Annotated in this window: 99 protein-coding genes and 8 pseudogenes (2 of these 107 only partly in view); 44 read left to right on the plus strand and 63 right to left on the minus strand. The window is 63.2% G+C overall.

The annotated features are described in order from the left end of the window. The 7 genes from BC1002_RS22165 to BC1002_RS22195 all read left to right on the plus strand — a co-directional run. Positions 1–625: the final stretch of a cache domain-containing protein gene (locus tag BC1002_RS22165; RefSeq protein ID WP_013092227.1), read on the plus strand. Its footprint begins 791 nt before the window's first position; the window shows 625 of its 1,416 coding nt (coding positions 792–1,416); the start codon falls outside the window, past its left edge; it ends in the stop codon at positions 623–625. Continuing rightward, positions 622–1,275: a response regulator gene (locus BC1002_RS22170; RefSeq protein WP_013092228.1), complete on the plus strand. Its 654-nt coding sequence runs from the start codon at positions 622–624 to the stop codon at positions 1,273–1,275. The genes BC1002_RS22165 and BC1002_RS22170 overlap by 4 nt, the downstream gene beginning before the upstream one ends. Positions 1,276–1,325: 50 nt before the next feature. Next, positions 1,326–1,868, plus strand: coding sequence for a hypothetical protein (locus BC1002_RS22175; RefSeq protein ID WP_013092229.1), 543 nt, complete (start codon positions 1,326–1,328; stop codon positions 1,866–1,868). 183 nt (positions 1,869–2,051) lie between these two features. After that, positions 2,052–3,992, plus strand: coding sequence for an arylsulfatase (locus BC1002_RS22180; RefSeq protein ID WP_013092230.1), 1,941 nt, complete (start codon positions 2,052–2,054; stop codon positions 3,990–3,992). A 7-nt stretch (positions 3,993–3,999) separates the two neighbouring features. Further along, entirely contained in the window at positions 4,000–5,091 is a 1,092-nt protein-coding gene (locus tag BC1002_RS22185; RefSeq protein ID WP_013092231.1) for a formylglycine-generating enzyme family protein, read from the plus strand. Then, positions 5,088–5,882, plus strand: coding sequence for a MetQ/NlpA family lipoprotein (locus tag BC1002_RS22190; RefSeq protein WP_013092232.1), 795 nt, complete (start codon positions 5,088–5,090; stop codon positions 5,880–5,882). The genes BC1002_RS22185 and BC1002_RS22190 overlap by 4 nt, the downstream gene beginning before the upstream one ends. Further along, on the plus strand, positions 5,876–6,829 hold the full coding sequence (locus BC1002_RS22195) for a hypothetical protein (RefSeq protein ID WP_013092233.1): 954 nt from the start codon (positions 5,876–5,878) through the stop codon (positions 6,827–6,829). Before BC1002_RS22190 ends, BC1002_RS22195 begins: the two co-directional genes overlap by 7 nt. Before the next feature lie 33 nt (positions 6,830–6,862). Here the strand turns inward: BC1002_RS22195 and cls are convergent, their stop codons facing one another. The 4 genes from cls to BC1002_RS22215 form a co-directional block, all read right to left on the minus strand. Beyond that, positions 6,863–8,137 (minus strand): cardiolipin synthase, encoded by a 1,275-nt coding sequence (gene cls / locus BC1002_RS22200; RefSeq protein ID WP_013092234.1) that lies wholly within the window; start codon positions 8,135–8,137, stop codon positions 6,863–6,865. Positions 8,138–8,288: 151 nt separating this feature from the next. Further along, positions 8,289–8,795, minus strand: a complete 507-nt coding sequence (locus BC1002_RS22205; RefSeq protein WP_013092235.1) for a hypothetical protein — start codon at positions 8,793–8,795, stop codon at positions 8,289–8,291. 22 nt (positions 8,796–8,817) lie between these two features. After that, the gene (locus BC1002_RS22210) at positions 8,818–9,669 is read right to left on the minus strand and encodes an H-NS family nucleoid-associated regulatory protein (protein ID WP_013092236.1); all 852 of its coding nucleotides are present in this window, start codon (positions 9,667–9,669) and stop codon (positions 8,818–8,820) included. A 209-nt stretch (positions 9,670–9,878) separates the two neighbouring features. Beyond that, positions 9,879–10,217, minus strand: a complete 339-nt coding sequence (locus BC1002_RS22215; RefSeq protein ID WP_013092237.1) for a hypothetical protein — start codon at positions 10,215–10,217, stop codon at positions 9,879–9,881. Between the two features lie 407 nt (positions 10,218–10,624). On the opposite strand from BC1002_RS22215, the gene BC1002_RS22220 reads away from it, so the two are divergent. Then, positions 10,625–10,876, plus strand: coding sequence for a hypothetical protein (locus BC1002_RS22220; RefSeq protein ID WP_238537949.1), 252 nt, complete (start codon positions 10,625–10,627; stop codon positions 10,874–10,876). Between the two features lie 21 nt (positions 10,877–10,897). On the opposite strand, the gene BC1002_RS22225 is transcribed toward BC1002_RS22220, so the two are convergent. From BC1002_RS22225 to BC1002_RS22235, 3 genes are all read right to left on the minus strand, one after another. After that, entirely contained in the window at positions 10,898–11,971 is a 1,074-nt protein-coding gene (locus BC1002_RS22225) for a DUF6765 family protein (protein ID WP_013092239.1), read from the minus strand. Positions 11,972–12,245: 274 nt separating this feature from the next. Then, positions 12,246–12,707 (minus strand): DUF488 domain-containing protein, encoded by a 462-nt coding sequence (locus BC1002_RS22230; RefSeq protein WP_013092240.1) that lies wholly within the window; start codon positions 12,705–12,707, stop codon positions 12,246–12,248. A 103-nt stretch (positions 12,708–12,810) separates the two neighbouring features. After that, positions 12,811–13,161, minus strand: a complete 351-nt coding sequence (locus BC1002_RS22235; RefSeq protein WP_373685682.1) for an FKBP-type peptidyl-prolyl cis-trans isomerase — start codon at positions 13,159–13,161, stop codon at positions 12,811–12,813. Between the two features lie 251 nt (positions 13,162–13,412). On the opposite strand from BC1002_RS22235, the pseudogene BC1002_RS22240 reads away from it, so the two are divergent. The 7 genes and pseudogenes from BC1002_RS22240 to BC1002_RS22270 all read left to right on the plus strand — a co-directional run bounded on the left by BC1002_RS22240 (position 13,413) and on the right by BC1002_RS22270 (position 22,945). Then, a pseudogene (locus tag BC1002_RS22240) lies at positions 13,413–16,053 on the plus strand (ligase-associated DNA damage response DEXH box helicase). Beyond that, positions 16,050–16,712 (plus strand): ligase-associated DNA damage response endonuclease PdeM, encoded by a 663-nt coding sequence (pdeM, locus tag BC1002_RS22245; protein ID WP_013092244.1) that lies wholly within the window; start codon positions 16,050–16,052, stop codon positions 16,710–16,712. The pseudogene BC1002_RS22240 and the gene pdeM overlap by 4 nt, the downstream one beginning before the upstream one ends. 234 nt (positions 16,713–16,946) lie before the next feature. Then, positions 16,947–19,136 carry a hypothetical protein gene (locus tag BC1002_RS39405; protein ID WP_157874733.1) on the plus strand — a complete coding sequence of 730 codons (2,190 nt, stop codon included), beginning with the start codon at positions 16,947–16,949 and terminating at the stop codon, positions 19,134–19,136. 887 nt (positions 19,137–20,023) lie between these two features. Beyond that, positions 20,024–21,412 (plus strand): FAD-binding oxidoreductase, encoded by a 1,389-nt coding sequence (locus BC1002_RS22255; RefSeq protein WP_013092246.1) that lies wholly within the window; start codon positions 20,024–20,026, stop codon positions 21,410–21,412. 280 nt (positions 21,413–21,692) lie between these two features. Further along, entirely contained in the window at positions 21,693–22,283 is a 591-nt protein-coding gene (locus BC1002_RS22260; protein ID WP_013092247.1) for a BPSL1445 family SYLF domain-containing lipoprotein, read from the plus strand. 265 nt (positions 22,284–22,548) lie between these two features. After that, a pseudogene (locus tag BC1002_RS39785) lies at positions 22,549–22,698 on the plus strand (SulP family inorganic anion transporter); the annotation flags it as partial. Between the two features lie 4 nt (positions 22,699–22,702). Beyond that, entirely contained in the window at positions 22,703–22,945 is a 243-nt protein-coding gene (locus tag BC1002_RS22270; protein ID WP_041735076.1) for an STAS domain-containing protein, read from the plus strand. 70 nt (positions 22,946–23,015) lie between these two features. On the opposite strand, the gene BC1002_RS22275 is transcribed toward BC1002_RS22270, so the two are convergent. Together BC1002_RS22275 and BC1002_RS22280 are read right to left on the minus strand one after the other, a co-directional pair. After that, complete coding sequence (locus BC1002_RS22275) at positions 23,016–24,575, minus strand: methyl-accepting chemotaxis protein (RefSeq protein WP_013092248.1); 1,560 nt, start codon at positions 24,573–24,575, stop codon at positions 23,016–23,018. Between the two features lie 126 nt (positions 24,576–24,701). Then, positions 24,702–25,241 carry a YbaK/EbsC family protein gene (locus BC1002_RS22280; RefSeq protein WP_041735369.1) on the minus strand — a complete coding sequence of 180 codons (540 nt, stop codon included), beginning with the start codon at positions 25,239–25,241 and terminating at the stop codon, positions 24,702–24,704. Positions 25,242–25,434: 193 nt separating this feature from the next. On the opposite strand from BC1002_RS22280, the gene BC1002_RS22285 reads away from it, so the two are divergent. Together BC1002_RS22285 and BC1002_RS22290 are read left to right on the plus strand one after the other, a co-directional pair. Next, a complete protein-coding gene (locus tag BC1002_RS22285; protein WP_013092250.1) occupies positions 25,435–26,706 on the plus strand; it encodes a YihY/virulence factor BrkB family protein in 1,272 nt (423 codons plus the stop codon). Positions 26,707–27,093: 387 nt separating this feature from the next. Continuing rightward, positions 27,094–28,281: a porin gene (locus BC1002_RS22290; RefSeq protein ID WP_013092251.1), complete on the plus strand. Its 1,188-nt coding sequence runs from the start codon at positions 27,094–27,096 to the stop codon at positions 28,279–28,281. A 110-nt stretch (positions 28,282–28,391) separates the two neighbouring features. Here BC1002_RS22290 and BC1002_RS22295 read toward each other — a convergent pair whose 3' ends face one another. The 6 genes from BC1002_RS22295 to pdxR form a co-directional block, all read right to left on the minus strand. Continuing rightward, entirely contained in the window at positions 28,392–29,264 is an 873-nt protein-coding gene (locus BC1002_RS22295; protein WP_013092252.1) for a proteasome-type protease, read from the minus strand. A 106-nt stretch (positions 29,265–29,370) separates the two neighbouring features. After that, positions 29,371–30,171 carry a transglutaminase family protein gene (locus tag BC1002_RS22300; protein ID WP_013092253.1) on the minus strand — a complete coding sequence of 267 codons (801 nt, stop codon included), beginning with the start codon at positions 30,169–30,171 and terminating at the stop codon, positions 29,371–29,373. A gap of 12 nt (positions 30,172–30,183) precedes the next feature. Beyond that, positions 30,184–31,134, minus strand: coding sequence for an alpha-E domain-containing protein (locus tag BC1002_RS22305; RefSeq protein ID WP_013092254.1), 951 nt, complete (start codon positions 31,132–31,134; stop codon positions 30,184–30,186). Positions 31,135–31,252: 118 nt separating this feature from the next. Further along, the gene (locus BC1002_RS22310) at positions 31,253–32,662 is read right to left on the minus strand and encodes a circularly permuted type 2 ATP-grasp protein (RefSeq protein WP_013092255.1); all 1,410 of its coding nucleotides are present in this window, start codon (positions 32,660–32,662) and stop codon (positions 31,253–31,255) included. A gap of 413 nt (positions 32,663–33,075) precedes the next feature. Further along, on the minus strand, positions 33,076–33,528 hold the full coding sequence (locus BC1002_RS22315) for an HU family DNA-binding protein (RefSeq protein WP_013092256.1): 453 nt from the start codon (positions 33,526–33,528) through the stop codon (positions 33,076–33,078). A gap of 375 nt (positions 33,529–33,903) precedes the next feature. After that, positions 33,904–35,391: a MocR-like pyridoxine biosynthesis transcription factor PdxR gene (pdxR, locus tag BC1002_RS22320; protein WP_013092257.1), complete on the minus strand. Its 1,488-nt coding sequence runs from the start codon at positions 35,389–35,391 to the stop codon at positions 33,904–33,906. A gap of 117 nt (positions 35,392–35,508) precedes the next feature. Between pdxR and BC1002_RS22325 the strand changes: the two genes are divergently transcribed. Beyond that, positions 35,509–35,946, plus strand: coding sequence for a carboxymuconolactone decarboxylase family protein (locus BC1002_RS22325; protein WP_013092258.1), 438 nt, complete (start codon positions 35,509–35,511; stop codon positions 35,944–35,946). A 27-nt stretch (positions 35,947–35,973) separates the two neighbouring features. Here the strand turns inward: BC1002_RS22325 and BC1002_RS22330 are convergent, their stop codons facing one another. The 9 genes from BC1002_RS22330 to BC1002_RS22370 all read right to left on the minus strand — a co-directional run bounded on the left by BC1002_RS22330 (position 35,974) and on the right by BC1002_RS22370 (position 44,430). After that, complete coding sequence (locus BC1002_RS22330) at positions 35,974–36,273, minus strand: hypothetical protein (RefSeq protein WP_013092259.1); 300 nt, start codon at positions 36,271–36,273, stop codon at positions 35,974–35,976. Between the two features lie 88 nt (positions 36,274–36,361). Then, entirely contained in the window at positions 36,362–37,297 is a 936-nt protein-coding gene (panE, locus tag BC1002_RS22335; RefSeq protein WP_013092260.1) for a 2-dehydropantoate 2-reductase, read from the minus strand. Between the two features lie 211 nt (positions 37,298–37,508). Next, entirely contained in the window at positions 37,509–37,811 is a 303-nt protein-coding gene (locus BC1002_RS22340; protein WP_157874734.1) for a hypothetical protein, read from the minus strand. A 470-nt stretch (positions 37,812–38,281) separates the two neighbouring features. Further along, the gene (locus BC1002_RS22345) at positions 38,282–39,703 is read right to left on the minus strand and encodes an efflux transporter outer membrane subunit (protein WP_013092262.1); all 1,422 of its coding nucleotides are present in this window, start codon (positions 39,701–39,703) and stop codon (positions 38,282–38,284) included. 9 nt (positions 39,704–39,712) lie between these two features. Next, positions 39,713–41,284: a DHA2 family efflux MFS transporter permease subunit gene (locus tag BC1002_RS22350; RefSeq protein WP_013092263.1), complete on the minus strand. Its 1,572-nt coding sequence runs from the start codon at positions 41,282–41,284 to the stop codon at positions 39,713–39,715. A 7-nt stretch (positions 41,285–41,291) separates the two neighbouring features. Beyond that, a complete protein-coding gene (locus tag BC1002_RS22355) occupies positions 41,292–42,392 on the minus strand; it encodes an HlyD family secretion protein (RefSeq protein ID WP_013092264.1) in 1,101 nt (366 codons plus the stop codon). Between the two features lie 81 nt (positions 42,393–42,473). Beyond that, positions 42,474–42,896: a MarR family winged helix-turn-helix transcriptional regulator gene (locus BC1002_RS22360; protein ID WP_013092265.1), complete on the minus strand. Its 423-nt coding sequence runs from the start codon at positions 42,894–42,896 to the stop codon at positions 42,474–42,476. A gap of 82 nt (positions 42,897–42,978) precedes the next feature. Continuing rightward, complete coding sequence (locus BC1002_RS22365; RefSeq protein WP_013092266.1) at positions 42,979–43,401, minus strand: MarR family winged helix-turn-helix transcriptional regulator; 423 nt, start codon at positions 43,399–43,401, stop codon at positions 42,979–42,981. A gap of 63 nt (positions 43,402–43,464) precedes the next feature. Further along, positions 43,465–44,430 (minus strand): GlxA family transcriptional regulator, encoded by a 966-nt coding sequence (locus tag BC1002_RS22370; protein ID WP_013092267.1) that lies wholly within the window; start codon positions 44,428–44,430, stop codon positions 43,465–43,467. A gap of 110 nt (positions 44,431–44,540) precedes the next feature. Between BC1002_RS22370 and BC1002_RS22375 the strand changes: the two genes are divergently transcribed. Beyond that, on the plus strand, positions 44,541–44,831 hold the full coding sequence (locus tag BC1002_RS22375; protein WP_013092268.1) for a hypothetical protein: 291 nt from the start codon (positions 44,541–44,543) through the stop codon (positions 44,829–44,831). A gap of 58 nt (positions 44,832–44,889) precedes the next feature. On the opposite strand, the gene BC1002_RS22380 is transcribed toward BC1002_RS22375, so the two are convergent. Both BC1002_RS22380 and BC1002_RS22385 read right to left on the minus strand, forming a co-directional pair. After that, a complete protein-coding gene (locus BC1002_RS22380) occupies positions 44,890–45,702 on the minus strand; it encodes a DUF4377 domain-containing protein (RefSeq protein ID WP_013092269.1) in 813 nt (270 codons plus the stop codon). Positions 45,703–45,976: 274 nt separating this feature from the next. Further along, the gene (locus BC1002_RS22385) at positions 45,977–46,510 is read right to left on the minus strand and encodes a hypothetical protein (RefSeq protein WP_013092270.1); all 534 of its coding nucleotides are present in this window, start codon (positions 46,508–46,510) and stop codon (positions 45,977–45,979) included. 87 nt (positions 46,511–46,597) lie between these two features. Here BC1002_RS22385 and BC1002_RS22390 point away from each other — a divergent pair, with 87 nt between their 5' ends. Next, on the plus strand, positions 46,598–47,527 hold the full coding sequence (locus tag BC1002_RS22390) for a LysR family transcriptional regulator (protein WP_013092271.1): 930 nt from the start codon (positions 46,598–46,600) through the stop codon (positions 47,525–47,527). Positions 47,528–47,559: 32 nt separating this feature from the next. Here BC1002_RS22390 and BC1002_RS22395 read toward each other — a convergent pair whose 3' ends face one another. After that, entirely contained in the window at positions 47,560–48,252 is a 693-nt protein-coding gene (locus BC1002_RS22395; RefSeq protein WP_013092272.1) for a phosphatase PAP2 family protein, read from the minus strand. A gap of 229 nt (positions 48,253–48,481) precedes the next feature. Here BC1002_RS22395 and BC1002_RS36570 point away from each other — a divergent pair. Further along, positions 48,482–48,673, plus strand: a pseudogene (locus BC1002_RS36570) (helix-turn-helix domain-containing protein); the annotation flags it as partial. A 14-nt stretch (positions 48,674–48,687) separates the two neighbouring features. On the opposite strand, the gene BC1002_RS22400 reads toward BC1002_RS36570, so the two are convergent. Further along, the gene (locus tag BC1002_RS22400; RefSeq protein WP_041735371.1) at positions 48,688–49,551 is read right to left on the minus strand and encodes a DMT family transporter; all 864 of its coding nucleotides are present in this window, start codon (positions 49,549–49,551) and stop codon (positions 48,688–48,690) included. A 203-nt stretch (positions 49,552–49,754) separates the two neighbouring features. Here BC1002_RS22400 and gcvA point away from each other — a divergent pair, with 203 nt between their 5' ends. Then, positions 49,755–50,663: a transcriptional regulator GcvA gene (gcvA, locus tag BC1002_RS22405; RefSeq protein ID WP_013092274.1), complete on the plus strand. Its 909-nt coding sequence runs from the start codon at positions 49,755–49,757 to the stop codon at positions 50,661–50,663. A gap of 12 nt (positions 50,664–50,675) precedes the next feature. Here the strand turns inward: gcvA and BC1002_RS22410 are convergent, their stop codons facing one another. The 5 genes from BC1002_RS22410 to BC1002_RS22430 form a co-directional block, all read right to left on the minus strand. After that, a complete protein-coding gene (locus BC1002_RS22410) occupies positions 50,676–50,906 on the minus strand; it encodes a hypothetical protein (RefSeq protein ID WP_013092275.1) in 231 nt (76 codons plus the stop codon). An 83-nt stretch (positions 50,907–50,989) separates the two neighbouring features. Beyond that, complete coding sequence (locus BC1002_RS22415; RefSeq protein WP_013092276.1) at positions 50,990–51,742, minus strand: AAA family ATPase; 753 nt, start codon at positions 51,740–51,742, stop codon at positions 50,990–50,992. A gap of 25 nt (positions 51,743–51,767) precedes the next feature. Further along, positions 51,768–52,661: a transglutaminase family protein gene (locus BC1002_RS22420; protein ID WP_013092277.1), complete on the minus strand. Its 894-nt coding sequence runs from the start codon at positions 52,659–52,661 to the stop codon at positions 51,768–51,770. Continuing rightward, positions 52,658–55,246 carry a circularly permuted type 2 ATP-grasp protein gene (locus tag BC1002_RS22425; protein WP_013092278.1) on the minus strand — a complete coding sequence of 863 codons (2,589 nt, stop codon included), beginning with the start codon at positions 55,244–55,246 and terminating at the stop codon, positions 52,658–52,660. The genes BC1002_RS22420 and BC1002_RS22425 overlap by 4 nt, the downstream gene beginning before the upstream one ends. Positions 55,247–55,314: 68 nt before the next feature. Next, positions 55,315–58,800, minus strand: a complete 3,486-nt coding sequence (locus tag BC1002_RS22430) for a transglutaminase family protein (protein ID WP_013092279.1) — start codon at positions 58,798–58,800, stop codon at positions 55,315–55,317. A 285-nt stretch (positions 58,801–59,085) separates the two neighbouring features. Between BC1002_RS22430 and BC1002_RS22435 the strand changes: the two genes are divergently transcribed. After that, complete coding sequence (locus BC1002_RS22435; protein ID WP_041735372.1) at positions 59,086–60,186, plus strand: zinc-binding metallopeptidase family protein; 1,101 nt, start codon at positions 59,086–59,088, stop codon at positions 60,184–60,186. A gap of 54 nt (positions 60,187–60,240) precedes the next feature. On the opposite strand, the pseudogene BC1002_RS22440 reads toward BC1002_RS22435, so the two are convergent. From BC1002_RS22440 to phaP, 3 genes and pseudogenes are all read right to left on the minus strand, one after another. Beyond that, positions 60,241–61,529 (minus strand): annotated as a pseudogene (locus BC1002_RS22440) (DUF3443 domain-containing protein). Positions 61,530–61,540: 11 nt separating this feature from the next. Further along, positions 61,541–61,999 (minus strand): DUF2844 domain-containing protein, encoded by a 459-nt coding sequence (locus BC1002_RS22445; RefSeq protein ID WP_013092282.1) that lies wholly within the window; start codon positions 61,997–61,999, stop codon positions 61,541–61,543. A gap of 476 nt (positions 62,000–62,475) precedes the next feature. Then, positions 62,476–62,901, minus strand: coding sequence for a phasin family protein (phaP, locus tag BC1002_RS22450; protein ID WP_013092283.1), 426 nt, complete (start codon positions 62,899–62,901; stop codon positions 62,476–62,478). A gap of 824 nt (positions 62,902–63,725) precedes the next feature. Between phaP and BC1002_RS22455 the strand changes: the two genes are divergently transcribed. Next, on the plus strand, positions 63,726–64,517 hold the full coding sequence (locus BC1002_RS22455; protein ID WP_013092284.1) for a DUF4410 domain-containing protein: 792 nt from the start codon (positions 63,726–63,728) through the stop codon (positions 64,515–64,517). 111 nt (positions 64,518–64,628) lie between these two features. Here BC1002_RS22455 and BC1002_RS22460 read toward each other — a convergent pair whose 3' ends face one another. Next, a complete protein-coding gene (locus BC1002_RS22460; RefSeq protein ID WP_013092285.1) occupies positions 64,629–65,060 on the minus strand; it encodes a response regulator in 432 nt (143 codons plus the stop codon). Between the two features lie 314 nt (positions 65,061–65,374). Here BC1002_RS22460 and BC1002_RS22465 point away from each other — a divergent pair, with 314 nt between their 5' ends. Further along, a complete protein-coding gene (locus tag BC1002_RS22465; RefSeq protein ID WP_013092286.1) occupies positions 65,375–67,585 on the plus strand; it encodes a TonB-dependent receptor in 2,211 nt (736 codons plus the stop codon). Positions 67,586–67,713: 128 nt separating this feature from the next. On the opposite strand, the gene BC1002_RS38490 is transcribed toward BC1002_RS22465, so the two are convergent. The 5 genes from BC1002_RS38490 to BC1002_RS22485 all read right to left on the minus strand — a co-directional run bounded on the left by BC1002_RS38490 (position 67,714) and on the right by BC1002_RS22485 (position 71,108). Beyond that, entirely contained in the window at positions 67,714–67,851 is a 138-nt protein-coding gene (locus tag BC1002_RS38490; protein ID WP_013092287.1) for a hypothetical protein, read from the minus strand. Between the two features lie 36 nt (positions 67,852–67,887). Beyond that, a complete protein-coding gene (locus BC1002_RS22470) occupies positions 67,888–68,385 on the minus strand; it encodes a universal stress protein (RefSeq protein ID WP_013092288.1) in 498 nt (165 codons plus the stop codon). Between the two features lie 114 nt (positions 68,386–68,499). Beyond that, complete coding sequence (locus BC1002_RS22475) at positions 68,500–70,305, minus strand: chloride channel protein (protein WP_013092289.1); 1,806 nt, start codon at positions 70,303–70,305, stop codon at positions 68,500–68,502. Positions 70,306–70,430: 125 nt separating this feature from the next. After that, the gene (locus tag BC1002_RS22480; protein WP_238537950.1) at positions 70,431–70,658 is read right to left on the minus strand and encodes a hypothetical protein; all 228 of its coding nucleotides are present in this window, start codon (positions 70,656–70,658) and stop codon (positions 70,431–70,433) included. Between the two features lie 132 nt (positions 70,659–70,790). Then, positions 70,791–71,108, minus strand: coding sequence for a DUF1840 domain-containing protein (locus BC1002_RS22485; RefSeq protein ID WP_013092291.1), 318 nt, complete (start codon positions 71,106–71,108; stop codon positions 70,791–70,793). A gap of 299 nt (positions 71,109–71,407) precedes the next feature. Here BC1002_RS22485 and BC1002_RS22490 point away from each other — a divergent pair, with 299 nt between their 5' ends. The 3 genes from BC1002_RS22490 to BC1002_RS22500 all read left to right on the plus strand — a co-directional run bounded on the left by BC1002_RS22490 (position 71,408) and on the right by BC1002_RS22500 (position 74,909). Then, entirely contained in the window at positions 71,408–72,574 is a 1,167-nt protein-coding gene (locus BC1002_RS22490) for an HPP family protein (protein WP_013092292.1), read from the plus strand. A 116-nt stretch (positions 72,575–72,690) separates the two neighbouring features. Then, positions 72,691–73,107, plus strand: coding sequence for a MarR family winged helix-turn-helix transcriptional regulator (locus tag BC1002_RS22495; RefSeq protein ID WP_013092293.1), 417 nt, complete (start codon positions 72,691–72,693; stop codon positions 73,105–73,107). 2 nt (positions 73,108–73,109) lie between these two features. Next, entirely contained in the window at positions 73,110–74,909 is a 1,800-nt protein-coding gene (locus BC1002_RS22500) for a chloride channel protein (RefSeq protein ID WP_013092294.1), read from the plus strand. Positions 74,910–75,504: 595 nt separating this feature from the next. Here BC1002_RS22500 and BC1002_RS22510 read toward each other — a convergent pair. Both BC1002_RS22510 and BC1002_RS39790 read right to left on the minus strand, forming a co-directional pair. Then, on the minus strand, positions 75,505–76,407 hold the full coding sequence (locus tag BC1002_RS22510) for a glutamate/aspartate ABC transporter substrate-binding protein (RefSeq protein ID WP_013092296.1): 903 nt from the start codon (positions 76,405–76,407) through the stop codon (positions 75,505–75,507). A 421-nt stretch (positions 76,408–76,828) separates the two neighbouring features. Further along, entirely contained in the window at positions 76,829–77,731 is a 903-nt protein-coding gene (locus tag BC1002_RS39790) for a TniQ family protein (RefSeq protein WP_013092297.1), read from the minus strand. Positions 77,732–77,940: 209 nt separating this feature from the next. Between BC1002_RS39790 and BC1002_RS22525 the strand changes: the two are divergent. Then, positions 77,941–78,702 (plus strand): annotated as a pseudogene (locus BC1002_RS22525) (IS3 family transposase); the annotation flags it as partial. Positions 78,703–78,740: 38 nt separating this feature from the next. Here BC1002_RS22525 and BC1002_RS36580 read toward each other — a convergent pair. Both BC1002_RS36580 and BC1002_RS22535 read right to left on the minus strand, forming a co-directional pair. Continuing rightward, positions 78,741–79,019: pseudogene (locus BC1002_RS36580) on the minus strand (transposase); the annotation flags it as partial. A 272-nt stretch (positions 79,020–79,291) separates the two neighbouring features. Beyond that, positions 79,292–80,245 carry an aromatic alcohol reductase gene (locus BC1002_RS22535; RefSeq protein WP_013092299.1) on the minus strand — a complete coding sequence of 318 codons (954 nt, stop codon included), beginning with the start codon at positions 80,243–80,245 and terminating at the stop codon, positions 79,292–79,294. A 90-nt stretch (positions 80,246–80,335) separates the two neighbouring features. On the opposite strand from BC1002_RS22535, the pseudogene BC1002_RS39580 reads away from it, so the two are divergent. Beyond that, positions 80,336–80,748 (plus strand): annotated as a pseudogene (locus BC1002_RS39580) (winged helix-turn-helix transcriptional regulator). A gap of 284 nt (positions 80,749–81,032) precedes the next feature. Here BC1002_RS39580 and BC1002_RS22545 read toward each other — a convergent pair. Beyond that, a complete protein-coding gene (locus tag BC1002_RS22545; RefSeq protein ID WP_013092300.1) occupies positions 81,033–82,277 on the minus strand; it encodes an NAD(P)/FAD-dependent oxidoreductase in 1,245 nt (414 codons plus the stop codon). Between the two features lie 96 nt (positions 82,278–82,373). Then, the gene (locus tag BC1002_RS22550) at positions 82,374–83,162 is read right to left on the minus strand and encodes an ABC transporter substrate-binding protein (RefSeq protein ID WP_013092301.1); all 789 of its coding nucleotides are present in this window, start codon (positions 83,160–83,162) and stop codon (positions 82,374–82,376) included. 238 nt (positions 83,163–83,400) lie between these two features. Between BC1002_RS22550 and BC1002_RS22555 the strand changes: the two genes are divergently transcribed. After that, positions 83,401–84,372: an ornithine cyclodeaminase family protein gene (locus BC1002_RS22555; protein ID WP_013092302.1), complete on the plus strand. Its 972-nt coding sequence runs from the start codon at positions 83,401–83,403 to the stop codon at positions 84,370–84,372. 234 nt (positions 84,373–84,606) lie between these two features. Continuing rightward, positions 84,607–85,251, plus strand: coding sequence for a helix-turn-helix transcriptional regulator (locus BC1002_RS22560; protein ID WP_013092303.1), 645 nt, complete (start codon positions 84,607–84,609; stop codon positions 85,249–85,251). Between the two features lie 247 nt (positions 85,252–85,498). Here the strand turns inward: BC1002_RS22560 and BC1002_RS22565 are convergent, their stop codons facing one another. The 11 genes from BC1002_RS22565 to BC1002_RS22615 all read right to left on the minus strand — a co-directional run bounded on the left by BC1002_RS22565 (position 85,499) and on the right by BC1002_RS22615 (position 98,271). Further along, positions 85,499–86,008 carry a DUF4142 domain-containing protein gene (locus BC1002_RS22565; RefSeq protein WP_013092304.1) on the minus strand — a complete coding sequence of 170 codons (510 nt, stop codon included), beginning with the start codon at positions 86,006–86,008 and terminating at the stop codon, positions 85,499–85,501. Positions 86,009–86,713: 705 nt separating this feature from the next. Beyond that, positions 86,714–88,039: an NAD(P)/FAD-dependent oxidoreductase gene (locus BC1002_RS22570; RefSeq protein ID WP_013092306.1), complete on the minus strand. Its 1,326-nt coding sequence runs from the start codon at positions 88,037–88,039 to the stop codon at positions 86,714–86,716. 2 nt (positions 88,040–88,041) lie between these two features. Then, the gene (locus tag BC1002_RS22575; RefSeq protein WP_013092307.1) at positions 88,042–88,776 is read right to left on the minus strand and encodes a cupin domain-containing protein; all 735 of its coding nucleotides are present in this window, start codon (positions 88,774–88,776) and stop codon (positions 88,042–88,044) included. Beyond that, a complete protein-coding gene (locus BC1002_RS22580) occupies positions 88,773–89,024 on the minus strand; it encodes a hypothetical protein (protein ID WP_013092308.1) in 252 nt (83 codons plus the stop codon). The genes BC1002_RS22575 and BC1002_RS22580 overlap by 4 nt, the downstream gene beginning before the upstream one ends. Further along, the gene (locus BC1002_RS22585; protein WP_013092309.1) at positions 89,021–90,850 is read right to left on the minus strand and encodes an ABC transporter ATP-binding protein; all 1,830 of its coding nucleotides are present in this window, start codon (positions 90,848–90,850) and stop codon (positions 89,021–89,023) included. Before BC1002_RS22585 ends, BC1002_RS22580 begins: the two co-directional genes overlap by 4 nt. Continuing rightward, a complete protein-coding gene (locus tag BC1002_RS22590; RefSeq protein WP_013092310.1) occupies positions 90,850–91,806 on the minus strand; it encodes an ABC transporter permease in 957 nt (318 codons plus the stop codon). The genes BC1002_RS22585 and BC1002_RS22590 overlap by 1 nt, the downstream gene beginning before the upstream one ends. Further along, complete coding sequence (locus BC1002_RS22595) at positions 91,803–92,759, minus strand: ABC transporter permease (RefSeq protein ID WP_013092311.1); 957 nt, start codon at positions 92,757–92,759, stop codon at positions 91,803–91,805. Before BC1002_RS22595 ends, BC1002_RS22590 begins: the two co-directional genes overlap by 4 nt. A gap of 66 nt (positions 92,760–92,825) precedes the next feature. Next, complete coding sequence (locus BC1002_RS22600; protein ID WP_013092312.1) at positions 92,826–94,424, minus strand: ABC transporter substrate-binding protein; 1,599 nt, start codon at positions 94,422–94,424, stop codon at positions 92,826–92,828. Positions 94,425–94,484: 60 nt separating this feature from the next. Beyond that, a complete protein-coding gene (locus BC1002_RS22605; RefSeq protein WP_013092313.1) occupies positions 94,485–95,759 on the minus strand; it encodes an NAD(P)/FAD-dependent oxidoreductase in 1,275 nt (424 codons plus the stop codon). Positions 95,760–95,811: 52 nt separating this feature from the next. Further along, entirely contained in the window at positions 95,812–96,480 is a 669-nt protein-coding gene (locus tag BC1002_RS22610) for a haloacid dehalogenase type II (RefSeq protein ID WP_013092314.1), read from the minus strand. 276 nt (positions 96,481–96,756) lie between these two features. Next, a complete protein-coding gene (locus tag BC1002_RS22615; protein WP_013092315.1) occupies positions 96,757–98,271 on the minus strand; it encodes an aldehyde dehydrogenase family protein in 1,515 nt (504 codons plus the stop codon). Positions 98,272–98,496: 225 nt separating this feature from the next. Between BC1002_RS22615 and BC1002_RS22620 the strand changes: the two genes are divergently transcribed. From BC1002_RS22620 to BC1002_RS22665, 10 genes are all read left to right on the plus strand, one after another. Beyond that, entirely contained in the window at positions 98,497–99,378 is an 882-nt protein-coding gene (locus BC1002_RS22620) for a GNAT family N-acetyltransferase (protein WP_013092316.1), read from the plus strand. A gap of 4 nt (positions 99,379–99,382) precedes the next feature. Beyond that, the gene (locus tag BC1002_RS22625) at positions 99,383–100,315 is read left to right on the plus strand and encodes a 2-hydroxyacid dehydrogenase (RefSeq protein WP_013092317.1); all 933 of its coding nucleotides are present in this window, start codon (positions 99,383–99,385) and stop codon (positions 100,313–100,315) included. A gap of 150 nt (positions 100,316–100,465) precedes the next feature. Continuing rightward, positions 100,466–101,875: an aspartate aminotransferase family protein gene (locus tag BC1002_RS22630; protein ID WP_013092318.1), complete on the plus strand. Its 1,410-nt coding sequence runs from the start codon at positions 100,466–100,468 to the stop codon at positions 101,873–101,875. 44 nt (positions 101,876–101,919) lie between these two features. Beyond that, a complete protein-coding gene (locus BC1002_RS22635; protein WP_013092319.1) occupies positions 101,920–102,417 on the plus strand; it encodes an Lrp/AsnC family transcriptional regulator in 498 nt (165 codons plus the stop codon). A gap of 319 nt (positions 102,418–102,736) precedes the next feature. After that, the gene (locus tag BC1002_RS22640; protein WP_013092320.1) at positions 102,737–103,819 is read left to right on the plus strand and encodes a tartrate dehydrogenase; all 1,083 of its coding nucleotides are present in this window, start codon (positions 102,737–102,739) and stop codon (positions 103,817–103,819) included. Between the two features lie 42 nt (positions 103,820–103,861). Continuing rightward, on the plus strand, positions 103,862–105,334 hold the full coding sequence (locus BC1002_RS22645; RefSeq protein ID WP_013092321.1) for an NAD-dependent succinate-semialdehyde dehydrogenase: 1,473 nt from the start codon (positions 103,862–103,864) through the stop codon (positions 105,332–105,334). Further along, entirely contained in the window at positions 105,331–106,308 is a 978-nt protein-coding gene (locus tag BC1002_RS22650; RefSeq protein WP_013092322.1) for a M14 family metallopeptidase, read from the plus strand. Before BC1002_RS22645 ends, BC1002_RS22650 begins: the two co-directional genes overlap by 4 nt. Positions 106,309–106,376: 68 nt before the next feature. Further along, a complete protein-coding gene (locus BC1002_RS22655; protein ID WP_013092323.1) occupies positions 106,377–107,366 on the plus strand; it encodes a threonine ammonia-lyase in 990 nt (329 codons plus the stop codon). 24 nt (positions 107,367–107,390) lie between these two features. After that, a complete protein-coding gene (locus BC1002_RS22660) occupies positions 107,391–108,383 on the plus strand; it encodes an ornithine cyclodeaminase family protein (RefSeq protein WP_013092324.1) in 993 nt (330 codons plus the stop codon). Between the two features lie 571 nt (positions 108,384–108,954). After that, a complete protein-coding gene (locus tag BC1002_RS22665; protein ID WP_013092325.1) occupies positions 108,955–109,578 on the plus strand; it encodes a LysE family translocator in 624 nt (207 codons plus the stop codon). A 21-nt stretch (positions 109,579–109,599) separates the two neighbouring features. On the opposite strand, the gene BC1002_RS22670 is transcribed toward BC1002_RS22665, so the two are convergent. Then, positions 109,600–111,015 carry an aminotransferase-like domain-containing protein gene (locus BC1002_RS22670; protein WP_013092326.1) on the minus strand — a complete coding sequence of 472 codons (1,416 nt, stop codon included), beginning with the start codon at positions 111,013–111,015 and terminating at the stop codon, positions 109,600–109,602. Positions 111,016–111,204: 189 nt separating this feature from the next. Here BC1002_RS22670 and aptA point away from each other — a divergent pair, with 189 nt between their 5' ends. Continuing rightward, complete coding sequence (aptA, locus tag BC1002_RS22675; RefSeq protein ID WP_013092327.1) at positions 111,205–112,533, plus strand: omega-aminotransferase AptA; 1,329 nt, start codon at positions 111,205–111,207, stop codon at positions 112,531–112,533. 100 nt (positions 112,534–112,633) lie between these two features. Here aptA and BC1002_RS22680 read toward each other — a convergent pair whose 3' ends face one another. Then, positions 112,634–113,155 carry a DUF6496 domain-containing protein gene (locus BC1002_RS22680; RefSeq protein WP_013092328.1) on the minus strand — a complete coding sequence of 174 codons (522 nt, stop codon included), beginning with the start codon at positions 113,153–113,155 and terminating at the stop codon, positions 112,634–112,636. A 194-nt stretch (positions 113,156–113,349) separates the two neighbouring features. Between BC1002_RS22680 and BC1002_RS22685 the strand changes: the two genes are divergently transcribed. Further along, positions 113,350–113,601, plus strand: coding sequence for a hypothetical protein (locus BC1002_RS22685; RefSeq protein ID WP_013092329.1), 252 nt, complete (start codon positions 113,350–113,352; stop codon positions 113,599–113,601). A 96-nt stretch (positions 113,602–113,697) separates the two neighbouring features. Here the strand turns inward: BC1002_RS22685 and BC1002_RS22690 are convergent, their stop codons facing one another. Both BC1002_RS22690 and BC1002_RS39015 read right to left on the minus strand, forming a co-directional pair. Further along, positions 113,698–114,906: an ABC transporter substrate-binding protein gene (locus tag BC1002_RS22690; RefSeq protein ID WP_013092330.1), complete on the minus strand. Its 1,209-nt coding sequence runs from the start codon at positions 114,904–114,906 to the stop codon at positions 113,698–113,700. 92 nt (positions 114,907–114,998) lie between these two features. Further along, positions 114,999–115,343, minus strand: a pseudogene (locus BC1002_RS39015) (c-type cytochrome); its annotated part runs 34 nt beyond the window's last position; the annotation flags it as partial.

Below are 115,343 nucleotides of genomic sequence, written 5' to 3' on the forward strand. Positions count from 1 at the left end.
CATCAGCCAGATGATGGTGTCCGTGAAGCTGCTGCTCGAATCGGCGCTCGCGCGGCTTGAACGCGGCGACGCGCGCGTGCCCGCCGCCGAGGCCGCGTTGTCCACCGGACTCACGCGGCTCGGCGATACGCTGCGCGAAGTCCGGCGCATTTCTCATGCGCTGCGTCCGTCGATGCTCGACGATCTCGGCGTCGCCGCCGCGCTCGAACAGCTGACGCGCGAACTCGGCGACGAGTCCGGTATCGCGATCGGCTTCACGCAGATCGCGCACACGCATGCGGCCACTCTGCCCGATACGGTCAACACGGTGCTATTTCGCATCGCCCAGGAAGCGCTGACCAACATCGTGCGGCATGCGCAGGCGTCGAGCGCGGCGCTTGCGCTCGAAGTGTCGCGCGATGCGGTCACGCTGACGATCTCCGACAACGGCCGCGGCTTCGACGTGGCCGACGCATTCGTCGGCGGACTCGAAGGCGTCGGCCTGCGCAACATGCGCGAACGGCTCGAAGCGCTCGGCGGCACACTGTCGCTGAACTCGCAGCCGGGACACACCGTCGTTACCGCGCGCGTGCCGCTGCCAACGACGCACGCCACGGTGCCGCCCCTGCAGGAGCTCTCATCATGAACGACACGACCTCTCCTTCGATCGCGCGTCTGCTGCTCGTCGACGATCATCCGCTCGTGCGCGACGGTCTGCGCGCACGTCTCGAAGCGGTGCGCCACTTCGAAGTGGTCGGCGAAGCGGGCGACGCGCAGCAAGCGCTCGCGCTGGCCGAACGACAGGCGCCGCATCTGGCGCTGATGGATGTCGGCATGAAAAGCGGCATGAACGGCATTGCGTTGGCAGGCCTTTTTCACGAGCGCTTTCCGGCGATTCGCGTGCTGATGCTGTCGATGCACGACAACCTCGAATATGTAACCCAGGCGGTGCGCGCGGGTGCCAGCGGTTACGTGCTGAAGGATTCGCCGGCGCTCGAAATCATTCAGGCGATCGGCGCGGTACTCGACGGCAAGACGTTCTTCAGCGCGGAGATCAGTGCCCGGTTGATCCAGGCGTCGGCGACGCAATCGCCGGTCGAACGTTTGACGCCCCGCGAGCGCGACATTCTCGATGCGCTTGCCGAGGGACTGTCGAGCAAGCAGATCGCGCTGCGCAACGATCTGTCGGTGCGAACCGTGGAGACGCATCGGCTGAATCTGAAGCGCAAGCTCGATATCGAAGGACAGGCCGAGTTGATCAAGTTCGCGGTCGAGAATCGGCGCAACAAGCGTTGAGGTTCGCGGGCGCGCGATAATGGGCGGTCCACACCTGGAGCGACTACAGCATGAAACGCGTATTCGAACTGAGTCTCGCCAGCCTGATGCTTTGTGTGGCCGCGGCTCGCGTTTACGGCGAACCCGCGCGCGTCAATCGCGGCCACGATCCATTTCTGCAGATCTCCAAAGCTGTCGGCGATTGCCCGACACCGCTTGGCCCATTCGAAACCGAAAGGGAATGGCTCGACGATAGCCATTACCGGATCGAACGCGGCAATAGCTGCTGGATAGAAGGCCGTTGCCGTTTGCCGAACGCGTATCTGTACGACGCGGAAATCGCCGACAGTGTGCAACGGCGTCTCGCGAATCTGAACGTCGCGACGCACTGGCGCGAACAATCGACGCTATGGCTCACGCTGCAACGCCGCTTTGTCTACGTCGAAGGCTGCGTCGCGCCGGGCTTCGACAAGAAGACCTTCCTCACCGAACTGGCCAAAACAGCGGACGTCGAGCGCGTGATCGACAACACGATTACCGATCCTCACGCCACGCAGTTGCCGTACCGCACGCAGGCAGACCCGGATAAGCCCGTGCTCAATCCGGGCAATTAGCGCGCCAACTGGCGATGTTCGCCCCTGGCATCTACTGTCTGCTATATCGACAAACGTCGATAGCAACGCAGAAATCGTTCGTTTGGCCTTTATAACGTCATTGCTAACATCGGCGGCCCTACCCTACGGTCCGCAATAACAATGACAACACCTCGATTTCGCCGTACCAGCTATCGCCCTTCAATGCGTCTCGGCATGATCGGCGCCGCCGTAGCGAGCCTCGTCACGCTCGCGTCGTGCGGCGAAGACAACCTGCCGAGCGCGTCCGCCGCGTCGAGCGCGGCACCCGCGTCCGCGCCGGTCGTCGCGCAGAAGCGGCCGAACATCCTGTACATCATGGCCGATGACCTCGGCTACTCCGACATTCACGCATTCGGCGGCGAAATCAACACGCCCAATCTCGATGCGCTCGTGCAAAGCGGCCGCATCCTGACGAATCACCACACGGGCACCGTCTGCGCAATCACGCGTTCGATGCTGATCTCGGGCACCGATCACCATCTGGTCGGCGAAGGCACGATGGGCGCGCCGACCGACGAGCGCAAAGGACTGCCGGGATACGAAGGCTACCTGAACGATCGCGCGCTATCGGTTGCGCAGTTGCTGAAGGACGGCGGCTATCACACATACATGGCCGGCAAGTGGCACATCGGCTCGGGCATCGTCGGCAGCTCGACGGGCAGCGGGCAGACGCCGGACCAATGGGGCTTCGAGCACAGCTACGCGCTGCTCGGCGGCGCCGCGTCCAATCACTTCGCGCACGAACTGGCCGGCTCGAAGAACTACACCGAAGACGGCAAGTACGTGCAGCCGGGCCAGCCCGGTCAACCGGGCGGCGCGGGCGGCAGCCCAGCCGTGTTCTACTCGACGGATTTCTACACGCAGCGCCTGATCTCCTATATCGATTCGAACAAGGGCGACGGTAAGCCGTTCTTCGCGTACGCGGCCTATACGTCACCGCACTGGCCGCTGCAAGTGCCCGATCCTTATCTGCACAATTACGTCGGCAAATACGATGCCGGTTATGACGCGATCCGCGATGCGCGTATCGCCCGGCAGAAAGCGCTCGGCATCATCCCGCAGGACTTCGTGCCGTACGGCGGCGCAACGGAGACGCTGGCCGCGAGTCCGGCCACAGCAAACAACGGCACCACGAACGCGAAATACGTGAGCGCCGTGAACAGCGCCGTGCAGGGCTACACCGATTACGGTCCCGGCTTCGTGAACAAGAAGTGGGACAGCCTGTCGCCGGCCGAGAAGAAGGCGCAGGCACGCTATATGGAAATCTACGCTGGTATGGTCGAGAACCTCGATCACAACATCGGCCTGTTGATCCAGCATCTGAAGGATATCGGCGAATACGACAATACGTTCATCGTGTTCCAGTCGGATAACGGCGCGGAAGGCTGGCCGATCGATTCCGGCGCGGACCCGACCGCCACCGACATCGCGAACGCGGCCGATCCGACCTACTCGCAACTCGGCACCGACAACGGCAAGCAGAACGCGCAACGTCTGCAATACGGCTTGCGTTGGGCCGAAGTGAGCGCGGCGCCGTTCCGCTTGACCAAGGGTTATTCGGGCGAAGGCGGCGTGTCGACGCCGTTGATCGTGCATCTGCCGGGACAGACTTCGCAGAAGCCGACGCTGCGTGAATTCACGCACGTGACCGACAACACCGCGACGTTCCTCGCGGTCGCGCAGATTGCGCCGCCGACCACGCCCGCGCCCGCGCTGATCAATACGCTGACCGGCGTGGATCAGAACAAGGGCAAAGTGGTTTACAACAACCGTTATGTGTATCCGATCACCGGAAAATCGCTGCTGCCGCAGCTCGAAGATCGGAGCACGGCGCCCGTGCATAGTGCGTCGTTCGGCGACGAAGCCTACGGCCGCGGTTATCTGCGCAGCGCCGACGGCCGCTGGAAAGCCCTGTGGACCGAACCGCCGCTCGGCCCCGTCGACGGTCACTGGCAGTTGTACGACATGAACGCCGATCGCGGCGAAACGCAGGACGTGTCGGCGCAGAATCCGTCGATCATCGATGGTCTCGTGCAGCAGTGGAACGACTATATGACTAGCGTCGGCGGCGTCGAGCCGTTGCGTCCGCGCGGTTACTACTGAGCACCCGATGGCGTTTTCATTCAAGCTCAAAGGCGGCGTTGCGCTGTATGGCGCATACGCCGCGCTCGCGGCGGTCGCATTCGCCGCCGCGTTTGCCGCGCCTTCCATCGGTGCGGCGAGCGCGGTGGTATTCGGCGGCGGCCCGTCCAGCGCATTCGACAGCCTGAACCGCTCGCGGCCACTCGCCGCGCTCGGCTCCGAACAGCAATGCGAGCGTTACTCGGGCCTGCCCGCGCGCTGGCGCGACGACCCGCAAGCCGGCATGGTGCATCTGCATGGCGGCGACTTCGTGTTCGGCAGCAAGCTCGGTTACGAAGACGAGCGCCCGGCCGGCGACGGCAAGACGCACGTTGCGGGTTTCTGGATCGACCAGACCGACGTCACGAATGCGCAGTTCGCCGCGTTCGTGCGCGCGACCGGCTACGTCAGCGATGCGGAGCGCCAGGGCGGTGCGGTCGTTTTTCACACGCCGACGCCCGAGGAAATGAACGCGCGTGATCTCGCCTGGTGGAGTTGGGTCAAAGGAGCCGCGTGGAATCATCCGGGCGGCCCCGGCAGCAATCTCGACGGCCGCATGAATCAACCGGTGACGATGGTCACGCAGGCCGATGCGCTCGCGTACGCACACTGGCTCGGCCGCGATCTGCCGACCGAAGCCGAATGGGAATACGCGGGCAAAGCCGGCCATGAAGGCGCGGATCTCGACACCGCGCCACGCGACGCGCACGGCAGGCCGAGCGCGAACTACTGGCAAGGCGTGTTTCCGGTGCTCAACACCAGCGAGGATGGTCATGTCGGCCTGTCACCGGTCGGCTGCTATGCGGCGAACGACTTCAGGCTTTACGACATGATCGGCAATGCGTGGGAATGGACCAAGGACGTGTACAGTGGTCCGCACCAGTCGCATACGAACGGCGATACAGCGGCCGTGGCGCCGCTCAGTCGCCGGCACGATACGCCGATGGTCATCAAGGGCGGCTCGTTCCTGTGCGCGCGCGACTATTGCGTCAGGTATCGCGCAGCGTCGCGCGAGCAGCAGGAAGCCGATTTGCCGGCTTCGCATATCGGTTTTCGCACGGTGTCGAGGGATCAATCATGAAGCGACATGCGATTGCCGCGCTAGCGCTCGCGGTGCTGACTGCGTGGCTGCCTGAACCCGCGCATGCTGCCGCGCAGACGATCAGGGTCGGCGTGAGTTCGGGCGCGCAAGCGGAGATCATGAACGAAGTGCGCCGCGTCGCCGCGACCGAGGGTCTGGCGCTCGACGTCGTCGTGTTCGATCAGCCATCGCGGATCGACGCAGCGCTCGTCGCGAAACAGATCGACGTCGCGAGCTTCGAAGACGAACCCGCGCTCGACGCGCAACGCAAATTGCATGGCTATGCACTGACGAGCGTGGCCACGACCGTCACGTTTCCGGTTGCGCTCTATTCACGTAAGCTGACGAGTCTCGTCCAATTGCAGCGCGGCTCGACGATCGCGGTTCCCGACGATCCCGCCGGCACCGCACGCGCGCTGATCCTTCTGCAAAACGAAACGCTGCTGACGTTCCGCGACAGCGCGGGCCTGCACGCGACGCTCGCCGACATCACGAGCAACCGTCTCCGTCTGAAGATTCGTCAGGTGCCGCGCGCGCGTCTGTACGACTCGTTGAACAGCGTCGCGTTCGCTGTGATCGACAGCGACACGGCCGCGCGCTCGGGTCTTCGCCCCGCGCGCGACGGCCTCAGTCTCGAAGACGCGCGCTCGCCGTACGCGAACGTGCTGACCGTGCGCGACAGCGATCGCCAGCACGCATGGGTCGCGCAACTGGTCGCCGCCTATCATTCGAATGACGTCGCGCATTTCATCCTCACCCGTTATCAGGACTCGGTGCGTCGGCCGTGGTGAACACGTTTTCGTTTTCCTGCTCCGCGTGCGGTCGATGCTGCAACAGCCCGCCGTCGATGACGCTGGCTGAGTTGTTTCGCCATCCCGACCGGTTTATCGGCTGCATCGCGATCGGACGCGTGGCGCGCAGGCGGCCGGGCGAACGGCTGCGTGTCGGCCGGCATGAAGCGGTGCTCGACGACGCCGACTGCGCGGCGTTCGAGGCGCTCGCCGATACGCTGCTGTATCGCGCTGGGGACACCTTCAGCATCGTCGCCCAGGGCTTCGACTATCCGTCGCTCGCTCGCTGCCCTGCTCTCGCGGACGACGGACGCTGCGCGATTCATCTGCAAGGCAAGCCGCTGACCTGCGAGGTAGTGCCGCTCGACCCGCTCGTGCCGGACAGCCTGCAATATCTGGTGCTGGCTGAACGCGGCGACAGCGCCATCTACGTCGGCAGCGCGTGTATACAGCAAGGCAAACGCGACGATGCGGCGTTGCTGGTCGACGCAGGCCGCATTGCCGATCCGCACGCTGAAGATGCGCTCGCGCGGCGGCGTCGCGCGCTCGAACAGGAGCGCGCAATCTGGACGCAAGCCGTATTCGACGCACTGCGCGCCGACCTGTTCGGCTCACCCGCCGCGCTCGCCCGCATCCCAGCGGGGGGTTTTCTGACGATCTCGCTCGTGCCGGCACTGCTGAGCGTCGCGGCGGCATCCTCGCGCTGCCGCGAGCTGTGCATCGACTATATCGACACCCAGTTGGCGTTGATCGATTGCAGCATCGCGCAAGCGCTCACACGACGCCGGCTCGACGATCGTCCGGTCACGCAGCAACTGCGCGGCTTTGCCAATGCGTATCGGCACGCGAAAGCGCGCCTCGTCGATGTGACTGCCGTTGAGCAACACCACGGCACACTGGCCGCGCGGCCCGACATTGAAGCGTACCTCAGCAGCGCCGTTCACTGATCCGTCGGCGCCTCGACACGTTGGCGCCGGTATTCACAGCTGCGTGTCCAGTAGCCGTACGAACTTTTCGACGATCTTCTCGGTGATCGAACGCCGCGTCCATGCTTCGAGTGTGATGCGCTTCGACTTCGCGATGTCGTCATTGAACGCGGCGGTCTGCTGCCTGGCGAAATCGCGATCGTAGATGTTCAGGTTCGCTTCGTCGTTCAGCTTGAACGAGCGGTTATCGAAGTTCGTCGAGCCGACCGACACCAGGTACTCGTCGACCACCAGCAGCTTGCAATGGAACATGGTCGGCTGGTACTCGTAGATCTCGACGCCTACTTCCAATAGATCGCCCCAGCACGCCCGCGAGGCTTCGCGCACCGTGTGCGTGTCGATGCGTTTTCCCGGCGTGACGATCTGTACTTTGACGCCGCGTTTCGCGGCTTCGACGATCGCGTTGATGGTGAGCTGGTCGGGCACGAAGTACGCGCTCGCAAGCCGCAAACTGTGCGTGGCGGCAGTGATGGCCATCAGGTACATCAACCGCATGTCGTCGCTGCCGCCCGACGGCGAACTGCTGAACATATGCGCGAAACCCTCGCCCGCTCCTTTCGGCTCGGCGTCGATGTGCGGAAAATACCTGGGACCGTGCAATACGTTGCCAGTCGCCTTGATCCAGTTATCCATGAATACGGCCTGCATATGGGCGACCGCCGGACCGGTCAAGCGGAAATGCGTATCGCGCCAATGCTTTTCGTCCTGCGCATGGCCAGTCCACTCCGGGGCAATGCCGACCCCGCCCGTAAAACCGATCCGGCCGTCGATCACCAAGAGTTTCCGGTGCGTACGATCGTTCATGCGACCGAGTCCGGTCCAATGCGGCTTGTGATACTTGACCACTTCGGCGCCGGCCTCGCGCAGCAGTTCCAAATAGCGCCGATCCATTTTCGACGAACCGACCCAGTCGAGCAGTACATGCACGGCGACGCCTTCACGCGCCTTATCGGCAAGCGCGCGCGCAATCTGCTCGCCGATCTCGCCGGACCAGTAAATGAACGTTTCAAATGTGATGGTTTCGCGCGCCGACCGAATGCCTTCGAGCATCGACGGAAAGATCTGGTCACCGTTGAGCAGCATCTCGAAGCGATTACCCGCCACCACGGGTGGACCGAGCAATAGACCCATCGAGCGGAGGAATTGTGGATCTTCGCTCTTATAGAGCCGCTCGATCTTGTGTTCTATTTTCTTCTCGCCGCTCGACAGATTGGCGATCACGAGAACGATCACCAGCGTGACGAACGCGGTAATAACAATGGTCAGCATGCGTGGCCTCGATGGCAGGCGGCGGATCACGGCACGCGCACCCCTCGTGCGACAGGAACGTGCCGGACTCGTGCCTGGCTTTCACGATCTTCCCGTCATGCACGGCGCGTGCCCGCATCGGGACCGCGCCTTGCTTTCCGGTTCCAACGCCTTATCTGACCAATGCGAATGCCTCGCGACTTGCTATTTCACCCGCGCCGAATACGCCGATGACCGTATAGTCCGACGCCACGCATTCGAACGTCGATGCCCGAAACGTAATGACGAAATGTCGCCTCGCCGGTGCCGCAGCAGCAATGGCGATAGAGTCCGTCGCGACGGCGGCAATCTCCGCGCACAACGACGAATTGACGACTTCATGCACCGCGTAGCCGGCGAGACCTTGCGCCGAGAGCGGATGAATGGCGAGATCGTCATCGCCCGGCGGACCAAGACGATGAAACACGGCGTCGGCGAACAACACCGCGCAAAAAGGATCGTCGTCGGGATCGAATGGCCCGAACCGTTCAAAGTCCGACTCCGCGATCGGATAAGTGAGGATTACACGGCGATCGCTGGCGACGATGAATGGCTCGGCGGCATCGGCGGCCGGATGAGGAACGGAGTCCAGCAGGAAGACCTGATCTTCCTGCCGGGATGCATCGAAGGTGCTAACCATCTACTTCACGACTCCGCGGCTATTACGCGCCTGCCTGCGTTTCGGGCGTTTGCGTAGCCGCTGCGACGGGCGCGGCCGTGCTCTTTGCGGCAGCCTTTCGGGCCGGTGCTTTTCTTGCCATCTTCACCGCGCTTTTGCGGCCGGCGGTTTTCTTCACCGCGGCTTTCCGACTTGCCGGCGTTGCCTTTGTGGCCGCGGTCTTTTTCACGGCCGTCTTGCGCGTTGCTTTTTTCGCCACTGCTTTTTTGGCCGTGGTCTTCTTGCCTACGGCGCTTGCGGTCGCTTTCGCCTGGCCGCTCTTGGCCGCCGTTTTTGCCGCTTTCGGCGCAGCAGCCGCGCTCGCGCCATCGATCAGGAATTTGCTGCGATCCTTAACGGAAGCGAGCCATGCCGGCGCCGGACCGCGACCGCTCCAGGTCGCACCAGTTTTCGGATCCAGGTACTTCGGCGGCTGGGCGCCTTTCGGCTGACCTTTGCCGCGCTTCGACACGGGAGCAGCCGCGGCTTTGCTTGCGCTCGCAGCGTCGATCAGGAACACCGTGCGGTCCTTCACGCCGGCGATCCAGCCGGGCGCGCGGCCGTGACCTGTCCAGGTCGCGCCGGTTCTATGGTCGCGGTACTTCGCCGGCGTTGCCGACTTGGCGGCTTTGCTCGCGCCAGCAGGTCTTCCCCGTCCCGTACCCGCATTGCCATTCAGACCTCGCGCAACACGTCGTGCCTTTGCCTGTGCTTCGATGTCGGCAGTCGTGAGACCGTGCTTGAGCATCAACTCGCGAATCTGGTCGACCGCGGCTTGTGCTTTTCTGGCAATGAGAACGTCAGCTTGCGCCTGGAGCTTCTTAAGCTTTGCTTGGATTTGCTCTAACGAAGGCATTTGATTGCTCCTTATGTGGTAATCGTCGAACTATGCCATGAATGACGGAAGAAAGGCAGTCTATTGACCTATCCTGAGCTTCAGTACATCGATACGAGCGCCGATTGAGCTTTCAAAATAACAAAGCTTTCAGGTTTTCTACCGGGTCATCGAAGCTTTCTTCCTTTTCCTTCCCTCGTGATTCTTCTTTTTCATTTCGGTTCCACCACTCAGATAGGTGTAAAAACGACGACCTGGCGATCGGCAATGTACCTCACACTCCGTATAAAACGGTAGTGTTGACCGTCCGCCGTTATCCGGTTCAGGCCGAGGCGGGTCAGTACCAGCATTTCATCCGCCTGGAAAGCGTCGACGACACCGGATTCCGTTAAATCCTCCAATGCACCGGATGGATTTCCGACATAAACGCTGCGCGCCTGCTTGCCGATCCGCATGACGACCACGCTTTTTCCCTCGTCGAGTGCCAATTCGAGAAACCCCGCGAGCGTACGCAACGACTCCGGCGTGCAAGTCCTGGTCTGATAGATCGCTGCATTCGATGGCGTCATTTGTGTTTCCCCGTCATCCGCATCGGCGAGAAAAAGCGCGCCGTCATGCTTTCTGGCATTAGTCGCTTCTACTATAGCCCGGCATTTGGATATTCAAAGGAGAGTAGCCCACTTTTTAATTGAAAACGGTCTTTTTTTTGGTGGCCCGCTATAGCAAACGGATTCCAGCTCGTGCGAAACGCCTCTGACGATGCGTGCAAAGCCCTGCTCCGGTAACGTGCCGTTACCGATCTTGCAGCACCTGTTGCTCCTGCTCTGTTCAAGACCATTTACACTTCGTGTCCGGGCCCAGCGGCGGATGAATAGCCAAAGGAGAGTCCTTTGTCAGCCGCCCTGCTCGCGGCGGCTATTGAAAAAGACGCCGGGCCACCCTATTTTCGATCCACTCAAACACGATGGTACTTGCGATGAAAGCTGGCTTTATTCGGACCGCCCTGGGGGCACTGGCAGTCTCGTTGGCAATGGCAGGCACCGCGAACGCGGCCGGTTGCCTGAAAGGAGCGGTAGTGGGCGGTGTCGCCGGGCACTATGCGGGACATCATGCGGTGGTCGGCGCCGTCGGCGGCTGTATCGTCGGACGGCATGTGGCCAAAAAGCACGCGGAAGAACAGCAGGCGGCGGCTCAGGCCGCGCCGCATCAGCAAGCCAAAATGCAGTAACTGGAGAATGCGGGCGACCAGTCAGGCAATGCGTAATCCGCGCGCGGGCAAGATCTCCTGGGTGGTTACGAAACGGTGCTGTTTGACCGCGTCGTGAAAGAGCCGGTAGTCGCTCTTCTCAAAGGTGGTCGTCCACTCCGGTCTGTCCCCGGTGTCGTCATCGCACAACAAACCGGTGGCCTGGTACTTCCACGAACCGTGTCCTTTGGCGATATACCCGGGCACGAGTTCTTTCAAACCCGGAATACGGCCGGTACTCACCCATTCGCAAACGGTTTTCAGACGCAGATTGTCGTCGGGTTCGCGGTTCGTATCGAGCAGTCGGGTCAGTGCGTCTTTGACGTCCTCCGGCATGCCGGGCTGGTTTTCGAAATCTTCACGTCCTGCCAGATAAGCTCGCACGACACGGCAACTCATGTCTGCCGCTTGCACGAAATCCGGCAAATTATGTCGTGAGATGAAGTGATTGCAGCCTTCGATGTAATGCCAGCGTGCCCACGGCTGGTCCGGATAGTGCAACGCGGCGCCGTGGCCGACCGGCAACGCGATTGTCAGAACGTCCGTCTCGACGCGTTCGGTCAGATGCGCGACCGCCAGTTCCAGGCTCGCGAGCCAGCCTTTGCGCGTGCAGTCCTGCGCTTCGAGAAGATGCACGCGATTCCACGGGCTCTCGATGCCCGCGAATCCCTGGTGCGCCCAGGTGTCGACATATGTATGAAGCGTCACGCCGAGCCTGTGCAACGCGGTCTCCGAATCGCGCTGCCGGATCGCGCGCCGCACGACTTCGCGCGCGACCTCACTGTCGGGCCGGCAAACCGCCTTTTCCTCGAGACTGTCACCCACCCCGGCCGGCAGAAAATGAAACGGCGCCCACACGAGCCGATTCTGGTCGTTCTCGGTATTGGCGTAATCGAATAACTTGTGCGCGGTCGCGAATCGCTCGAATGTCTCGCCGCCTTTGAACCGCAGTATTCCGCTCGTCGTTGCGTCGTCGACGTATTGGCAGGCATGCGCGACGGTTTGCGCATCGCCGGCCGTCATGCCGCCGACGCGCGCGGCAATGTAGACCACGCCGTAATGGAAGTCGATATTCATGGCAGGCGCTCCTGGCGCGCGTAATCACGTCCGGTTTGCGGCCGGCGATAGGGCGAGACGAATACAGGGAGCCGCGCGTGAGTAGATAGTAGACGAGCGAGTGGGACTCGACTTGAAATAACGTGCGTATCGGTCGTGTTTTTCCACGTTTCGCGCCACCCTACTATTCGGGCTACTGATGGAAAACTCCGGCGGTACCAGCGAGGTCAACCTGCCGGCACGGAAAGCCGCCGGGCGATGAGGCGGAAAACGTAACCCGGCCGACCGCCGGCGGTCAGGTCAAATGTGTAACGGAAAGACGATTGTTCCAGTGCTGGTTCAGATACTCGAGCGCGAACATCCGGTGACAATGATGTGGTAAATGTTCACTGCAAAGCAGGCAACTCGATTCAAATAGCGCGATATCCAGATTGCTTTCCACACGGCGGCGCGCGATGAGGTCGAGATATTCCTCGCGAAAGTTCTCCCAGCTCAACTGCTTGCCCTGGTAGCGTTTGAGCAGTTCCGGCTCGGGAGCCAGCTCCGGTATTTCCACGTACGCCGCATCGCACAACTGCTCGAGAAAGAAAGGCAGATCCTGCTTTTTCGCAAAGCCCGCCAGTTGCGACGTGTTGTTGAGGCGAATGTCGAGCACCGTGCGCACCTGGGCGTCTTTCAACAAACCGAAGAACTTCTGGGCGCTCTTGCCGGTAAATCCAATGCTGGCCACCTGCACGATGCTTCTGTCACGTTTCATGGTGAATCCCCTTGGCGCGCCATTCGGTGCCCATAAAAAAGCCCCGCTGCGATTGGCGCAGCGAGGCTCGGTGGCAGTGCATCTTTAGCGCCGCTCGCGCGCTTCACTTGACGATGTCGACCAGTTCGACTTCGAAGGTCAGATCGGTATTCGGCGGAATCGGGCCGACGCCGCGATCGCCGTATGCGGTCGCCGCCGGGCACGTGAGTCGCGCCTTGCCGCCGACTTTCATCTTCTGCACGCCTTGCGTCCAGCACGGAATCACGCGATTGAGCGGAAACGTGGCCGGCCCGCCATGCTTGGCCGAGCTATCGAACTCAGTGCCGTTGGGCAGAGTGCCGCGGTAGTTGACTTTTACCACGTCGGTCGCGGACGGTTGCGGGCCCGTGCCTTGCGTCAGATGTTCGACGATGACGCCGGACGGCAGCTTCTCCGTGGTCGGCGCGGCAGCCATCGCGGTCGAGGACAGAACGGCTGCGGCCAGCAAAGCAACGAGTGATTTCAAAGCTAATCTCCAGTGGGGTAGTCCGTTTGATTGTAACGGATCGGGTGTCGGCCGAGGCTCCCAAATATTGCCGGATGCCGCGGGTCGTTGCGCGCCTGTGAGGCTCCTCGCTGAACCGCGGCGCGACCCCGCGGTCCACATGAACATGCGGCGCGAGTCGCCGGCACACGAATCCGCCACACCCGTTGAGAACGCTTTCGATGACCGAGCCGCCCAATTCCGACGACCCCGCTGACAACTCCACCGCCGCCCCGGCGCCCTCCGACGAGCGCGTTCGCGCGCCAAGGCCGCGCAGGATTCCGCGCAGCCGCGCCCAACAGGCGCGGCTCGATGCGCGCGAACCCGCCTTCGAGCCGCTGCCGTTCCCCTCTTATTCACCTGACGCAGCGCGCCGCCCATTCGCGGACAAACTCGACGCATGGTTCGCTTCGCGCCATTGGCAGCCGTTCGAGTTTCAGCGCGAGGTATGGCGCAACATCGCCGCTGGCGCGAGCGGTGTGCTGCACGCAAGCACCGGGGCTGGCAAAACCTGGGCGGTGTGGTTCGGCGCGCTCACCGCGTTCGCTAGCGCTGCGTCGACGCCCCGCAAGCATCCCGAACCGTTGACGGTGCTCTGGATCACGCCGATGCGCGCGCTCGCGGCCGACACCGCGCGCGCGTTGCAAAGCTCCGCCGCCGAACTCGCCGTACCCTGGAGCGTCGGTCTGCGCACCGGCGATACGTCGGCCGCCGAACGCGAGCGGCAGAATCGGCGCATGCCGTCCGCGCTCGTCACGACGCCCGAGAGTCTGACGCTGATCCTGACGCGCGCCGATGCGCGCGAAGTACTGTCTCAGGTACGGCTCGTGATCGTCGATGAATGGCACGAACTGCTCGGCAACAAACGTGGCACACAGACGCAACTCGCGCTCGCGCGTCTCACGCATTGGCGGGCCGGCTTGCAGGTGTGGGGGCTGTCGGCGACGCTCGGCAATCTGTCGTTCGCGACCGAAGTCCTGCTCGCGCCGGTCGCGACCCCGCGCGTCAGTGTGCATGGCGCGCTGCCGAAGGCGCTGATCGTCGATACGATCATTCCCGACACGATCGAGCGCTTTCCGTGGGGCGGTCATATGGGCATGCGTCAGGTCGACGCGGTCGCGCGCGCGATCGACGAAGCGCGCACCTCGCTTGTCTTCACGAACACGCGCTCGCAATGCGAGGTGTGGTATCAGGCGCTGCTCGACGCGCGCCCCGAATGGGCCGGCGTGATCGCGCTGCATCACGGCTCGCTCGATCAGCAGGTACGCGAGTGGGTCGAACGCGGGTTGAAGAACGGCTTGCTAAAGGTTGTGGTGTGTACGTCGAGTCTCGATCTCGGCGTCGATTTTCTGCCGGTGGAACGCGTGTTCCAGATCGGCTCGCCAAAGGGCGTTGCGCGTTTGATGCAGCGCGCCGGCCGCTCGGGACACGCGCCCGGTTTGCCGTCACGGGTGACGATCGTGCCGACGCATGCGCTCGAATTGATCGAAGCGGCGGCCGCGCGTGAAGCCGTCGACAAACGGCAGATCGAAAGCCGCGATACGCCGCACAAGCCGTTCGACGTGCTGGTTCAGCATCTCGTCACCGTCGCGATCGGCGGCGGCTTCGATGCGCGCGAGCTGTACGACGAACTTCTGCATACCTATGCATATCGCGATTTGACGCAGCAGGAGTTCGACTGGGCGCTGAATTTCGTCGAAGGCGGCGGCGCGACGCTGCGGGCGTATCCCGACTACCATCGCGTCGCGCGCGATAGCGACGGCCTGTACCGCGTGCCGCGCAACGATCTCGCGCGCCGGCATCGCAACAATATAGGCACGATTCGCGAATGGCACGTTGAATGTGGCGTATCTATCGGGCGGGCGCATTGGTGCCATCGAGGAATCGTTCATCTCGCGACTCAAGCCCGGCGATGTGTTCACGTTCGGCGGCCGCGCGCTGGAACTGATCCGCGTGCAGGACATGACGGCGTGGGTGCGACGTGCGAGCTCATCGCGTGGGGCAATGCCGCAATGGGCCGGCAGCCGCATGCCGTTATCGTCCGAACTCGCCGACGCGACTCTGACGATACTCGCGCGCGCCGCCGACGACATCTACGACGAACCGGAAATGCGCGCGGTGCGGCCGCTGCTCGAATTGCAGCAGAAGTGGTCAGCATTGCCCGAGCCGGGCGTGCTGGTCATCGAGTTGCTGAAATCGCGCGAGGGTCACCACTTCTTCTGCTATCCATTCGCAGGGCGCACCGCGCATATTGGGCTTGGTGCTGTGCTCGCGTGGCGAGTCGCGCGCGACAAACCCGGCACGTTTTCGATTTCGATGAACGACTACGGTTTCGAATTGCTATGCGCGCAGGCGTTCGACTGGGACGCGCAACTGCACAATGGCCTGCTCTCACCTGACGAACTCGACCACGACATTCTTGCGAGCCTCAATTCGTCCGAACTCTCTTTGCGACGTTTTCGCGAGATTGCGCGGGTGTCGGGACTCGTATTCCAGGCGCATCCGGGACAGCAGAAAAGCGCGCGGCAATTGCAGGCATCCAGCGGGCTTTTCTATGAGATCTTTCGTCAGCACGATCGCGGCAATCTGCTGTTGGGCCAGGCCGATACCGAAGTACTGCTGCAGGAACTCGACGTGCGGCGCATTCGTATTGCGCTCGAACGAATGAACGCGAGCCGCGTCGTGCTCACGCGGCCCAGGAAGCCGACGCCGTTCGCGTTTCCATTGATCGTCGGACGCCTGCGCGAAAAACTCAGCACCGAGAAGCTCGCGGATCGCGTCGAGCGAATGCTGGCAGAACTCGAAAGGGCGGCGCAACGATGACGGCGACCTCGCTTGCGATCGACGTCGGCGGACGACCTCTCGTTCTATCGAGCTTGCGCGCGTGTTTCGATCCGGTGCTGCGCGCGCTTTTTATCGCCGATGCGCATTTCGGCAAAGATGCGGTGTTTCGCGCGCGCGGCATCCCGGTGCCGACTGGTTCGACTGCGGAGAATCTGCTGCGGATCGATCGTCTGATCACCGAGTTCGAGCCGGCGACGCTGGTGTTCCTCGGCGATCTACTGCATGCGCGCGAGTCGCTGTCGGCGCTCACGCTCGATGCGTTGCATGCGTGGCGCGCGCGGCATGCGTCGCTGCGCGTGGTGCTAGTCGAAGGCAATCACGATCGGCATGCCGGTGCGTTGCCGCTTACGTTGGATGTCGAGTCTGTGCGCGAGCCGTGGCATTTCGGGGCGTGGGCGCTGTGTCATCACCCGCATGCGGTCGATCGCGCGTATGTGCTCGCGGGGCATGTGCATCCGGTCTATCGGATCGCGACGCGGACCGATTCAGTGCGGGTGCCGTGCTTTCGCTTTGGGATCGATCGGGGGGTGCTGCCGGCGTTCGGGAGCTTTACTGGAGGCGCGCGTGAGACGGGGCGCGTTTCGGGGGAGAGGGTTTTTCTGGTGGTGCAGGAGAGGGTGATCGAGTTGAGGGGTTGAGTGGACGGCGGGGGCCGTCCACTTTGTTGCCTGATTGGGTTTTTGTTTGCGGGTTGGTTTGCTGATTCGCTAGCTGGGTTTTTTGCTGGGTTTCTTGCTGGGTTTTTCGCGGCAAACTTCCCGCGGTGCTCGAGCGGGATTGGTGTGGGGGCCGGGCGGCGCCGGCCTGCTCTCCTGGAAGGAGTCCCGCGAGGTTCGCGGGACTCTTGCGACTGCTTAGTGGTTGCTGCCGCCGTGGCCACCATTGCCGGAACCACCGCCGCCGTAGCCGCCATGACCTCCGTGGCCACCGTTTCCGAAGCCGCCGTTGCCGAAGCCGCCGTTTCCGAAGCCGCCGCTGCCGAAGCCGCCGTTTCCGAAGCCGCCGCTGCCGAAGCCGCCACCGTTGCCGCCATGGCCGCCGTGTCCGGAGCCTCCGTTGCCCTGGCCGCCGCCGTCACCGCCATGGCCACCGTTGCCGGAACCGCCGTTCCCGTGGCCGCCACCGCCTTCGCCGCCATGGCCGCCGTGTCCGGAACCGCCGTTGCCCTGGCCGCCGCCTTCACCACCATGGCCACCGTTGCCGGAACCACCGTTGCCCTGGCCGCCACCGCCTTCGCCACCATGGCCACCGTTGCCGGAACCACCGTTGCCCTGGCCGCCACCGCCTTCACCGCCATGGCCGCCGTGTCCGGAACCGCCGCTGCCCTGGCCGCCACCGCCTTCGCCACCATGGCCGCCGTGTCCGGAACCGCCGCTGCCCTGGCCACCACCGCCTTCGCCGCCATGGCCGCCGTGTCCGGAACCGCCGCTGCCCTGGCCACCGCCTTCACCACCATGGCCACCGTTGCTGGAACCGCCGTTGCCCTGGCCGCCACCGCCTTCGCCACCATGGCCGCCGTGTCCGGAACCGCCGTTGCCCTGGCCGCCGCCTTCGCCGCCATGGCCACCGTTGCCGGAACCGCCGTTGCCCTGGCCGCCGCCTTCGCCGCCATGGCCACCATGTCCAGAGCCTCCGCTGCCCTGGCCGCCGCCTTCGCCACCGTGGCCGCCGTTACCGGAACCGCCTTTGCCTTCGCCACCGCTGCTACCGTGGCCAGCATCGCCATGGCCGCTGTCACCATGACCGCTGTCGCCGTGACCGCTTTCGCCGTGACTGCCGTCACCACCGTGGCCGTGGCCATGACCGCCATCGCCGTCACCCTCACCACCGTGGCCGTGGCCATGACCGCCGTCGCCGTCACCATCACCGCCGTGGCCGTGGCCATGACCGCCGTCGCCGTCACCATCACCACCGTGGCCATGACCGCCGTTGCCGTCACCATCACCACCGTGGCCGTGGCCATGACCACCGTTGCCGTCGCCATCGCCGCCGTGGCCATGTCCATGACCGCCATCGCCGTCACCATCACCACCGTGGCCGTGGCCATGACCGCCGTCGCCGTCACCATCGCCACCGTGGCCGTGGCCATGACCGCCATCGCCATCGCCATCACCACCGTGGCCATGACCATGACCGCCATCGCCATCGCCATCGCCATCGCCGCCGTGGCCATGTCCATCACCGCCATCGCCGTCACCATCACCACCATGGCCATGTCCATGACCGCCATCGCCGTCACCATCACCACCATGGCCATGTCCATGACCGCCATCGCCGTCACCATCACCACCGTGGCCGTGGCCGTGACCGCCGTCGCCGTCACCATCGCCACCGTGGCCGTGGCCATGACCGCCATCACCATCACCGCCATGGCCATGGCCATGCCCATGCCCACCACCACCGTCCCCACCATCCCCGCCGTTATCACCGCCACCGTTGTTGCCGCCATCGCCGCCCGTGCCGCCATTCCCCGAGCCATCGCCACCGCTTCCAGCGCCGCCGTTACCGTTGCCGCCAGATCCGCCGTTGCCGTTGTTGCCAGATCCGCCGTTGCCGTTGTTGCCGCCGGTGTCTCCCGAACCCAGCCCTCCCGTGCCGGAATTAGCCGAACTGTTTCCGCCACTGCTGCCCGCGCCCGTCGACGACGTCCCGTTGCCCGGCGACGAACCGGTCGACGACGTCGGGCCGAGCCCCGCCGCCGCGATGCCAAGGGCGCCCGCCCCGAGCTGTCCGAATCCCTGCGACGTGCAGCCCGGCCCGCCGCCCGACGGACATCCGCCGTGCACGCTCGCTTCAGCGAGCACCATCACTCCAGGATTGGTTGCCGGCGCGGCGGTGCTCCCCGAATTCGTCTGCGCACCCGCCATCGCCGCATAAAGACTGACCGCGACCGCCAAAGCCGCCCGCCGCGTGCCAAGTATCCACGCGTCCCCGTTTTGCTTTTTCATTTCACCCTCCTAATTATTTCCCCTGAGCGACCGGTCCAATTAACGAGTGAATCTCCGCTCGTCAAAAAAACGAAAGTCAAAGCCTTTGCGCAACTTCGCCTAATGCGAATTTAAAATGCGCTCGCACTAAATACTTCTCTCACGGAAAATCCCCGGTCCGATTTGGCGTGCTTCGAGAGAATGGGCTGGCCGTGCGCGCACCTGATCGTGAGAGCCGCACAGCGAGGCTTGATGGACGTTGAAGTTATTCGCAGTGCAATCGCGCGACCGTGCGTTAGACCACGCTATGCGATATTGGCGATACGGCTTGCCAGGCAGGGGGAAACGACGAGGCGCCCGTCAAATCCTCTAATCCAGATTCTTCAGACGGGAAGCGAAAACTATCACCCGCGATGCAATTTAACCGACAAAAAGAAAATTAACATGTGGTTTTATCTGACGAATTCAGGCCATTTAACATCGTCCGTTTATTCATGTGGCCATTCGCACATAAAAATGAAAATTCAAAAATCGGAATGAGAGCAATACAATAGACAACGCAATGAAAATCACGAAATGCGCGCGCGAAACATTGCGCGTCGTTGCATAACGCGTGTGCGTCGCAAAAAGCGATGTGGCGATGCGCGCTGCCTCGCACGGTCGTCGAACGTGCGCCTCAGCCGCACACGATCGCGACCCACACGGTTTCCAAAGTGTCGTGGCGCAACCACCAGCGCGTCAGATAACCAACACATCGGCGCGCACGTTTTTTCCGGAGCATTCCCACCATCTTTGGCGCTACCGCCGCGTATCGTCGTTGCGCGGCCCGCAAACGCCTGTCCCCGCGAGCTCCTGCGCGGGATTGCCTCGGTACGCGGGTAAACCTTTGTTTGACTTCGACGCGCCGCCCCGTTTACTGCACGCAGCCGAACCTCTCGATCCGCTTTCATTCACGCCCGCATTTTGTTTGGTCTGCCGAGCAGTGTTCTGCGAGCGCCCTCCCCTCTCCGACGAGGTACAACATGGTTACTATCTCCAGCAGCGCCGTCGACGAATTCAAATCCACATTGCGCGGCCAGCTTCTGCTGCCCGACACGCCGGGCTTCGACGCGGCGCGCAGCATCTGGAACGCGATGATCGACCGTACTCCCGCGATGATCCTGCGGTGCGCAGGTGTTGCCGACGTGCGCAGCGGCGTTGCTTTCGCGCGCGACAACGGCCTGCCGCTCGCCATTCGCGGCGGCGGCCACAACATTGGCGGCAGCGCTGTGTGCGACGATGGCCTCGTGCTCGATCTATCCACGATGAAATCGGTGCGTATCGACCCGCAAGCACGGCGCGCGTATGTCGAACCTGGCGCGACGCTGCATGATTTCGATCACGAAGCGCAGGCATTCGGACTCGCGACGCCACTCGGCATCAACTCGACGACCGGCGTCGCGGGTCTGACGCTCGGCGGCGGTTTCGGCTGGCTGAGCCGCCGCTACGGCATGACGATCGACAACCTCGTCGCGGCCGACATCGTCACCGCCGACGGTGAGCTGCGCCACGTGAGCGCGACCTCGCACGACGATCTGTTCTGGGCGATTCGCGGCGGCGGCGGCAATTTCGGCGTCGTTACGCTATTCGAGTTCGCGCTGCATGAGGTCGGCCCGCTCGTCTATGGCGGCCTTGTCGTGTTGCCGCTCGCCGACGCGAAGGAAGCACTGATCAAATACCGCGACGCCACGCCCGCGATGCCCGACGAGCTCGCCGTATGGGCCGTCGCGCGACTCGCGCCGCCGCTGCCCTTCCTGCCGCCCGAGGTGCACGGCAAACCCGTGCTGGTGTTCGCGATGTGCTACAACGGGCCGGTCGACAAGGGTCCAGCCGCGGTGGAAGCCGTGCGCGGCTTCGGCAAGCCGCTCGGCGAACATCTTGGTCCGATGCCCTATGAAATGTGGCAACAGGCCTTTGATCCGCTGCTCACGCCAGGCGCGCGCAACTACTGGAAGTCGCACAACCTCGGCACCATCGACGATGGTCTGATCGACGCGCTGATCCGCGCGATCGACACGCTGCCGTCCGCGCAATGCGAAATTTTCTTCGGGCTGATCGGCGCGCAAACGCAGCGCGTCGCGGTCGACGCGACCGCTTACCCGGCCCGCGAGACGCTCTACGGGATGAACGTGCACGGCCGCTGGGACGACGCGCGCGACGACGAGCGCTGCGTCGCATGGGCGCGCGACTTTTTCAATGCGTCGCGCCCGTTCGCGCTAGGCAGCGTGTACGTCAACTTCATGACGGAGGAAGAAGGCGGCCGCATCGCGGATGCTTATGGGCCGAACTATGAGCGCCTCGTCGCCCTGAAAAACCGCTACGATCCGCACAACCTATTCCGCCATAACCAGAACATTCGCCCAACGGTGTAGCGACGACGCGCAACAGCAAGCCGCGCGAAACCGCGAACTGCAAATGGCCGCGCCGCCCTAGCGCAAGGCGGCGCGGCGCTTGGGCACGTTCCCTGCTACTTTGTCGGCTGAAAATGCCCGCGAAGCGTGCGTCGCACGTCGCGGCATGCCCGCTCAACGACAATCATCGCGCGCACGGAACCTCTCGTGCGCAAATGAGAACAAAGCAAAGCAAGGCAGGCAACTCGCCGCACTCTTCGATAACGTACAACATGCGTGAGAAACGCAAAGGAAAACAGTCATGCGCAGACGACAATTCATCATGACCGGCAGCGCTGCATTGGCCGTCGCAGGCCTGAGCCTCACCGGTTGCACGACGACTTCGCCGTCCTCGAACGCATCACCATCGGCCAATGCCGGCAAGCGCGACACGATCAACGCGGGCGTCGACTCGACGCTCGCACGTCTCTACGAAAACGTCGACGGTTCGCGCGACCTCGTTGCGAAAGCGCGCGGCGTGCTGGTGTTCCCGTCAGTGATCTCGGCCGGCTTCTGGGTCGGCGCACAGTATGGTGAAGGGGCGATGCGCATCGGCGGCCGCACGGTCGGCTACTTCAGCACGGTCGCAGGCTCATTCGGCTTGCAGATCGGCGCCCAGTCGAAGGCGCTCGTGTTTCTGTTCATGACGCAGGAAGCGCTCGACGAATTCATGCACAGCCAGGGCTGGGCGGTCGGCGCAAATGCGACCGTCGCCGTGCTGAAGGTCGGCGCGAACGGCGCGGTCGATTCATCGACCGCGACGAGCCCGGTGCAGGCTTTCGTGCTGACCAATGGCGGTTTGATGGCCGGGGTGTCGCTCGAAGGCACGAAGGTGTCCCGACTGATTATCTGAGTATCTGAGCGGAGCCTCCGCTCGTGCGGATTTGTGGTGCGCGCGCGCCGCGCGAATGCACGACAGATCCGCGCCGCGCGTTCAAGCCATCGCGTTCCCGCCCGCTTCGCAGGCGCCATTCATCGCGCTACGGTAAGATCCACGCCTTTCGCAAACCGTCCGCGCCCCGCGGACGCATCCTTTGCGCAGCCGCGCGCGTTGCCAAGCCCGTTCAGCGCAGCCCATGCGGGCCTCAGCATTGCGCTCGCGCGCCACCTCGTAAAACATGATCATCGCTAGTCCCGCTTCCGGTCGGCCCGCCTGGCTGTCAGGCATTCGCAGCAATGTGCTCGCAGGCCTGTCCTCGTCGTTCGCGCTGGTGCCCGAATGCATCGCCTTTGCGCTCGTCGCCCATCTGAATCCATTGATGGGTCTGCTATGTGCCGCGCGGTACGCTGTTTTTCGCGTCGACGACGCGTTTTCACGAGCTGTTCGATCCCGCGCGCGACCCGGCGCGCGTGACCGTCGATTGCAGTCACCTGCTGCTCGCCGATCATTCGGCGCTCGCCGCGTTGCAGGGGCTGGCCGAACGCTATCGCAAGGCGGGCAAAGAGTTGCGGATGCAGAACCGGTCGGAGCGCAACCGCCAATTGTTGAGCCGCGCGGGAATCGGCTTCGCGTGAGATACGCAGCGCGTTGCGAGCGCGCGTGCGGTGAATACTCGCGCGTGCATCGACAACGCGGCCTGGCGCTTTAGCGCTGCTCCGGCAACTTGAACACCGCGATCGCCGCCGACAACTGCCCGGTCTGCGTCTTCAGCACATCGGCCGACGCGCTCGCTTCCTCGACGAGCGCCGCATTCTGCTGCGTCGTCTGATCCATGCTCGCGACCGCGATGTTGACCTGCTCGATGCCCGAGGTCTGCTCGACCGACGCCGCGCTGATCTCGCCCATGATGTCGTTGACACGACGTACCGCCTGCACGACTTCCTGCATCGTGTCGCCCGCGCGTCCGACGTGCTCCGAACCGCCCGCGATCTGCGCGGCCGATTCCTCGATCAGCGCCTTGATTTCCTTCGCGGCCGCCGCGCTGCGTTGCGCGAGCGTACGCACTTCGCCCGCGACCACCGCGAAACCGCGGCCCTCCTCGCCCGCGCGCGCCGCCTCGACGGCCGCGTTCAACGCGAGAATATTGGTCTGAAACGCAATCCCTTCGATTACGCCGATGATGTCGCCGATCCGATGCGACGACTGTGAAATCCCGCGCATCGTGTCGATCACCTGACCGACCACCGCGCCGCCGCGCGCCGCGGTTTCCGACGCGTTGTGCGCGAGCTGGCTCGCCTGCTTCGCGTTGTCGGCGTTCTGACGCACGGTCGCGGTGATCTGCTCCATGCTCGACGCGGTCTCGCCGAGCGCGGCCGCCTGCTGCTCGGTGCGGCGCGACAGGTCCGAATTGCCCGCGGCGATCTCGTTCGATACCGACGAAATCAGCGTCGCGCCGCTGCGAATCTGCTCGATCGCCTGCGCGAGACGCTGCTGCATCCGTTTCATCGCGGCGAGCAGACTGGTACTGTCGCCGGTCTTCGTGTCGACGATCACGTCGAGGTCGCCGTCCGCGATACGCGACGCGATCTGCACCGCGTACGCCGGTTCGCCGCCAAGCTGACGCAGAATACTGCGCACGATCACGCCGATCACCAGCGACACGAGCGCGCAAAGCACCAGCGCCGCGATCACGTATTGCGCGAGGGTGCGGTAGAACACCGCCTCGATGTCGTCCGTGAACACGCCGGTGACGATGGTCCAGTCCCACGGCTTATAAAGGCGCATGTAGTTGCTCTTCGGCGCGAGCCGGTTGGTGCCGGGCTTCGGGAACATCAGATGGACGAATGCCTCGCCTTCGCGCTGGGTCTGTTCGGAACCTTCCTTGAACACATGGCGGCCGTCAGGATCGGTGACGGTGCTCATGTCCTTGCCGACGAGGTCGGCGCGCGTGGCATGCATCAGCACGTGCGCGCGGCTGTCTTCGAGCACGAGATAGCCGCCGGCACCGTCGTAGCGCATTGCGCGCAGGTCGTCCATCGCGGCGCGCTGCGCGTCGGCGAGCGGCATCGTGCCGGCCGTGGCGAGCGCGTTGTAGCGATCGAGCACGCTGTACGCGATGCTGACCACGTTTTTCAGCTCGTCTTCGCGATCGGCGATCATCGTGTCGCGCGTCTTGTACGCGCCCCACAGGCCGATCGCCAGAATCCCCATGCACATCACCGCGAGTGCGAGCCACAGTCGCACTTTCAGGCGAAACCGTTCCATCTTCCGTATCCCTTGTCGTGGTTTGCGGTGGTCGGCGCGAGCGGACAGCCGCAAACGTTTCATGTCGTTGTCGGGATTAACGGCGCGACGGCGGAAAACTTCAGTGCTACTCCAAGGTTGCGGGTTTCAGTCCGCCGGCAACGTCAGCGTCGCCACCTCGCAGCGCGGCCATTGCCGCAGCACGTCGGGCGACATCAGCAGCTTGGCCGCGCGCACGCCGGCGCCCATCACGATCTGCGTGCGCTCCATCACCGCGGCGTCGACCAGCACGCGCCAGTCGGCCGGCAGACCGAAGGCGGTAATGCCGCCGAACTCCATCTGGCTATGCTCGACCGCCGCCTCGCGCTTCGCGAATGACAGCCGCTGCGCGCCGAGCGCGGCCTTCACCGCGCCGTTGATGTCGAGCCGCCGCGAGCCAAGCGACACCAGCGCCGCGAAGTGCTCGCCACCGTCTTTCTTATAGCGGATCACGATCGTGTTCGCGCAGTCTTCGAGGCCGAAGCCATAGCGCGCGCTGAATGCGGCGGTGTCGGAGGCGTCGTCGGTGACGGCGAACACCGTGATTCCGTGCGCCGGCAATTGTTCGATGACATGCGCGGACAAATGCGCGCGCCACTGGTCGCGCTCGATGACGTCCAGTTGCTGTACGAGTTCGTGCGAATGCATGATGAGCGGAAAGATGACATTAATCCGCTGCATTCTAGCGGTACGCGCGGGCGGCCGCGAAACGGGCCATCGAAGCAGGCCATGAAAACAGGCCGTGAAGCCCGCCGCTTAACTTGTATAGTGACGGGCACGAGGTTTGCGAAAAGCGACAAGGCAAACACCGTGAAAGCGCCGTCACGATTCAGACACGATCATGGACATCGATACCCTTTCTCGCGAGAACCTCCAGCAGGCCGCGCGTCACCAGGCCAATTGGGCGATGGGCGCACTGCGGCAATTCACGGAGAACCGCTGCCTGGAGATGGCGGCGAGCATCGCGTTCTATGCGGCGTTTTCGCTCGCGCCGACGCTCGTGATGGTGATCGCGGTGGCCGGCTGGTTCTTCGGCCCGGCGGCCGCGCGCGGCGAACTGTTCGGCCACATCAACGGCCTGATCGGCGACCAGGCCGCGGCCGGCGTGCAGACCATCGTCGAGAACGCGCATCACGCGGGCGCCAAAGGGGGCATCGCGACGATCATTTCGTTCTCGCTGCTGGCGATCGGCGCGTCGGCGACGTTCTCGTCGCTGAACAGCGCGCTCAATATAGTGTGGCCATACACCGGGCCGCGCACGGCCAGCTGGCTCGCGCTCGTGCGGGTACGGCTGATTTCGTTCGGACTCGTGCTCGGCGTCGCGTTCCTGCTGATCGTGTCGCTGGTGCTCGATACGGTCATCGCCTTTATCGGCGAGTGGCTGTGGGGCGACTCGCCCTATGTCGTGATCGGCAATCTGCTGCAGCTCGGCGTCGGGCTGCTCGTGCTGATGTTCGCATTCGCCGCACTGCTGAAGTTCCTGCCCGACGCTCGGGTGCTGTGGCGCGATGCGCTGGTGGGCGGCGTCGTAGCGGCCGTGCTGTTCACCGGCGGCAGAAAGCTGTTCGCGCTCTATCTCGCGCATGCGGGAATGGCCAGCGCGTTCGGCGCAGCCGGCTCGCTCGCGGTGCTGCTGATGTGGCTGTACTTCTCTGCGCTGGTGCTGCTGCTCGGCGCGGAGTTCTCGGCGGCGCGCGGCAGGCTGCACGATCCGCGCGGCGGCTGGGGCATGCAGGGGGAAGCGCCGCCGGGCAGCCGCGCGAAGCTCGCGTCGGTGCTGGCGGCATCGACCGTTGCGGGGAACGCCGTTTCGTCGGCTCGCACGGCTGTGCGTGTTGCCATCCAAACGACCGCGCCGCTGCCGCCGTCAGGGATCGGCCTGGCCGCGCAAACGCGCTCCGCGCATGAGACCGCGGTGGACGTTACGCGCAAGGTGCTCGACGTCGAAGCGCAAGCCACCCGTCTCGCGGCGTCGGCCATCGTCGAAGCACGCCGCCAGGCGACGGCCGCCGACCGCTACGTGCGACGCAACCCGTGGACCTCGGTGCTGCTCGCGGCCGCCGCGGGACTCACGGCCGCGGCCGTGGCGCGCCGTGGCGCCGATAGGCGCTGAAACGTGTTGCGCCGTCAAACCACTCGACTGCGCTTGGACACAACGCGCTTCTTCTGTCCAGCCTGGCTAGTCATTTCGCCGACTATTTCTTTTATGTTTTCACTACAAAGTTGAGCGGACGTGTAGACGACCAGATTACATTTAGCATGCAAATCGATGCCGAAAGTGCGTTAAGTCATCCGGTCACTATCAGCGAATCAACAATAATGCGCACCAGACCAATAAATGTTGCGCAAACAGAAATAATCGTTGATGGGCTTTAGATACAAGGGTTTGCATCGATTGTCAGTTTTTGGCGACACTCTTTTTTTTCCGTTTCTACCCGGCGGATGCGCTGAGCTATTCTGCTTTCCGCAACAACGAACAATCATCTGCGTGGAGAAATGGATGAAACGAATCGCACTGTCTACCCTCTCGCTGGCGCTCCTCGGCGTCGCCGGTGTCGCACACGCGCAAAGCAGCGTGACCCTGTATGGCGTGCTGGATGAATCGATCCAGTACGTGAACAACGCTACGCCGCACGGCGGCAGCCTCGTTCAACTGTTTGGCGGCAACATCCAAGGTAACCGTTTCGGCCTGAAGGGCACGGAAGACCTGGGCGGCGGCCTGAAGGCAATTTTCCAGTTGGAAAATGGCTTTGACATCAACACCGGCAAGCTGCAGCAAGGTGGCTCGATGTTCGGTCGTCAGGCTTACGTCGGTTTGACGGGCGACGTCTGGGGCACGTTCACGGCTGGTCGTCAGTACGACCCGCTGGTCGACATGGTCCAGCCGCTGACGGGCGACAACTACTTCGGTAGCACGTTCGCTACGCCGGGCGACGTCGACAACAACGACAACAGCTTCCGCGTCATCAACTCGTTGAAGTACGTGTCGCCGGTCTGGTCGGGCTTCCAGATCGAAGGTCTGTATGCTCTGGGCGGCGTCGCAGGCGCGACGGGTTCGGGCCAGACGTGGTCGGGCGCGGCAACGTATGCAACGGGTCCGTTCAGCATCGCTGCTGGCTACCTGCATGCGAGCAATGCGAATTCGGTGGCTACGCGTACGGCTGCTGGCGGCTGGGCAGGTACGGCAGCACCGGGCGCAACGTTTGACTCCAACTTCCCGACCTTCGCCGGCATCAACTCGGCTTACGCTGCGTCGAAGTCGATCGGCATCGCATCGGCAGCGGTTCAGTACGTGACGGGCCCGTGGACGGGTAACCTGTCGTACAGCAACGCACAGTACCGTCCGGACGCGAACTCGGGCTTCGCGACGACGCAGAAGTTCAACGTCGGCCGCGCGTACCTGGGCTATCAGCTCACGCCGGCAGCGCTGATCGGTCTCGGCTATGCGTACACGCACGGCTCGGGCGACGCAAGCGCGACGTACAACCAGGTTTCGCTGGGCGGCGATTACAACCTCTCGAAGCGCACCGACGTGTACACGGTTGCCGCATGGCAGCACGCAAGCGGCAACCAGCGTACTCCGGGCGGCGGCCTCGTGTCGGCAACGGCTTCGATCGGTTCGTACGGCAACCAGTCGAGCACCAACAACCAGGTCATGGTCAGCCTGGGTATCCGTCACAAGTTCTAATCGAACTTCGAGTCGGACCTGATACGCGGCTGACGAGCCGCGTTATCAAAAACCAGCCAGAGGCGATGCCCCTGGCTGGTTTTTTTTCGTCCTGAGGTTTCGGTGCGCAGCTAGCGCCGCTGCGCCTTGCCCTTGTCGGCTTGCGCGAGAATCTGCGCGGGCGCCACATCTTGCTCATGCTCGACGCCATCGGCGCCGACCGGCGCGCGATACAGCACCAGCGCCCGCTCCGGATGCGGCGACGGCGCATCCAGCGACTGCTGCCAGTCAGGATCGGGAATCTCGGCGAACACCTGGCGCAAACGCTCGCCCCACGTGCGATGAATCATGTCGAAGTACGCGTTGTCGCGATCGATCGACACGAACCGCGTAACGCGCAGTGCATCCTTCTCGTACACCAGCAGATCGAGCGGCAAGCCCACTGACAGGTTCGAGCGCAGCGTCGAGTCCATCGAGATCAGCGCGGACTTCGCGGCCTCGTCGAGCGGTGTGGACGGCGTCAGCACGCGGTCGATGATCGGCTTGCCATACTTGGCCTCGCCGATCTGGAAATACGGATTCACCGCCGACGCCTCGATGAAATTGCCCGCCGCGTAGATCATGAAAAGCCGCATGCGGTTGCCCGCGATCTGCCCGCCGAGAATGAAGCTGCAATTGAAGTCGACGCCGAACTTCTGCAGCGCCGCGGCCTCGCGCTCGTGCACGCGGCGCACCGCGCTGCCGACCACGCGCGCGGCGTCGGCCATCGTCGGCACGCTCCACAGCGTGGGCACGGTGGCATCGGCGGGCTCGGACAGCTCGTGTAGCACCGCCTGGGTGATCGACAGATTGCCGGCGCCGAGCAGCACCAGCATGCGTTCGCCGGGCTGCTCGAACACCGACATCTTGCGCGCGGTACTGATGTGATCCACACCCGCATTGGTACGCGTATCGGACAGGAATACGAGGCCGTCGTTGACGGCCATCGCCACGCAGTAAGTCATAAGGAATCCGCGGAACGCGAGGGAACGAGGCTATTGTAATGCGGCGCACAGGCGCCTTTTATCCGTGTTTGCGGACTTTTTTGTGGCCTTTAGCGTTGCAACGCGGCTACTGCGACATCTGCGTGCTGACCTCCACCGCCACGCGAAGCTCCTCTTCGAGCCCGCCGATGCGTCGGCCGCGCACCGGTGCCGCCGCCTCATAATCGCGCGCGACAGCGAGCCGGCAATAGATCTCGCTGGCAAACCCGGCATGCGTGACGTCGAGCGAAATCCAGCCTTTGTCTTCGAGCCAAACGTCGACCCATGCATGACTCGCGCCATGCGGCACGTCGCCGGGTTCGATATAACCGCTGACGTAGCGCGCCGGCACGCCGCGCGCGCGGCAGCACGCGAGCATCAGATGCGCATGGTCCTGGCACACGCCGTTGCCGAGCGCGAGCGCCTCGGCGGCCGTGCTGGTGACCTCGGTCACGCCGGGCCGGTACTGCACCCGCTGCACGATCTGCTCGGCAAGCGTGATCAGGCTTGCCGGGCTCGCCAGACTCGCCACCGACTCCGCCAGTTCGCGGATCGCGCCATCGGGTTCGGTCAGGCGCGTCGCGCAGGTGAAATGCTCGAGCGGAATCGGGCCGGGCGGATCGCGCAGCACGCCGTCGACGAGCGGCATCGTGTCCACCTCGCCCGACACGCGCAGATGAATCTCGTCGTGCGGCTTGTTGATGACGAGCGTATGCAGCACGTTGCCGTAGGCGTCGAGCGTGGCGTCGAGCTTGCCCGGCGCGTCGATGCTCCAGCGCCGCACGGTCTGCCCCGCGCCGCTCGTGGGCGTCAGGCGCAACTGCTGGATCGAATAATGAACCGTCGCTTCGTAGCGGTAAGAGGTGTCGTGGCGGATCGTCAGGTACATGAGAAAACTCCGTCAGGCCACTGGCAACATCAGATAAGTACGCGCCACCAGGTTGCCCAGCTCGAACACGCGAGCGAGGAACTGCGTCAGATAGCCGTGCAAACCGCTTTCGAAAATCTGTCGGATGTCGGCATACAGCAGCTCGGCGCGCAGCTTGCCGGCGAAGCGCTCGCACTGGTTCGAGCCCGACGTGCGCAGCATCGCGAGATTGGTGCAGACGCCGTCGAGCGAGGCGAGCAGCGAGCGCGGCATCTGCTGATTGAGGATCATCAGCTCGACGACGCGTGCGGGCGTCACGACGTCGCGATACACCTTGCGATAGATTTCGAGCGCCGACACCGAGCTCAGGATCGAGGTCCAGTAATAGAAGTCCTCGAGCTGGCGCGCGGCGTCGCGCGAATTCGGTTCGACGTTCGCGAAACGCACATCGAGAATCCGCGCGGTGTTGTCGGCGCGCTCCAGATACGTGCCGAGCTGCGTGAAGAAGAACGCGTCGTCCTGCAGCGCGGTGCCGATCGTGACGCCCCGCGACAGATGCGAGCGGAACTTGACCCATTCGAACAACGAGCCCGGACTGCTCGCGGCCTGCCCGCTCGCGAGCCGCTCGTTGAATTCGAGCCACGTGTCGTTGATGGTTTCCCACCACTCGGTCGTCAGCGTGCCGCGCACCGCGCGGGCGTTTTCACGCGCGGCCTGCAGGCATGAATGAATGCTCGACGGATTGCTCGCGTCGGCGACCATGAAGTCGAGCACGTGGTCGCGCGTCGGTTCGTCGTAGCGCTGCGCGAAGGCGCTTTCGAGCTCGGAGATGCGCAGCACCGAGCGCTGTCCGCGCGCCTCCTGTTCGGCCGTCTGCGGCAGCAGTTGCGCCTTCAGGTTGATGTCGAGCATGCGCGCGGTGTTCTCCGCGCGCTCCATATAGCGGGCCATCCAGAAGAGGTGATCGGCGGTTCGGCTAAGCATGACGGCGTTCCATGTCTGTGATCTGAACGCGCGAGGCCTTCGTCAGCGACGAAAGTCCGCGCTGGTTATCCGTTGAGCGACGGCGGCGCATCGCGCATTGCGTGCCGCTTGCGGCGCATCAGTCGACCATCCAGGTATCCTTGGTTCCGCCTCCCTGCGATGAATTGACGACGAGCGAGCCCTCCTGCAGCGCAACGCGTGTGAGGCCGCCCGCCACCATCGTGGTGGACTTGCCCGATAGCACGAACGGCCGCAGGTCGATATGGCGCGGCGCGATGCCCGCTTCGACGAAGGTCGGACACGCGGACAGCGCTAGAGTGGGCTGTGCGATATAACCAGCCGGACGCGCGATCAGCCGCTCGCGGAAGGCCTCGACCTCGGCCTTCGTCGAGGCCGGGCCGACCAGCATCCCGTAGCCGCCCGCGCCGTGCACTTCCTTGACCACCAGCTCCGGCAGATGCGCGAGCGTATACGCGAGATCCTCGGGCTTGCGGCACTGATAGGTCGGCACGTTGTTCAGAATCGGCTTTTCGCCGAGATAGAACTCGATCATGTCGGGCACGTACGGGTAGATCGATTTGTCGTCGGCAATGCCGGTGCCCATCGCGTTCGCGAGCGCGACGCGGCCGGCGCGATACGCAGTCAGCAGACCCGGTACGCCGAGCGCGGAATCGGCGCGAAACGCGAGCGGATCGAGAAAGTCGTCGTCGACGCGCCGGTAGATCACGTCGACGCGCTTCGGTCCCTGCGTGGTGCGCATGAACACGTAGTTGTCGTCGACGAACAGATCCTTGCCTTCGACGAGCTCGACGCCCATCTGCTGCGCGAGGAACGTATGCTCGAAATACGCGGAGTTGTACATGCCCGGCGTCAACACGACGACGATCGGATCATCGACGCCTTCGGGCGCGACCGAGCGCAGCGTATCGAGCAGCAGATCGGGGTAATGCGCGACCGGCGCGATGCGGTTCTGCACGAACAGTTCAGGGAAGAGCCGCATCATCATCTTGCGGTTTTCGAGCATGTACGACACGCCCGACGGCACACGCAGATTGTCTTCGAGTACGTAGAACTCGCCTTCGTCGCCGGCGCGCACCACGTCGACACCCGCGATATGCGCGTAAACACCGAGCGGCACGTCGACGCCCTGCATCTCCGGACGATACTGCGCGTTGGTATAGACCTGCTCGGCCGACACGATGCCTGCGCGCACGATGTTGCGATCGTGATAGACGTCGTGGATAAACAGATTGAGAGCCCGCACGCGCTGTCGCAAACCGGCTTCGAGCGTCTGCCATTCGCCGCGCGGGATGATGCGCGGAATCAGATCGAAGGGAATCAGCCGCTCGGTGCCGGACAGGTCGCCGTTCACCGCGAACGTGATGCCGACGCGCCTGAACAGCAGGTCCGCTTCCGCGCGCTTGCGTGCGATTGCTTCGTTGCCCTGGCTGTCCAACCATCGCTCAAAGCGCGCGTAATGCGGCCGTACGCCATCGTCGTGATAGCGCATCTCGTCATAGCATCGCATGTCAGCCCCAGTCTTGTTTGTCGAATAGAAGGCGAATGCGCTGCGCATTCGGGATTCGACCTTGATCAAGCAAGCGTTATGCCATTGAATATGTCGTGATGATGCGCGTTGACGTGCACGCTGTCGGCGCATCCGCAGGGCGTCGAATTGCGTTGATCGTACTGTCGTGGACCATGATGCGCCAGTCAGGTGCGCGCGCGCCATCAGGGAGCACACTATGAGAAGTGCGCCTGCCGTTTCGCCAATGCATTCAACGAGGCGCTACGAAGCGAGCGCATAAAAAAGTCCCCGTGGATTTTCATCCACGGGGACTTCGATCACCTGCATGCAGGCGCTTTTTCTCGCACTCAAACGTCAGGCATGGTTAAGCACAACCGCGCCATGCCGACGCGTGAGCCGCGTGAGCAACGCGCTTAGGCAGCCGCTGCGTCCTTCAGCTTCTTCAGCGCGCGGGCCTTGATGCGCACGCTTGCCGGCTTGGCCGGGAACCAGCGCTCTTCACCCGTGAACGGGTCCTTGCCGAAGCGCTTCTTCTTCGCCGGCACAGCCTGCACGACGATCTTCAGCAGACCCGACAGCGTGAATTCGCCAGCGCCCTTCTTGTGCACCGTGCCCAGGATCGTGTCTTCGAGCGCGGCCAGCACAGCCTTGGCGGTCTTCGGTTCCACTGCAGCACGTTCAGCGATGTGAGCTGCCAACGAGGCCTTCGTGAAGGTGTCCTTGATCGGCGTCGGTGCGCCAGACGCCTTCACGGCGACCTTCTTGGCTGCGACGGCTTTCTTCGCAGGAACTTTCTTTGCAGCAACCTTCTTGGTCGGTACCGGGGCAGCAGCCTTCTTGGCCACCTTTTTTGCGGAAGTCGGCATGTTTCTCCTACCTGTTGTGGTCAGTGAATTGCTCGAAGCGCACACCGTATGTGCACGCTTCAACGCCGGATTCTACAAGCGCTAAAGCGATTTGCGCGACTCTTTTATGTATTGCGATGAAGTTTTTTGCGTGGCACCAACGGTCCAACACGTTTTAGTACCTGTTTTAGCGGCTAAAACGTGCGCGGCACGGTCTTCAACATGCAGGAGTAACGCTCGTTACAGTTCGTTTCGGCGGCGGTTTCGAGGTGGTCGTGGCGAAGCGAGCTGGTGTTTTCGCCCCTTGAATCAGGGCGTTTTCTTCGCTTGACGCGTCAAGCAACGCAGCCCCGACGCTTTGACGATGCCTACGCCGCGCTTGCGGCGAGTTCCGTTTCAGCGTGCGATGCGCGGCAGCATGCCGGCGAGCGTCGTCAGCGCCGTGTCGATGTGTTCGGCCGCGATGCTGCCATAGCCGAACATCAGCCCTGGCTGCGGTGTCACGCGATGGTGAAATGGCGCGAGTCCATAAAGGCCGATCGACGCTTCACGCGCGGCGGCGACGAGCGCCTCTTCGCCGAGCGACGCCAACGCCCCCCTCAGCCGCGCCGCCAGATGGATGCCGGCAGTCGGCACGATCGGTTCGAACCAGCGCGCGAGGTCGCCTTGCAGATGCTCGAGCAGCACAGCGCGGCGCGCCGCATAAGCCTTGTGCATGCGCCGTAGATGGCGCGCGAAGTCGCCATTGAGCATGAACGACGCGAGCGCCGTTTGCGTCAGCGTGCAGCCGTGACAATCGGCGATCTGCCGCGCCTTCAGCAGCGGGCCGTGCAACGACGCCGGCGGCACCAGGTAGCCGATGCGCAACTCGGGGAAGATCGTCTTCGAAAACGTGCCGACGTAGGCGACCAGACCGGCGCGATCGAGGCTCTTCAGCGGCTCCATCGGCCGGCCTTCGAAACGGTACTCGCAGTCGTAGTCGTCCTCGATGATGACCGCGCCGCGCTTTTGCGCCCATTCGAGCAGTTCGACGCGACGCTCGAGGCTCATCGGCATGCCGAGCGGAAACTGATGCGAAGGCGTCACGTAGACGAGCCGTGCCTTGTCCGGCAGCTTGCCGACGATCAGGCCTTCGCTATCGACCGGAACCGGCACCACGCGCGCGCCCGTCACCGTGAAGCAGGCATGCGCGGGTGGGTAACCGGGATCTTCGATCGCCACGATTTCGCCGGGCCGCAGCGTGATACGCGCCATCAGATCGAGCGCGTGCTGCGCGCCCTGCGTGACGATCACGTCTTCCCAGTTGCTCGACACCGCGCGGTTGAAGGCAAGGTAGCGCGAGATCGCGAGACGCAGCTGCTGCTCACCGGCGGCGTCGCGATAGGTGCCGGGGCTGCGCGCCTGGCCGCGCAGCGCGTGATTCACACAGCGGCGCCAGACGTCGAAGGGAAACAGCGATTTGTCGGTCGCGCCGCCGATGAAGTCGAGCGGCGACGGCACCGACGGCCGTGGCAACGGCAGACTGTCGGGCATCTGCTCCCACAGCGGCTGCGCACGTGCCGCGGCCTTCGCCTGCGCGGCGTCCCGCTCGCGCGAACGAGCCGCCGCGCGCGCCTGCGCGGAGCGCTCGGCGGGCAGCCGTTCGAGCCCGTCGGCGACGAAGGTGCCCGAACCGGCGCGCGCGCTCAGATAGCCCTCCGAGAGCAGCCGCTCGAAAACGTCGAGCGTGGTCTTGCGCGACACGCCGAGCTGCGTCGCGAGGTCGCGCGTGGACGGCAGACGCGTGCCGCCGGCAAGCCGCCCTTCGAGAATGCCCGCGCGCAACTGCCGATAAATCTGTCCGGACAGATCGTGATGGCCTTCGACCGCGATGTGAATGTCCATTCGGGTGGTTACCTCAAATAACGGCGAAATGGTTACTTCGACCGACCACTGGCGAACGTAAGCTTACCTCCACGGACGCCCATTTGGACGCCCTCGCACATTCACGAGGACTCTCTGATGCAAGCACGTCTCGACTTTTACAAGGCCTGCCCGAGCGGCACCCGCGCGATGCTCGCGCTCGAGGAAACGATCGGCAAAAGCACGATCGACAAGACACTCGCCGAACTCGTGCGGATTCGCGCGTCGCAGTTGAACGGCTGCGCGTTCTGCCTCGACATGCACGTGACCGATGCGCGCAAGCACGGCGAAACCGAGCGGCGTCTCGCGGCGGTGGCCGCGTGGCGCGAAGCGCCGTTTTTCACCGCGCGCGAACGCGCGGCGCTCGAATCGACGGAGGCAGTGACGCTGGTCGCGCAAACGCGCGTGCCGGATACGGTATGGGAAGCAGTGAAGCCGCATTTCAGCGAGCAGGAAATCAGCGACCTGACGCTGCTGATCGTTGCGATCAACGGCTGGAACCGGATTGCGGTGTCGTTCAGGAAGATGCCGGAGTAAGCGGCGCGCCTTTGCAGTCGCGAGGCCTCAGAAGATCACGGAAACCGCCACCGCGAGCCAGATCGAGGTCACGCCCGCGAGAAACAGATGCCGCGCGATCCGCACGCGGGAGTCGCTGTTCTCCGGCTCGACGGGACTCGTCGCCATCCAAGGCACGAGGCCGAGGCACGCGAAGCCCGCCAGCGCGAGCACGAAGACCACGACATCGGCCTTGTGCCAGGCGGTCGGCTCGTACATGCCCCAGTAGCCGAGAAACACGATGCCGATCGAGAACACGGTCGCGGAAGCGGCGCTGAGCGCGGGCACCGATCCAGTGGGAGTCGGCATGCTTGACCTCCGATCGTCAGATTGCTGCGGCGCTCGCGCGCGGCGCGCCATTCGCCCGACCCGCGTTCGCGCCGGCCGCGGCCAGCCGTCAGGAAGTGCGGGTCTGGCGCGCTTCGTACGTCTTCAGATGACTATAGGCGATGCGCAGCAGCGACAGGGCGTGTTCGCCCTTTTGTGCGTCGCCGCCGCGCGTGATCAGGTCGCCGAGAATATGATCCGCCTCGGTGTGCGAGCGGTTTTCGACGTCGCGCAGCATCGACGCGGTCAGCGGTGACGGCGTCAGCAGCACCTGGATGGCGCGCGCGTCGAAGTCCGCGTCCATCGTGAAGCCGTTGTGTTCGGCCACCGCGCGGCATTCGCCGAGCAGATTCTCGATCACGCGCCTGCCGTCAGGCGCAGCCAGAATATCGCCGACCGTACCGCGCATCAAGCAGGTACTCCCCGCCAAGGTGGCGAGGAACACCCATTTCTCCCACATGCGCAGCAGGATGTTGTCGCTGACCGCGACGTCGAACTGCGCGCCCGACATCGCATCGGCGATCGCCTGGGTGCGCTCCGAGGTGCCGCCCACGAGTTCGCCGAACGTAATCGCCTGCATGTCGTTCAGATGCACGATGTGCTGCTCCGCATTGAGCGTCGCGGCGATCACGCACTGGCCCCCGAGCACGCGCTCCTTGCCGAAGCGCGCGGTCAGCACCTCGATATGGCGCATGCCGTTGAGCATCGGCAGAATTAGCGTGTCTTCGCCGACGAATGGCGTGAACGAATCGATCGCGTCGTCGAGACTGTAGGCCTTGCAGCTCAGCAGCACGAGATCGAACGGCTCGCTGGCGACACCGGCCAGTATCGTCTTCACGTCGCGCAACTGGAGATTGCCCCGTGGGCTGTTGATCACGAGGCCGTCGCGCCGCAGCTTTTCCGCGCGACCGGCGCGGACGAGGAAGGTTACCTCCTGCCCCGCCGCCGCCAGACGTCCGCCGAAATAACCGCCTACCGCGCCCGCCCCTACTACCAGAATTCGCATCTTGCGCCTCTTGAAAGATTTCGGTTAGCCGAATCATGCGCGTCGCTGGTGGACGCATCCCGATGGTGCCGCGTATGTGCTTGTTGTGCAGAATGTAGCAAAGATTGGGAATCGGTTCCGGGGAGCGTTGCCCGTGGGTCCACGGTGCCCGTTGCATGGCGTGCGCGCAGCAGCCCGAACAGACCGGCGCGCCGCGCGAATCCAGCAAGTTTTACGACGGAACGGACGCTTTGCAATAACGCCGCCAAGCGATGACGCCGCCAATGGCGATGACGGTCGCAATGACCACGGTTGATGCGAGGAACATGAGCAACGTACATGTGTCCTCGACGTCCAACGCGTCAGGGCTGTAATCGGGGTCCAGCCAGAGTAGCGCCTGTCGAATGGCGATTGACAGCCAGATCGGTATGTCGAAGACGAAATGCGCCAACAGGAAGCGGGTCATATGCAATCCTCCCAAGCAGGACAACGCAAACCCGGCAATACACCAAGCAAAGATTGCAATGCGCTTCATCGGACTTCCACCCGCCCATACGCTTTCATGTTGCTGCCTGGAATGGTCAAATCAGGTTTTCGTGAGCGGATGTAGCGCTGGAGCCGCTCGAAGTCATCGCCGCTCTGTACGCCGCGACCGGAATACGCTTCGACCTTACCAAATCCGGGACAATCAGCACTGGTGTCCGCGCATATAAATCAAATCGCTACTGTCTGCGCCGCGATCGCACTTGAACCAAAGATGCAGGGCCATCTTCATGATTACGGATTCCTTGAATCGTGAGTAGGACTGGCCTTTTACCATCGCTTGCCGGCCGAATACATGACCTCCCGCGCTTGCTTCTCACATTTGACGATCCGTCACATTGAAGCAGCGCTCGAACGAGCACACAATGCATGCACCATGCACCGCTCCAGTAACATTAGACGTCCCCCACGCGAATCCCCGACTTGACGCTTGGACGACCCAGCGTCACACGCCCGCTGCCGTCACTGCGCCGCCACCGTTTCCCCCTGCTCCCACCCGCCCCCCAGCGACCGGTACAGCGCGATCGCCGAAAGCGCGTGCTCGCGCCGGGCCTGATTCAACGACTCCGAGTCGCGCAGATACGCTTGCTGCGCGTCGAGCACATCGAGGAAGCTCGACGCGCCGCCCTTGTACAACTCGGTCGACAGACGCAGCGCATGATTCGACGCATCGAGCGCACCGGCCAGACGCTGCACCTGCGCCGCGCCGCTGACGAGATCGCTGCGATTGTCCTCGACCTCCTTCAGCGCTTGCAGCATCGTCTGCTGCAAGCCGAGCTGCGATTCGCGCATACGGCTCTCGCTCGCGTCGATGTTCGCGGTGATGCGCCCGGCGTTGAAGATCGGGCTCGTTGCATTCAACGCGGCGCTGAACAGATTATCGGTCAGCGTCGGCATGCCAAGGTACGACGATGCGAGCAGCCCATTGGTCAGGTTGATCTTGAACTGCGGATAGCGCTGGGCCTTCGATACCCCCACTTCCGCCGCACGCTGTTCGACGAGCGCATAAGCGGTGCGCACGTCCGGCCGATGCAGCAACGCGTCGGACGGCAACACCTGCGGCGCGCTTTGCGCAGGCACCGGAATCTCGCGTGCGTTGGAAAGCAGCAGCGTATCGAGACTTTCCGGCGTACGCCCCGAATACACGGCGATCAGGCTCAGTTGATGCTGGACCGTCGATTGCATGCGCGGAATCTGAGCCTGCAAGTCCTGCAACTGATTCTGCGCACGGGCGACGTCGAGCTGGGTCGACAGTCCATAATGCAGACGCGCCTGCGTGAGCTTCAGCGCGCGGCTGCGGATCTGCTCGTTGTCGTCGAGGATCTGCAATTGCGCCTGCGCCCAGCGCAAATCGATGTACGCAGCCGCCGTGTTCGCCGCGAGCGCGAGCCGCAACTGGTTCAGCGCCGCAACGCTACCCGACACCTGCGCCTGCGACGCCAGCACCGCGAGTCGTTCGCCGCCGAACACGTCAGGCGTCCAGCTCGCGGCGAGGCCGAAGCCGGCCTGGCGCACGTAGCCGAGCGGCGGCGGCGTATTCTGCCGCGCGGTCGACGCGCCCGCGTTCGCATTCAGCTCCGGCAGCAGCGCCGCGCGATTCTGCGTCACCAGATCCTGCGACTGCTTCACGCGCTCGGCCGCGGCCTGCACGTCGAGGTTGCCGGTCAACACCGATTCGATCAGCTGATGCATGACCGGGTCGCCGAATTGCGCCCACCATGCATCGGTGTTCACGCTATCTTGCGGTGCGTCGACGCTCCAGGCGGCCGGCGCCAGCGTCTGCACCGTATGCGGCAAATCCGCGTGCGTGGCCGGTTGCACCGCGCAGGCCGCGAGCGTCAAAAATGCCGCGCTCGCCACTAACTTCATCACCATTCGTTTCATGTTGGACTCCTAGTGGGCATCGGGCGGGGGCGCGGTGTGGCCGAACGGGCGCGAAAACAGCACGCTCAGCAAAGCGACCACGAAGCACAGCGCAACCGCCAGAAAGGCGTCGGAAAACGCGAGCACCAGCGCTTCGCGCATCAGTGCCTCGTGCAATTCGGCCAGCCCCGCATTCGCGGCATTCAACACGTTGCCGCCGACTGCCGACAGATATTCGGCCTGCTTCTGCAAGATCGATTCGACGACCGGACGGCCCGCGTTCAGATGCTCGTCGAGCCGTTCGTAATGAAGGTTCAGACGGTCGTTCAACATCGTGCTGCTGACCGCGATGCCGATCGCGCCGCCGAGGTTACGCATCAGATTGAACAGTCCGCTCGCGGAGCGCAGCCGCGACGGCGGCAACGCGCCGAGCGCCATCGTCACGATCGGCGGAATACAGAACTGCTGGCCGATTCCGCGCAATGCTTGCGGAATCAGCAACTGCTGCCAGCCCCATTGGTTCGTCAGCGGCACGTACAGATAGCAGCCGATGCCAAACAGCGCGAGGCCGAACACCATCAGCATGCGCATGTCGACGAAGCGCGCGAGCGTCGAGTACGCGGCAAGCGCGAGCAACTGAAAACAGCCGACGGACAGCAACGCGAGGCCGATCTGCAACGAATCGAAGCCGCGCACGCGGGCAAGAAACACCGGAGTCAGGAACACGGTGCAGAAGATGCCGATCCCGGTGATGAACGACAGCAGACTGCCGATACCGAAGTTGCGCAACGCCAGCGCGCGCAGGTCGACGATCGGTTCCTTCGCGGTGAACGCATGCACGAGGAACAGAAACCCGCAGATCGCCGCGACCCACGCGCACAGCACGATTACGTCGTCGCCGAACCAGTTCTTGCGAGGCCCTTCTTCGAGCACGTATTCGAGGCAGCCGAGAAAACCCGACATCAGCAGGATGCCGATGTAGTCGCCCTTCTTCAGCAGCGACAGATCGACCCTGTCGATATGCACGTACTTCGGCACCAGCAGCGTGACGGCGACTCCCGGCACCAGGTTCAGATAGAACAGCCAGTGCCACGACCATTGCGACGTGATCCAGCCGCCGATCACCGGACCGATCGTCGGTGCCAGCGACGCGAGCGCGCCGATCGTCGTCGATGCGATCAAACGCTGCTTGCCGGGAAACAGCACGAACGCGGTCGTAAACACGGTCGGAATCATCGCCGCACCGGCCGCGCCTTGCAGCCCGCGAAACAGGATCATCGAGTTGATGTCCCATGCGAGGCCGCACAGCATGCTCGTCACCGTGAAGCCGAGCGCGGAGAACGTGAAGAGCCACCGCGTCGAGAACACGCGCGTGAGCCACCCCGACATCGGAATCACGATGATCTCCGCGATCAGATACGAGGTCTGCACCCACGACAGTTCATCCTGACTCGCGGACAGCCCGCCACCGATATCGCGCAGCGACGACGCGACGATCTGGATATCGAGCGTCGCCATGAAAAAGCCCACGCACATCAGCGCGAATGCGAAGACCTTGGTGCGGGTCGGCTGGTCGGCGGGGTTGTCGAGATCGTGAGTCATGATCGGTTCATCCTTGCGCGGCCGGATGGCCCGCGTCGACGTGCACTTTCACCGTCGCGGAGAGGCCCGGACGCAACACGCCTTGCATGTCCTTCGGCACGTCGAGGCGCACCCGCACCGGCACGCGCTGCACGATCTTCGTGAAGTTGCCGGTCGCGTTTTCCGCCGGCAATACGCTGAAGGTCGCGCCAGTCGCGGGCGCAAGGCTTTCGACCACGCCGTGCAGCGCGGTACTCGACGCGTCGAGCTGGACCTCGACGCTGTCGCCCGCGCGCATCTTGCGCAGCTGGTCTTCCTTGAAGTTCGCGTCGATCCACAGACCGCTCGCGGGCACGACGGTCAGCAGCGACACTCCCGTGTTCGCGAGCAGACCGACGCGCGCGGTGCGATTGCCGACGTAGCCGTCGATCGGCGAGCGGATCGTCGTGTATTCCACGTTCAACGCGGCGACGCGCTGCGCGGCCTGTGCGGTCGCGATGCGCGCTTTCGCATCGCCGATCTGCGCGTCGAGCACTGCGATCTGGCGTTGCGCCGCCAGCAGCGCCGCGCCGCTCTTATCGACCGCGGCGCGCGCTTTGGTCAGATCGGCATCGGCTTTCTCGACGACCTGGTTCGACACCGCGTCGTCCTTCACCAGCTCACGGTAACGTATCTGGTCGGCCGCGCTGCGCGTCAGCTCGGCGCCCGACGCGCGGACCTCCGCGGCCTGTTCGTTGATCGCCGCGAGTTGCAGCGATTTCTTCGCTTCGAGCTCGGTGACGGCGGCCTGCGCGCTCTCCACTTCCGCGTTGGCCTGCGCGAGACGCGCGTCGTAGTCGCGCGCATCGAGACGCACGAGCACCTGGTTCGCATGCACGAACTCGTTGTCGCGCACCAGCACGTCGGTGACGAAGCCGTTGACCTTCGGCGCCATCACCGTGACGTCGCCGCCGACGTAGGCATCATCGGTCGTCTCGACGAAGCGGCCGACGAAGAACCAGTACGACGTGGCCAGCGCCAGCACGACGAGAACGGACAGGATCGCGAGCAGCATCCACGGGATACGCCGCGCCGCTCGGGCGGGTTGTACCGCGCTCGGGGGGGCGACGGTCGAGGGAGTTGTGGACATGATGTCGATATGTGCGTATGCACTTTTCAGGTTGAAAAAAAAGGCGCAGAGCGCCGTCCTCCGCTACCTTCAGCGTTTATGTCAAAGCGAATCTTTGGTGATGGCAAATAGCTCGTTGCGCAGCGCGGCAGCGCGCTCCTCGCCGAAGCGGTGCTCGAACTCGGCTTGGGCGACGTACCAGTGGGCGCGGCCCGCGGCTAGCCGCTGTTCACCTTCGGCCGTCAGCGAGATCAGCAGCGTGCGCGCATCCGCGCCCAGCACCTCGCTCGACACGAGCCCGTCGCGGCGCAGCGGCTGGATCGTGCGGACCAGCGTGGTGCGCTGCATGCGCATGGCTTCGGCGATCTGCTTCATCGTCATCGGACCGGTGCGCTTCAGACGCCCCAGCAGCGAAAACTGCGTGATGGTCAGGCCGACATTCGACAAATGCCGATCGTAGATCTGCGATACGTGACGTGCGGCCTGGCGGATCGCAAAGCAGTCGTCGTCTAAGAGCGCTTCCATTCGCTGCACTTCCTTTGCTCGTTAGTGCATATGCACATGAAACGGCGTTATAAAACCCGCCGAGGCGGGTTCCGGTGCCGATCTAGTCCGTGATGCTGAACAGCTCCGCGCGCAGCGTCTTCGCTCGGGCGCGACCGAACTTCTTTTCGAACTCGTCCTGCGCGGCGCGCCATGCGACCGAGGCCTGATCGAACGTGGTCTCGCCCTTTTCCGTCAGGCTGAACAGCAGCGTGCGGTTGTCGTGGTCCGCCGCTTCGGCCAGCACGAGGCCGTCGCGCTGCAGTGGCTTCATTGCGCGGACCAGCGTGGTGCGCTCCATGACCATCGCGTCCGCGAGCTCCGCCATCGGCAGGTTCGGGGTGCGCGCGAGCTTTGCCAGGATCGTGAACTGCGCAGCCGTCAACCCGACGCTGCCGAGGTGACGCTCGTAGATCTGCGTGACGTGCCGCGCCGCCTGGCGCAGCGCGAAGCAGTTGCATTCGTCGTAGGAGATAGGACGGTTCATGGAGCGAAGTTTATGTGTGCATATGCACGATGTCAAGTTTTTCTGCGGGTGCGCGGCGAACCCTCACCGCAGATCGGCACGCAGATCCCGCACACCTTTGCCGAGTCGTTGGCGCAACAGCGTGCGTAACGTGGCACCGTCGACATAGCCGACCTCGGCCGCGATCGCGTCGATGCCGAGTCCGCTGCCATGGAGCAGCGACTGCGCATGCTCGACGCGCAGATCCTGAAAGTAGGCCAACGGCGATTTGCCGAGCACGTCCTGGCAACGACGCTGCAACGTACGCGCGCTCGTCGCCAGTGCGGCGGCCGCGTGCTGCAGCGAGAACCCTTCCTTCAGATGATCGCGCGCCCATCGCTCGAAACGCTGAATCAGCGGATCGGCCTGCGCCAGGTGGTTGGGAATGATGTACGGCGCCTGCGATGAGCGCAGATCCGCGAGCAGGTAGCGCGACACGAGCGCGGCCAGTTCGGGGCTCGCGCGACGGATCAGCCACAGCGCGAGATCGAGATGCCCCATCGCCGCCCCCGCCGTCACCCCAACGTCCGTTGGCACCAGCATGCGCGATTCGTCGAGCAGCACCGCCGGATAGCGTTGCCGGAACAATGGACTCAGCCACCAGGTCGTCGTCGCTTCGCGATGATCGAGCAGTCCGGTTTCCGCGACGAGGAACGTGCCGATGCACGACGCGGCAAGCAACGTGCCCTGTGCGTGCCACGCCAGCAATTGCTCCGTGGCGTCGCGCACGTCCGGCCGTTCGAGCGCTGGCACCAGTTGCTCCGGTGTGCCGGTCCCGAGCGCGGGAATGATCACCCAGTCCGGCTTCAGGTTGGCGGTGATCGCTTGCACGGGAATGGCGAACCCCTGCCCCGACTGGACCTTCTTGCGCACGCCGACGATCGACAGCTCGAAGTGCGGCCGCCCGCCCATCTTCGCGGCCGCGAACCGGTTGGCGAGCGAGAACGCGTCGAGCATGACGGTGAGGCCGGTGTCGAACAGCCCCTGCAACGCGAGGATGGCGATGCGCATGGCGTAAATGACCCTAAAGTTGTCATTTGCGACGATACAGCTTTTCCCGGCCGAGGGCTACAGTGAACCCCGTTGTACATCGCAACGAACGTCGACCCAGGAGGTCACTGATGAAAGTATTCGCCATCGCATCCGCACAACCGACCCTCACTCCGGACAAGCTCCAGCAGCACATGCCCCACGAGGTGCCGGCCACTCTGCAGCTTTATCTGGACGGCAAGGTCGAGCAGTTCTGGTTCCGCGACAAGGCCGGGCCGATTTTCCTGATGAACGTCGCATCGGTCGACGAGGCCAGGTCGATACTCGACAGTTTGCCGCTCGTGGCCGACGGCCTGATGAAGTACGAGTATTTGCCGGTGGGACCACTCGCGCCGCTCGGGCGGCTGATTCACAAGGGATGATGTTGCTGGCGGGATGAGCCGTGCCGCCGGCGTGACCGGCGGCACGCTTGCAGAAGCATCACTGCCCGACCTTCTCCGATTCAACCACGAGGTCCAGTACATAAGCGACCGACGGCCCGTCGGTGGCCGGGTTCCTGATCGTGAATCGCTTGACGCGCACCACGTTACGAATGCCCGGCGTGTGCGTATAGCCTTCGATATTCTGATTGAACGGCTGCCACGGACCGGGTGTACCGGTGGCCAGTCCCTGCTCGTCGAAGAAGCGTTCGCGCACGAGCAGACATTGCGCGTCCGGCATCAACGGATGCGTGCACGGCACCGACTGCGGCGCCACTTCCAGGAACGCAATTTGACCGGGGCCGCCGTAGCGGGTCTCGGCCGTCGGCACGCCGGTAAAGCTCAGCGTATCGCCGTTATCGGTGACGAGTTGCAGGCGTGGCCCGTTGTCGCGCGCGAGCAGGTTCACGTTGACGCTGCCGCGCACACGCTGCGAGATCGCATCGTCGAGTGCGGCAAGCGCCGCGTCGTTGCAGGCCATCATCGTGGTAACCATCGGGCCGATCTGCAGGTGCCCCTTCCTCACCGTGTAACCCGCTCCCATGTTGTTGCAGCTATTGACGACGGTGATCCGATACGGACTGAAGTCCAGTTGCACTGGCTTGTCCGGGCGGGCGAACAGCGCATCGATGCGGTTGCCGTTGCTGTCGATCGCGTTGTTCAGCTGCCAGTGGTAGCGGGTCAGCTGATCGGTGCCGGTCGGCGCCGCCGGGTTCGCCGCGGCCGTGGTCGCCGCGGGAGCCGGCGCTGTCACTTCGGGTGTCTGCGCGCAGGCGGCGAGAACGAGCGGCAGCAGGAGCATGCGGAATTTCACGTCGGCACCTCGGTGAGTTCAGTGGTTGTTCCGGGCGTTGGCTCGCGTCGCCTGGCGAGGGGACGCGAGCATCAAGTCGCATGCTCGAAAGCCGGAAAAGCCAGTGAAGGTCACCACCCGGCCACATTACGCCGGGTTTGCGCACCTGCGTCGCTCAGGCCGCGAGCATCGACTCGACGACCGACAGCATAACGCAGGTAGATGGCGGAAATATGCTGTTCGATGTTTGCCGGGATTCTTCGTTAGGTTACCGAACTGCGGCAGGTGACGCCGGCTACGCCTTCGATATGTCGCGATGCACGGCAGGCGTGGCGTGAAGTCTCCTGAGCCGGGGGCGCAGCATCAGATAGAAGGCGGCGACGTGCGTGATCGCCAGCGTCGGTACATAGATGATCGGGATCGCGTACATCGCGCCCAGTTCTCCTGAATGCGCGGGCAGATCGGCCGCTGTCGCGTGGTAGTAGTCGAGAATCAGATCGGCCATACCGACCAGATTGAAAGCAACCACGAACGACCAGAACAGCGGCCGTATCCGCGCAGTCAGTAGGGCCAGCATCGCCAGCACGCCGGTGGCGAAATCCCCATACGCGGCGAACGCGGCGAAGCTCGCGGACAGTTGCGGGCTGACGACGCCAGGCAGCAGGAACGCGAGTCCGAAGAAACGGAAGCTGTGCAAGGTGGCGATCGCGCGTTGCGCGTCGAACGGGGTCATCGACCTGAGCTTCGGCCACACGTAGGTGCCGAAGCACAACAACCAGGCAACGTAGCCCAGAACGAGATGCATCTGAAAGAGAAGCCGCGCTGGCATGATGCCTCCTATCGAATGTTGGATGCGCAGGTGATAGGTGTACCATCGTCTCGCGCGAGCGACTATTCCTCACAATGTTGACAGGCTATGAAGCAGAACTTCACAGTCAGGCAGGGTGCACTCGACGGCGTCGAGGTCTTCCTCAGCGTGGCCGAGCATCGCAGTTTTCGCGGGGCCGCCGCGGCACTCGGCGTGACGCCGTCGGCCGTCAGTCAGGCGGTGCGTGTGCTCGAAGCGCGCATCGGCGCGACGCTTTTCATTCGCACGACGCGCAGCGTCGGCTTGACCGAAGCCGGCGAGCGCTTTCTGGCGCGGGCCAAGCCCGCTTTCGAGGAACTCGTCGCCGCCAGCGAGGTGGCGCGCGGACTCGGCGAGCGGCCGTCCGGCCTGTTGCGTCTTTCGGTGCCTCGCGCGGTCGTGCCGATCCTGCTGGAACCGCTGATCGCGTCGTTCTGCGAGGCCAATCCCGAGGTCGAGGTAGAGATTTCGGCCAGCAAGGAGCTGATCGATCTCGCGGCGGAAGGCTTCGACGCCGGCATCCGGCTGGGCCAGTTCGTTGCCGCCGACATGGTCGCGGTGCCGTTGACCGCGCCATTCCGCTTCGTCGTGGTGGGGAGTCCTGGCTATTTCGTGGCGCGCAACCGCCCCGAGCACATCGACGATCTGCGTACGCATGCCTGCATTCGCTGGCGGCGCTCGGGCGGCGCGCTCGCCTTGTGGTCGTTCAACGACAACGGGCAGCCGATCGAAGTCGCCGTCACCGGTCCGTTCATCGCCAGCGATTTTCTGGGCATGCTGGGTGCGGCGAACGCAGGCATCGGCCTTGCCCAGCTACCCGAGCCGATGGCCGCCGAGGGGTTGCGAACCGGAAAGCTCGTGCGCGTTCTGGATGCGTATGCGCCGATGATTCCGGGCGTATTTCTCTACTATCCGAGCCGCCGCCAGATCATGCCGAAGCTGCGTGCGTTCATCGATCATGTGAAGAGCCGCACGGCAATTACTCAAAATGGACACTGATTGCCTGATCGACGGCAACCGCTACCCACACATTAGCCTTGTAATATCGACCGCCCAAGTACTATTAACTCGTTGAACTGTGTTACCAGTTCAAAACATAAAACAAACGACAGCGTATAAGACGGTCCGGGAAATCTGTGCATCCACGCCAGAATCGGCACCGAAATACGTGTCCTGACGGCGTCCCGAGTCATTATCCATGTGATGGCCCCTCCAATCGCCGCCCCCGCGATTATGTCGGTCGGATAGTGCCATCCGAGATAAACGCGCGGCAGACATATGAAGATCGCGGTGTATAAAAGCGCGAGCATACCGGCGCCGCGCGACACCAGAAAGATCCCGGTTGCGACCGAAATCCACAACATCGCGTGATCACTTGGGAAGGAACTCCAGGCTGGCAACACCGCCGCTTCCAGACCACCCGATGGAAAACTCAGGTGTAGCTCGGGATTAAAGAGAGGCCGTACACGGAATGGCAAGTAATGGGCAATCAGCCTGAATATCGCGAGCGCAAGAAGGCCGCTCGCGATCGTCGCGACGACCATCTCACGCTCCCAATCGCCCCGCTGGCTGGGTTTCAACCATATCCACCACAATACGGGCATGAGCACCAGACCCTTGAATGTGTAGAGGTCCGCGATAATTCTTATTGCGCGATTCAACATGGCGCAACTCAGCGCCATGTGCGTCAGGAAAGTTTGGATTGCGGTATCGAAAGGGTCCATTCGTTACTAGTGTCCGCAAAAACTTTCGAACGATCGGTGCGATAGCGAACGTTTGCGCTACTCGCGACCAGCCAGTCTCCTTCTCTTAAGCAATTCGTCAGCACGGTTACCTTACGATCGCGCCGAACCGACAAGACGAACAACCGACGCGCATTCAAGGGATCTGTCGCCATGCAGTTGCTGGCGATGGGAAAGGATGAGTTGATCGCTGGGCCGGTCGTCGATACACCCTGCGCGCGTTTTCACTCGCTCGGAACTCGAAGCCAGGATATGCGATCCACGCGAGGAAATCGCCAGCAATGCCATCGAAGTGCAGGTGTGTGGCTTGCGACGAAAAATTGGCGCAGGACGGATCGTGACGGTACGCGGCGCAGGCTATTGTCTGCGAACACCTGACTCGAAAGTCCGCTTCGCTGGCTAGCGGACGTTCCTGTTTTACGCGCGGTTACCCACCTCGTTGCGGGAAACCATCGTGAGGGCGAGTCCGACCAGAACGAGAGCCACTCCGACCACGAACGATGGGCCGACCCTGTCGCCGAACATGAACGATGCAGCGGCAATACCGAAGACCGGCTGAATGAACTGCACGCTCGCGGCAACTCGCGCCGGAACGATACGTAGCAGCTTGAGCCACATAAACAGGCCGGCAACAGTCACGATCACCCCGAGATATACCGCGGCTGATACACCCTGCGTGGTAACGTGAAATGGAACGTGCCACATCTCCCACGCCGCCCACGGCAGCAGCGCAACGAAGCCGAACAGCGTACTCCAGGCTGCAACCGTCGCAGTGCCATAGGCGGTCGTGAGCTCGACGCTCCAGACGTAATAGAACGCAATCGCGAGCGCGGACAGCAGCACGCAAATTACGCCGCCCGCAGTGGTATCGGATAGCGTCGCTGCGCCGTGCTCGCGGGCGAACGCGACCAACGCGATGCCCGCGAATGCCGCGAGAAGTCCCAGCTTCTGCCAACCTGATACCTGCTGTTTGAGGCGCAGCGCCGCAAAGAACACGATAAAAACCGGAATGGTCGCGGAAATGATGGTGCCGACAGACGCCGAAGTGCCCGCAACACCAAAAGTCTGCGCGACCTGTCCGATGCCGATGCCCAGCACGCCTAACATGGCGACGCGCGGCCATGCGTGCCGCGGCAACGGATGCCGGCCTACCGCGAAGATGAGCAGTAGTGGCACGGCTACGGCAAAGCGCATGGCGGTGAGTGTCAGCGGCGGTAGCGACTCGAGTCCCAGTTTGGTCACCGGTATCGATAGTCCCCACATCACCGCGAGGATCAACAATGCGCCGAAACTCCGCATCGTGATCGTCTTGGCTGCGTGGTCATTGACGACCGCTCCGGAACGGGCATCCCTCAGGCTTGGGCTCGACATTGGCGTTGGTGCGGAAAAGACATTGAATGGAGATCTTCACGGCAGCGCAGATCGTTGACAAACGATTTGTCGTCATATAATGCGTGAGCGAAACTCACACATAACGACCCGCTATGTTCGATCGGCTTCCACCGCTGCAGACCCTGCGCGCCTTTGAAGCGACCGCGCGACTACTGAGCATGACGCTGGCCGCCGAGGAACTGCACGTGACCCACGGCGCAGTGAGCCGGCACATCAAGACGCTCGAGAATCATCTGGGTGTTCCGCTGTTTCGCCGCCTCACGCGCCGGATCATCCTGACCGATGCGGGAACAGAGTTTCACTTTGCTGTAGCCCGCCTACTGGGCGAACTGACGAGGGAAGCCGAGAGCCTGCGCGGACACGATGGCCTTGCAAGCATGACGATCAGTACAAGCGTTTCGTTCGCGACCAAGTGGCTGGCACCGCGCCTTCATCGCTTCAAGGCGATACATCCGGAACTCGATGTGCATCTCGACGTGATCGATCGCAATGTTGATCTGGACGATGGTCAGGTCGATGCAGCGGTGCGTTACGGCGGGGGTCGCTATCCTCGCGTCCAGTCCGAACGGATTCTCGAAGAAACCGTGACACCGGTTTGTAGCCCCAGCTACCGCGAAGAAGTCGGCGGGTTGACGAATCCGGCTAGCCTCACACGTTGCACGCTGCTGCATGAAGACCGGATGTTGGCCAATTGGGAACAGTGGTTCGCTTATGCAGACGTGAACAGGGGTCGCAGGGGTCGAGGGCCCGCGTACAGTCATGGAAGCATGGCCATCGAGGCAGCCATTCGTGGCGAAGGCGTAGCCCTCGGACGCAGTGCGCTGGTAGGCGATGACATCATGGCTGGACGCCTTGTCGCGCCGTTTCCCGACATTCGGCTCAAAGTCGAGCGCGGCTATGATCTGGTCTATCGCGTCGGCAATCGCGACCACCCCAAGGTCTGCGCGCTGCGCGACTGGTTAGCCGCCGAAGTACGGCGATTTCTGGCTGACACGAGGTGATGTCGCTCGTGGCTAGCGATAGTTGACGAAGTCGATCAGGTCGTTCAAGAACCACGGCAGAATCAGTTGCGTGTCGGAATAGCTGGTGCCGACGGTGAGTCGCGGTGGTCTCGTAGCGGCGTCGGGAGCATGCAGCATGTACGCGTTGGTATCATGCCCCGCCTGAGGATTCGCCGGCGGCGAGGTCGACGTGCAGCCGGCAGCGAAAACGACGAGCATTGCTGCGAAGCAAGGAGACTTCATGAGCGGGTGAACTCCGGCGACGTTTTTTCCATTATGGCAGCGAACGTTGGTTTCGCCATAGTCCGCACGCGGCAAAACACGCGCTACTCGCGGCCCAGCAAAGTATCCAGCACGCGCCGCGGGTTCATCAGAAAAGAGCGCATGACCTGGTAATGCTCCGTGTCCTCGTATGCCACCTGCGACACCCCGTCTGCATGAAAATGATAGATCGCCGCATCGGGATAAGCCATCAGGATCGGCGAGTGCGTGGCGATAATAAATTGCGAGTCGTCGCTCGCCAGATCGTGGATGCGGGCAAGCGCGGCAAGCTGCCGTTGCGGTGACAACGCAGCTTCAGGTTCGTCGAGCAGATAAAGTCCTTTGCCGCCGAATCGGTTCATCAGTAGACTCAGGAACGACTCCCCGTGCGACTGCTCATGCAGCGAGCGGCCGCCGTAGGAACTGATGATCTGAGCCCCGGGTCCCGGCTCCTCATCGAGGTTTTCGATTTCAGTGGCGACGTTGAAAAAGCTTTCAGCGCGAAGAAAGAAACCATTCTTAGGACGCCGGACACCTTTCGCGATGCGCAGATAATCCGCCAGATTCGAATGCGAATTGCGGGTGCCGAAGTTGAAGTTCTTCGAGCCACCCTCCGGATTGAATCCCATCGACACCGCGACCGCCTCAAGAAACGTCGATTTTCCCGAGCCGTTTTCGCCGATCAGAAACGTGACCTTCGGGTGCGGGGTCAGCGATTCGAACGAACGGACCGCGGGTAGACAAAACGGATAGCGGTCGAACGAGTCGACCTTCTCGCGTAAAAGGGAAATCCGGCTGATGTACTGGGTGGAAATCATCGCGGGCACGTGGACAGGGGCTGCCTCATTCTAGCCCAAGCACCGTCACCCCCACTTCCATGCGATGCGCGCCGCCCCCGAGAATCGTCCCGCGCAGCAACGACACATCGCTGTAATCGCGCCCGATCGCGAGCGTCACATGATCGAGATCGGCGAGCACGTCATTGGTCGGATCGAGATCGATCCAGCCGCTGCCCGGACAATGCACCGACACCCACGCGTGCGAAGCATCCGCGCCGATCAGACGCGGATGGCCCGGCGGCGGATCGTTGCGCAGATAGCCGCTCACGTAGCGCGCGGGCAAACCGAGCGAGCGCAAGCAGCCGATCATCACCTGCGCGAAATCCTGACACACGCCGCTTTTCAATTCGAATGCGCGTTCGGCCGGGGTATCGAATAGCGTCGCCGACGGCTTGTACGCGAAGTCCTCGTGAATGCGATGCATCAGATCGATCGCGCCGGCGACGAGCGGCCGGCCCGGCGTGAAGCTTGGCGACGCATACGCGCGCAGCGACGGCCGCAGTGCAATATTCGGCGACGTGAAGCAATACTCCGCCTCGGGACGGAACGCCCCGCCAACGCGAAACCGCAGCGCCTCGGCTACCGTCTCCCACGGCGGGGTAGCCTGGGCGTCGAGGTTGGTCCAACGCGGCGTCAGCGCGACCGTGGTCTCGCTGACGAGCTGCAGACGCTCATGCGGCGTATCGAGCGCGAAGTACAGCACGTCGTTGCCGAACGCATCGATGCGGTTATGCCGATACGACGGCTGCGGCTCGATCCGCTCGCTGCGCGAAATCACACGCTGCCACGGACACGCGAGCGGCCTGATCGTCGCCAGATGCTGCGCGGTTTCGACATAGGTCGAGTAGTGGTAGGTAGTGCGATGCGAAACGGACAGCACCGTCGACGCGTGCTTCATACCCACACCTGCGAGGCGACCGTACTCGCGTGACTGAAATAGCGCGCGCTGATCTCGTGCGCGGCCGCATTGGCGAAGCCGCCGATCTGATCGCACAACGCAATCAGCTTGCCATACGAGCCGTGTTCGTCGACCTCGCACAGAGATTCGAGCGACGGCAACATCTCGACCGGCGGCAGCAACTCCGCGAACGGCCGATGCCGAACGCTGCCCGCCGCGACGGCGATCTCGCCGAGCTTGTTGCGCAGCCGTTCGTACACGCCATAAATGCCGCGCGGATTGTGCGGCTCGATCACGAGCAGATCGAGCAGCGCGGGCACTTCGAAACGCCCCGGATACAGCGACCGATACGTGAGCGTGCTGTCGAACATCTGCAACAGCAGGTCGAAGCCGGCCGGCGTCGCGAGCTGGCCGTTCGCGGCGACGCCGCGCATGAACGCGGCCATCGTCGCGACGCGTTCGATATGACGCCCGACGAACAGCAGCCGCCACGCTTCATCGCGCGTCATGCGGTCGCCCTGTGCACCGCTGATCGCCGATAGCTGCACCGACAGATGCTCGAGCGCATTCGCGAGCGTCACGCGATCGTAGCGATCGAACGCACTGCCGCTGCTCGCAGCACCCGCGCCGCCATTGCCCGCGCCCACGGCTGGCAGCAACAGCTGCAACGCGTCCTGAAAGTCGTTGCGCGCCGCGAGGATCATGCGCCAATGATCATTCGACAACCGCCCGCGCACTTCGCCGTTCGCGCGCGCCTGGCAACTGAGGTTCTGGCTGATGCTGACACTGCCCGCGCTTTCGCCGAGATTCGCGACGAGCGCGCGCTCGAAGCCCTGCGGCGATGCGGGCCCGTGCGGCGACGCCAGGTCGCCAGGCTGCACGAGGCCGCACCAAGTCGCGAGTTCGACCAGCGTCGCGAACATCGCGTCGGCGTCGTTGCCTTCGAGGGAGCCGAGAATCAGCCGCAGCAGACGCACGTTGTTTTCCGCGCGCTCGCCGTAGCGGCCCGCCCAGAACAGGTTCTCGGCGGCGCGGCTCGATACCGTCCGATGCTTGCGCGTGAGATCGGCGGGCCGCATCGGTGAAGGCAGCAGCGTGAACGTCGAGCTCGGCTGGCTCGACAGCACCCAGGTATCGACGCTGCTGCCGCCATGCTGCATCGATACCGTGGTCTGACGCTCGGCGGCCATGCGCGTGAAGCCGCCCGGCATCACGTGCCAGCCGCCGTTGACGTCGGCGATCGCATAGACGCGCAGCACCGACGGACGGCCGCCGATCGTGCCCTCCTCGTAGCGCGGCGTGCAGGAAAAGCGCTCCTCCTGCTGGATCGTGAACGCGTCGGGCGATGCGTCGATACGCTCGCGCCATGCCGCGAGCGGCTGTCTGCCCCCTTCGGTGCCGGGCGCGTCGCGTCCCGCGAGCGGCCAGGTCGGCACGATGAACGCGTTGTCGAGATGCGCGAACGCATGCTCGCGCGCCGCCTGTTCGCCGCACCACCAGGTCGGCACGCCGGGCAGCAGCAGTTCTTCGCCAAGCAACGCTTCGGCGATGCCGGGCATGAAACCGTGCAGCGCCGGCGACTCGGCGAACCCCGAGCCCGGCACGTTCGACACGATCACATTGCCCGCGCGCATCACCTGTAACAGCCCCGGCACGCCGATCGTCGAATCGGCGCGCAGCTCGACCGGGTCGCAGAATGCGTCGTCGAGACGGCGCAGCACGACGTGCACGCGTTCGAGGCCTGCCAGGGTCTTCAGATAGAGCCGGTCGCCGCGCACGGTCAGATCCTTGCCTTCGACCAGCGTGACGCCGAGATAGCGTGCGAGAAACACATGCTCGAAATAGGTTTCGCTGTACGGCCCCGGCGTGAGCAGCGCGATATGCGGTGACGCGTCGGCGTTTTCCTCGTGGCGCATCGTCGCTTGCGCGGCCTGCACGAGCGTCGCGATCAGTTGCGAATAGATCGGCGCGAGCCGGCTCACGCGCAGCGAGCGGAACGGTTCGGCAAGCAGCGTCGACACGATCAGGCGATTTTCGAGCGCGTAGCCGAGACCTGACGGTGCCTCGGTGCGATGCGCGATCACGCTCCACTCGCCGTCCGGCGTGCGCGCGAGATCGAGCGCGACGACCTGCAGATACTGGCCACCGGCCGGCGCGAAGCCCTTCACCGAACGCAGATAGCCCGGATGGCCGAACACCAGCGCGGGCGGCAGTTGGCCATGTTCGAGCAGCGTCTGCGGTCCGTAGATATCGGCGACGATCGCGTTGAGCAGATGCGCGCGCTGCGCGACGCCGCGCTCGAGGCGCGCCCACTCGGCCTCGCTGATCAGGAATGGCAGCAGGTCGAGCGCCCATGGCCGCGACTTGCCGTTGTCCGCGTAGACGTTGTAGCTGATGTCGTTGTCGCGGATCTGCTGCGCGATCGACGCGTGATGGTCCGCCAGCCGCGCCACGCCGTCCTCGTCGAGCAGCGCGAAGAACTGCCGCCACGGTTCGCGCAGCGCGCCCGACGCGTCGCGCAGCTCGTCCCAATGTCCGTCATGCCCCGGCAGCAACCGCAACAGGGACGAAGCATCCGCGGGCATCGCGGAAGCTTCGAAGGGCAAGGTCGATTGAAAGGCCAAGGTCGTGTGGTGTCAGTGATGCGTGTTGCTCAACTGTGGCGCAGATCGAGCGTGAATGGAAACTCGAGGCTGCGTTGCGGTCTGTCCACGGCGAGCGGCCCCGGTGTATGACCCGACGCAAAGAAACGCGCGCGTCGCCGGCTTTCCGCCTCGTAGGCGTTGACCGGGAAGGTCTGATAGTTGCGCCCGCCCGGATGAGCGACATGATACTGGCATCCGCCGAGCGAGCGGCCGCTCCATGTGTCGACGAGATCGAACGTGAGCGGCGCGTGTACGCCGATCGTCGGATGCAGTGCCGACGGCTGGGACCACGCGCGAAAACGCACGCCGGCCACGTACTCGCTGACCCGGCCGGTCGGCTGCAGCGGCACCGGCACACCGTTGACGCTCAGCACGTGACGATTACCGTTCAAGCCCAGCGCGCGCACCTCCAGTCGCTCGACCGACGAATCGACATAGCGCACCGTGCCGCCGCCGGTACCCTCCTCGCCCATCACGTGCCACGGTTCGAGCGCGTTGCGGATCGTCAGATCGATGCCGCTCAACGTCATCTCGCCGACCAGCGGAAAGCGGAATTCGAAGTGCGGCGCGAACCACGCGCTATCGAAGGCGAAGCCCGCTTCGCCGAGTTCGGCGAGCACGTCGTCGAAATCCATCTTCACGAAGGTGCCGAGCAGGAAGCGGTCGTGCAGCTCGGTGCCCCAGCGGGTGAGCCGCTGCGTGTACGGGATGCGCCAGAATCGCGCGACCAGTGCGCGCAGCAGCAATTGCTGCACCAGACTCATGCGCGCGTGCGGCGGCATTTCGAAGCCGCGCAGCTCCACCAGACCGAGGCGGCCTGCGGGTCCATCGGGGGAATACAGTTTGTCGATGCAGAACTCGGCGCGGTGCGTGTTGCCGGTCACGTCGATCAGGATGTTGCGCAGCGCGCGGTCGATCATCCACGGCGGCAGGTTACTGCTTTCGCGGCCGCCGAGCAGATCGACCTGCCGTTGCAGCTCGGCGAACGCGATTTCGAGTTCGTAGACCTGGTCGTTGCGCGCTTCGTCGACGCGCGGTGCCTGGCTCGTCGGTCCGATGAACAGCCCCGAAAACAGATACGACAGCGACGGATGGTTGTGCCAATACGCGATCAGGCTCGCGAGCAGATCGGGCCGCCGCAGGAACGGACTGTCGGCCGGCGTCGCACCGCCGAGCACGAAGTGATTGCCGCCGCCGGTGCCGGTGTGGCGCCCGTCGAGCATGAACTTCTCGCTGCTCAGGTAGCTGTGCGCGGCCGACTGATATAGGTACTCGGTGTGATCGACGAGCTCGTCCCAGTTCGCGGCCGGATGAATGTTGACTTCGATCACGCCGGGGTCCGGTGTCACCTGCAGCACTTTCAGGCGCGGATCGCGCGGCGGCGGATAGCCTTCGAGCACGATCTGCATCTTCAGCTCCTCGGCCGTCGCCTCGACCGCGGCAAGCAGATCGAGATAATCGTCGAGATCGGTCAGCGGTGGCATGAACACGTGCAGCAGCGTGCGGCCGCTGCCGAACGCATCGGCTTCGGCTTGCGGGCCGGCCGCGCGCTTCGGGTCGCGCGCCTCGACGCACACGGCGGTGCGCAGCGTGTCCTTCGACGATTCGCCTCGCGCCGGCAGCGCTTCGTCATGGCGCGGCGGCGCATATGCGAGCACGCCGCCGTGCGGCATACCGCTCAACAGATCGGCGGCCGACAGCGACAGCGCGGCCGCCTGCCGCGCGCTCGCATGTTCCTCGGCGATCGGCCGGCCCTCGCGCCCTCCTTCGTACTGCACGCGCAACTGCGCGGCCGTGCGCAGCGGCTGGGGAGGCGCGAACGGATCGTGCGCGTGCTGATACGGATAGTCGGTCTTCGACACCCACGGCAGCGAATCGAGCGGCAGCCGGTAGCCCATCGGCGAATCGCCGGGGATCAGATACATGCGTTCGTCGCGGAAGAACCAGCGGCCCGTGATCCACGTCGGCGCGATACCCGGCGTGCCGCGCTCGCGGCCGATCGGCAACACGTAGCCGGCCGGGTTCGCGAGCCCGGCATCGAACACGCGGCGCAGCCGCACGCGTTCGAGCTCGTCGTCGAGGCGCGCATCGAAGGGATCGACGTTAACCGGCAGGCGACGCTCGCGCCACAGGTAGTACCAGGTGTCCTCGTAGCCGGGTTGGATGCAGTCCGCGTCGAGCGACAGCTTCGCCGCCAGATGCGCGATGAAGCGTTGCGCGTCGCCGGCCGTGTAGCGGCCCGGCTCCCGTTCATCGGCGAACAGAGCCGGGTTGTGCCAGCATGGCTCGCCGTCGGCGCGCCAGTACAGCGACATCGCCCAGCGCGGCAGTTGCTCGCCCGGATACCACTTGCCCTGGCCGATATGCAGGAAACCGTTCGCGCCGTAGCGTTCGCGCAGCCGGTCCATCAGCGCGACCGCGTAGCCGCGCTTGGTGGGTCCAAGCGCGTCGGTGTTCCATTCGGCGGCGTCGCGATCGCGCACCGATACGAAGGTCGGCTCGCCGCCCATCGTCAGTCGCACATCCATGTCGGCAAGTTCGTAGTCGACCCGCGCGCCCATCCTCAGCACGTCGTGCCACGCGGCTTCGCTGTATGGCTTCGTGACGCGCGGCGACTCCAGCACGCGTTCGATCGACATCGTGTGTCCGAACTCGACCTCGCATTCGTCGACCGCGCCCGAGATCGGCGCCGCACTGCCCGGCTCCGGCGTGCATGCGACCGGGATATGCCCTTCGCCCGCGAGCAGCCCCGAGGTGGGATCGAGCCCGACCCAGCCCGCCCCTGGCAGATAGACTTCGCACCACGCGTGCAGGTCGGTGAAATCGACCTCGGTGCCGCTCGGGCCGTCGATCGATTTGACGTCGGGCGTGAGCTGCAGCAGATAGCCGGACACGAAGCGCGCCGCGAAACCCAGTTGCCGCAGCGTCTCGACGAGCAGCCAGCCGGTATCGCGGCACGAGCCCGACGCGTTGATCAAGGTTTCCTCGGGCGACTGCACGCCCGGCTCCATCCGGATCAGATAGCGGATCTCGCGCTGCAGCCGCTGGTTCAGTGCCACCAGGAAGTTCGCGGTGCCGGCCGGCGTGCGGTCGATGCTCGCGACGAACCCGGCGAAACGCGGCGTCATCGGCCGCTTCACGCAGTAGGGCGCGAGCTCGGCCGCGAGTTCCGGCGCGTAGTCGAACGGAAACCGCTCGGCCGATGGTTCGAGGAAGAAGTCGAACGGGTTGTAGACAGCCATTTCGGCGACCAGATCGACGCTCACCTTGAACTCGCGTGTCTGCTCGGGAAACACGAGCCGCGCCTGATAGTTCGCGAACGCGTCCTGCTGCCAGTTGATGAAGTGCCTCGCGGGTTCGACGCGCATCGAGTACGACAGAATCGGCGTCCGACAATGCGGCGCGGGCCGCAGCTTCACCACTTGGGGCGACAGCGTAACCAGTCTGTCGTAGCGGTAATGAGTAACGTGATGCAACGCGACGCGTATGGACACTCCTGACTCCTCGACGAAGGGTGCAGCCCGCCAAAAAAGCAAGCTCTATGCCGTTGTTGGACAAACCCGCGTGAATCGTTTGGCGCTGCCCGAATTGGGTGTGCGTTTTACGTATCCGGTGTCTTGCCGATCGGCCGCGCCGGACCGTGCACCAAAGCGGCGCAGCACCGATGCACGATCATGATCGTACTGTGCGTTAAAGCGGTGACGTCTGGCAATCGCGGCATGAAGATTGCGATCGTTCGTCACCGCAAACGACATCGCACCGACAACAAGGCCCGCCCGATGAAAACTTTCCACTGCAATCGCTGCGCGCAACTGGTGTTCTACGAGAACGTCCGCTGCGAGCGCTGCGAGTCGCTGCTCGGCTATCTGCCTGAGCTGGGCGAAATCAGTGCGTTCGATGACGCCGGCGACGGCCGCTGGCGCAGCCTGCATCCCGAGGCGAACGGCGCGCTGTTCCGGCAATGCCACAACTACGCGGTCGAAAACGTCTGCAACTGGATGATCCCCGCCGATTCCCCCGACACGCTGTGCCGCGCCTGTCAGTTGACTCGCACGATCCCGAACCTGAGCGAACCGGAAAACCGGCTCTACTGGTACCGGCTCGAAGTCGCGAAACGGCGTCTGCTGTACACACTGGGCGAGCTCGGCCTCGATGTGCAATCGCGCGACGCGGACCCCGAGCGCGGTCTCGCCTTCGAATTTCTCGCCGACGGCGGCGATGGCGAGCCCGTGATGACCGGTCACGACAACGGGCTGATCACGCTGAACATCGCCGAGGCCGACGACGCGCATCGCGAGAAGGTGCGCACCGCGATGGGCGAGCCGTACCGCACGCTGCTCGGACACTTCCGCCACGAGACCGGCCACTACTTCTTCAGCCAGCTGATCGAAAACGAGCCGCGCTGGCTCGAACCGTTTCGCAAGCTGTTCGGCGACGAGCAGGCCGACTACGGCGAAGCGCTGAACACCTACTATCGCGACGGCGCGCCGGCCGACTGGCAGGCGTCGTACATCAGCGCCTACGCAACGATGCATCCGTGGGAAGACTGGGCGGAGACATGGGCGCACTATCTGCTGATCGTCGATGTGCTCGATACGTCGACGTCGTACGGACTCGCGCTGCTGCCCGACGATCCGAGCGAGCCGACGCTGACCGACCGCACGCCGGTCGAGGATGCGAGCTTCGGCAATCTGATGAAGCGCTGGTTTCCCCTCACCTATGCGCTGAACAGCCTGAACCGCAGTCTCGGCATGCCGGACGGCTATCCGTTCACGCTCGCCGCGCCGGTGGTCGACAAGCTGCGCTTCGTGCATCGCGTGATCGCGGCGGCGGGCGGCAAGCGCGACAAGCGGGGCGACCGCAAGCACATGAGCGCATAAAAAAGCCCGCTGGCGGTTCAACCGGCAGCGGGCTTTCATCACGCGGTCATCGCTTCAGTACGCCACATAAGGCCCCTTCCCCCCGGCGTCGACTGCTGCTCGATCGCCGCATAGACATTGCGGCCGTAGAAGAACGGCAGCCCCCAGTCGAACACCGTCGACGTGACGAACGCCGGTCCCGCCAGCAGCGGCAATGCCGAGTCGCCGCTATAAGTCTGCGCGATCGACATCACATTGCCGACGTTGAACGTCACCGCGCTCGTCGTGCCGTTCACGCCTTCGATCATCGCGCTCAACTGCTGCGTCGAGCTCGGGCAGTAATACGCGCTGTTCGGGCTCGCGCAGGCCGGCATCAAGGTGGTCTGAAAGAAGAGTCCCGTCGAGCCGCTGTCCATGATGCTGCGCGGATACGTGGTGCCGTTCTGCACCGTCGTGAACGTGCCGTTCGACGGACTCACGCCGATCACCTGCGCCGCGCCGAGCGCATTGTTGCTCTGCGTGCCGATGCCGAATACAAGTTGTCCCGACACCGATTGCGCACCGCCCGACACGGTCGGCAGACTGAGCATCGAGCCGTTGTTGTCGATGGCGAAGTACGGCACCGGATTGGCGACCTGATACGTCTCCGCGAGCGGAATCGACGTGCAGCTCGCGCCGCTGCAACCGTAGTAGGTAGCGGGAATCGCCTGCTGCACGCAGTTCGCGCCGCAGTCGTACTTGAACACGCCGATGCCGAGAATGCCGTTCGCCTGCAAGGTGCCCGGCGTATTGCGCGGCGCGCCGACGGCCGCGCAATCGCCCGGCAGCGATGCGTAGCCCGGATCGATCACCTGGATCGGCAGCGACGCGGCTTTCTCGCCGGCGATCTGCACATCGGCGAGCTTCACCGCGCCCCACGTATAGCCGTCGAAGAACTGCATGCATTCGGCGACGAGATTGCCCGCGCCGTCCTTCTGCTGCGGCAGGCTGATGGACGCGGGCAGTTGCGACGCGAACACGCGCACGCCCCACGAGCCGGTATCGACGAGCACGTGATCGATCGTCCGGCAGTTGCTGGTGCCGGGCGCGCAGATCGTGATGCTGACGAACGGCATGTTCGGCACGTTGCTGATGCCCGAGTCGACCGTCACGCGCACCGCGTTGGCGGCCAGCACCTGCGGCGACGGCGACGTGTTGGTCACGGTCGAACCTGATGCGCCGGTCGAGTTGCCGGACGTGCTCGAATTGGCCGTAGTGCTCGCGCTGCTGCCACCGCCCCCGCCGCCGCACGCGCTCAACAGCAGCGCCAGAACCACCACGGGCGTCGCGCCCAGCAGAGTCATCCACGAAGACCTGGATCGCATGATTCGCTCCGTTATTGAATGACGCTGACGTCGACGCCCGCAGGCACCGCCTGCGGCAGATACGCGTAACCGGTGAAGGCGCGCAGATGGCCGCTCGAGAACACCACGAGATCACTGTTCGACACCGCGAGCGGCACGCCGCGACGCGTCGCGCTGGCGGCGACGTACGTTTCGAAGGATGCGCCGAGCATCGCCTTCAGATCGGGCAGCGTCGGGCCATCCCATGCGACGCCGAACACGATGCCGTTGGCCGCCACGTATTCGCGCACCTGGGTGCCGGACGGCAGCGTCAGCGCGTGCACCGAATAGGCGCCCTGCGCGCTGGCCTGATGCGTGACTGCGCGCAGGCGCGTCTGATCGGCGTCGACGGTGCTGGCGTTCTGGCCGAGCGTCGCGTGCGCGGCGAACGGCAACGCGCAGCATGCCCCGAGCACTGCGCAGGCAGTGCGGGTAAAAAGCTTCGGTTTCAAGAGGTTTCCTTCGAGGTGAAAACGCGAAACGAGGGGCGCACACCTGACCGGCTAAGCGGGTTGCCTTCACGCCGGTTGGGCTGCGTGAATGCGTCTACGGAAGGGCGGGGCGAAACTTTAAGTCAGGGGAATGGCGCGCGGCAATCGTTAGCTGCGTGATTCAAACCTTTGGAGGTTCCTGAATCGTTCGACCACGTTCGACCAGTGCGGCCAAAGTCCTTTAGCAACAATGCGTTCGGTTTTCATCCGACATTTAGAACCATCCGACTGCGGAAACTTCAGCCGCCGCGCGCAATGGCCGCGAGTGAGAGCAGCGGTTTTTCACCCATGTAAGTGCCCGCCGAATAACCCGCGAGCGGAGTGTGCATTGCTCCGACTACACGAGGCTTGCGACACCCAAATCCGACGGGCAAAAAAAATCGCGGAGGGCTTGGCGGCCCTCCGCGACATAGATCGTTCCGAACTCGCGGCGTGCGCTACTTCTTCTGCTGCTGAAGCAGCGACTTCAGTTCCTGCACATTCTCCTCTACGCGTTTCGCGATCACCGCATACGACTCCGCCTGCGTCTGATACGCGGCTTGCGCGAGCTGCTGCATATCGGCGAGCGATTTGTGCAGGCTCTGCTGGATCAGCTCCGCGGTTTTGCTCGACGGCGCGGTGCCGGCTGCGGTGAGCTGCGCGGTCAGCGCCTGCAGTTCGCCCAGCGTGCTGCGCAGCATCTCGGCCTGTTTCTGCGCGAGCGACTGCATCCCCTGGAATGCTGTCTGATTCGCCTGAACCAGCGCTTCCATGTCCTTGCGGCGCGCTTCCATGATGGCGGGCACGTCGAAGCCGGGGAGCTTGAACTGCTCCAGCATTTTGGTCAGATCGCCAAACGGATTGGCTGCATCGGGTCGGTCCATGCGAAATCCTCCTTTCGGTTGAAGACTCATCGCCTCTGCGCCGCCCGGACCAGGCGCGACGCCGATGCCGGCGGCTGCGTGTGCCGCGCGTGCTGCCACGGCGAGGTGCTTTTGAGGGTCGCACGGCACATCGCAGCAATCATGCGCTATCCGGCTGCGTTGCGCCAGCGGCGCTCACCCTGACGGACATTCGTGCGCGGTGACGTGCGTCGGGTCGAAGTTCGTGACGCGCGCTTCGGCATGCGAGCGCAATCGAGCGATCGGTGCTTCGCGTCTCGCCAATCGGTGGAAGCGCTCCCGCAGCCCCGCTGCGCGCGGCTTTGCGGGACTCCGTGGCCTGTCCCACATTGGCGCTTCACTGGTGCTTTTCATCTTCCGTCAGGTCATTACGATAGGAGCTCCGCAACGTCAGGACAGGGTGAAGGAATGCGCTATCCGATGGACATGGCCATTGCCGCCGCCCTGCTCGTGTTCGTGCTGTGCTGCATCGTCAAACTCGCTTTGAACTGATCGGCAGCTCGACGTCCGCGCCCTCTCTCTTCTTCGTTTTGCTCTTCCGCCGTTTCGTGTCGCGCTTCGCCGCGCGCGCCTGCGCTGCGCGTCCTGATGTCGCCGTGACATCGCTCGAAATAATTGTTGAATGGAGTTCGGCGGGCCGCTCGCCCATACTTCGTTCGCTGCCGGTGCGTGACGAATCACAGACGCATGAGATCGAAAGGCTTCACGTGCGAATCCCTTCGCCGATGATCGACGATCCCACGGTTGCCCGATCATCGGCGATGGACTCGAACCCACTGGCACCGCGTGCCGACGACAGGACCATCATGTTGACTTCAGTGAACTTCATCAAAAAGAACGCCGCCCGTTTCACCTGCATGGCACTCGTGTGCGGCAGCGCGCTGTTGAGCGGCTGCGCCGGCGCCAGCGTCACGAATCTGAGCGCGACGAGCACGTCCGCGACGGCCGACGCAGGCACGCAGTCGACGATGCATCCGGACACGATCTACGTGTACACGTTCGATGCCGATCCGCAGCAGGTCAAGCTCGATAACAGCGGCCTGCTGCAGAAACTGAAGACACAGATGTCGGGTTCGTCGGACGCGCAGAAGCAGGTTGCCGATGCCGCCCAGGTGCGCGAGCAGGTCGCCGACGAGATCGTCCATCAGCTACAGGCGATGGGTCTGCACGCGGTGCGCACCGACGCGCCGGTGCCCCCCGGCCAGAACGTGCTGCTCGTGCAAGGCAGCTTCGAGACGATCGACGCCGGCAATCGCCGCCGCCGCACGCTGATCGGCCTCGGCGCGGGCAAGAGCGAAGTGAGCAGCGCGGTTCAGATCGTCTACCAACCCGCTGTGGGCGCGCCGCGCGTCGTGCAGAGCTTCACGGCCAACGCGGACAGCGGCAAGATGCCTGGCATGGTCGAAACCGCGGGGGTCGGCGCGGCGGCCGGCACCGTCGCGACCGCGGCAGCGGCCGGCGCGGGCCTGCACGGCGTGACTGAAACGAAGCGCGCGGGCGTGTCGGACGATGCCAAGCGCCTCGCCGATGCGGTGGCGAAACAGATCGCCCAGTTCGGCGTCGAAGCCGGGTGGATGCCGGCCGCGCGGAAGAGCTGAGCGGTCGAGCGCGGCGGGTTGCCCGCCCGACTGAAAAGCGCGGATGACAAACGCGGCGGTGTGGATCGATGTCCACGCCGCCGCGTTTTTTTGTCGGCGCGAGCCCCGTCGTCATCCGCGCCACAACCCTCGCAACAGTGCGAGCAGGGCGGCTGGCGCCGTACCTTTCTGGCAATAGCCGTCGAAATTGTGGCGCTCGCGGCCGGTTTCCCTCACGTGACCTTCGTCCAGCGACGTGAACGCGACGATGCCGAGGCTGTGCGTCGGCAGATAGCGGCGCAGCGCGCTCGCCGTTTCATAGCCGTCGCGCTCCGGCATCATGATGTCGAGAACGACGACGTCGGGAACCCAGTTGCGCACGCAGTGCAGCGCCGCCGAACAGCCGGTCGCGGCGCGTGCCTCGACGCCCTCGTAGGAAAGCCAGGTGGCAAGCGCTTCGGCGGCGCTCTCGTTGTCGTCGACGACGAGCACGCGCGGCACGTCGTGCAATATCTGGACCTCTCGGGCGCTCCATCTCTGGCAGGTAGTCGAATTTCGTGACATGTATGGCGGCCTGCGATTAAACCTTTGGGCGGGTAGCAAACGCTGTACCGCCCTTGCGGCGCCGTCAAACCCGCCCATCACGGCGGCCCGACGCCATCAAAAGCACCCACTTTTGCCATCTGTTCTGTAAATCGTTGCATTTCCGCAATGGGAATGATTCGCATTTGCACTATAATCCGGCCGAACCTTTCGTTCCTCGCGCGGACCGCTTGCATAAATGGGTTCGTCCGCGCGTGCAACCAAGAAAAATGCCGCCCGGATTCCAACTAGCGCCCCGGTACGGAAGATCGACGACCACGCCTACTTTCCAATTCATGTCCGTTTCACGCTGGAATCGCCCGCAGGCCACGCCTGCACAAGACAATCTGCATCGCGCTACCATCCTCGCCGCCATCGCCGTCGCTTTTAGTGTCCCGGCCTGCGCGCTCGCTCAATCCACCGACACTGCCCCCGCCGCCGACGGCACGCTTCCTGCCATCAAGGTTCAGGCGGCCGCCGTCGAGGAACTCCCCGGCGATCTGTCGCCGACATACGCGGGCGGCCAGGTCGCGCGCGGCGCCGACTACGGCGTGCTCGGCAAGCAGCGCAACATCGACATGCCGTTCAGCATGACGACCTACACGGCCAGGCTGATCAAGGATCAGCAGGCGCGCACGCTGTCGGACGTGGTCGAAAACGACCCGTCGGTGCGGACCGCTTACGGCTACGGCAACTTCTCGGAAGTGTTCGTGATTCGCGGCTTCCAGTTGAATGCCGACGATATCTCGATCAACGGTCTGTACGGTGTGACGCCGCGCCAGTTGGTCTCGACCGCTGCGCTCGAGCGGGTCGACGTGTTCAAGGGCGCCAACGCGTTCCTGAACGGCGCTTCGCCAACGGGTTCGGCGATCGGCGGCGGCGTGAACGTGCAGCTCAAAAGGGCCGAGGACACGCCCACGACCAACGTGACGCTCGCAACCAGCGGCTCCGGCGAGTTCGGCGCGCACGTCGACGTCGGCCGACGCTTCGGCAGCGTAGGCCAGTTCGGGATTCGCGTGAACCAGGCGAATCGCGACGGTGAGACGAGCATCGACGGCGAACATCGCCGCGACAACACCACGGCTATCGCGCTCGACTGGCGCGGCGAAAAGCTGCGGCTGTCCGGCGACTTCCTGTATCAGCGCGAGCACGTCAGCGACGGCCGCCCGGTCGTCTACTTCACCGACGCGATTCCCGCCGTGCCGCCGGCGACCTACAACTACGGCCAGAACTGGTCGTATACGAACCTCGAAGACACGGTCGGCATCCTGAAGGCCGAATACGACTTCCTGCCCGGCTGGACCGCTTATGCGACCGGCGGCGTGCGTCGCACGGTCGAACAGGGCGAATACTACAACCCGACCTATTCGTCGGCCGGCGTCACCGGCGCGCGTCTGGGCGTGCCGTTCAACCAGAACTCGACCTCCGCCGAAGTCGGCGTGCGCGGCCGCTTCGACACCGGTCCGGTGTCGCACATGGTCGCGGTGGGCGGCGCCATTACGAGCCAGAACACCAGCTCCGCGTGGACCTACGCCTTCATGGGCCCAGTCTCGCTGTACAACACGGTGCAAACGCCCTTCCCGCCCACGACGATGTCAGGCGGCAACCTGGCCGATCCGGGCATGACGGCCACCACGGTGATCCGCAGCGTGTCCGCGTCCGACACGCTCGGCTTCCTGCATGACCGGGTGCTGTTCACGGTCGGCGCGCGTCGCCAGCAGATCGCGACGGCCAATTACGACAACACCGGCATTGGCAGCGGCAACTACAGCGACGGCATCACGACGCCACTGTTCGGCCTCGTTCTGCGCCCGACGCAGAACATCTCAATCTTCGCGAACCGCAGCGAAGCGCTGGCCGCGGGCAGCATCGCGCCGGCTGGCACGCTGAACTACGGTCAGCAACTGGCGCCGGTGCGCACGAAACAGTGGGAAGTGGGTGTCAAGTACGACACCGCAAGACTCGGTGCGTCGTTTGCCGCTTTCCAGATCGAACAGCCGTCGGCATTCACCGACCCGGCCACGCATATCTATGGCCTGAACGGCAACGAACGCCATCGCGGCCTCGAAGCCGAAGTGCACGGCGAGCCGCTCAAGGGCCTGCGTCTGCTGGCCGGCGCTTCGCTGATGGACGCGACGCTCGAGAACACGCAAGGCGGAACCTTCAACGGCAACCGTCCGGTGGGCGTGCCGACCTTCCTGTTCAACCTGGGCGCCGATTACGACATTCCGATGGTGCCGGGACTCGCGGTCAACGCGCGCTGGATCCATACCGGCGCGCAGGAAGCGAATGCGGCCAACACGCTGTCGATCCCGTCGTGGAACCGCTTCGACCTGGGCGCGCGTTATGAGACGTCCATCTACGGCAAGAGGACGACATTGCGCGCGACCGTGCAGAACGTGACGAACAAGGCTTACTGGTCAGCCGTGTCGGCCTACGGCGCGACGACGTACCTGACCCAGGGTGCGCCGCGTACGTTCCTGTTGTCGGTCAGCACCGACTTCTGATCGTCTGACGCGATGTCGGTCGCCTGTGCAGGGCGACTCTCCCGCATGACTAAAACGCTGCCAGGCCTTCGGGCCTGGCAGCGTTTTAGTATTTACGCGCGAATTGAACGGCGTTGCGCCGCCCCGCGTCACTCGACCGGCGGCTCGCCTTCGGGTTTCTTCTTCGGCCGCTGCGCATCGGCGGCGCGCTGCGGCAGCTTGCTCTTTTCGTTATCGCTGTGCTTGACGGGCTGGGGATGATTGAACTGTTCGTCGACGACTTTCATGGTGTGCCTCCGTGCCAACGCAACACAACACAACGCTCATGAATGTTCGGCGGACCGCTCGGTCTCGCCCGTGCCTGCGACGGCGGCCGGCGCATCGGCCGCCGCGCCCATCGTCACCAGCACACTGCACGTCACACGATCGAGCAGCAGCCCGTCGTGCCGGCCACCCCACCATCGCGCGAGTCCGTGACTGCGACGATGACCGACGACGACCAGATCGGCCTTCAGATCGTTAGCGAAAAACGGAATCTCATCGAGCGGTTCGCCGATCGCGAGATGACCGGTCGCGCGAATTCCGCGTGCGGCGAGTTTCTGCAAGCCCTCGTTGAGCAGCGCTTTGGCCGATTCGTTGATGAAATCGACCGGCACCGCGGACGTGATGTCCGCGCCTTGCATCCACGCCGTATTGTTGAGGACGGACAGCAGGTGGACTTCCGCGTTCAGGTCTTGCGCGAGAGCGGCACCGTCCTTCAACGCATGTTGTCCTTCGCGTGTTCCGTCGTAACAGAGAAGAATGCGCCTGAAGCTCGACATGAGAACCTCCTTGCGCCGCGCGGCAAGTCATCGATTAATTATATGTCAGTTCGTGACATATACCGCGCGACGCCAATGCATGCAAATACCTACAGAAACGCCGTTAAACAGGCACTATTCGCGAGGTTCGGTGGCCACCGAATCCCGACCCTGGAATAGCGAAATGCGGCGGAACCGTTCCCGTTCGCGTTCCTCGTTGAAGATCGACAGCGAGGGTTTGACGAGATCGTGGCGCGACACGATGCCGATCAGCCGATGGCTCGAGGTATCGGCAACGACCGGCACGCGATCGAGCGAACGCGCGGCCAGACGCGCGGCGACATGCCGGCAGGTCTCTTCCGGCAACGCGATGTCGAGCCGCTCGTTCGCGAAGTTCGCATCACTCGCGCACAGTTCGCCGACCGTCGCCGTCGCGCGACCCTCGTCTAGCGCCGCGCTCAGCATCTGCCGATCCGCCATGCCGACGAGCCGCCCCGCCTGCACCACCGGGTACGCGCGATGAATCTGCGTCGAGCCGAAGTATTGCGCGAGCGCGCCAGCGACGCTGACGCTCGCATCGATCGTCTTCACCGTGCGCGTCATCACCTCATCCACGTGATGACGTTCGAGCGGATCGATGCCGTACTCGCGATAGATGTGATATCCGCGTCGCGCGATCTTCTCCGTCAGAATCGAGCGGCGCATGAACAGCACCGTGAAGCCGTACGACACCGCGGCGGCGGTCAACAGCGGCAGCAACGCATTCGCGTCGTGCGTCAGTTCGAACGCGAACACGACGGCCATGATCGGCGCGCGCATCATGCCGCCGAGCGCCGCCGCCATGAACACCAGCGGCCAGACCGCGGGGTCGCCGCCAGGCATCGCCGGACCGAGCACCGCGCCGACACCTGCGCCCATCATCAGCAATGGCGCGAGCACACCGCCGGACGTTCCCGAGGCCAATGCGATCACCCAGATCACCGCCTTGACCAGCACGATTGCCAGCACGACTTTCACGGCGAGGTGATGCATCAATAGATCGCCGATCACGTCATAACCGACACCCAGCGTGCGCGGCTGAAAATAGCCGCCGATGCCGACCGCGATGCCGCCGAGCGCGGGCCACCACATCCAGTGAAACGGCAGCCGCGCGAACGCATCCTCGACCTTGTAGAGCAACGTCGACAATCCCCACGACAGCGCGCCGGCGATCAGCCCCGCGAGCGCGCACGATGCGAGTCCGAGCGCGCCGAGCGACAAGGTCTGCAGCGGGAACAACGGGCCGCTGGCCAGAAAGAGCGGCCGCGAAAAACCCGCCACCGCGCACGACACCGCAACCGGCAGCAGACTACGCGGCCGCAATTCGAACAGCAGCAACTCGACCGCGAGCAACACGGCGGCGACGGGCGTGCCGAATACCGCGGTCATGCCGGCGACCGCGCCCGCCACCAGCAGCGTTTTGCGCTCGCTGCTCGACAGATGGAAGAACTGTGCGATCAACGACCCGAGCGCGCCGCCCGTCATGATGATCGGCCCTTCTGCGCCGAACGGTCCGCCGCTGCCGATCGCGATCGCCGACGCCAATGGCTTCAGCACGGCGACCTTCGGCGACATTTTGCTCTTGCCGAACAGGATCGCCTCGATCGCTTCGGGAATCCCGTGCCCGCGAATCTGCTCCGATCCGAAGCGCGCCATGAGCCCGACGATCAGACCGCCGACCACAGGCACGACGATCACCCACAGCCCTAGCGTATGACTGCGCGGCGAGCGGTCCGCGATAGATAGGGTCTGAAAGAAGAACAGGTTGGTGAAAAAGCGGATCAGGTGCAGCAGGAAGTCCGCGGCGAAGGTGCTCAACAAGCCGACCACGGCGGCAATCACCGTGATTCGCAGAAGCCGGGTATCGGTGGCGAAGTCGCCTTTTGATGCATTGGTCTGCACTGCCGCTCCTCGTGGTCGGATCGAGATAGATAGGGAACTGGTGTGCCGTCGTAACAGCATCGCGCACGCATTAGCCGTACCTGAAACCGACGCGGGCGCTCGGCGCCGCGGTCGGGAACGCCGCGCTACGACTCCGGCCACAGAAAGAAAACATGAGCAGCGTTTGCCGCGGGATCGACGGGCAAACCATGGTGATGCGACCTACCGGTCCATGCCTCGTGCGGCGAACCGTTCGGCCATTTGACGAGCACCACCGCTCCACTGGACAACTGGTCGACAACGGTGCCGCCATACACGCCGATCACGCTGCTTCGCACCCCGGTGTCGCGCGACGCGGCACATGGAGCTCGCATCGGCAGCTGGTATGGGCCAATTTCCGCTGCAGGTGGGAACCCATAGGCAAGCGGAACGGCGCAAACCGTACTAAGGAGGATTGCGAAGCGTCGACGCGACGCAAGTCGTTTCATCGCGATTCCCTCGACGAACTACAGCCCCCAGATGATGTCCGCGTCCGAGTCGCGCGCCGCACGCATCATGTCCAGAAACGGCCACGCGCGCTGCGACAGCCGGTTGCGCGACTCGCGTTGATTATTCGTTGAACAGTGCAATGCTTCGAGGGTCGTTTCCGCGGCCGCGTCTTCGGTAATGGCGGCTTCGAGACGATCGATCGCGTGCACCAGCTCGTCGTGGCTGATGACGCCCCGCTCGCCGAGTCGCTTGCCGATCAGGCCCAGCAGATACTGCGCGAGATCCCTGAGCATGACGACATCCGGCGACGCCGTCGATTGAAATGTGATCATCATGATGGCTCCCTTATCGGTCTATCAGGCAACGGCCAACGAACGCGCCCGATCGCGTCTGCCATCATTTTATATCACGACATGATAAAAAACACGTGCGCATCGGTGATTAAGGGCCAGGCTGAAGGACGTCGTGCGCGCTGTCGACTGTCTGCGATATGCGACTGATTTCGAGCCGCGCGCGGGGGTGGAGAACTTTTTATATCATATTGAAATATAATCATGACCAGACTGTATTCGCGTTGCCAGGGTTTCCCCGGTAATGTCGGGCCCGGCATCATCGACTACTTTCCGCTCCTATCTTGTCCCGCTCTCCTGCTCTCGGCTGGCTCGCCAGCTTTCTCCCCGCACCGGTCACCGTGAAATGGCACGAGCGCGCGCGTTCGTGCCTCGGCGCGCTGCTCGGCATCGCGTTCACCGGCGGTCTGATGTATCTGCTGCTCGGTCCCGCCGCCAACATTCCGCTGCTGGTCGCCCCGATGGGCGCCTCCGCCGTGCTGCTGTTCGCGGTGCCCGCGAGTCCGCTCGCGCAGCCGTGGTCGATCATCGGCGGCAACCTCGTGTCCGCGACGGTCGGCGTGACCTGCGCGATGCTGATCGGTGATCCAACGCTCGCGGCCGCCCTCGCGGTGGCGCTGTCGATTTCCGGCATGTTCGCGTTGCGCTGCGTGCACCCGCCGTCGGGCGCGGTCGCGTTGACCGCGGTACTGGGCGGCCCGGTCATTCATGCGCTCGGCTACCGCTTCGTGCTCGAACCGATCGCAATCCAGTCGGCCGCGCTGCTGTTCGCGGCGCTCGTCTATCACGCGGCAACCGGTCACCGCTACCCGCATGCGGGACGCCAGGACCGCGCGACGCCGAACCAGGCCGCCGACGAAGCCGCGCGTGTCGGCTTCACCCGCGACGACGTCAAAGCCGTGCTTCGCCGCCGTGACGAAATGCTCGACATCGGCACCGACGACCTCTATTCGCTGCTGCGCGAAACGCAGCTGCAGGCTTTCTCGCGCAGCTTCGACGAACTGCGCTGCGAAGACGTGATGTCGCGCCATGTCGTGTCGGTGTCGCCTGGCACGCGCGCCGCCGCCGCATGGGAGCTGTTCAGGCGCCACAACGTGAAGGCGCTGCCGGTCGTCGATGTGAAGCAAAAGCTGCTCGGCATCGTCACGCGCGCCGATTTCGTCGACAGAAAGAGCTTCGGCGCGCTCGGTCCTATCCTGAACTACTTCGACGGCTGGCTGCGCGGCGATGCGCTTCGCACGTCGAACGTCGGCAGCTTGATGACCACCGAAGTGTGCACCGTCGCGGCCTCAGATCCGATCACGGAGCTCGTGCCGATGTTCGCGAACTACGGCCATCACCACGTACCGGTGCTCGATCGCGTGGGGCGCGTGGTCGGCATGATCACGCAGGTGGACCTGATCTCCGGCCTGTATCGGCAAACCGCCACCCAAGCCCGCAAGGCGGCCTGATTTTCAGTAAAAAAGCAAGGAGACTTGCCGCGCGATGCCGTTGCCACGGCCGCAATCCACCTAAATACGTCATGATGTGATATATTTTTACGTTTCTTCACATCGGCGGATATCTCATGAAAGTACGGACTCGCAAGCTCGTCAAGAGCGATTTCGAGCAGTTGTCGGAGTTTCGCTACCAGATGCGGCGCTTCGAGCGCTTCTCGGAGCAAGCCGCGCAGAACGAGGGCATCACGCCGTTGCAATACCTGTTGTTGCTGCATATCAAGGGCTATCCCGAGCGCGACTGGGCGACCGTCGGTGAACTCGCGGAACGTCTGCAGGCGCAACATCACGGCGTCGTCGCACTGGTATCGCGCTGCGAGGCACTGAGTCTAGTGCGCCGCCAGGTCAGCCAGACCGATCGCCGCCAGGTTGAAGTACACATCGAAAAAGCGGGAGAACGGGTACTCGAGCGGCTCGCTGAACTGCATCGCGCCGAATTGAGATCGCTCGAAGGCTCCTTCCGGATTCCTCAGATCGACCTTGACTAACCATGAGCATGGATTCCCACAAACGCGACTTCGCGGCGAATGCACGGCTGCCCGGCATTTTCGCGCTCGCCGCGTGCATCGGCCTCGTCAGTACGTTTGCCGCTTTTGTTCTGCTGAACCTCATTCGCCTGTTCACCAACCTGTTTTTCTTCGGCACGCTGTCGTTCGTCGACCGCTCGCCCGCCACCAATACGCTCGGCATCTGGGTAATCGGCGTGCCGGTGATCGGCGGCTTGATCGTCGGACTGATGGCGCGCTTCGGCTCAGAAAAGATTCGTGGCCATGGCATTCCCGAGGCGATCGAAGCGATCCTCTTCGGCAAGAGCAGGATGTCGCCGAAAGTGGCCGTGCTCAAGCCGTTGTCGTCAGGCATCGTGATCGGCAGCGGCGGGCCGTTCGGCGCGGAAGGGCCGATCATCATGACCGGCGGCGCGCTCGGCTCGCTGATCGCGCAGTGCGTGAAGGTCACGTCGGCGGAACGTAAGACGCTGCTCGTGGCCGGCGCCGCGGCCGGCATGACCGCTGTGTTCGGCACGCCGCTCGCAGCCGTGCTGCTCGCGGTCGAACTGCTGCTGTTCGAATGGCGCCCGCGCAGCTTCCTGGCGGTCGCGGTGGCCTGCGCGGTCGCCGGCTTCGCCCGCGCGATTTTCTTCGGTACAGGTCCGCTGTTTCCGCTGCAGACCGCCGCGCCCGATGGCTGGTCGCTGCTGTCGTGCGCGGTCGCGGGCGTGTTGTCCGGCGCGCTGGCGTCCGGCCTGTCCGCCGCGCTCTACACGGTAGAAGACCTGTTCCGCAAGTTGCCGATCCACTGGATGTGGTGGCCCGCGCTCGGCGGTATCGTCGTCGGTATTGGCGGCTGGCTCGAACCGCGCGCGCTCGGCGTCGGTTATGACGTGATCGGCGATCTGCTGCATCAGCATATTGCGGTGCAGGTCGCGCTTTTGCTGCTCACCGTGAAGGCGGTAATGTGGGTCATCGCGCTCGGCTCGGGCACGTCCGGCGGAGTGCTCGCACCGCTGCTGATGCTCGGCGCCGGACTCGGCACGGTGCTCGCGCACTGGCTGCCGGGCAGCGAGCCGGCGCTGTGGCCACTCGTCTGCATGGCGGCGACGCTTGGCGCCACGCTCGGCGCGCCACTGACGGCCATCGTGTTCGCGTTCGGCCTCACGCACGACGCCAATGCGCTGCTGCCTCTGCTGACAGCAACGCTGATCGCGCACGGCTTCTCCACGGTGGTGATGCGGCGCTCCATCATGACCGAGAAAATCGCGCGACGCGGTTATCACATCTATCGCGAGTACGGCGTCGATCCGCTCGAGCGCCACTATGTCGACGAAGTGATGACCGCCTCGGTCGAATCGGTCGATGCCGCCACGACGGTCGGCGCAACGCTGCAGACGCTATTCGGCGCGAACCAGCTGCGCCGCGCGTTTCCGGTGGTGCGCGACGGCGCCGTGATCGGCGTGGCCGACCGCCTGTCGCTCGAACGCTTCTGCGCCGAGGACCCGGAGCGCAAGCGCGCGATGACCCTCGCCGACGTGTTCGCGCAGCACAACACCGCGTTTGCCTTGTCATCCGAAACCTGCCGCCTCGTGGCGACGCGGCTCGCCGTGCTGGGGCTCGAACGCCTGCCGGTGGTCGCCGATAGCAACAGCATGCGTCTGATCGGAATCGTGTCGCGCAGCGACTTGGTCAAGCCGTCGCTCGCTCACTTCGAAGAGGAACACAAACGGGAGCGGTTCCGTCGTATCGGGCCGTCGCTCGTCAAGCGGCGCTTCGCGCCGGTTCGTAAAACCAGCTAAAAGACCGCGGCAATAGTCAAAGGCCGAGTCCCGAAAGGGCCTCGACCTTTTTATTCGCGCAGGCAGCTATTTGCCCGCGCCACGAGACTCGACGCAACCCAGCACGAGCGTGTCACCCGATTTCGCGCCAGGACCCAGCGCCGCGGTGTGGAAGTCCGCGTGGTCGCAATGCCATTCGGCGTGGAAATCGCGTGGGCATGCCAGCGTCGTGCCGCCTTTGTGCAGACCGGGTAGCGGGTAATCGCAAGTTTCCCTTCCGTTGCAATGACGCTCTAGCTCGCGAGTCAGGTTGCCGCGTGGCGCGCCGCAATTCCCGCCATAAGTGCCCGATACGATCGTAATCGCGCGCGTTGGCGCGTCGGCGTTGGCAGACACCATGAATACGCCGCTTGCCAACGCCAGCGCGGCAGGAAGGATTCCACTGAGGAAAATCCGTCCGCGCTGCGAAGTTTCCATCGGCTTCTTCACTTTGCACCTCCGTTCCCGCTATGGGCGACGCTCAACTGAAACGCGCCCCCTATGGCCAGGTATAGAGGAAAGAGGCAAAGACCGCCACACAAAAACCAGTTCCTACGCGCAATCGCGGCAAAAGCCGTTATTCGAGCGCCTTGTCGTTCGGCTGCGCGTAAAGCTGCTTCAGCGAATCGCTCATCGGAAAGTCGAAGCTGATGTTCTTCGGCGGCACCGGCTTGACGAACCAACGGTCGTACATCGTGTGGATTTCGGGTCCTTTCATCACCTGTTCGAGCGTGTCGTCGACGAGCTTTCTGAACTCGGGATCGTCGCGGCGCAACATGAAGCCATACGCTTCCGACGATTGCGGCGTACCGGTGATGATCCAGTCCGACGGCTTGGCGGTCAGCGTGCGCGTGCCGGCCAGCAACACGTCATCCATCATGTACGCGACGGCGCGGCCGCTTTCGAGCGTGAGGCGCCCTTCGCCGTAATCCTTCGCGCTGATGATCTGCATGTTCATCTTCTTGTCTTCGTTCATCTTGCGCAGGATGCGCTCGGACGTCGTGCCCTGATTCGTCACGACCGTCTTGCCCGCGAGATCCGGGAAGTCCTTGATGCCGGAGTCCTTGCGCGTCAGAAGACGCGTCGTCGCGACGAAGAAAGTGTCACCGAACGTCACCTGGCTCTGGCGCGCGGCGAGATTGGTTGTCACGCCGCATTCGAGATCGACCGTGCCGTTCTGTACGAGCGGGATGCGATTCTGCGAGGTGACCGGGATGAAGCGCACCTTGAGGTCCGGATGCTTCGTCTTCGCCTTCACCGCATCGATGATCTTGTTGCACAGGTCCTGCGAAAAGCCGATCACATCGTTGTTCGCATCGACGTAGGAAAACGGCACGGAGGTCTCGCGATGGCCAATCGCGATCACGCCGCTTTGCTGGATCTTCGCGAGCGTGGACGTCGCGTCCTGCGCGAACGCGCCAGGACTCACCGAGGTTGCCGCCACGAGCACGGCAACAGCGGACCAATTCGTCACTTTCATGGGTATCTCCGATCGTGCTGCAGGTTCCTGATGGATGGCGGGCTGCTGTGCCAGCCGTCTACATATGTTGCCATTAAAAAATTAATTGCAACATATGTTAACTACCGAGTGCCGACACGCCGTGCGACGGCCTCAAGACGCCACAAAAATTGAGATTAAAATACGAACAATCAATGACTTACAAAGAAAAGCGACAGCATTCTTGAGATCTACCGTCCTCCTTAATGAGATTGTTCCGACCGCCTCAAACATATAAATGAGATTTTCCGGAGCAACAGCAAAATTGTGCTTGGGCGCGATGTCTGCGGATCAAATCGATCGCACATAGTCGAGTCAACCGACGACTCTATTGACGAAGAGAAATCGATCGCTTTGATTAATTGCAAGTTGGGAGTGGCACGGCGCCACCCCTTGTGGGGCGTCAGCCGCCTCCGCGAAAGGAGAAACTGGACTGAACCGCTTTGCAACAGCCGTATCCAGTCCGTCGCTGACTACACGAGATAGCTCTTTTCGCATTTTGCTTTTTGAGAAACAATCGCATCGCTTGCTGGGCTCGGGTGCGAGTGAACTGATGATGGTCCTTCAGAAAACCAGCCAACGTGCGACGACAAGGCTCTATGGCCTGATTGCGGTCCAACAGTTCGACAAGCATGTAGACAGCTCGCTCGTCATTAAAAGCGAGGGCGCCCGCGAGGGTTGCCCACAGAGCATCCTTCGAGGATTGAGTAAAGTCCGCTGCTTCGGCACAAGTAAATGCATCGTGCGGTGCTATCACGATCTCCGGGTCCCGCCGCTCAAAGGCCTCATCGATCGAGCACGCAAACGGTGAGGCGTCGTCGGCTTCAGCCTCTCGCAGGTCGAAACCACAACGGCATTTCGAAGGACCGCGTCTATCCCACGACAGGATGACTTTGCAACCCGGGCAAACAAAAACCAGCGACGCCATATGCTCCGTACACGAACAAATCAATCGGTGTGACCATTTTCGACGGAGGTAGTCACGGGAGCGAAGGCAAGCAGGACACACTGGTGCGGCGTCGGTACGCAATAGGTGATACGCAGGAGACCTGCCCACGCCGAGAAAAAAATCGCGACCTCTACTGAACGTGACAACAGATGCATCAGCGGCGATACCCATGTCATCGAAGACCCGTTGGAGAGTTGCCGGGACTGTCAGGTAGCTCCGCCGGTATTCATGCCGGAAGGCTCGCATCAGAAAAGTCGGTGAGTCCCAGCCATTGCAAAAGGCGGCCCTCAACAGGACGCCGTTAGGGGACTCGTCCGGGATCGTTATGGGTCGAATTAGCAACGCTGTCCTTGTCATAGGACGCCCCTCTGTTTGTAATAGATCGACTTGATTTCGCGACTGGTCATCTTGAACGGATTGCGTCCTCCCGGCACTAGCGACACCGACGAAGTAATGCCCCTATCATAGGCATCCGCGAAATCTGCCATCGTTATGACGCGCCTGCCGCTAGCCATCGCGTGCAACGCCGCTTCCCGAACGCTTAGCTTGATATCAAGCCGCACCAAAGCCGCGTGAGCGACGACGCACTGCTCGCGCACATCAAGGCGATTCACATGCAGGTCAAGGGCGAATACGGCTGGCCTCGCATGTGGAAGGAGTTGCTCACGCACGGCGTGCGGGTGGGCAAGGAGCGCGTTCGCAAGCTGATGGCTCAGCATGGCATCCGAGCCCGCCACAAGCGCAAATACATCGCGACGACAAACTCGAACCACGAATTGCCGGTGGCGCCCAATCTGCTGAAGCGCAACTTCACTGCAACTGCACCGAACCAGGTCTGGACGAGCGATATCACCTATCTCGCGACAGCCGAGGGCTGGGTGTACCTCGCGGTCATCATCGACCTGTTCAGCCGACAGGTGGTGGGCTGGTCGATGCAGCCGCACATGAAGGCTGAACTGGTCACGGACGCGTTGCGCATGGCGTGGTTCCGGCGCCGCCCGGAGGCTGGCGTAATCGTGCATAGCGACAGGGGCAGCCAGTATTGCGGCGGCCTGTTTCAGGACACGTTGAAGGCTTATGGCATGCGCTCGTCGATGAGCCGACGCGGCGATTGTTGGAATAACGCGCCGACCGAAAGTCTGTGGGGTTCGCTGAAGGTAGCACGCATGCATGGACGACACTTCGCCACGCGGCGTGCCGCAATGGATGAAGTAATTGATTGGCTGGGCTTTTACAATGAACGCCGGTTACACTCGACACTCGACTACGTCAGCCCCATGAATTTCGAGAAGAACTGGTTCGCGGCTCAGCAAGGCGAAGCCGCATAATTCCCCCAGCTATGGGATTCGTCAAACGGGGGCAAGGTCAACTCAACGTTACGTTGACATTCACGCTCAAGACGGCGGCTCGACTGAACCCGGTTCGGGTAGCCGTAGATATAGATCTTCAAAAGAACTGCCGGATGATAGGACGGGCGGCCTGTAGTCGACGGCATTGCTCCATCGAAACCCAGCGATCCAAGCTCGAACTCTTCAACAAAAGCCTCGATTATCCTGACCGGGTTGTCCTCTCCAACGAAGTCATCGAGGCACTCTGGAAGTAGCGTCACCTGCTTGCGATCTTCACCTTCTATGAATCGCTTCATCCGGTCACCCATGCTGAATGAGTCAATCCAGTTTAGGTGATCGGCATGTTTTCACACAAGCTCGACCCACTCCGGTCACTGAGGCGGGCCGAAAGTCGAGTGGCCGCATTTGGGTAATTTCCGCCGGCTGCGACATTGCTTTCACACGCTGACTTCGCCGAGCTTAATTCGGTTGAAGTCAGTACGGGGGACCGGCACCCATCGCTGGGGGCGGGCTTTCTGTTCGGGGAAACTGTTGTCGATGCCGTTTGCCTGAATGGTCGGACTCAGGGTTACTCGCTGCGGCCCGAATTCAGGTTTGCATTGATCCACGATGCCACGTCGGTGACCGGAATGGCGTGGTGTTGATTGAACGTCCCACTCTTATCCCATGCGACGCCCCGCCCTTGAGCAAAAGCCGCACGATACTTACGCATCATATCGTTCGGGTCGCGCGCCAGTTCATCCAGCAAATACCGCTCGCTCCACTCTGAACGGCTGAAGGGGCGGCCGAGCGCCGCTTGCAGCTTGTCGGCGACCTCCCCGTAAGTCACGGTGTCGCCGGCCAGATACACGATCTCGTTCCGAATACGGGGCTTGGCGAACACGATTGCGGCAGTCAGCGCGCCTATATCATCGGGCGTCGTCAGTGTCACAGCGGTGCCGAGGCTGCCCAAGGCGTGGATTGCGTCGTTTTGCAGGTCAACGACACCGAAGTCCGGCTCGAACAGGTAGCTCATGAACATACCGGTCGAAATGATGACCCACTCAGTCTGGTCCTGACTGCGCAGCAATTCGCGCACGTCCAACTGTGCGTCGAAGATGTCCTGCGGACTGCCGCGACCGATCACGTCAAAATCGACCCCGAACTGCCATGGGAAATATCTCGGAATTCGCGCCTGCAAGGCCGCCCGCGCCAACTTCATTGGCGTGTCGATTCCGGCTGCATAGCCCGCGCAACCGATTACCGTGTCATATCGCGCGAATACTTCGGCAAGCTCGGTGATGGAGCTCTTCACAAGATCGCCTATGACAATCTCGATCCCAAGACCTCGAATCTCCGCGATATCTTGTCGCTTGCCTGGTGCACTGGACTCAACGGCACTTGCGCGCAGCAGCACGCTGATCTTCACGCCACCAGTGTCCTTCGCGCGGCGCGCAAGATTGCGCAGCACCGGGAGGCCGAGTTCGCCGGCACCGAGTACAAGAACGTTTTGGGACGTAGAATTAGGGTCCGTTTGGTTCATCGTCTAGCCTGCTTAGAATTGGTTGCGGCAGTCTAGCAATGCATAGACGTGTATGAAAGAAGGCACATGCGTGATACTGGAGGCAGGTAGTTGGATCGAGACGAACTTCTGAAATATTCGCAGACCGTATGTGACGGCCTGAGAGACGATGATGATGGGTTGCGGCGGGAACTGCTCGCGCATGCCGGAAACCGTTGGTCACTCGGCGTCGTCCACACGCTTGGCGTCTACGGCAGACTGCGTCATGCAGAAATCGGCAGGCGTATGCACGGGTTACTCAACGTATGTTGACGCGCACCTTACGACAGCTCGAGCGCGACGGCTTGGTGCTCCGTCATGATTTCGAAGAGACACCCCCTAGAGTCGAGTACGATCTGTCGGACACGGGCATGGAGCTGCTCGTTCGCATGGTCCCGCTGTGGACCTGGATCGTCGAGAATGCGGACCGCTTCCGGGAAGCGAGGCAGAATTTCGACAAACGGCACCGCGACGCGAACTCGTAGCTTGCCGGTTTTGATTTGTATCGCCCAATGCCTTGGCCAGGATAGGAGTGGAGCCTCTGGATGAGCGGCCGATGGCGGCCGCGCAGGAAGTGCCACTTCAGCTACCGGCGGATGTCGGCGTGATCGATGACGTTCGAGTGTCCGCCCGAGCGCGCGATCGAACGACCGCAAGTGGCCGGACATAGGTGGGGCGTCGGAACCCCAGCGTTTGCGCGGCCCGTCGACCTCCACAAAAGTCGATCGTAGGCCGCCCACCGGATCTTTGGGGCCGGCCGCTCCCAGCGTTAGCTACGGAACCGTTCAGCGCGAAACGGACGCGCATCCGCACAGGTCGGTGTCCCGGTCATCATCTCCGCCAGCAGTCGCCCGGTCACGGGCCCCAGGGTCAGGCCGTGGTGGGCGTGACCGAATGCAAACCACAACCCGGGATGACGCGGCGCGCGCCCAATGACTGGACGCATGTCTGGCGTGCAAGGACGCAGGCCGAGCCACGGACTCGCGTCGAGTCGCTCACCCAGACCGAAGCTCGGCCGGGCGGTGCGCTCCGCGCGTTCGAGCTGGATGCCCGTCGGCCTGGCGTCACGCTGTGCGATCTCGACCCCCGTGGTCAGCCGCAGGCGTCCTTCCATCGGTGCCACCACGTAGCCCTGCTCCGCGTCGACGAACGGCATCGACAGCATCTGACGAGTGGGACGGTAGTGCATGTGATAACCGCGCTTCGCGCGCAAAGGAATGCGGTAACCAAGCGGCGCGAAAACGCGGTCCGACCATGAACCGAGCGCCACCACGACTTCTTTTGCGCTGATCCGGCCCGACGATGTCTGAACCGTCCACGCGCCCTCTTGCGCCGTTAGCGTGGTCGCGTCGCCGGTGAACACCGTCCCGCCGCCTGCTTCGAAAAGACCCGCATAACCTTTGGTCAGTGCCCCGGGATTCACAATGCTCTTCGGGTCCTGCCAATGCATCGCGCCACAAAAGCCGTCCGCGAGGCCCGGCTCGCGCGCGGCCAGCGCCGCCGAATCGAGCACCGCGACCCGCAAACCATAGGTCCTCGCAGTCATCGCGGCGGCCGTCGCCTGCCGCGAAAATTCCGCTGGGGTGCGATAGGCGTCGATCCAGCCGCTGTCGCGAACGAGATGGCCGAGTTGCGCGCGCTCGATGAGTCGATCATGTTCCGCAACGCTTTGCTGGATCAACGGCAACATGTCGCGCGCGGCGGCCATCAACCGCTCGGGCGACGATTCCCACCAGAAGCGCGCCAGCCAGCTCGCAAAGTGCGGCAACGCCCGATAGTCCCAATACAGGTCGGTCGATCGATTCTTCACATAGCGCAGCAACGTGCCGAAATCGCGCGGAAAACCGTAGGGAACGACCGAGGACCTTTCAAGCAGACCAGCGTTGCCGAAGCTGGTCTCTTCGCCCGGAGCGCGCCGGTCCACCAGTGCCACCCGGCGGCCGCGATCCTGCAACTGCAGCGCGGAAGATACGCCGACAATCCCGGCGCCCAGCACTATCACATCGAAATCCATAAACTCGCTTCGCTTTTTCTGTCAGGACTGGACGCCGGCTGCCGCATTTTGCGCAGCAAGCCGGTGCGACATCTCTGGCGCCGGCTCGTCGATCCGTTACTTCGCGATGATGTCGCTGTTGAAATACTTCTGCGAAAGACCGCTCAACGTGCCGTCCTTCTTCAACGCGTCGAGCGCGGCATTGACTTTCGCGACCAGCGCCTTGTCGCCCTTGCGCAAGCCCCAGCCTGTGCCTTCGCCGAGCGTTGCCGGATCGCTGAGCGGCTTGCCGACGATCGCATACTCGTGACCCGCGGGCTTGCCGAGGAAACCGTCCTGCGCAGTTTGCGCTTCCTGAACGGCGGCGTCGAGGCGACCGCCAACCAGGTCGGCGTAAACCTGATCCTGGTCCTGATACGAGACGACCGTGACGCCGGCATTCGCCCAGTGAGCTTTGAGGAAATCCTCCTGCGACGACCCCTGCAACACGCCCACCCGTTTGCCCTGCAGACTTTTCACGTCGGGCAACAGGCCGGAGCCACGTCGCGCCACCATCACGATCGGCACGATATAGATCGGCTTCGTGAATTCAATCGATTGCTTGCGCTTGTCCGTGATGTTCATCGCGGAATTGATCACGTCGAATTTGCGGGCTTCCAACGCGGGAATCAGTCCATCGAAAGCATTTTCTACCCACACGCACTTCACGCCCAGCTTCGAGCAGACCGCATTGCCGACGTCGACGTCGAAGCCCTGCAATTGCCCGCTCGGCGACTTGCTTTCGAACGGCGGGTAGGCTGCCTCGATGCCGAAGCGCAAGGTGTCCTGTGCCTGCGCGCCGACGGTCCCGAGCGAGCCCACCAACGCAGCAGCGACGATAAGTGAAAGTTGAAGCTTCCGAAACATAAGAGGTTCCCCAGGTGTTTGGGCGACGACAGTTGAAGGCATGCGCGACGGCTGACCGACGCGCTCCGAGACATCGCATGAGGCAGCTGACGCGCCGGCCTCACACCTGCTCTGGATTGACAGTCTATTCTGGACAGATATAAAAGCAAGCAATTTTCAAAATAAATGTCCAGATTGGACAGTTTGACTTAGAATCGCCTCACCGCCGAACCCCGGCAACGTTTTGGAGCGCAGTTCAATGAGCCAGTTAGAAAAAGGGTTGCCCCTGATCGTCAATCAGCACGCCGTTCGCGAAGCGCTACCGCACCTCGACGTGCGCGGCGTATTGGCGCAGATGTTTCGTGCGCTCGGAAGCAACATGGCGGCGCAACCGCCACAGACGCTGACGCTGTTTCCGCAAGACGCCGGCGACTTCATTACCTATCTGGGCGTGATGGCGGACGCGAAGGTGTTCGGCGCGAAGCTGTCGCCGTACATCGTCACGCAGGCGAAGCCGATCATTACCGCGTGGACGGCATTGATGTCGATGGAAACGGGGCAACCGCTGATGTGGTGTGATTCACATCTGCTGACGATCGAGCGCACCGCCGGGGCGACCGCACTCGCGGTACAACACCTCGCTACCGATCATGCTAGCCGACTCGCGATTGTCGGCGCGGGTGCGGTGGGACAGGCTCATTTGCGCCATCTGGCGTCGGTGCGGCCGTGGCAATCCATTCAGATGTTTTCGCCCAGGCTTGCGAACGACGCGGAAAAACACGCGCAGTTCGCGGCGATAGATGAAAGAGTCTCCATTTGCTCCAGGATCGAAGACTGTGTCGCCGACGCTGACGTCGTTGCACTGTGTACCTCGTCCGGCACCCCGGTGCTGCACGACAATATGCTCCGCAAGCCAGCGCTCATCACGTCCATTAGTACCAACGTGGCGAACGCTCACGAGATTCCGCCCGCATGGCTTGCCGACATGGACGTCTATTGCGACTACCGCCGCACCACCCCAGCCAGTGCGGGCGAGATGAAGCTGGCTTTGGAGCACCATGGCTGGCGTCCCGAAGCCGTGCTAGGCGATCTCGCCGAACTGACGTGCGGCGAAGCGATCAAACCGTCCTATCGAAAGCATGCGTTTTTCCGCTCGATCGGGCTGGGTCTTGAAGACGTGGCGATTGCCTATGCGCTGTTCAACCATCTGACTGCTCGAACGGGCATGTAAGAGATCGCCGCGATCTTGCCGATCACGCCATGCCGCCGCAGCAATGACAAAGGCTGTTCGCCGGGATGCCGCGGTGCTCGATCTCCAGGCGAGCCGATTCAGTCGCTTCGCGTCCGGGTCGTCCTGTCATCGAGCAGAAGTACCGCTTTGCTCGTGGCAAAATGCCGGACATTCCCGGACCTTCTAAACCGCCCACCCAGGTGGACTTTCAGAAAGCTGCAAGCATCTACCCCTATGCGAAAGCCCAAGACAACGGCCGCACGCCGGCTACTTCTGGATCGCTACAGCCGTGTCGCCGATGGCATTGCGCTGCTGTTTTTCCCTTACGTCGAAATCGTGATTCATGACCTGCAAAGTCAAACGATTGCCTATATCGCCAATAATCTGTCGAAACGGGAACTCGGTGACGACTCCGCTCTTGAAGAGATCGACCACTCCGCGGAGTCCGGTACGGTGGGGCCGTATGAAAAGGTCAATTGGGATGGAAGGCGGATGCGGTGCGTCAGCACGGTGTTGTTCGACGATACCGCCCGCGCTTTCGGCGTGATGTGCGTGAATTACAACATCGCCGTCTTCGAAGACATCAAACATGTGATTGATCGTGTGATCTCCGGCGCCGGCGTGGTGAAACAGCCTGAGGAACTGTTCAAGGACGACTGGCAGGAACGCATCAACACGTTCCTTCACACGTGGCTCCAGGAACGTCAGTTGGCGCTAAATTCGCTGACTCGCGACCATCGTCGCGAGATCGTCGAAGCGTTGTGGGAAGAAGGAGCGTTCAAGGGGAAAAGCGCTGCAAACTACGTCGCGAATGTGTTGGGGATGGGACGTGCCACCGTCTACCAGCATATTAGAGATTTGCGAGACGCGGCCACCTGAGACGAGCTAACAATACCGACATGCATACGATGGCAACGCCGACCGAGGCCGTGCCGGAGTGGCCGTTATAGAGCTGTAGGCGGCCGTCGAACGTTTGCACTGTACCGCGGAGGGGAGTCCGCAATTGGCCCGGCTACCGTCGTACTTATCCGACGCGGGCGACCCTTGCGGAAATTTAATAGGCGAGCGAGAACATTGGACGCCGACTCCACATCGGAGCGTCCTCACGGTGAACCTGTCACGCAGATCATCGTCCAAACCTCGGGTATTCCAGCGCCAACTGCAATTGGTGAGCTTGGTCGAGATGGAAAATAAAAGACAGGCGAGACCGGACGAGCAGTGTCTTCAATTCCGCGTTCGTCGTGGACCGAATGAAGGTGTTTACCAATTTGACCAGTTGCTGCACGAAGATCACCTCGCGATCAAGGTACGCCTGGTCGAACTCGTGAGTTTCGACTGCATTGAGCCTCGCAAGGTCGTCGTAGCTCTGCTGCGCGAGCGCATCGCTAATCCCACTTCGTTGTGGAGTCGCTGCGAGTCTCTGCATCAATCCAGCGGTTTCCTGGTTGAGCTGTCCATACTCGTCAATCATCCGATTCGCGAAGAATCGTACGCTTCTCGACTGCGTTCTGCGCAAGGCTGTTTGGCCGGCCGCGATTTCCGCCTGATTCGCCACAAGGATGATGCCGACGATTTGTGCATCGGTCAGACCCGCCTCCTGGCCAAATGCGCAAATCGTCGATGCGAGGAGCAGCAACAGTACTCCAGCGGTACGTTTAACCTTCACTGCTCCCCCCAATTCGCGTTCCGGTCATTGACGCACCGTTCACTGAGCGCATCTACAACGCAGTAGACATGCTACGCCTCCGCGATGGCTACATGTGTGTGACGATGCACGTCGAGGTCACGCATCCGGCCGAATTCATCGAGTTGAGGTGCCAGCAGCCGATGCAAACTTCTCGATGGTACCCCACCGCAAGCGCTAGGCTAACGCGTGACAGTTACCGGCTTGTCATCACTCCCATCCCAATACGGACCGCCGCGCCAGGCAGCGAGGCATTCAATTTCCCGGCTGCATGAACTCGATCGCCGAACCGTCCGGCGCCACGGCGTAGAACACCTTAGTACCCGCTTGCGGTCCCGTACTCCGTATATCGATTTCGCTCATCCCTCGATCCATACTGCGACAAAACCCGGCAATCGTAGTCATACTTTGATTCGAATCGTAATGAATGGGGCCATTTGATGTAACCTGACTTTGCACTTCATCCGCGGCTTGGCCGCATACCCATGGCCAGCGCCAGAACTTCGGAAACACCAGTTGGAAGAGCCCGGTTTCCTCCCCTTTTTGCGCCCCACCGGACCTTCTTTCGCTGGTGCAGCTATCGCGCAAGTGGCCAGGAATCGTGAACAGCGGATTTTGTCCGCACGATTCGACTCTCCAACGCATCTTGGGTGAGACCTAGAAATCAGCGACCTTGCCCCATGCGGAGTCGTCGAATCGGCTGGGCTGATACGGGATGGGGTCCACGATCGGTTCAGCACCGGTGGCAAGATCCGCTATCAGGTGGCCCGCGCCTGGGCCGATGCCAAAACCGTGTCCGGAAAAGCCGGCTGCCAGGATCAATCCCGGCGTGCCCGGCACTTCGCCAATACCGGGAACACCGTCCGGCGTGCTGTCGACGAAGCCAGCCCACGCGTGCGTGATCTTTGCCTCGCGAAGGTCAGGCAGCAGTTCGACGGCGCGCCGGTGGGTTTCTTTCACCGCCGCCGGATCGGGCTTCGGATCCAGAATGCGCACCCGCTCCATGGGAGTCGGCGCATCGAGCCGCCACCGCCTCAGCGTTTCGTGGCCACCACGAATACCTTCCAGGCCTCCCGGAAGAAGGTTGCGCCAGCGCTTGGCGAACATGGGCACGAACTGTGGGGCGAAACGCATGAACTGTGGCGTTACGTCTACGCGTGCGCGGCCGCTGATGGCCAGTGCGTAGCGCCCGTCGTTGCGACGTGTGACAGACACGCCCGCGGTGAACAGGGCATCCGGCAAACGATGCTCCACAGGGGACACGCTAAGGATGGATTGGCGGACCGAGGCCTGGGGAAAACGGATGCCGAGCTGGCGGCAGAACGACGACGCCCACGCGCCACCGGCAAGCACAGCCGTCCTGGTCTTGATAACCCCGGCTTCGGTGACGACGCCGCTGACCCGCCCACCCTCCAGCTCAAGGCCGCGGGCCGCACAGTGCTGGTGAACGCTGCCACCCAGCTTCATGAGGGCAGCCGCCACGGCCGGCGCTGCCTTGCCGGGATCGGCGGTGCCATCGCTGGGCGAAAAGACGCCACCTTTCCAGGCGCGGCCGGTCGCCTGTCCTCGCTCGGCGGCTTGCCGGCTATCGAGCATGCAGGTTGTCACACCAGCGGTCTTCGCAAAGTCGCCCCAACTGGACCAGCGAGACAGCTCGGCGTCGTCGTTACTGAGATACAACAGCCCGCAGCGATGAAAGCCAGTATCTTCACCGCTTTCGGCGGCAAATCGTTCCCAGAGATCGAGGCTTTTGCTCGCCATCGGCAATTCGCGAGCGTCGCGGTTCTGCTGCCGACACCAGCCCCAATTGCGGCTCGACTGTTCGGCGCCGATCCGCCCCTTCTCGACGAGGGCGACCGAGATCCCGCGCCGGGCCAGATAGTAGGCGGCAAACACGCCGATGATGCCGCCCCCGATCACGACCACGTCAGCCGCGGTCGGCAACGTGGGCGAAGTTTGGATGTGGTTCAGCGGAGGAGACATGATTAGTTTTGCTCGTTTGAAGCCTGGACGCTTTGTACAACGTAGAACTTCGCCACCCGCTCACTGCTTTCCCACCCGATCGGTGCGCCCTGGGGCACGAAAAGCGCGTCGCCGGCGCCTAGCGACAGCACGCTGCCATCAGGCGCCGCGAAGCGCACGCCGCCGGCGAGAAGATGCATGAACTCGTTCATGCGATGCGCGCGAACGATCCGGTGGTAGGGCGTCGACTCCCACGTGCCCGCGAGGTACGCCGCGCCGTCGTCGGTGAAGACGTTGTCGCTCCGGCATTGCGGGACCGGGCCCAGCAGCACCTCTGCCGGTAGCGAAACGGACGGCTTGAAGTTGGCATCGGCGCGCAGTGGGACGAGGCCGCGCTTCGTCGGTTTGTCGCAAGCGGCCGCGGAAAACACGAAGCGAACGCGCGATTCTGCCATCACGCGCAGCGCCGTGCCCGCCCCGATGACAGCACCCGCGTGCGGACCCAGCACCAGCGGCGCCTCTCCGGCCGCTTCCAGCTTGAGCTCTCCTTCCACCACGACGATGGTTTCGATATGGGGAAAGCTCGCCACGTCGAGTTCACCGATAAAGCTGGTGCGACCCGCGATCATCGAATCGGGTCCTTCCCAGGCGATTTCGCGATGTCGCGCAAAGGGGTCGTCCTTGCCGAACGCCGCCCTGCGGAACGACGTTAAAAGCGGTGCGCCGTCGGCACGGTGCAGCACGAAGGCCACGGTCATTTTTTTGCTCCTGCGCGTTGCGCGATGATTTCGTTGAAAAGTTCGACCCCAGTACTGGAGGCGCTCGGCCTCGGGCCCTGGAAGCCAAGGATCGCCTTGTTTTCCAGCCATCCGTCGAGGCCTTTTTCCGTGTTTGCGGCCACTTCCTTACCGCTTGTATCCGCCGAAGGAGGCATCTGGGCGCTAAGCCGGATAGTCGCAAAGATCTTTCGGCCCGTCTGCACCATGCTTGCAAAGCGCGCACTCACGCGGCTACCGTCCTGGTGGTCTGCATGCGGCTGAGTTCCGCAGCCGAGTGGTGACAAAGAATCTCGGCGCCGGATGGCAGCTTTTTCAGCGGCGGCGGCGTGAGGTTGCACTGCCCGTCGATGCGCATCCGGCACCGCGAGCGGAAGCTGCACAGCTCATTGTTTTCGCTCGACGGTCCCATTGCCGGTAACTGGGCAAGCGTGAGCGCGCGCCGCGCATCGAGCCAGCCAGGTTGCAATGCCGGTACAGAGTCGACCAGCAGGCCGGTGTAGGGGTGATAAGGCGGCGCCGCGAGAACGTCCCGCTGACCCGCTTCCACGCGCCGTCCGGCGTAGAGCACGATCACCTCGTCACAGATCGCGCGTACGGTCGAGATATCGTGGCTGATGAACATATACGACACGCCCAGTTCGCGCCGCAGCTCTGCGAGCAGATCGAGCACCGCCGCACCGACGACCGTATCGAGCGCCGAAGTGACCTCGTCGCAGAGGATCAGCGCGGGATCGGCGGCCAGCGCGCGCGCCAGATTCACGCGTTGCTTCTGCCCGCCCGACAGCCCACCCGGCTGGCGCTTTGCGATAGCGGCCGGCAGTTTCACCAGATCCAGCAGTTCGAACATGCGTTTTTGCGCCGCCGCACCGCGCAGGCCGTGATAAAAGTTCATCGGCCGGGCGAGAATGTCGGCGATCGTGCGGCTCGGGTTGAGCGCCGTGTCGGCATTCTGGAACACGATCTGCACACGCCGGAATTGATCCAGCGTGCGATCGGACAGCTTCGACGGCAGCGGCACACCGTCGAGCAGCACTTCGCCGCGCGCCCGTTCGACCAGACCCGCTACCACGCGCGCGAGCGTGGTTTTACCCGAGCCCGACTCCCCGATTACACCGAGCGCGGCACCCCGCGGGATCGTCAGACTCACATCGTTCAGCACGCACACGGCCGGAATGCCATCCCGGCCGATACGCCCGTAGCCCGCGTGCAGCCCGCGGATTTCGAGGATCGGCAGCGCGGCTTCCTTCGATGCGAGAGCGATCTCCGGTTCCTGCCGTCGCGTCGCGGCCAGTAACTGGCGCGTATAGTCGTCGGCCGGCGCATCGAGCACCTGCGCCGTCGTGCCGTTCTCGCGCACGGCGCCGCTGTTCAGCACGACGATGCGGTCCGCCATCTGTGCGACTACTGCAAGGTCGTGCGACACATACACCGCCGTCGTACCCAGCTCGCGAATCACCTTCTTGAACGCCGCGAGCACTTCGACCTGCGTGGTCACGTCAAGGGCGGTCGTCGGTTCGTCGAATACGACCACGGACGGATCGGTGATCAACGCCATCGCCGCCATCAAACGCTGCAGCTGCCCACCCGAGACCTGATGCGGATAACGCGTACCGATCGTCTCCGGCGAAGGCAGCGCGAGAGAACGAAAAAGATCGACAGCTTTCTTGCGCGCGTCGGCGGGTCTCATCAGCCCGTGCAGCAGCGCGGGTTCCGTGACCTGATCGATGATCGTTCTGGACGGGTTGAAGGCAGCCGACGCGCTCTGCGCCACATAGGCCACCTTGCGTGCCCGAAGCGCGCGGCGTCCGCGCGCATCGAGCGACAGCACTTCGACGTCGCCGACGCGCACCGATCCGCCCGCAATCGAACAGCCCGTGCGTGCGTGACCGAGCAGCGACAACGCGATCGTGGTCTTGCCCGAACCGGACTCGCCGATCAGCGCAAGCACCTCGCCCTTCTTCACGGAGAAGTCGACGCCCTTGACGATCTCGACAACCGGGTCGGGCGCCGCTCCAGCGACGACGCGCAGGCCTTTCACTTCGATCATGTTCATCACGCGGCTCCCTGTCCACGGCCACCGCGGCGCCGCAGGTTGTCGATCAAGAGGTTCACGCCGACGGTCAGCGTTGCAATCGCAACGGCCGGCATCAGCACGGCCGGCGCACCTTCCGAGAGGCCGCCGATGTTCTCGCGCACGAGCGAGCCCCAGTCGGCATTGGGCGGCTGCACGCCTAGGCCGAGAAAGCTCAGACCGCTGAGCAGCAGCACGATGAACACGAAGCGCAGGCCGAAGTCGGCGAGCATCGGATGAATCATGTTGGGCAACACTTCGACGCGCGCGATGTAGAGAAGCCCTTCGCCGCGCGCTCTCGCGACCTGCACATATTCGAGTGTCATGAGGTTGACGGCGAGCGAGCGTGAAATACGAAATGCGCCGGGAATATAGGCGAACGCAGCGACGCCCAGCAGTATCGGGATCGACGAGCCGAATGCGGCGACCACGACGAGCGCGAGCACCTTGCTCGGAATCGAGATCACCGCGTCGAACAGCCGGCTCAGGACCTCGTCGACTGCGCGTCCCGACACGGCGGCGAGCAGGCCGAAAAAGGTGCCGATGCAGCTGGCCAGCACGGCGGACGCGAGAGCGAGTCCCACCGTATAGCGCGTGCCGAAGATCACGCGGCTTAGCAGATCGCGGCCCAGATAGTCGGTTCCGAGCGGATGCGCGGCGCTATACGAGCCGAAAATTTCGGTCGACGTGATGGCCCCGCCCTTGTACGGCGCGACGAGCGGTCCAAGAAACGCGACGGCGAGCCAGAAGATCACGATCACGAGGCCGAGCAGGCCGAGCACCGAGAAGCGTCTGACCAGACGTTGCAGCACACCCCGCCGCCTGACGGTGACTGGGGGCAACGGTTCCTGCAAGCTGGGATCGCCTTGCGGAGCGTCGTTCCCGGTAACCTCGTAAAGCGCGGTTCCGGTACGGGATTGGGTGGCAGGTCGGTTCATCGTTGACGCAACCTCGGGTTGGATACGATTTGACATAGATCGGCGATTAGCACGAGCCCCAGATACGCGACGCAGAACACCATCACGCAGCCCTGCACGAGCGGCATGTCGCGGTTCGTGACGGCATCGACCATCAGGCTGGCGAGGCCCGGATAGTTGAAGATAGACTCGACGATCACCACGCCGCCGAACAGGTACGACAGGGACAGCGCGACTGCGTTGGCAATCGGCCCGATCGTATTGGGCAGCACATGGCGCAGCACGACGCGCATCGGCGATGCGCCCTTCAGGATGGCCATCTCGACATACGACGCGTTGAGCTGATCCAGCACGGCCGCACGCGTCATGCGAGCCATCTGCGCGGTGATCACGCAGCACAGCGTCATCACGGGCATTGCGTAGATGCGCAGCAGCGCCCCGAACGACGACACGTCGGACAGATACGACAGCGCGGGCAGCCAGCGCAGCTTCACCGCGAAGATCAAGACGGCAATCGTAGCGATCAGGAACTCGGGCACCGCGACAGTCGACAAGGTCAGCACATTGAGCGCGCGGTCGAGCAGCGAGCCGCGGAACATCGCCGAGGTAATGCCGATCGCGAGCGCGATGGGCACCGACACCAGCGTCGTCAGTCCGGCCAGCACCAGCGAGTTCGGCAAGCGCGTGGCGATCAGTTCGCGCACCGGCAGGTTGTTCGACAGCGAAGTGCCGAAGTTACCGCTCACGGCGCGCACGAGCCACTGAGCGTAGCGTTGCACGGCCGGCTGATCGAGACCGAACTGGTGACGCAGCGCCGCGACCTGCGCGGGCGTCGCGGCCTGACCGAGCGCCTGCTGCGCCGCGTCGCCCGGCAACAGGCCGGTGAGGGCGAACACCATCGCGGACACGATCAGCAGTGTGAGCAGCGCGAGGCCAAGGCGCGCGGCGATGAGTCGTTGCGCGTGTGCTTTCAAGATTGCCTCCTGGGCTAAAACAGATGGCGCGAACACGTGACGCGCCATCGCATCAAACGAACCGCTTCACGCCTCGAGCCACACGTGCTCGGCGAACATGCCGCCCATCAACCCCATCAGCGGAATCGAGCCGAGGCCCTTGAGCTTCGTCGTGTGGGCATCGAGCGAGCTGTCGAACTGCGCAATACCGACGCCGCCGCTTTCATGCACCAGCACCTGCATGTCGCCGTAGATCTTCTTGCGCTTGGCCTCGTCGGGTTCGCCACGCGCGGCGATCAGCATCTGGTCGAACTTCGGATCCTTCCAGTTTGCTTCGTTCCACGGCGCGTCGGACTTGAAGAACTGCGTGAACACCACATCCGCGCTAGGCCGCGCGTTGATGTTGCCGTAGCCCAGCGGATGTTTCATCCAGTGATTGGACCAGTAGCCATCCGCCGGCACGCGGCTTACCTGCAGATTCAGGCCCGCCTGCGGGGCGACCTGCTGGAGCAGCATCGCCATTTCCACCGAACCGTCTGCGGCCGGGGACGCGAAGATCTGCACCGGCGCGCTGCCGAGCTTGGCCTTCTGGAAATAGAACCTGGCCTTGTCCGGATCGAACGTCCGCTGCGGCAGGCCCGCGAGATAGTATTTATTGCTCGGGGCGATCGGCTGGTCGTTGGCGATCGTGCCGAAGCCGCGAAATACCGCACGGTGGATCTGCTCGCGGTCCAGCAGGTATTTCATGCCCCGGCGGAAATCCTCGTTGCCGGTAATGCCGCCTTCGTCGCGCATGATCAGGTCTGTATAGGCGCCCGTCTTCGTCTCGAGCACCGTATAGCCCGGCGTGCTCTTGATGCGCTCGGTCGAGTTCGGCGTGATCGCGTTGATCAGTTGCACGTCGCCCGACAGCAGCGCATTCACGCGCGACGGTTCGTCGCCGATGCCGATCAGTTCGATCTCGTCCAGATGCGGCAGGCCGCTCTTCCAGTAGTTCGCGTTGCGCACGCCGACCGTACGCACGCCGGGCGAGAATTCCTTCACCTTGTAGGGGCCCGTACCGACAGCCGTCTTGAAATCCTTCGTGCCGTCCTTGATGATCAGGAAGTGCGACGTGGCAAGGATGACGGGCAGGTCGGCATTCGCGCCCTCCAGCGTGATCGTCACCTGGTTCGGGCCGGTGGCCTTGACGTCCTTGATCTGGTCGGCAAGCGTCTTCGCCTTCGATGCCGTGGCCGGGTCCTTATGGCGCATGATCGAATAGACCACGTCCGCTGGTGCGAGCGGCTTGCCATCGTGAAACTGCACGCCTTTCCTGAGCGTCACGACCCAGACCACCGCGTCCTTCGTCTCCACCGATTCGGCGAGCGCCATCTTCGCGTCAAGGTGTGAGTCAAGTTCGGTTAGCCCGTTGTAGACCATGTTGGCGCGAACGTAGTCAGTGTTGTTTGCGCCCTTCGCGGGATCGAGCGTGTCGGAGGCCGATGCGGACTGCGACGCCACGCGGATCTTGCCGCCCTGCTTCGGCGTGCCCTGCGCGAAGGTCGCACCGGTCCTCGCGAGGAGTCCCGCGCCGGTCAGCGACATCACGCCGCCCGCGGCGAGCGCACGGAGGACCTCGCGCCGGGAGGCGCCGCGCTGAGTCAGTTCTTCGAGCTGCACCTGGTGCGATGTATCTATTTTCATGATCTCCTCCGGATAGGACGGTCTTGGGGAATCTCGACAGCTGGACTGCTGGCTGTCTGGTTAGTAAAACGCATCTTTGATCTGATAATAAGCACCCACGAGCGGCAAAAACCACGGCTTGCCCGTATGCCCGGGAATCGCCGGCCAGTCGAAGTCGCGCCAAGGGTTCGCTGCTGCATCGCCGGCCATCACCTCGGCCATCACCTGGCCCATGTGCGTCGCCATCTGCGTGCCGTGCCCGCTGTAGCCCATCGAGAAGTAGATGCCGTCATGCTGGCCTGCGCGCGGCAGGCGGTCGGCCGTGATATCGACCAGCCCGCCCCAGCAGTAGTCGATGCGCGCGTTGGCGAAGCTCGGGAACATCTGCGCGAGGTTCGCCTGCAGGATGCGCCCGCTTTTCGTGTCAGACGGTTGCTCTGATGCCGTGAAGCGCGCGCGTCCGCCAAAGAGAAGCCGTGAGTCCGGCGTCACGCGAAAGTAGTTGTGCATCAGGCGGCTCGTCACGTACGAACGACGATTTGGCAAAAGCTGCGCGAGCTCCCCCGCCGGCAATGGCTCAGTCACCACGATGAACGAACCAACCGGCGCCATGCGCCGCCGATACCATCCGAACGGCCCGTGGCGCGACGGCCCCGTCGCGACCAGCACCTGCTTCGCGCGCAGTTCGCCACGCACCGATACGATGCGATACGTGCCGCCTTCCTTTTCAATCCGCGTCACTTCTGCATTGTCGAAAAGCCGCGCGCCGCTGCGAACTGCCGCGTTCGCGAGCCCCACCGCGAACTTGCCCATATGCATCTGGCCGCCGCGCTTTTGCAGCAAGCCGCCGTAGAAATTGCCCGAGCCGACCTCGCTGCGAATGCGATCGCCGCCGATCAGTTCGACATCAGCATCGACCTCACGACGGATAAGTTCGGCGGTCTTTTCGAGGCGGTCCAGATGATGCGGCTTCGACGCGAGTTTCAGCTTGCCTGAAGCGAGGTAGTCGCAGTCGATCTGTTCCTCGCGGATCAGACGCTCCACCGTAGAGACCGCTGCCGCATACGCCTGATAACAGCCACGTGCGCGCTGCGCGCCGAGCTGCGCATGAAGCGCGACGTAATCCTGCGCCACGCCGGTGTTGCACTGGCCGCCGTTGCGCCCCGATGCGCCACCGCCGATACGGCCCGCCTCGAGCACGGCAACCGCCGCACCGCGCTTCGCGAGCGCCAGCGCCGCCGAGAGGCCCGTAAAGCCGCCGCCGATCACCGCGACATCGACGGGACCTTCGGCCGGTCCCTCGCTCACCCCGTGGCAGGCCGGCGCGGTGTCGAGCCAGTAGGAATCGAGCTTCATCGTGTGACCTCCGTATGCGATGGCGTGCGCAGTGGCATTCTCGGCTGCGTACTTAGAGACCAAGCAGCGTGGCAAGACCGCCGATGTCGTTGACCTCGTAGTAGTCGTAATACGGCGTGGACGGTTCGTGGCCGCGGTTGATGAACGCCTTGTGCTTCACACCCAGGTCGTGCGCGGTCATCAGGTCGTAGCGCAAGCTAGACGACACATGCAGCACGTCTTCGGGGTTGCAATCCAGCTGGTCGAACATGTACTCGAAGCCTTGCATGCGCGGCTTGTACGACTGAGCCTGCTGCGCGGTGAACACCTTATGGAACGGCGCACCGAGCTTGTCGACGTTGCTCTGGATCTGGTCGTCCGAGGCATTCGACAGAGCCACGAGCTTATACTTCTTAGCGAGCCGCGACAGACCTTCCGGGACGTCAGGGTGTGGGCCCCAGGTAGGTACGGCCAGATAGAACTTCTCGGCCTCACTCTCGTCGAATGCAACGCCCATCCGCTGACACGTGCGGCGCACCGAATTTACGACCACGTCGCGATACGGCTTCCATGCACCGAGCACCTCATCGAGCCGATAGCCGGCGAAGAACGTGACGAACCGCTCTAGCTGCGCTCCTTGCAAACGGTCCCCGTAGATCTCGCGAGCCATCTCGGCCATGCGGAACTTCGTCAGCGTGCCATAGCAGTCAAAGGTGATGTACTTCGGCTCGAAATCGATCATGGTGATAGTCCTATCGTAAGGTGAACATTGAAGTTCGGTGGCGAGAAGAAACCTGCTTCCTGTCGAGTATTTAACCAGCGCAAAAAGTCAGGGTGTCGCTGATTTGAGTGGGCAAAAAGCACAACGCATCTTTTATTAGTGACCCTAACAGCACAGTCTGCGGTGAATGGCCCAAGACGGTTGCTGTGTCGGGTTTGTACTGAGTGAGGGTTCCATCAAGACCGTTGAACGCACTGCAGTGTGCCCGGGCAAATCACGTTGAATGAGCCATGGCTGCTAGTTTTCCGCCGTCTCTCGAACCACGGCACCGGATGAAGGCCGAATGTCGATTAGCACACTCTTGAAGCGCAGGTTCGCTTCGTAAGCCTGCCGACCGAGATCCTTGCCGATACCGGAGCGCTTGTAGCCGCCCGTCGGTATGATGAAGTCGCTGGTTCTTCCGTAGCGGTTGACCCACACCGTGCCCGCTTCGATGCCACGCACGAATCGCAGCGCGCGACCGATGTCGGCGGTATGCACGCCAGCCGCGAGACCGTAGTCGGCGTGCCGGGCGAGTTCGAGCGCCTGGTCATCCGTATCGAAAGTTTGCACCGTGAGCACGGGCCCGAACACTTCCTCGCGCACGGCTTCGGATTGCTGCGCGACGTCGGCAAGGATCGTCGGCGAGTAGAACGCGCCGGGCGTTCCGCCGTCCATGCGCTTACCGCCGTAGCACAGAGTCGCGCCCTGCTTTATGGTGCGCTCCACAATCGCTTCGACGCGCGCTGCCTGCGACTCCGAGATGATCGGCGCGAGAGTGGTGTCAGGCCGCCAGGTCGCGCCGGCCTTCAACTGCGCGAACACCCGCTGGATTCGTCCGGTCAGTTCGTCCGCAATCGAGCGTTCGACCAGCAGCCTCGAGCCCGCATTGCATACCTGACCTGCGTTGCCCGAGATCGCTCCGGCGATGCGGCGCGCAACCTCGTCAAGGCGCGGCGCGTCGGCGAAAACGAGTTGCGGGCTCTTGCCGCCTAGCTCGAGCGTAACCGGCTTGGTGCCGCTCTCGGCGCATGCGGCCATGATTGCCGCGCCCGTGCGGGTGGAGCCGGTGAACGTCACCTTACCGATGCGCGGATGCCGCACGAGCGCGTCGCCCGTGGTGCGGCCGTTGCCCTGCACGACGTTGAAGATGCCCGCCGGCACGCCCGCGGCGACCGCGAGCTCGGCCAGGCGCAGTGCCGAAAACGGCGTCATCTCCGAGGGCTTGAGGACCACTGCGTTGCCCGCCGCGAGCGCGGGGGCGATCTTCCACGACGCCATTACCAGCGGAAAATTCCACGGCGCAATCGCGGCGATCACGCCATACGGCTCGGCGATCGTCATGCCCAGATGGTCGTGATCGGTTGCTGCGACGTCGCCGCCGATCTTGTCCGCGAACTCCGCGAAAAAGCGGATGCCTTCGGCTGTGAACGGCACGTCCCAAGCGACGGCATCACGGACCGGGCGTGTCGAGCCGAGAGCTTCGAGCGGGGCGAGCATGTCAGTGTCGGCGGCAACCAGGTCCGCGAAGCGGCGCAGGATGCCGGCGCGCTCGCGGGGTGCCATGCTGGCCCAGCCGCTCGTCTTGAACGCAGCCCACGAGTTCTCTACGGCACGGTCGATCATAGTGGCATCGGCGAGCGGCACTGTGGCATAGACGACGCCATCGGACGGCCGCGCCACGTCAATCCGCTGAGTACCTTCATCGACACATCGCCCGTCGATGAAGTGTCCACCGCGCACCACGATCTTGCCCGGATCGAAACTGTCCATATGAGTCTCCCGTTCCCTTGATTCATGCTGTGAATGTTGAAGAAATCATATGTCCAGCGGGTCCACATATGTCACTGACAAAAAGCGCGATTCAGCAGATCGCGACGGTTTTGAATGCAGCAACAGCGCGTTTTGCATCGAATTTGCGCCAACCAAGTCAAGGTCGTAGACAATGCCGCATCGGAATGCGAGAGTGGCGGCGTAATTTTTTGCAAGGAGGCCGGCATGTCCGATCCAACAAAAACCCCCATGGAGAAGCTCGCGCTCTCCTATCGGCCCTTTACCGACAACGACCTCGCCGCGGCCTATGCGCTATCGAGCCAGATCAACTGGCCGCATCGCGTGGATGATTGGCGCTTCGTCGCGAAGGCGGGCGAGGGGTTCGTCGCCGAGGACGCAAGCGGTGTCGTTGGCACGGCACTGTGCTGGAAATACGGAGGCGACCACGCTTCGCTCGGCATGGTGATCGTGTCGCCTGAACGCCAGGGGCACGGCATCGGGCGCAAGCTGATGGAACTGCTGCTGGAAGCACTGGGCGACAGAACCACGCTGCTTCACGCCACCGACGCCGGCAAGCCGCTGTACGAAAAACTTGGCTTCGCGAAGATCGGAACGATCAATCAGCACCAGGGCGCCGCCTTTCAGCCACCACTGGTCTCACTGCCGCCGGGCGAGCGGCTGCGCCCGCTCGGGGCGAACGACACCCCCCAGCTGATCGCACTCGCCTCGCGTGCGAGCGGCGTCGATCGCAGTGCGCTGCTGCCGTCGCTGCTGGAACTCTCCGACGGCATCGCTGTGGATCGCGACGGCGAACTGCTCGGTTTCTCGTTGTTCCGGCGCTTCGGACGCGGCTACGTGATCGGGCCAGTGGTCGCGCCCGACTCCGAGGATTCGAGCCGCGCGAAGGCCCTCATCAGCCATTGGCTCGCGCGCAACGAGGGAGTGTTTGTGCGCATCGATACGCCGGGCGAAAGCACATTTTCCGAATGGCTTGATGGGCTCGGCCTCATACGTGTCGATACCGTGGCGAAGATGGCGCGCAACGGTTCGCCGCGCGCCGATGATGACGTGAGGCAATTCGCGATCATCAATCAGGCGCTCGGCTAACGCGATGACGTTTCTCTACAAGGCCGATCCGGCGCGCGGCGAACAATGGGCGCGACTCTTTGCGCAGAAAGCGCCGGAAATCGAGTTTCGCCTGTGGCCCGACATCGGCGACCCGGCTTCGATTCGCTACCTTGCTGCTTGGCAGCCGCCAGAAGATCTGACACGCACGTTGCCCAGTCTCGAAGTGATGTTTTCCGTCGGCGCAGGCATCGATCAGTTCGATCTGTCGCGTGTGCCGCAGCATCTGCCAGTCGTGCGCATGATCGAGCCGGGCATCGTCGAGGGGATGGTCGAGTATGTGACCCAAGCGGTGCTCACGATCCATCGCGATTTGTTCGACTACACGCAGCACCAGTTGGCACGCGAATGGCGCGAGATGCCGGTGCGCGCGGCCGCCTCGCGGCGCATCGGCGTGCTCGGGCTGGGCGTGCTTGGAACCGCCGTGCTGGAACGCTTGCGACTCTTCGGCTTTCCATGTGCGGGCTGGGGCTGGAGCCGCAAACCGCGCTCGCTCGACGGCATCGATTGCTATGCGGGAAACGAAGCGCTCACTGCGTTCCTCGCCCGCACGGATGTGCTGGTCTGCCTGCTACCGCTCACCGAGGCGACGCGCGGTCTTCTGAACGCGAAGCTCTTCACTGCGTTGCCGCGAGGCGCGTCGCTCGTGAATGTTGGGCGCGGACCGCATCTGAACCAGGACGATCTGCTCGCTGCGCTTGCGAGCGGCCAGCTTCGCAACGCAATCCTCGACGTCACCGACCCCGAGCCGTTGCCTGCCACGCATGCACTGTGGGGGCATCCGCGCGTGCGCATCACGCCGCACATCGCGAGCGCCACGCGGCCTGACACCGCGGTCGACGTGGTGCTCGAGAACATCCGCCGCCATCGCGCCAGCGAGCCGCTTCTGGGTGAAATCGACCGCAGCCGCGGCTATTAGATCCGCCAGCACGCTCGCAGCAGAAAATGCTGCGAGCGCATCATAAAACGCGGCATCCGCGCTTTTACAGCGATGTTTTGGCAGCACGTTCGCATGCGCTCACTCGGTATGATGGAATCCTCCACAGCCCGCCCCAAAACGGAACCAACCATGCCGATTCAATCACTCATCGACGCTGACCGCAAGCATCTGATCCACCCGGTAGTCAGCTATCGCGCGCACGAAGCGCGTGGCGTAACCATCCTCGATTCCGCGCACGGCGTGTTCCTGCATGATATTCAGGGTAACGAACTGCTCGATGCGTTCTCAGGCCTGTGGTGCGTGAACGTCGGTTATGGGCAGGAAAGCATCGTGAGAGTCGCCAACGAGCAGATGGCGCGCCTGCCCTATGCGACCGGATACTTTCACTTCGGCTCCAGGCCTGCAATTGAGTTGGCCGCCAAGCTCGTCGAACTGTCGCCCGCTTCGCTGCAGCACGTGTATTTCACGCTCGGTGGCTCCGACGCCGTCGATTCCGCCCTGCGTTTCATCACCCACTACTTCAATGCGACAGGCCGTGCATCGAAGAAGCACATCATCGCGGTCAAGCGCGGCTATCACGGCTCATCGTCGATCGGTGCGGGCTTGACTGCGCTGCCGGTTTTCCATCGGAACTTCGATATGCCGCTGCCGAATCAGCATCACATCCCGTCGCCCTATGCGTACCGCAATACGTTCAAGGATGACGCCGCGCTGATCGCCGCGTCAGTCGCCGCCCTGGAAGCGAAGGTTGCAGCACTCGGCGCCGAGAACGTCGCGGCGTTCTTCTGCGAGCCGATCCAGGGCTCCGGCGGGGTGATCGTGCCGCCCGTCGGCTGGCTCAAGGCGATGCGTGAAGCGTGCCGTGAGCTCGACATTCTGTTCGTCGCCGACGAGGTCATCACCGGATTTGGGCGAACCGGACCGTTGTTCGCGTGCGAAGCCGAAGACGTCGAGCCTGACCTGATGACAGTCGCGAAAGGGCTCACCGCGGGCTATGCGCCAATGGGCGCGGTGCTGATGTCCGATGCCGTGTACCAGGGCATCGCGGATGGCGGCGATGCGTCGGCGGCGATCGGCCACGGCCATACCTATTCCGCGCATCCGGTGAGCGCCGCGATCGGCCTGGAAGTGATACGGCTCTACCGCGAGGGCGGCCTGCTCGCCAACGGCGTGGCACGGGCTCCGCGCTTCGCACAGGGGCTCGACGCACTGCTCGCGCATCCACTCGTCGGCGACTCGCGTCACCGGGGGCTGCTGGGCGCGCTCGAACTCGTGTCGGACAAGGGGACGAAGCAGGGGTTTGATCCGTCCCTCTGCCTGCCTGACCGGATCGCGGCTGCCGCCTACAGGAACCGCCTGGTGTTCCGCGCGTTCGGCGACAACGTGCTTGGCTTTGCACCTGCGCTTTGCTATTCGGAAAGCGATTTCGAACTGATGTTCGAGCGGCTCGAGAGAACGCTCGACGACGTGCTCGAGCAACCCGACGTGCGTGCCGCATTGCGATCCCGCCCCGAAACCGCGACCCGCACGGTTGCGTGATAAGATCGGGAACAACTTCAAAATGCGGCATAGAGACCATCACCATGAGCACCGGCTGCAAGCTCGATCGCCTCGATTTACGGATACTTTCGCAACTGCAAAAGAGCGGCCGGATCACCAACGTCGAGCTTGCCGACGCGGTGGGTCTATCGCCGAGTCCGTGCCTCATCCGGGTGAAGCGGCTGGAGCAAGCGGGTTATATCGTTGGATATGGCGCGCGGATCCAGCTGGAAAAGCTCGGCGACGTGCAGGTGGTGTTCACCGAGGTCACGTTGACGGATCATCATCGCGAGGACTTCATCGAATTCGTGGCGGCAATCCGCAATGTCGACGAGATCGTCGAATGCCATCTTGTGAGCGGCGGATACGATTACCTGCTCAAGTTCGTGACGCGCAGCGTCAGTCATTATCAGAGCGTTATCGAAGAACTGCTAGAGCGCGATATTGGCATCGAGAAGTACTTCAGCTACCTGGTCATCAAGTCGCCGTTCGTGAAGACGGCCTACCCGCTCGAGAAGCTCTTTTCGCGCGAAGATCGGTAAAGCGTAAAGTTCGGGCCACTGGCGCCGTCCTTGCGAAACCCCGCGTCATTCCTCACAGACCGTGCGAGCCGCACGGCAATACCGCTCATGCGTCAGCCTTTCGCGAAGGGCGTGCCTCGGCGTGCAGCTGCGGGGTAGCCGCCGCTTGCCCTGTTCCCTCGTCTTGTCGGCGACAAAATGAATGGCGCGCAAATCGGCTCGCTTGGACACTCTATTCACGACAAGCAATGACCTTCGACAGATCCGTAGAAATGCTGATCGAAGGCGCGAACCTGATTTTGTTGAAATTGATCTCTTACGACTTGAAGCGGAGCCTCGCATGAATCGCAAACCATACCGTATCGCAGTGATTCCCGGCGACGGCATCGGCAAGGAAGTAATGCCCGAAGCATTGCGCGCCCTCGACGCCGTCAGCCAACGTTTTGGCATCGGGCTCGAATACACGCATATCGAATGGGCGAGCTGCGACTACTACGCACAGCACGGCCAGATGATGCCTGACGACTGGAAGGCGCAACTGCAATTGGCCGATGCGATCCTGTTCGGCGCGGTCGGCTGGCCCGATACCGTGCCCGATCACATCTCGCTGTGGGGCTCGCTGCTGAAGTTCCGCCGAGAATTCGACCAGTACATCAATCTGCGTCCCGCGCGTCTGTTCGACGGCGTGCCGTCGCCGCTCGCCGGTCGCAAGCCGGGCGACATCGACTTCATGATAGTGCGCGAGAACACCGAGGGCGAGTACTCGTCGGTGGGCGGGACGATGTTCGAAGGCACCGAGCGCGAAGTCGTGATGCAGCAGTCGATCTTCACTCGCAAGGGCTCGGAGCGCGTGCTGAAGTTCGCCTTCGATCTCGCGCAAAGCCGCGCGAAGAAGATCACAGTCGCGACGAAGAGCAACGGCATCTCGATCAGCATGCCGTGGTGGGACGCCCGTGCCGCCGAAATGGCCGCGCGCTATCCCGACGTGAAGTGGGACAAGCAGCACATCGACATTCTTTGTGCACGTTTCGTGTTGAATCCGGATCGCTTCGACGTGGTGGTTGCGACCAATCTGTTCGGCGATATCCTCTCGGACCTCGGCCCGGCCTGCACGGGCACGATCGGCATTGCGCCGTCGGCGAACATGAATCCGGATCGCGCATTCCCGTCGCTGTTTGAACCCGTGCACGGCTCCGCGCCCGACATCGCGGGCAAGGGCATCGCCAATCCGATCGCGATGATCTGGTCGGCAGCGATGATGCTCGATTTTCTCGGCAACGGTCAGGGCAAAGAGCGCGAAGCGCACGACGCGATCCTCGCCGCCATCGAAGCCGTGCTCAAGGAAGGCCCGCATACGGGCGATCTGGGCGGCAAGGCCAACACGGCTGAAGTGGGCGCCGCAGTCGCGCACCGGCTCGCGTGATGCGCGCGACTTCATGCCGCTGATATGCAAAGGAGTGTTCTGATGACAAAGCAATACGAGTTGAGCGAACTGATCCGCAGCGACAATTTCATCGACGGCAAGTGGGTGGCGGCGTCGGGCGGCAAACGCTTCGACGTCACCGATCCGGCGACGGGCAACGTCATCGCGCAGGTCGCCGACAGCACTGCCGCTGACGCGCACGCTGCCACCGATGCCGCCGCGCGCGCTTTCCCCGCGTGGCGCGATACGCTTCCGAAGGATCGCGCCGCCGTGCTGCATCGCTGGCACGCGCTGATGGTCGAGAACGCCGATGCGCTCGGCCGCCTGATCTCCCTAGAACAGGGCAAGCCGCTTGCCGAAGGGCGCGGCGAGGTGATGTATGGCGCGTCGTATGTCGCGTGGTTCGTGGACGAAGCGACGCGCATCTACGGCGACCTCATTCCGCAGCAGCAGCGCGGCAAGCGGATGAGCGCGATCAAGGAACCTGTCGGCATCGTCGCCGCGATCACGCCGTGGAATTTCCCGCTCGCGATGATCGCGCGCAAGATCGCGCCTGCGCTCGCGGCGGGGTGCACGGTCGTCGGCAAGCCCGCTGAGGACACGCCCCTCACGGCACTCGCGCTCGTGATGCTCGCGCATGAGGCGGGCGTGCCGGCAGGCGCGCTGAACCTGATTTCGGCCTCGCGCGAAAACGCCGTGCCCGCCGTCGCCGACTGGCTCGCCGACAGCCGCGTGCGCAAGATCACGTTCACGGGCTCGACGCCCGTCGGCAAGTATCTGGCGCGCGAATCGGCGGAGACGTTGAAGAAGCTGTCGCTGGAACTGGGCGGCAATGCGCCCTTCATCGTGTTCGACGACGCCGATCTCGACGCCGCCGTGACGGGCATGCTCGCGTCGAAATTCCGCAACGGCGGGCAAACCTGCGTGTGCCCGAACCGCGTGTATGTGCAGTCGGGCGTGTACGAGCGGTTCGCCGATCTGCTGGCGACGCGCGTCGCCGGGCTCAAGGTCGCGCCCGCCACCGATCCCGCTGCGCAGATCGGCCCCATGATCAACGCGCGCGCGATCGACAAGATCGCCCGGCACGTCGACGACGCCGTGAGCCGCGGCGCGCGCGTGCTGACGGGCGGCAAGCGTTTGACGGAACTCGGCCCGAACTACTACGCGCCGACCGTGCTCGCCGACGCGACGCCCGACATGCAACTGAGCTGCGAGGAAACCTTCGGCCCCGTCGTGCCGCTGTTCCGTTTCGACGACGAAGCCGAAGCGATCCGCGCCGCCAACGACACGCCGTTCGGTCTCGCGTCGTACTTCTATAGCCAGGACGTGCGGCGCATCGACCGTGTGGCGCGGGCGCTCGAAGCGGGCATCGTCGGCATCAACGAGGGCGCGCTCGCGAGCGAGGCCGCGCCGTTCGGCGGCGTGAAAGAGTCGGGCTATGGCCGCGAAGGCTCGAAATACGGCCTCGACGATTATCTGTCGATCAAATATCTCTGCCAGGGCGGACTCGAATGAATGCGCACGCGTATCCGATCGAACTCGCGTTTCCCGACATTGCCGTACACGAACGCAGCGACACGGGCGTCGCGTACGTGCATACCTTCGATTCGGGTATCGCGGGTCCGCACGTGATGATCAACGCGCTCACGCATGGCAACGAAGTGTGCGGCGCGATCGTCGTCGATGCGTTGCTGCGCGCGAAGCTGCTTCCGAAGCGCGGCAAGCTGACGCTCGCGTTTGCGAACGTCGATGCGTATGCGCGCTTCGATCCGTCGAAGCCGGACGCGGCGCGCTTCGTCGATCAGGACTTCAATCGCGTGTGGACGGCGCAAACGCTCGACAATGCCGCGCTCGATTCGAGCGAACTGCGCCGCGCGCGCGCGATGCGGCCAGTAATTGATAGCGTCGATCTGCTGCTCGATCTGCATTCGATGCACGAGAAGAGCAAGCCGTTGATCGTCGCCGGACCGCTCGACAAAGGCATCGCGCTGGCGGAACAGCTCGGCACGCCCGCTACGGTGATCTGCGACGAAGGCCATCCCGAAGGCCGCCGTATGCGCGATTACGAAGGCTTCGGCGATCCGCGCAGCGCGAAGAATGCGCTGCTGATCGAATGCGGCCAGCACTGGGAAACGGCATCCGTGTCGGTTGCGCGCGGTGTGACGGCGCGCTTTCTGTTGCTCGCCGGTGTCGTCGATGAAGCGGATCTGCCCGATGGCTGGCTCATGCCGCTGCCCTACGAGATGCTGATCGTGCGCGTGACGGAGCCCGTCGTCGCGAAGAGCCTCGACTTCCGCTTCGCCGATGACTACACCGGGCTCGAAGTGTTTCCCGATGCAGGCAGCGTGATCGCATGGTCGGAAGGCGAGGTCGTGCGCACGCCGTATCCCGACTGCATGCTCGTGATGCCGTCGCTCAGGCAGTTGCGCGCGGGTGTAACCGTGGTGCGGCTCGGCCGGATAGAACAGCGACGGGCACAGCCTCAATAGCTGTTGTTCATTCCACTCATCGACGGATACGGGATTTTTTCGTGAACCACAGAACACACGGAAAGTTTATGACGAAAACTTCGATATCACTTGAGGATATAAAAAGCGCGGCGGCGCGAATCGGCACGTACGTAAACCACACGCCGTTGCTTCGAGAAAGCAAGATGGATAAATCTTTGGGGTGCCATGTTTATCTCAAACCGGAAATGCTTCAGGTGACCGGATCCTTCAAGATTCGGGGGGCTTTGAATAAGATCTTGTCATTAACTCGAAAAGAATTGGATAAAGGAATAATCACAAGCTCCTCAGGCAATCATGGTCAAGCGTGTGCTTACGCAGGCCAACTGCTAGGCATTCATACGACTGTAATAGTCCCGAATGACGCACCATCGTTAAAGGTTGAAAACGCCAAATCAATGGGTGCGGACGTAATTTTATGGGATCGCAGTTATGAGGAGCGCTGGAAGAAGGTTCATGCGGATGTTGAGGAACATGGCTATACCATCGTCCATAACTATGAAGACTTCGATGTAATGGCTGGTCAGGGCACAATCGGTTTGGAAATTATTGAAGACTTGCCCGACGTAGATACGGTTCTTGTTCCGATAGGCGGGGGCGGGTTGATCTCTGGGATTTCCATAGCCATAAAAGAGTCAAACGCAAGGATAAAGGTAATTGGCGTCCAGGCTGCCGCCTGCTGTCCTTATTATATGAGCCGGCAGGCCGGAGAGCGAACCAAGGCCGCAAGCATGCGAACAATAGCTGATGGCCTCGCATGCAATTTCCCCGGAAATCATCCGTACCCAATCATCGAAAAGTACGTGGACGATATAGTTATCGTTTCGGAAGAAGCAATTGAGGAAGCAGTACGGACGGTGGCAAATGATGCAAAACTTGTTGCAGAGCCCTCGTCCTGCGTAGGGATAGCTGCTTTATTGTCAGGCGCTGTAAGGACCGGCGCAGATGAAAAAGTATGCGTAGTTCTTACGTCCGGAAATTGGGATATAGATAGGATTGGCAGCATCCTTAAGAAGGAAAGTGTGGAAGGTGTCCTATAACTACGATTGAAAAAGGAGGTGGCTATGAAAACTTTACTGCTGAATCAAGATGAAGTAGGGATGCTCATTGACCTGGATGCAGTGCTTGAAGCCGTCGAGAACGGCTATAAATCCTTTAATAGCGGTAAAGTAATTCAGCCGGATTTTATGTGCATAGTATCACCAGATACACATGAAGGCATCGATTTCAAAGGCGGCCTTGACATGGATGGTGGATATATCAGCATTAAAGCCTCCTCCGGCGGATACAAAAAAAACCCGCAACTAGGACTGCCCACGGGCATGAACACAGTGTTGCTTTTTGATGCCAGTACCAGTGTGCTCAAGTGTATTATGGACGGAACATGGATTACCGGTTGTCGCACGGCCGCTGCAGGTGCGATCTCGGTAAAGTATCTTGCGCGAGAGAATGCAGAAAAACTCTGTATTATAGGTGCGGGCAATCAGGCGCGCAGACAGCTTCGAGCAATGATTAGGGTAAGGAATTTTACCGAGATCCTGGTGTGGAATGCGTCTTCAGAAGCACTTGACGACTATGTTCGAGAAATGACTGCAGAAACAGGGCTTACCATCAGCCGATGTGGAACTGCGGAGGAAGCAGTACGGGAGGCTGATGTTGTTGTAACCGCCACAAGGGCCCGCAGAGGCCCGGTTGTAAAAAATCAGTGGCTAAAACCTGGTACGCATATTGTGGCGATTGGATCCGATATGCCAGGCAAGCAGGAGCTCGAAGTCGATATTTTTAAAAACGCAAAAATTGTAAACGACTCTGTAGAGCTTTGCGTGAAGTATGGTGATACATGCCATGCCATTCAAGAAGGTTCAATAAAGCAGGCCGATATTCATGCCGAAATTGGTGAAATATTATTGGGAAAAAAGGCAGGCCGCGAAAACCAGGAAGAAATCACAATATTTGATTCAGTTGGTATGGCGATACAAGATAATGTGACGGTTGCTATGCTCTACAAGTCGGCCCTCGAAAAAGGACTCGGCACTTTTTATGAATTTTTTAAATAAAATTATTGGAGGGCGAAGCAGTTATGGACCCCGAAGGTGGCTACTGTGCTCGCGAACCGAACCGCGCCCGAAAGGCGATCTAGGTGCCGCTGTCGAATGTCCCTTCCTGGCCGAGGCCGTGTAAAAACGCGCAGAACGGCCGGTTGGTGAAGTCTTGTCGAGAGCACGATTGCCCATGTGACCGGCAGTTTGTGGCCGATGGCCTTCGTTTTGACACTCGTTGATCCGATTTCCGATCTTGCGACATGTTCGGCCTTGGGGCAGAAAAAACCTAGCGATTCCGGCAAGTTATCACCTCACAGGTGCCGGAAATAGGTTATTCGACGAATTCGCTATTCGTCATTCAATCAGTCTCAAGGGAAGTGTCGTAGTCTCATTTGCAGTGTCGTGAATCTCATCAATAGCGGCGTAAATCTCAACAACACTGTCGTCTTACGGCGACGGCGTTTCCCGCTCATCAACTCATCATAGATCCGTACTGGAGACCATTTTCAAAACCGTACAGGTACTGTACCGGAGCCTCTCGCTAGAATGAACTTCACCGTTTTCTGTTGGCGACACCGGAGCTCCCATGTCTTTCGTCACTCTCAGCGCGCTGCCCGCCGGCATTCTGTTCGCGCTCGTCACCTCGATCACGCCGGGCCCGAACAACACGATGCTGCTTGCGTCGGGCGTCAATTTCGGGTTTCGCCGCACGCTACCGCATCTGTCCGGCATCAGCGTCGGCGTGGTGCTGTTGATGTTGTCGGTCGGCGTCGGCCTCGGCGAGGCGTTCGTGCATTTCCCCGTGCTGTACACGGTGCTCGAAGTCGTCAGCGTCGCTTATCTGCTGTATCTGGCGTGGAAAATCGGCACGTCGGGCGAGCTGAAGCTCAGGAACGGCGAGCGTCGCCCGATGCGCTTTCACGAGGCGATCGCGTTCCAATGGGTCAATCCGAAGGCGTGGATGATGGTGCTGACCGCCGCGACGACGATTCACCTGAGCAACAGCTTCGGCATGAACGCCGTTGCAATGGCCGCGGTGTTCTATGTGATCGGCTTTCCCTGCATCTGCGTATGGGCCGGTTTCGGCACCGCGATGCGCGAGGTGCTGTCGAACCCGAAACGGCTGCGCATCTTCAACGTCGCGATGGCGCTGCTGCTCGTCGGGTCGTTGTATCCGATCGCGCTGAAGCTGTTCGGACACGGCGGCTGAGCGTCCGACGCGCCGCCGCGTCTACCACGCCCCCTGCCCGACCCGCTCGATGAAGCGCCACAACGCGTCGTCGGTCGAATACGGCGCGTTGAAGCGGAACCACGCGCTTGGTGCGTCGTCGGGACGGAAGTAGGAGCCCGGCGCGAGCCAGATGCCGTGCGCGAGCGCGGCGGTCGCGACCTCGGCGGCGCGCTCCGCTTCTATCGGCAGACGCGCCAGCATGAAGAGCCCGGCGCGCGGCCGGTGGAACACCTCGAGCCCGAGCGCGTCGAGCCGCTCTTCGAGTGCCACGTGCGCGAGCTTCAGCCGCTCGTTGACCATCTCGACGTGGCGCGCGTAACGCCCTTCCACCAGCACCTTGTCGACGATCCGCTCGATCGCCTCCGACGACGTCAGCCCCACCGCCATCTTGGTGCGCGCGAGTTCGCGCAGCACCGCCTGCTCGGCCACCACGTAGCCGCAGCGCAGCGACGGCGTCACCGTCTTCGAAAAGCCGCCGACGTGCAACACCCGCTGCAAGCCTTCCATCGCCGCCAGCAGCGGCGCGCCGGCCGGCGCGAGTTCGCGGCTCACGTCGTCTTCGATGACCCAGATGCGTTCGCGCTCGGCGATCTGCAGCAAGCGGAACGCGGCCGACATGCCGAAGGTCGCGCCGGTCGGATTCTGCAGCGTGGTGTTGACGAAGATCGCCTTCGGCTTGTGCCGCGCGACCAGCGTTTCGAGCACCTCCGTATCGACGCCGGCCGGCGTGCGCGGCACGCCGTGCACGATCAGCCCGGCGAGCTTCAGGATCTGCAGCAGGTTGCAGTAGCCGGGGTCCTCGACGATCACCGCATCGCCCGAACGCAGCAGCGTGCGCACGATCAGATCGAGTCCCTGGGTCGCGCCCTGCGTGAGCAGCACGTTCGCGACGTCGACGGGTAGCCCGCGCCGGTCGAGTTGTTCGGCGATGCGCTGGCGCAGCGGCGCGAAGCCGTACGGATGGCCGTAGTCGCCGAGTCGCGCGGCCGGCACCCGGCTCAGCGCGCGCAGCGAGTGCTGCAGGCCGCTCTCGTTGGTCCATTCGCTCGGCAGCCAGCCGCAGCCGGCCTTGATCGGCACCGAGTGATCGGCGAACACGTCGGATAGCAGCCACGTCGCCGTCAGGCTCGGCGGCGTCCAGTCGGCGACGGCCGCGCGCGTGGACGGCGAGCGCGCCGCCACCCGATAGCCGGAGCCGCGCCGCGCGACCACCAGCCCCATCGACACGAGCCGGTTGTACGCCTCGGTCACCGTGAAGGTGCTCAGCGCGTGGCTTTTTGCAAGCTGCCGCACCGACGGCAGCAGCGCGCCGGCGCGCAGCGATTGCGCGTCGATCGCGCGCGCGAAGCCTTGCACGACCTGTTCGACGAGCGTCGGCGCCGCACGCCGGTCGCGTTGAAGGTCCAGTTCGATCATGTTTTCGGGCCAAAAACCAGGGGCAAAAAGACCGACCGCGGAGCGCCCGCTTACCGGGACAGTTTGCGCGAATCCGCCAGAACAGTTGGCAGCACACTTCGTCAACTGTTTATGCCGTCATTAAACCGCGAGGACTACAGTTTGGCTACGCTCAAAGCCCTCAACCGACACCCACTTCGAGGAGATGCCATGACTTCGCGCCCCGTCATCGACGATCTGTCGTCCTTCTGGATGCCCTTCACCGCCAACCGCCAGTTCAAGGCCGCGCCGCGCCTGCTGGAGTCGGCGAAGGGCATGTACTACCGAAGCACCGACGGGCGCGAGATTCTCGACGGCTGCGCCGGGCTGTGGTGCGTGAATGCCGGTCATAGCCGCGATGAAATCGTCGCCGCGATCACGCAGCAGCTGTCGACGCTCGACTTCGCGCCGACCTTCCAGATGGGCCACCCGCTCGCGTTCGAAGCGGCGACCAAGGTTGCCGAACTGATGCCGGAAGGGCTCGACCGCATCTTCTTCACGAACTCGGGCTCCGAATCGGTCGACACCGCGCTAAAAATCGCGCTCGCCTATCATCGGGCGCGCGGCGAAGGCCAGCGCACGCGTCTGATCGGCCGCGAGCGCGGCTATCACGGCGTCGGCTTCGGCGGCATTTCGGTCGGCGGCATCGCGCCGAATCGCAAGACGTTTTCGGGCGCGCTGCTGCCGGCGGTCGATCATCTGCCGCACACCCACAACCTCGAACACAACGCGTTCTCGAAGGGCCAGCCCGCATGGGGCGCGCATCTGGCCGAGGAATTGGAGCGCATCGTCGCGCTGCACGACGCTTCGACGATCGCCGCTGTGATCGTCGAACCGGTGGCCGGCTCGACCGGCGTGCTGATTCCGCCGCAAGGCTATCTGCAGAAGCTGCGCGAGATCTGCACGAAGCACGGCATCCTGCTGATCTTCGACGAGGTGATCACCGGCTTTGGCCGTCTCGGCAAGGCGACCGCGAGCGAACACTTCGGTGTCACACCGGACCTGATCACGATGGCGAAGGCGATCAACAACGCGTCGATTCCGATGGGTGCGGTCGCGGCGAGCCGCACGATCCATGACACGGTCGTCGGTAGCGGCGCGCCGGGCGCGATCGAGCTGTTCCACGGCTATACGTACTCGGCGCATCCGGCGGCGGCCGCGGCCGCGATCGCAACGCTCAATCTGTACCGCCGCGACCAGCTGTTCGAGCGCGCGGCCAGCCTCGCGCCGACGTTCGAAGCCGCCGCGCATGGGCTGCGCGGCGCGAAGCATGTGAAGGACGTGCGCAATCTCGGCCTCGTCGCGGGCATCGAGCTCGAATCGCGCGACGGTGCGCCGGGCGCGCGCGCTTACGAGGCGTTCGTCAAGTGCTTCGAGGCGGGCGTGCTGATCCGCTTCACCGGCGACATCCTCGCGTTCTCGCCGCCGCTGATCATCGACGAAGAGCAGATCGCGCGACTCTTCCGCACGGTTGGCGAGGTGCTGGCGACGGTGCAGTAAGAAGGCGCGCCAGCGCGCCCCCGGCCAACAACGAAAGAGCGGCGGCACGCCCATGCGTGCGCCGCTCTTTTCTATTGCCGCCGCTGCGCGAGCCGCAAGCTCAGTGATGCGCGCGCGACGCCCGCGTTTGCGCGGCCTTTTTCGCGGCAGCGGAGCGTCCGGCCGCGCCCTTCGTCGCCGCGGCCTTTTTGGCGGCGGCGGAGCGGCTCGCGGCAGGCCGCTCGGCCGCCGCCGACTTCGCCTGCTTCGACATCGCCGCCGACGACGCGCCGGCCTTGCTCTCGCGCTTGAGCACGCTCTCCGACACACGCGAGCGTTTAGCGCTCGACTCGTTGCTCGCGCTCTTCTTCGCGCCGACGTGCTTGCCCGCCGCACTGTCCTTCTGCGCTTTCTTGCGGGTCGTCTCGCTCGTCGCCCCCTTCTTGGGCGGCTTTACGTCGACGCCCGCGCGTCGCGCCTCGGACAGCCCGATCGCGATTGCCTGCTTCGGCGAGCGCACGCCGTGCTTGCCGGCGCGGACCTTGTCCACCTGTTCCTTGATGAACTCTCCCGCTTGGGTACTCGCTGATTTGCCCGCGCGTTTATCGGCCGCGGCACGCTTCAAGGTTTTCTGCTCTGGCATGACGGTTCTCCGGTTATGGTTGAGGCTCTATCGTTCAGCAACGAGCGTGCCGGAGCGCCTATCCGCGCCATGGCCCGGCGGTCGTTGCGCGGCGGGACTCGCGTGCATCGGCGGGACGGCGTATGGTTGTGGACATGGGACGGGAGTAAGCGCCGAGGCGCCAACTCAATTCGACCGCTTGCATGGAGACAGCCATGAAGATAGTTACGGTTCGCGCTGGCGCACATATCGAGGGCGTGCACTGGATCGCCGAGTACGTCGAAGACGTCCACGAAATTCGCGTGTTTCGCGAGGGGCAGGAAGTGGACGTGCACAACGCGCCGTCCACGCTGTTCGGCGATGAAGAAAACGCGGGCTCGAAAAACACCGCCGATCATCGCGCGATGGAAGCGGCCGTGCTCGCTTATCTGAAGCGGTTCGTCACGGAGCACGACGCGGAAGAGTAGGTTTCGCCGGCGGCAAAAGCCGCTGCGCAAGCGCATTCACCAGCACTCACGCGGCCATTGCGCGGCAGTCACGACGGAGCGCCGCGCGCCGCGTCCTCAATCCGCTGGCCGCAGTTTCTTCACCTCGGCGTCCGATGGCTGCACGCTCGCGCCATCCACATAGCGGTACGACGTCATCACACCCTTGCCGTCCTTCACGCCGGTCACGCCGACATACGCGCCCATGGTGGACTGATTGTCCTGCGCGCGGTACGTGATCGGACCGAACGGCGTCTGCACGTTGAGCCCCTTGAACGCGGCGGCGAGCTTGTCCGGATCGGTCGAACCCGCCTTCTTGATGCCGTCCGCGATCGACATCAGCGCCGAATAGCCGACCACCGAGCCCACCCGCGGATAGTCGTGATATCTGGCCTTATACGCGTCGACGAACTGCTTGTTCGCGGCCGTATCGATCGAATACCACGGGTAGCCGGTCACGATCCAGCCGGTCGGCGCTTCGGCGCCGAGCGGATCGAGGTAATCGGGCTCGCCGGTCAAGAGCGACACCACCGCGCGATCCTTGAAGAGCCCGCGTGTATTGCCCTCGCGCACGAACTTGCCGAGGTCGGCGGCGAACAGCACGTTGAAGATCGCGTCGGGCTTCGCGTCGGCGATCGCCTGGGTCACCGCGCCCGCGTCGACGTTGCCGAGCGGCGTCGCCTGTTCGACGACGAACTGCACGTCGGGCTGCGCGGCCGTCAGCAGCTTCTTGAAGGTCGCCACCGCCGATTGCCCGTACTCGTAGTTCGGATACACGATCGCCCAGCGCTTCTTCTTCAGCTTCGCGGCCTCGGGCACCAGCATCGCAACCTGCATGTAGGTCGAAGGACGTAGACGGTACGTGTATTTGTTGCCATCGGCCCAGACGATCTTGTCGGTCAGCGGTTCGGCGGCGAGGAAGAAGATCTTCTTCTGCTTCGCGAAGTCGGCGAGCGCGAGGCCCGTGTTCGACAGGAAGCCGCCGAACAGCAGCTGCACCTGCTCACGCGCGATCAGTTCCTGCGCAACGCGGACCGTGTCGCCGGGGTTGCCGCCGTCGTCACGCGAAATCACTTCGAGCTGCTTGCCTAGCACGCCGCCCGCCGCGTTCACCTGCTCGAGCGCGAGGTTCCAGCCTTGCTTGTAAGGCCCGAGAAAGGCGGGCTGAGCCTTGTAACTATTGATCTCGCCGATCTTGATGGTCTGCTGGGCGCTCGCGCCGAGCGCGGCAAACGAGCACACGGTCGACACCATGAGCCGAGAGATCCATCCTACGCGCGTGGTCATGCGTTAACTCCGTAATCAAAAGAATGGTTTTGTCAGACGTAGGAACGGGCGGACGGACAAGCGCGCGGACCTGCGCCCCTGCGGCCGGCGGCTCATTGCTCGCGCGGTTCCGCGCGGACTCTGGCCACGTTCGCGGCGACGTCTCCCATGCCGGCTTGCCGCCCGCGAGCTGCACGCGCAGGTACGACACGAGCTCGGCGACCTGGGCGCCGTTGAAACTATCGCAGTAAGCCGGCATCGTACCGAGTTCGGGCCGCGCAGGCGAGCCGATGCCGTCGAGGATCACGCGAATCAGGTTGCCCGGTGTCGCGCCGTGCAGGCTCGTATTCAGCACGAGCGACGGATGCAAGCCGAACAGTTGCGGGCGGCTGCCGGTGTGATGGCACGCCCCGCACGGTCGAAACGCCGCGCGCCCGCCGTGACCGGCGTGCCCGCCA

This window comes from Paraburkholderia atlantica, from assembly GCF_000092885.1.
Taxonomy (GTDB): Bacteria; Pseudomonadota; Gammaproteobacteria; order Burkholderiales; family Burkholderiaceae; genus Paraburkholderia; species Paraburkholderia atlantica.

Coding starts and splice junctions, on each gene's coding strand:
- BC1002_RS22605 (WP_013092313.1), bottom strand. CDS start 95,759: ATGAAGCTCGATTCCTACTGGCTCGACACCGCGCCGGCCTGCCACGGG.
- BC1002_RS22415 (WP_013092276.1), bottom strand. CDS start 51,742: ATGATTTCCACCCAGTACATCAGCCGGATTTCCCTTTTACGCGAGAAG.
- BC1002_RS22180 (WP_013092230.1), top strand. CDS start 2,052: ATGCGTCTCGGCATGATCGGCGCCGCCGTAGCGAGCCTCGTCACGCTC.
- pdxR (WP_013092257.1), bottom strand. CDS start 35,391: ATGGACATTCACATCGCGGTCGAAGGCCATCACGATCTGTCCGGACAG.
- BC1002_RS22230 (WP_013092240.1), bottom strand. CDS start 12,707: ATGAAACGTGACAGAAGCATCGTGCAGGTGGCCAGCATTGGATTTACC.
- BC1002_RS22470 (WP_013092288.1), bottom strand. CDS start 68,385: ATGTCGAGCTTCAGGCGCATTCTTCTCTGTTACGACGGAACACGCGAA.
- BC1002_RS22485 (WP_013092291.1), bottom strand. CDS start 71,108: ATGATGATCACATTTCAATCGACGGCGTCGCCGGATGTCGTCATGCTC.
- BC1002_RS22615 (WP_013092315.1), bottom strand. CDS start 98,271: ATGGACAGTTTCGATCCGGGCAAGATCGTGGTGCGCGGTGGACACTTC.
- BC1002_RS22390 (WP_013092271.1), top strand. CDS start 46,598: ATGAAGCAGAACTTCACAGTCAGGCAGGGTGCACTCGACGGCGTCGAG.
- BC1002_RS22510 (WP_013092296.1), bottom strand. CDS start 76,407: ATGAAAGTGACGAATTGGTCCGCTGTTGCCGTGCTCGTGGCGGCAACC.
- BC1002_RS22575 (WP_013092307.1), bottom strand. CDS start 88,776: ATGACCGTGGCCTTCGTGCTGCACCGTGCCGACGGCGCACCGCTTTTA.
- BC1002_RS22585 (WP_013092309.1), bottom strand. CDS start 90,850: ATGAACATGATCGAAGTGAAAGGCCTGCGCGTCGTCGCTGGAGCGGCG.
- BC1002_RS22670 (WP_013092326.1), bottom strand. CDS start 111,015: ATGATCGAACTGGACCTTCAACGCGACCGGCGTGCGGCGCCGACGCTC.
- BC1002_RS22310 (WP_013092255.1), bottom strand. CDS start 32,662: ATGCGATGCTATGACGAGATGCGCTATCACGACGATGGCGTACGGCCG.
- BC1002_RS22425 (WP_013092278.1), bottom strand. CDS start 55,246: ATGCCCGCGGATGCTTCGTCCCTGTTGCGGTTGCTGCCGGGGCATGAC.
- BC1002_RS22685 (WP_013092329.1), top strand. CDS start 113,350: ATGAAGATAGTTACGGTTCGCGCTGGCGCACATATCGAGGGCGTGCAC.
- BC1002_RS22385 (WP_013092270.1), bottom strand. CDS start 46,510: ATGCCAGCGCGGCTTCTCTTTCAGATGCATCTCGTTCTGGGCTACGTT.
- BC1002_RS22435 (WP_041735372.1), top strand. CDS start 59,086: ATGAAAACTTTCCACTGCAATCGCTGCGCGCAACTGGTGTTCTACGAG.
- aptA (WP_013092327.1), top strand. CDS start 111,205: ATGACTTCGCGCCCCGTCATCGACGATCTGTCGTCCTTCTGGATGCCC.
- pdeM (WP_013092244.1), top strand. CDS start 16,050: ATGACGGCGACCTCGCTTGCGATCGACGTCGGCGGACGACCTCTCGTT.
- BC1002_RS38490 (WP_013092287.1), bottom strand. CDS start 67,851: ATGAAAGTCGTCGACGAACAGTTCAATCATCCCCAGCCCGTCAAGCAC.
- BC1002_RS22545 (WP_013092300.1), bottom strand. CDS start 82,277: ATGGATTTCGATGTGATAGTGCTGGGCGCCGGGATTGTCGGCGTATCT.
- BC1002_RS22190 (WP_013092232.1), top strand. CDS start 5,088: ATGAAGCGACATGCGATTGCCGCGCTAGCGCTCGCGGTGCTGACTGCG.
- BC1002_RS22235 (WP_373685682.1), bottom strand. CDS start 13,161: ATGGCTGCCGCGCCGACCACGGAGAAGCTGCCGTCCGGCGTCATCGTC.
- BC1002_RS22495 (WP_013092293.1), top strand. CDS start 72,691: ATGAAAGTACGGACTCGCAAGCTCGTCAAGAGCGATTTCGAGCAGTTG.
- BC1002_RS22455 (WP_013092284.1), top strand. CDS start 63,726: ATGTTGACTTCAGTGAACTTCATCAAAAAGAACGCCGCCCGTTTCACC.
- BC1002_RS22465 (WP_013092286.1), top strand. CDS start 65,375: ATGTCCGTTTCACGCTGGAATCGCCCGCAGGCCACGCCTGCACAAGAC.
- BC1002_RS22460 (WP_013092285.1), bottom strand. CDS start 65,060: ATGTCACGAAATTCGACTACCTGCCAGAGATGGAGCGCCCGAGAGGTC.
- BC1002_RS22555 (WP_013092302.1), top strand. CDS start 83,401: ATGAGCCAGTTAGAAAAAGGGTTGCCCCTGATCGTCAATCAGCACGCC.
- BC1002_RS22420 (WP_013092277.1), bottom strand. CDS start 52,661: ATGAAGCACGCGTCGACGGTGCTGTCCGTTTCGCATCGCACTACCTAC.
- BC1002_RS22600 (WP_013092312.1), bottom strand. CDS start 94,424: ATGAAAATAGATACATCGCACCAGGTGCAGCTCGAAGAACTGACTCAG.
- cls (WP_013092234.1), bottom strand. CDS start 8,137: ATGCTGACCATTGTTATTACCGCGTTCGTCACGCTGGTGATCGTTCTC.
- BC1002_RS22655 (WP_013092323.1), top strand. CDS start 106,377: ATGACGAAAACTTCGATATCACTTGAGGATATAAAAAGCGCGGCGGCG.
- BC1002_RS22590 (WP_013092310.1), bottom strand. CDS start 91,806: ATGAACCGACCTGCCACCCAATCCCGTACCGGAACCGCGCTTTACGAG.
- BC1002_RS22215 (WP_013092237.1), bottom strand. CDS start 10,217: ATGACGCCATCGAATGCAGCGATCTATCAGACCAGGACTTGCACGCCG.
- BC1002_RS22280 (WP_041735369.1), bottom strand. CDS start 25,241: ATGCATTCGCACGAACTCGTACAGCAACTGGACGTCATCGAGCGCGAC.
- BC1002_RS22325 (WP_013092258.1), top strand. CDS start 35,509: ATGCAAGCACGTCTCGACTTTTACAAGGCCTGCCCGAGCGGCACCCGC.
- BC1002_RS22360 (WP_013092265.1), bottom strand. CDS start 42,896: ATGGAAGCGCTCTTAGACGACGACTGCTTTGCGATCCGCCAGGCCGCA.
- BC1002_RS22210 (WP_013092236.1), bottom strand. CDS start 9,669: ATGCCTTCGTTAGAGCAAATCCAAGCAAAGCTTAAGAAGCTCCAGGCG.
- BC1002_RS22300 (WP_013092253.1), bottom strand. CDS start 30,171: ATGTACCTGACGATCCGCCACGACACCTCTTACCGCTACGAAGCGACG.
- BC1002_RS22535 (WP_013092299.1), bottom strand. CDS start 80,245: ATGAACCAAACGGACCCTAATTCTACGTCCCAAAACGTTCTTGTACTC.
- BC1002_RS22225 (WP_013092239.1), bottom strand. CDS start 11,971: ATGAATATCGACTTCCATTACGGCGTGGTCTACATTGCCGCGCGCGTC.
- BC1002_RS22625 (WP_013092317.1), top strand. CDS start 99,383: ATGACGTTTCTCTACAAGGCCGATCCGGCGCGCGGCGAACAATGGGCG.
- BC1002_RS22690 (WP_013092330.1), bottom strand. CDS start 114,906: ATGACCACGCGCGTAGGATGGATCTCTCGGCTCATGGTGTCGACCGTG.
- gcvA (WP_013092274.1), top strand. CDS start 49,755: ATGTTCGATCGGCTTCCACCGCTGCAGACCCTGCGCGCCTTTGAAGCG.
- BC1002_RS22660 (WP_013092324.1), top strand. CDS start 107,391: ATGAAAACTTTACTGCTGAATCAAGATGAAGTAGGGATGCTCATTGAC.
- BC1002_RS22220 (WP_238537949.1), top strand. CDS start 10,625: ATGAAAGCTGGCTTTATTCGGACCGCCCTGGGGGCACTGGCAGTCTCG.
- phaP (WP_013092283.1), bottom strand. CDS start 62,901: ATGGACCGACCCGATGCAGCCAATCCGTTTGGCGATCTGACCAAAATG.
- panE (WP_013092260.1), bottom strand. CDS start 37,297: ATGCGAATTCTGGTAGTAGGGGCGGGCGCGGTAGGCGGTTATTTCGGC.
- BC1002_RS22640 (WP_013092320.1), top strand. CDS start 102,737: ATGAATCGCAAACCATACCGTATCGCAGTGATTCCCGGCGACGGCATC.
- BC1002_RS22375 (WP_013092268.1), top strand. CDS start 44,541: ATGAAAGTATTCGCCATCGCATCCGCACAACCGACCCTCACTCCGGAC.
- BC1002_RS22395 (WP_013092272.1), bottom strand. CDS start 48,252: ATGGACCCTTTCGATACCGCAATCCAAACTTTCCTGACGCACATGGCG.
- BC1002_RS22315 (WP_013092256.1), bottom strand. CDS start 33,528: ATGCCGACTTCCGCAAAAAAGGTGGCCAAGAAGGCTGCTGCCCCGGTA.
- BC1002_RS22345 (WP_013092262.1), bottom strand. CDS start 39,703: ATGAAACGAATGGTGATGAAGTTAGTGGCGAGCGCGGCATTTTTGACG.
- BC1002_RS22260 (WP_013092247.1), top strand. CDS start 21,693: ATGCGCAGACGACAATTCATCATGACCGGCAGCGCTGCATTGGCCGTC.
- BC1002_RS22370 (WP_013092267.1), bottom strand. CDS start 44,430: ATGCGCATCGCCATCCTCGCGTTGCAGGGGCTGTTCGACACCGGCCTC.
- BC1002_RS22680 (WP_013092328.1), bottom strand. CDS start 113,155: ATGCCAGAGCAGAAAACCTTGAAGCGTGCCGCGGCCGATAAACGCGCG.
- BC1002_RS22550 (WP_013092301.1), bottom strand. CDS start 83,162: ATGTTTCGGAAGCTTCAACTTTCACTTATCGTCGCTGCTGCGTTGGTG.
- BC1002_RS22330 (WP_013092259.1), bottom strand. CDS start 36,273: ATGCCGACTCCCACTGGATCGGTGCCCGCGCTCAGCGCCGCTTCCGCG.
- BC1002_RS22170 (WP_013092228.1), top strand. CDS start 622: ATGAACGACACGACCTCTCCTTCGATCGCGCGTCTGCTGCTCGTCGAC.
- BC1002_RS22295 (WP_013092252.1), bottom strand. CDS start 29,264: ATGACTTACTGCGTGGCGATGGCCGTCAACGACGGCCTCGTATTCCTG.
- BC1002_RS22665 (WP_013092325.1), top strand. CDS start 108,955: ATGTCTTTCGTCACTCTCAGCGCGCTGCCCGCCGGCATTCTGTTCGCG.
- BC1002_RS22355 (WP_013092264.1), bottom strand. CDS start 42,392: ATGTCCACAACTCCCTCGACCGTCGCCCCCCCGAGCGCGGTACAACCC.
- BC1002_RS22500 (WP_013092294.1), top strand. CDS start 73,110: ATGAGCATGGATTCCCACAAACGCGACTTCGCGGCGAATGCACGGCTG.
- BC1002_RS22570 (WP_013092306.1), bottom strand. CDS start 88,039: ATGTCTCCTCCGCTGAACCACATCCAAACTTCGCCCACGTTGCCGACC.
- BC1002_RS22290 (WP_013092251.1), top strand. CDS start 27,094: ATGAAACGAATCGCACTGTCTACCCTCTCGCTGGCGCTCCTCGGCGTC.
- BC1002_RS22645 (WP_013092321.1), top strand. CDS start 103,862: ATGACAAAGCAATACGAGTTGAGCGAACTGATCCGCAGCGACAATTTC.
- BC1002_RS22185 (WP_013092231.1), top strand. CDS start 4,000: ATGGCGTTTTCATTCAAGCTCAAAGGCGGCGTTGCGCTGTATGGCGCA.
- BC1002_RS22365 (WP_013092266.1), bottom strand. CDS start 43,401: ATGAACCGTCCTATCTCCTACGACGAATGCAACTGCTTCGCGCTGCGC.
- BC1002_RS22340 (WP_157874734.1), bottom strand. CDS start 37,811: ATGAAGCGCATTGCAATCTTTGCTTGGTGTATTGCCGGGTTTGCGTTG.
- BC1002_RS39790 (WP_013092297.1), bottom strand. CDS start 77,731: ATGACAAGGACAGCGTTGCTAATTCGACCCATAACGATCCCGGACGAG.
- BC1002_RS22205 (WP_013092235.1), bottom strand. CDS start 8,795: ATGGTTAGCACCTTCGATGCATCCCGGCAGGAAGATCAGGTCTTCCTG.
- BC1002_RS22285 (WP_013092250.1), top strand. CDS start 25,435: ATGGACATCGATACCCTTTCTCGCGAGAACCTCCAGCAGGCCGCGCGT.
- BC1002_RS22255 (WP_013092246.1), top strand. CDS start 20,024: ATGGTTACTATCTCCAGCAGCGCCGTCGACGAATTCAAATCCACATTG.
- BC1002_RS22350 (WP_013092263.1), bottom strand. CDS start 41,284: ATGACTCACGATCTCGACAACCCCGCCGACCAGCCGACCCGCACCAAG.
- BC1002_RS22620 (WP_013092316.1), top strand. CDS start 98,497: ATGTCCGATCCAACAAAAACCCCCATGGAGAAGCTCGCGCTCTCCTAT.
- BC1002_RS22175 (WP_013092229.1), top strand. CDS start 1,326: ATGAAACGCGTATTCGAACTGAGTCTCGCCAGCCTGATGCTTTGTGTG.
- BC1002_RS22610 (WP_013092314.1), bottom strand. CDS start 96,480: ATGATCGATTTCGAGCCGAAGTACATCACCTTTGACTGCTATGGCACG.
- BC1002_RS22305 (WP_013092254.1), bottom strand. CDS start 31,134: ATGCTTAGCCGAACCGCCGATCACCTCTTCTGGATGGCCCGCTATATG.
- BC1002_RS22560 (WP_013092303.1), top strand. CDS start 84,607: ATGCGAAAGCCCAAGACAACGGCCGCACGCCGGCTACTTCTGGATCGC.
- BC1002_RS22410 (WP_013092275.1), bottom strand. CDS start 50,906: ATGAAGTCTCCTTGCTTCGCAGCAATGCTCGTCGTTTTCGCTGCCGGC.
- BC1002_RS22480 (WP_238537950.1), bottom strand. CDS start 70,658: ATGCGAGCTCCATGTGCCGCGTCGCGCGACACCGGGGTGCGAAGCAGC.
- BC1002_RS22630 (WP_013092318.1), top strand. CDS start 100,466: ATGCCGATTCAATCACTCATCGACGCTGACCGCAAGCATCTGATCCAC.
- BC1002_RS22650 (WP_013092322.1), top strand. CDS start 105,331: ATGAATGCGCACGCGTATCCGATCGAACTCGCGTTTCCCGACATTGCC.
- BC1002_RS22635 (WP_013092319.1), top strand. CDS start 101,920: ATGAGCACCGGCTGCAAGCTCGATCGCCTCGATTTACGGATACTTTCG.
- BC1002_RS22275 (WP_013092248.1), bottom strand. CDS start 24,575: ATGGAACGGTTTCGCCTGAAAGTGCGACTGTGGCTCGCACTCGCGGTG.